This window comes from Hydrogenophaga sp. IBVHS2 (genome assembly GCF_002127215.1).
GTDB lineage: Bacteria > Pseudomonadota > Gammaproteobacteria > Burkholderiales > Burkholderiaceae_C > Hydrogenophaga.
Genome location: NZ_NFUT01000001.1, coordinates 773,861 through 887,782 on the forward strand (window position 1 = coordinate 773,861; position 113,922 = coordinate 887,782).

102 protein-coding genes and 3 tRNA genes (1 of these 105 running past the window's edge) are annotated in these 113,922 nt (G+C 68.3%); 84 read left to right on the forward strand and 21 right to left on the reverse strand.

The features are described from left to right. The 3 genes in view from cobT to CAP38_RS03830 are tightly spaced (each overlapping or abutting the next) and all read left to right on the forward strand, a layout consistent with a single transcriptional unit that may run on beyond the window. Positions 1-733: the 3' portion of a nicotinate-nucleotide--dimethylbenzimidazole phosphoribosyltransferase gene (gene cobT, locus CAP38_RS03820; protein ID WP_086119518.1), read on the forward strand. The gene continues 335 nt to the left of window position 1, outside the view; 733 of the gene's 1,068 nt are visible here — the last part of the coding sequence; the start codon falls outside the window, past its left edge; the stop codon is at positions 731-733. Further along, on the forward strand, positions 733-1,539 hold the full coding sequence (locus CAP38_RS03825; protein WP_086119761.1) for an adenosylcobinamide-GDP ribazoletransferase: 807 nt from the start codon (positions 733-735) through the stop codon (positions 1,537-1,539). The genes cobT and CAP38_RS03825 overlap by 1 nt, the downstream gene beginning before the upstream one ends. Beyond that, entirely contained in the window at positions 1,536-2,105 is a 570-nt protein-coding gene (locus CAP38_RS03830; protein WP_086119519.1) for a histidine phosphatase family protein, read from the forward strand. The genes CAP38_RS03825 and CAP38_RS03830 overlap by 4 nt, the downstream gene beginning before the upstream one ends. 15 nt (positions 2,106-2,120) lie before the next feature. On the opposite strand, the gene nth is transcribed toward CAP38_RS03830, so the two are convergent. Then, positions 2,121-2,756 carry an endonuclease III gene (gene nth, locus CAP38_RS03835; RefSeq protein WP_086119520.1) on the reverse strand — a complete coding sequence of 212 codons (636 nt, stop codon included), beginning with the start codon at positions 2,754-2,756 and terminating at the stop codon, positions 2,121-2,123. Positions 2,757-2,833: 77 nt separating this feature from the next. Here nth and CAP38_RS03840 point away from each other — a divergent pair, with 77 nt between their 5' ends. Beyond that, entirely contained in the window at positions 2,834-4,036 is a 1,203-nt protein-coding gene (locus CAP38_RS03840; RefSeq protein ID WP_086119521.1) for a PLP-dependent aminotransferase family protein, read from the forward strand. Here CAP38_RS03840 and CAP38_RS03845 read toward each other — a convergent pair whose 3' ends face one another. Continuing rightward, positions 4,037-5,194, reverse strand: coding sequence for a hypothetical protein (locus CAP38_RS03845; RefSeq protein WP_143435747.1), 1,158 nt, complete (start codon positions 5,192-5,194; stop codon positions 4,037-4,039). 209 nt (positions 5,195-5,403) lie between these two features. Here CAP38_RS03845 and uvrB point away from each other — a divergent pair, with 209 nt between their 5' ends. The 13 genes from uvrB (at position 5,404) to CAP38_RS03910 (ending at position 17,716) form a co-directional block, all read left to right on the forward strand. Further along, positions 5,404-7,500 carry an excinuclease ABC subunit UvrB gene (gene uvrB, locus CAP38_RS03850; RefSeq protein WP_086119523.1) on the forward strand — a complete coding sequence of 699 codons (2,097 nt, stop codon included), beginning with the start codon at positions 5,404-5,406 and terminating at the stop codon, positions 7,498-7,500. Between the two features lie 263 nt (positions 7,501-7,763). Next, a complete protein-coding gene (iscR, locus tag CAP38_RS03855) occupies positions 7,764-8,300 on the forward strand; it encodes a Fe-S cluster assembly transcriptional regulator IscR (protein WP_086119524.1) in 537 nt (178 codons plus the stop codon). A 109-nt stretch (positions 8,301-8,409) separates the two neighbouring features. Further along, positions 8,410-9,627: an IscS subfamily cysteine desulfurase gene (locus CAP38_RS03860; protein ID WP_086119525.1), complete on the forward strand. Its 1,218-nt coding sequence runs from the start codon at positions 8,410-8,412 to the stop codon at positions 9,625-9,627. Positions 9,628-9,651: 24 nt separating this feature from the next. Then, entirely contained in the window at positions 9,652-10,044 is a 393-nt protein-coding gene (gene iscU, locus CAP38_RS03865) for a Fe-S cluster assembly scaffold IscU (RefSeq protein WP_086119526.1), read from the forward strand. Between the two features lie 5 nt (positions 10,045-10,049). Further along, positions 10,050-10,373, forward strand: a complete 324-nt coding sequence (gene iscA, locus CAP38_RS03870) for an iron-sulfur cluster assembly protein IscA (protein ID WP_086119527.1) — start codon at positions 10,050-10,052, stop codon at positions 10,371-10,373. 64 nt (positions 10,374-10,437) lie between these two features. Next, positions 10,438-10,956, forward strand: coding sequence for a Fe-S protein assembly co-chaperone HscB (gene hscB, locus CAP38_RS03875; RefSeq protein ID WP_086119528.1), 519 nt, complete (start codon positions 10,438-10,440; stop codon positions 10,954-10,956). 28 nt (positions 10,957-10,984) lie between these two features. Then, on the forward strand, positions 10,985-12,856 hold the full coding sequence (hscA, locus tag CAP38_RS03880; RefSeq protein ID WP_086119529.1) for a Fe-S protein assembly chaperone HscA: 1,872 nt from the start codon (positions 10,985-10,987) through the stop codon (positions 12,854-12,856). Between the two features lie 8 nt (positions 12,857-12,864). Then, positions 12,865-13,203 (forward strand): ISC system 2Fe-2S type ferredoxin, encoded by a 339-nt coding sequence (fdx, locus tag CAP38_RS03885; RefSeq protein WP_086119530.1) that lies wholly within the window; start codon positions 12,865-12,867, stop codon positions 13,201-13,203. 13 nt (positions 13,204-13,216) lie between these two features. Next, positions 13,217-13,930 carry a DNA polymerase III subunit epsilon gene (gene dnaQ / locus CAP38_RS03890; RefSeq protein WP_086119531.1) on the forward strand — a complete coding sequence of 238 codons (714 nt, stop codon included), beginning with the start codon at positions 13,217-13,219 and terminating at the stop codon, positions 13,928-13,930. Between the two features lie 103 nt (positions 13,931-14,033). Continuing rightward, positions 14,034-14,108, forward strand: a tRNA-Val gene (locus tag CAP38_RS03895). Between the two features lie 153 nt (positions 14,109-14,261). Then, positions 14,262-14,792, forward strand: a complete 531-nt coding sequence (locus CAP38_RS03900; RefSeq protein WP_086119532.1) for a methanogen output domain 1-containing protein — start codon at positions 14,262-14,264, stop codon at positions 14,790-14,792. Then, the gene (locus CAP38_RS03905) at positions 14,785-16,875 is read left to right on the forward strand and encodes an ATP-binding protein (RefSeq protein WP_179188439.1); all 2,091 of its coding nucleotides are present in this window, start codon (positions 14,785-14,787) and stop codon (positions 16,873-16,875) included. Before CAP38_RS03900 ends, CAP38_RS03905 begins: the two co-directional genes overlap by 8 nt. A 205-nt stretch (positions 16,876-17,080) precedes the next feature. Then, entirely contained in the window at positions 17,081-17,716 is a 636-nt protein-coding gene (locus CAP38_RS03910; RefSeq protein ID WP_256924247.1) for a glutathione S-transferase family protein, read from the forward strand. Here the strand turns inward: CAP38_RS03910 and CAP38_RS03915 are convergent. After that, positions 17,697-18,956: a DEAD/DEAH box helicase gene (locus CAP38_RS03915; RefSeq protein ID WP_086119535.1), complete on the reverse strand. Its 1,260-nt coding sequence runs from the start codon at positions 18,954-18,956 to the stop codon at positions 17,697-17,699. The two genes, CAP38_RS03910 and CAP38_RS03915, sit on opposite strands and share 20 nt — an antisense overlap. Positions 18,957-19,007: 51 nt before the next feature. Between CAP38_RS03915 and CAP38_RS03920 the strand changes: the two genes are divergently transcribed. Continuing rightward, the gene (locus CAP38_RS03920; protein ID WP_086119536.1) at positions 19,008-19,367 is read left to right on the forward strand and encodes a translation initiation factor Sui1; all 360 of its coding nucleotides are present in this window, start codon (positions 19,008-19,010) and stop codon (positions 19,365-19,367) included. Between the two features lie 2 nt (positions 19,368-19,369). Here CAP38_RS03920 and serB read toward each other — a convergent pair whose 3' ends face one another. Beyond that, on the reverse strand, positions 19,370-20,095 hold the full coding sequence (gene serB, locus CAP38_RS03925) for a phosphoserine phosphatase SerB (RefSeq protein ID WP_086119537.1): 726 nt from the start codon (positions 20,093-20,095) through the stop codon (positions 19,370-19,372). 5 nt (positions 20,096-20,100) lie between these two features. Then, positions 20,101-23,583: a transcription-repair coupling factor gene (mfd, locus tag CAP38_RS03930; RefSeq protein ID WP_086119538.1), complete on the reverse strand. Its 3,483-nt coding sequence runs from the start codon at positions 23,581-23,583 to the stop codon at positions 20,101-20,103. Positions 23,584-23,681: 98 nt separating this feature from the next. Between mfd and ispD the strand changes: the two genes are divergently transcribed. Both ispD and ispF read left to right on the forward strand, forming a co-directional pair. Then, complete coding sequence (ispD, locus tag CAP38_RS03935) at positions 23,682-24,428, forward strand: 2-C-methyl-D-erythritol 4-phosphate cytidylyltransferase (protein WP_086119763.1); 747 nt, start codon at positions 23,682-23,684, stop codon at positions 24,426-24,428. A gap of 8 nt (positions 24,429-24,436) precedes the next feature. After that, positions 24,437-24,916, forward strand: a complete 480-nt coding sequence (ispF, locus tag CAP38_RS03940; RefSeq protein ID WP_086119762.1) for a 2-C-methyl-D-erythritol 2,4-cyclodiphosphate synthase — start codon at positions 24,437-24,439, stop codon at positions 24,914-24,916. Between the two features lie 15 nt (positions 24,917-24,931). Here the strand turns inward: ispF and CAP38_RS03945 are convergent, their stop codons facing one another. Beyond that, positions 24,932-26,338: a sensor histidine kinase gene (locus tag CAP38_RS03945; protein WP_086119539.1), complete on the reverse strand. Its 1,407-nt coding sequence runs from the start codon at positions 26,336-26,338 to the stop codon at positions 24,932-24,934. Next, the gene (ompR, locus tag CAP38_RS03950; RefSeq protein ID WP_086119540.1) at positions 26,338-27,069 is read right to left on the reverse strand and encodes a two-component system response regulator OmpR; all 732 of its coding nucleotides are present in this window, start codon (positions 27,067-27,069) and stop codon (positions 26,338-26,340) included. The genes CAP38_RS03945 and ompR overlap by 1 nt, the downstream gene beginning before the upstream one ends. A 167-nt stretch (positions 27,070-27,236) precedes the next feature. Between ompR and CAP38_RS03955 the strand changes: the two genes are divergently transcribed. Both CAP38_RS03955 and CAP38_RS03960 read left to right on the forward strand, forming a co-directional pair. Then, a complete protein-coding gene (locus tag CAP38_RS03955; protein WP_143435748.1) occupies positions 27,237-27,560 on the forward strand; it encodes a hypothetical protein in 324 nt (107 codons plus the stop codon). Between the two features lie 8 nt (positions 27,561-27,568). After that, positions 27,569-28,270, forward strand: a complete 702-nt coding sequence (locus tag CAP38_RS03960) for an SIMPL domain-containing protein (protein WP_086119542.1) — start codon at positions 27,569-27,571, stop codon at positions 28,268-28,270. Between the two features lie 11 nt (positions 28,271-28,281). On the opposite strand, the gene CAP38_RS03965 is transcribed toward CAP38_RS03960, so the two are convergent. Then, positions 28,282-29,052, reverse strand: a complete 771-nt coding sequence (locus CAP38_RS03965; RefSeq protein WP_086119543.1) for a 3-hydroxybutyrate dehydrogenase — start codon at positions 29,050-29,052, stop codon at positions 28,282-28,284. Positions 29,053-29,140: 88 nt separating this feature from the next. Between CAP38_RS03965 and CAP38_RS03970 the strand changes: the two genes are divergently transcribed. The 3 genes from CAP38_RS03970 (at position 29,141) to CAP38_RS03980 (ending at position 32,434) form a co-directional block, all read left to right on the forward strand. Continuing rightward, on the forward strand, positions 29,141-30,052 hold the full coding sequence (locus tag CAP38_RS03970; RefSeq protein WP_086119544.1) for an alpha/beta fold hydrolase: 912 nt from the start codon (positions 29,141-29,143) through the stop codon (positions 30,050-30,052). A gap of 10 nt (positions 30,053-30,062) precedes the next feature. Beyond that, entirely contained in the window at positions 30,063-32,315 is a 2,253-nt protein-coding gene (locus CAP38_RS03975; RefSeq protein WP_086119545.1) for a bifunctional (p)ppGpp synthetase/guanosine-3',5'-bis(diphosphate) 3'-pyrophosphohydrolase, read from the forward strand. Between the two features lie 42 nt (positions 32,316-32,357). Beyond that, positions 32,358-32,434 (forward strand) — tRNA-Val (locus CAP38_RS03980). 36 nt (positions 32,435-32,470) lie between these two features. On the opposite strand, the gene CAP38_RS03985 is transcribed toward CAP38_RS03980, so the two are convergent. Then, complete coding sequence (locus tag CAP38_RS03985) at positions 32,471-32,953, reverse strand: DUF2062 domain-containing protein (protein ID WP_086119546.1); 483 nt, start codon at positions 32,951-32,953, stop codon at positions 32,471-32,473. A gap of 177 nt (positions 32,954-33,130) precedes the next feature. On the opposite strand from CAP38_RS03985, the gene phaR reads away from it, so the two are divergent. Together phaR and rimO are read left to right on the forward strand one after the other, a co-directional pair. Further along, positions 33,131-33,670, forward strand: a complete 540-nt coding sequence (phaR, locus tag CAP38_RS03990) for a polyhydroxyalkanoate synthesis repressor PhaR (protein WP_086119547.1) — start codon at positions 33,131-33,133, stop codon at positions 33,668-33,670. A gap of 37 nt (positions 33,671-33,707) precedes the next feature. After that, positions 33,708-35,099 carry a 30S ribosomal protein S12 methylthiotransferase RimO gene (rimO, locus tag CAP38_RS03995; RefSeq protein WP_086119548.1) on the forward strand — a complete coding sequence of 464 codons (1,392 nt, stop codon included), beginning with the start codon at positions 33,708-33,710 and terminating at the stop codon, positions 35,097-35,099. 128 nt (positions 35,100-35,227) lie between these two features. On the opposite strand, the gene CAP38_RS04000 is transcribed toward rimO, so the two are convergent. Continuing rightward, positions 35,228-35,312, reverse strand: a tRNA-Leu gene (locus tag CAP38_RS04000). A 49-nt stretch (positions 35,313-35,361) separates the two neighbouring features. Between CAP38_RS04000 and rnr the strand changes: the two genes are divergently transcribed. Together rnr and CAP38_RS04010 are read left to right on the forward strand one after the other, a co-directional pair. Next, positions 35,362-37,593 carry a ribonuclease R gene (gene rnr / locus CAP38_RS04005; protein ID WP_179188441.1) on the forward strand — a complete coding sequence of 744 codons (2,232 nt, stop codon included), beginning with the start codon at positions 35,362-35,364 and terminating at the stop codon, positions 37,591-37,593. A gap of 26 nt (positions 37,594-37,619) precedes the next feature. Continuing rightward, on the forward strand, positions 37,620-38,165 hold the full coding sequence (locus CAP38_RS04010; protein ID WP_086119550.1) for a YggT family protein: 546 nt from the start codon (positions 37,620-37,622) through the stop codon (positions 38,163-38,165). A gap of 15 nt (positions 38,166-38,180) precedes the next feature. Here CAP38_RS04010 and CAP38_RS04015 read toward each other — a convergent pair whose 3' ends face one another. Together CAP38_RS04015 and CAP38_RS04020 are read right to left on the reverse strand one after the other, a co-directional pair. Further along, positions 38,181-39,743: an NAD(P)H-hydrate dehydratase gene (locus CAP38_RS04015; RefSeq protein WP_086119764.1), complete on the reverse strand. Its 1,563-nt coding sequence runs from the start codon at positions 39,741-39,743 to the stop codon at positions 38,181-38,183. A gap of 32 nt (positions 39,744-39,775) precedes the next feature. After that, positions 39,776-41,035 (reverse strand): FAD-dependent oxidoreductase, encoded by a 1,260-nt coding sequence (locus tag CAP38_RS04020; RefSeq protein WP_086119551.1) that lies wholly within the window; start codon positions 41,033-41,035, stop codon positions 39,776-39,778. A gap of 236 nt (positions 41,036-41,271) precedes the next feature. Between CAP38_RS04020 and rpsB the strand changes: the two genes are divergently transcribed. From rpsB to CAP38_RS04120, 20 genes are all read left to right on the forward strand, one after another. After that, positions 41,272-42,027 carry a 30S ribosomal protein S2 gene (gene rpsB / locus CAP38_RS04025; protein WP_086119552.1) on the forward strand — a complete coding sequence of 252 codons (756 nt, stop codon included), beginning with the start codon at positions 41,272-41,274 and terminating at the stop codon, positions 42,025-42,027. 119 nt (positions 42,028-42,146) lie between these two features. Beyond that, complete coding sequence (gene tsf, locus CAP38_RS04030; protein ID WP_086119765.1) at positions 42,147-43,040, forward strand: translation elongation factor Ts; 894 nt, start codon at positions 42,147-42,149, stop codon at positions 43,038-43,040. A 152-nt stretch (positions 43,041-43,192) separates the two neighbouring features. After that, positions 43,193-43,903 (forward strand): UMP kinase, encoded by a 711-nt coding sequence (gene pyrH, locus CAP38_RS04035; protein WP_086119553.1) that lies wholly within the window; start codon positions 43,193-43,195, stop codon positions 43,901-43,903. A gap of 36 nt (positions 43,904-43,939) precedes the next feature. Further along, the gene (frr, locus tag CAP38_RS04040; protein WP_086119554.1) at positions 43,940-44,500 is read left to right on the forward strand and encodes a ribosome recycling factor; all 561 of its coding nucleotides are present in this window, start codon (positions 43,940-43,942) and stop codon (positions 44,498-44,500) included. Between the two features lie 12 nt (positions 44,501-44,512). Beyond that, complete coding sequence (gene uppS, locus CAP38_RS04045; RefSeq protein WP_086119555.1) at positions 44,513-45,265, forward strand: polyprenyl diphosphate synthase; 753 nt, start codon at positions 44,513-44,515, stop codon at positions 45,263-45,265. Then, the gene (locus tag CAP38_RS04050) at positions 45,258-46,091 is read left to right on the forward strand and encodes a phosphatidate cytidylyltransferase (RefSeq protein WP_086119556.1); all 834 of its coding nucleotides are present in this window, start codon (positions 45,258-45,260) and stop codon (positions 46,089-46,091) included. Before uppS ends, CAP38_RS04050 begins: the two co-directional genes overlap by 8 nt. A gap of 14 nt (positions 46,092-46,105) precedes the next feature. Then, complete coding sequence (gene ispC / locus CAP38_RS04055) at positions 46,106-47,287, forward strand: 1-deoxy-D-xylulose-5-phosphate reductoisomerase (RefSeq protein WP_086119557.1); 1,182 nt, start codon at positions 46,106-46,108, stop codon at positions 47,285-47,287. A gap of 10 nt (positions 47,288-47,297) precedes the next feature. After that, the gene (gene rseP / locus CAP38_RS04060; protein WP_086119558.1) at positions 47,298-48,662 is read left to right on the forward strand and encodes an RIP metalloprotease RseP; all 1,365 of its coding nucleotides are present in this window, start codon (positions 47,298-47,300) and stop codon (positions 48,660-48,662) included. A 13-nt stretch (positions 48,663-48,675) separates the two neighbouring features. Next, positions 48,676-51,012: an outer membrane protein assembly factor BamA gene (gene bamA / locus CAP38_RS04065; RefSeq protein ID WP_086119766.1), complete on the forward strand. Its 2,337-nt coding sequence runs from the start codon at positions 48,676-48,678 to the stop codon at positions 51,010-51,012. Between the two features lie 5 nt (positions 51,013-51,017). Then, the gene (locus CAP38_RS04070) at positions 51,018-51,530 is read left to right on the forward strand and encodes an OmpH family outer membrane protein (protein WP_086119767.1); all 513 of its coding nucleotides are present in this window, start codon (positions 51,018-51,020) and stop codon (positions 51,528-51,530) included. A gap of 10 nt (positions 51,531-51,540) precedes the next feature. Further along, positions 51,541-52,590, forward strand: a complete 1,050-nt coding sequence (lpxD, locus tag CAP38_RS04075) for a UDP-3-O-(3-hydroxymyristoyl)glucosamine N-acyltransferase (RefSeq protein WP_086119559.1) — start codon at positions 51,541-51,543, stop codon at positions 52,588-52,590. Between the two features lie 5 nt (positions 52,591-52,595). After that, positions 52,596-53,033 (forward strand): 3-hydroxyacyl-ACP dehydratase FabZ, encoded by a 438-nt coding sequence (gene fabZ / locus CAP38_RS04080; RefSeq protein ID WP_086119560.1) that lies wholly within the window; start codon positions 52,596-52,598, stop codon positions 53,031-53,033. Positions 53,034-53,052: 19 nt separating this feature from the next. Further along, a complete protein-coding gene (gene lpxA / locus CAP38_RS04085; protein ID WP_086119561.1) occupies positions 53,053-53,847 on the forward strand; it encodes an acyl-ACP--UDP-N-acetylglucosamine O-acyltransferase in 795 nt (264 codons plus the stop codon). 8 nt (positions 53,848-53,855) lie between these two features. Continuing rightward, complete coding sequence (gene lpxB / locus CAP38_RS04090) at positions 53,856-55,001, forward strand: lipid-A-disaccharide synthase (protein ID WP_179188442.1); 1,146 nt, start codon at positions 53,856-53,858, stop codon at positions 54,999-55,001. Then, positions 54,973-55,608 carry a ribonuclease HII gene (rnhB, locus tag CAP38_RS04095; RefSeq protein ID WP_086119562.1) on the forward strand — a complete coding sequence of 212 codons (636 nt, stop codon included), beginning with the start codon at positions 54,973-54,975 and terminating at the stop codon, positions 55,606-55,608. Before lpxB ends, rnhB begins: the two co-directional genes overlap by 29 nt. Beyond that, a complete protein-coding gene (locus CAP38_RS04100) occupies positions 55,605-56,378 on the forward strand; it encodes an RNA methyltransferase (protein WP_086119563.1) in 774 nt (257 codons plus the stop codon). Before rnhB ends, CAP38_RS04100 begins: the two co-directional genes overlap by 4 nt. A 210-nt stretch (positions 56,379-56,588) precedes the next feature. Further along, positions 56,589-57,752 (forward strand): glutamine-hydrolyzing carbamoyl-phosphate synthase small subunit, encoded by a 1,164-nt coding sequence (gene carA / locus CAP38_RS04105; protein WP_086119564.1) that lies wholly within the window; start codon positions 56,589-56,591, stop codon positions 57,750-57,752. After that, positions 57,752-61,030, forward strand: coding sequence for a carbamoyl-phosphate synthase large subunit (gene carB / locus CAP38_RS04110; protein ID WP_086119565.1), 3,279 nt, complete (start codon positions 57,752-57,754; stop codon positions 61,028-61,030). Before carA ends, carB begins: the two co-directional genes overlap by 1 nt. 110 nt (positions 61,031-61,140) lie before the next feature. After that, positions 61,141-61,617, forward strand: coding sequence for a transcription elongation factor GreA (greA, locus tag CAP38_RS04115; protein ID WP_086119566.1), 477 nt, complete (start codon positions 61,141-61,143; stop codon positions 61,615-61,617). A gap of 5 nt (positions 61,618-61,622) precedes the next feature. After that, positions 61,623-62,048, forward strand: coding sequence for a DUF4149 domain-containing protein (locus CAP38_RS04120; protein ID WP_086119567.1), 426 nt, complete (start codon positions 61,623-61,625; stop codon positions 62,046-62,048). Between the two features lie 86 nt (positions 62,049-62,134). Here CAP38_RS04120 and folD read toward each other — a convergent pair whose 3' ends face one another. The 3 genes from folD to CAP38_RS04135 all read right to left on the reverse strand — a co-directional run bounded on the left by folD (position 62,135) and on the right by CAP38_RS04135 (position 66,214). Continuing rightward, positions 62,135-62,980: a bifunctional methylenetetrahydrofolate dehydrogenase/methenyltetrahydrofolate cyclohydrolase FolD gene (folD, locus tag CAP38_RS04125; RefSeq protein WP_086119568.1), complete on the reverse strand. Its 846-nt coding sequence runs from the start codon at positions 62,978-62,980 to the stop codon at positions 62,135-62,137. 73 nt (positions 62,981-63,053) lie between these two features. Continuing rightward, positions 63,054-63,680, reverse strand: a complete 627-nt coding sequence (locus tag CAP38_RS04130) for a response regulator transcription factor (RefSeq protein WP_086119569.1) — start codon at positions 63,678-63,680, stop codon at positions 63,054-63,056. Next, positions 63,677-66,214, reverse strand: coding sequence for a PAS domain-containing sensor histidine kinase (locus CAP38_RS04135; protein ID WP_086119570.1), 2,538 nt, complete (start codon positions 66,212-66,214; stop codon positions 63,677-63,679). Before CAP38_RS04135 ends, CAP38_RS04130 begins: the two co-directional genes overlap by 4 nt. A gap of 174 nt (positions 66,215-66,388) precedes the next feature. Between CAP38_RS04135 and aceE the strand changes: the two genes are divergently transcribed. The 3 genes from aceE to lpdA (CAP38_RS04150) are packed head-to-tail and all read left to right on the forward strand — an operon-like array spanning position 66,389 to position 72,631. Beyond that, entirely contained in the window at positions 66,389-69,103 is a 2,715-nt protein-coding gene (gene aceE / locus CAP38_RS04140; protein ID WP_086119571.1) for a pyruvate dehydrogenase (acetyl-transferring), homodimeric type, read from the forward strand. A 15-nt stretch (positions 69,104-69,118) separates the two neighbouring features. Continuing rightward, positions 69,119-70,798 (forward strand): dihydrolipoyllysine-residue acetyltransferase, encoded by a 1,680-nt coding sequence (gene aceF / locus CAP38_RS04145; RefSeq protein ID WP_086119572.1) that lies wholly within the window; start codon positions 69,119-69,121, stop codon positions 70,796-70,798. Positions 70,799-70,810: 12 nt separating this feature from the next. Further along, on the forward strand, positions 70,811-72,631 hold the full coding sequence (lpdA, locus tag CAP38_RS04150; protein ID WP_086119573.1) for a dihydrolipoyl dehydrogenase: 1,821 nt from the start codon (positions 70,811-70,813) through the stop codon (positions 72,629-72,631). 66 nt (positions 72,632-72,697) lie between these two features. On the opposite strand, the gene CAP38_RS04155 is transcribed toward lpdA (CAP38_RS04150), so the two are convergent. Both CAP38_RS04155 and CAP38_RS04160 read right to left on the reverse strand, forming a co-directional pair. Further along, on the reverse strand, positions 72,698-73,270 hold the full coding sequence (locus CAP38_RS04155) for a C40 family peptidase (protein WP_179188443.1): 573 nt from the start codon (positions 73,268-73,270) through the stop codon (positions 72,698-72,700). A gap of 64 nt (positions 73,271-73,334) precedes the next feature. Then, entirely contained in the window at positions 73,335-74,966 is a 1,632-nt protein-coding gene (locus CAP38_RS04160; protein ID WP_086119574.1) for a 4-hydroxyphenylacetate 3-hydroxylase family protein, read from the reverse strand. A gap of 134 nt (positions 74,967-75,100) precedes the next feature. Between CAP38_RS04160 and CAP38_RS04165 the strand changes: the two genes are divergently transcribed. From CAP38_RS04165 to zapE, 8 genes are all read left to right on the forward strand, one after another. Further along, positions 75,101-75,826: a TetR/AcrR family transcriptional regulator gene (locus CAP38_RS04165; protein WP_086119575.1), complete on the forward strand. Its 726-nt coding sequence runs from the start codon at positions 75,101-75,103 to the stop codon at positions 75,824-75,826. A gap of 53 nt (positions 75,827-75,879) precedes the next feature. Then, complete coding sequence (locus tag CAP38_RS04170) at positions 75,880-76,485, forward strand: isochorismatase family protein (protein ID WP_086119576.1); 606 nt, start codon at positions 75,880-75,882, stop codon at positions 76,483-76,485. Between the two features lie 118 nt (positions 76,486-76,603). Further along, complete coding sequence (locus tag CAP38_RS04175; RefSeq protein WP_086119577.1) at positions 76,604-78,514, forward strand: propionate--CoA ligase; 1,911 nt, start codon at positions 76,604-76,606, stop codon at positions 78,512-78,514. 72 nt (positions 78,515-78,586) lie between these two features. Next, entirely contained in the window at positions 78,587-78,961 is a 375-nt protein-coding gene (locus CAP38_RS04180) for a helix-turn-helix transcriptional regulator (protein WP_086119578.1), read from the forward strand. Positions 78,962-79,132: 171 nt separating this feature from the next. After that, complete coding sequence (locus tag CAP38_RS04185) at positions 79,133-82,024, forward strand: 2-oxoglutarate dehydrogenase E1 component (RefSeq protein WP_086119579.1); 2,892 nt, start codon at positions 79,133-79,135, stop codon at positions 82,022-82,024. A 90-nt stretch (positions 82,025-82,114) separates the two neighbouring features. Further along, complete coding sequence (gene odhB, locus CAP38_RS04190) at positions 82,115-83,386, forward strand: 2-oxoglutarate dehydrogenase complex dihydrolipoyllysine-residue succinyltransferase (RefSeq protein ID WP_086119580.1); 1,272 nt, start codon at positions 82,115-82,117, stop codon at positions 83,384-83,386. A gap of 10 nt (positions 83,387-83,396) precedes the next feature. Beyond that, entirely contained in the window at positions 83,397-84,824 is a 1,428-nt protein-coding gene (lpdA, locus tag CAP38_RS04195; protein ID WP_086119581.1) for a dihydrolipoyl dehydrogenase, read from the forward strand. Positions 84,825-84,837: 13 nt separating this feature from the next. Further along, the gene (gene zapE, locus CAP38_RS04200; protein WP_086119582.1) at positions 84,838-85,935 is read left to right on the forward strand and encodes a cell division protein ZapE; all 1,098 of its coding nucleotides are present in this window, start codon (positions 84,838-84,840) and stop codon (positions 85,933-85,935) included. 9 nt (positions 85,936-85,944) lie between these two features. Here the strand turns inward: zapE and CAP38_RS04205 are convergent, their stop codons facing one another. Next, positions 85,945-86,700 carry a PP2C family serine/threonine-protein phosphatase gene (locus CAP38_RS04205; protein WP_086119583.1) on the reverse strand — a complete coding sequence of 252 codons (756 nt, stop codon included), beginning with the start codon at positions 86,698-86,700 and terminating at the stop codon, positions 85,945-85,947. A gap of 198 nt (positions 86,701-86,898) precedes the next feature. On the opposite strand from CAP38_RS04205, the gene CAP38_RS04210 reads away from it, so the two are divergent. Continuing rightward, positions 86,899-88,860, forward strand: coding sequence for an ATP-dependent DNA helicase (locus CAP38_RS04210; RefSeq protein ID WP_086119584.1), 1,962 nt, complete (start codon positions 86,899-86,901; stop codon positions 88,858-88,860). Here CAP38_RS04210 and CAP38_RS04215 read toward each other — a convergent pair. Next, positions 88,823-89,635, reverse strand: a complete 813-nt coding sequence (locus tag CAP38_RS04215; RefSeq protein WP_086119585.1) for an outer membrane protein assembly factor BamD — start codon at positions 89,633-89,635, stop codon at positions 88,823-88,825. The two genes, CAP38_RS04210 and CAP38_RS04215, sit on opposite strands and share 38 nt — an antisense overlap. A 21-nt stretch (positions 89,636-89,656) precedes the next feature. Between CAP38_RS04215 and CAP38_RS04220 the strand changes: the two genes are divergently transcribed. From CAP38_RS04220 to CAP38_RS04320, 21 genes are all read left to right on the forward strand, one after another. Beyond that, the gene (locus CAP38_RS04220; RefSeq protein WP_373271402.1) at positions 89,657-90,682 is read left to right on the forward strand and encodes an RluA family pseudouridine synthase; all 1,026 of its coding nucleotides are present in this window, start codon (positions 89,657-89,659) and stop codon (positions 90,680-90,682) included. 102 nt (positions 90,683-90,784) lie between these two features. Next, positions 90,785-91,465, forward strand: a complete 681-nt coding sequence (scpB, locus tag CAP38_RS04225) for an SMC-Scp complex subunit ScpB (RefSeq protein ID WP_086119587.1) — start codon at positions 90,785-90,787, stop codon at positions 91,463-91,465. Further along, positions 91,356-92,645: a pseudouridine synthase gene (locus tag CAP38_RS04230; protein ID WP_086119588.1), complete on the forward strand. Its 1,290-nt coding sequence runs from the start codon at positions 91,356-91,358 to the stop codon at positions 92,643-92,645. Before scpB ends, CAP38_RS04230 begins: the two co-directional genes overlap by 110 nt. Positions 92,646-92,755: 110 nt before the next feature. Then, positions 92,756-93,181: a nucleoside-diphosphate kinase gene (ndk, locus tag CAP38_RS04235; protein ID WP_086119589.1), complete on the forward strand. Its 426-nt coding sequence runs from the start codon at positions 92,756-92,758 to the stop codon at positions 93,179-93,181. 22 nt (positions 93,182-93,203) lie between these two features. After that, a complete protein-coding gene (gene rlmN, locus CAP38_RS04240; protein WP_086119590.1) occupies positions 93,204-94,343 on the forward strand; it encodes a 23S rRNA (adenine(2503)-C(2))-methyltransferase RlmN in 1,140 nt (379 codons plus the stop codon). 15 nt (positions 94,344-94,358) lie between these two features. Continuing rightward, positions 94,359-95,192 carry a type IV pilus biogenesis/stability protein PilW gene (pilW, locus tag CAP38_RS04245; protein WP_086119591.1) on the forward strand — a complete coding sequence of 278 codons (834 nt, stop codon included), beginning with the start codon at positions 94,359-94,361 and terminating at the stop codon, positions 95,190-95,192. Continuing rightward, positions 95,185-96,099 (forward strand): helix-turn-helix domain-containing protein, encoded by a 915-nt coding sequence (locus CAP38_RS04250; RefSeq protein WP_086119592.1) that lies wholly within the window; start codon positions 95,185-95,187, stop codon positions 96,097-96,099. The genes pilW and CAP38_RS04250 overlap by 8 nt, the downstream gene beginning before the upstream one ends. Next, positions 96,096-97,367 carry a flavodoxin-dependent (E)-4-hydroxy-3-methylbut-2-enyl-diphosphate synthase gene (gene ispG / locus CAP38_RS04255; protein ID WP_086119593.1) on the forward strand — a complete coding sequence of 424 codons (1,272 nt, stop codon included), beginning with the start codon at positions 96,096-96,098 and terminating at the stop codon, positions 97,365-97,367. Before CAP38_RS04250 ends, ispG begins: the two co-directional genes overlap by 4 nt. A 27-nt stretch (positions 97,368-97,394) precedes the next feature. After that, the gene (gene hisS / locus CAP38_RS04260; protein ID WP_086119594.1) at positions 97,395-98,684 is read left to right on the forward strand and encodes a histidine--tRNA ligase; all 1,290 of its coding nucleotides are present in this window, start codon (positions 97,395-97,397) and stop codon (positions 98,682-98,684) included. Between the two features lie 96 nt (positions 98,685-98,780). Continuing rightward, positions 98,781-99,455 carry a tetratricopeptide repeat protein gene (locus tag CAP38_RS04265; protein ID WP_086119595.1) on the forward strand — a complete coding sequence of 225 codons (675 nt, stop codon included), beginning with the start codon at positions 98,781-98,783 and terminating at the stop codon, positions 99,453-99,455. Between the two features lie 5 nt (positions 99,456-99,460). Further along, the gene (bamB, locus tag CAP38_RS04270) at positions 99,461-100,591 is read left to right on the forward strand and encodes an outer membrane protein assembly factor BamB (RefSeq protein WP_256924257.1); all 1,131 of its coding nucleotides are present in this window, start codon (positions 99,461-99,463) and stop codon (positions 100,589-100,591) included. A gap of 18 nt (positions 100,592-100,609) precedes the next feature. Next, positions 100,610-101,956: a ribosome biogenesis GTPase Der gene (der, locus tag CAP38_RS04275; protein ID WP_086119597.1), complete on the forward strand. Its 1,347-nt coding sequence runs from the start codon at positions 100,610-100,612 to the stop codon at positions 101,954-101,956. Between the two features lie 55 nt (positions 101,957-102,011). After that, positions 102,012-102,281 carry an RNA chaperone Hfq gene (hfq, locus tag CAP38_RS04280; RefSeq protein WP_086119598.1) on the forward strand — a complete coding sequence of 90 codons (270 nt, stop codon included), beginning with the start codon at positions 102,012-102,014 and terminating at the stop codon, positions 102,279-102,281. A 76-nt stretch (positions 102,282-102,357) separates the two neighbouring features. Next, positions 102,358-103,542 carry a GTPase HflX gene (hflX, locus tag CAP38_RS04285; protein WP_086119599.1) on the forward strand — a complete coding sequence of 395 codons (1,185 nt, stop codon included), beginning with the start codon at positions 102,358-102,360 and terminating at the stop codon, positions 103,540-103,542. Between the two features lie 42 nt (positions 103,543-103,584). Then, positions 103,585-104,970, forward strand: coding sequence for an FtsH protease activity modulator HflK (gene hflK / locus CAP38_RS04290; protein ID WP_086119600.1), 1,386 nt, complete (start codon positions 103,585-103,587; stop codon positions 104,968-104,970). Between the two features lie 30 nt (positions 104,971-105,000). Then, positions 105,001-105,894, forward strand: a complete 894-nt coding sequence (gene hflC / locus CAP38_RS04295; protein WP_086119601.1) for a protease modulator HflC — start codon at positions 105,001-105,003, stop codon at positions 105,892-105,894. An 85-nt stretch (positions 105,895-105,979) separates the two neighbouring features. Beyond that, the gene (locus CAP38_RS04300) at positions 105,980-107,140 is read left to right on the forward strand and encodes an ATP phosphoribosyltransferase regulatory subunit (protein ID WP_086119602.1); all 1,161 of its coding nucleotides are present in this window, start codon (positions 105,980-105,982) and stop codon (positions 107,138-107,140) included. A 14-nt stretch (positions 107,141-107,154) separates the two neighbouring features. Then, on the forward strand, positions 107,155-108,543 hold the full coding sequence (locus tag CAP38_RS04305) for an adenylosuccinate synthase (protein ID WP_086119603.1): 1,389 nt from the start codon (positions 107,155-107,157) through the stop codon (positions 108,541-108,543). A 30-nt stretch (positions 108,544-108,573) separates the two neighbouring features. Then, positions 108,574-109,098, forward strand: coding sequence for a phosphoribosyltransferase (locus CAP38_RS04310; protein ID WP_086119604.1), 525 nt, complete (start codon positions 108,574-108,576; stop codon positions 109,096-109,098). A gap of 12 nt (positions 109,099-109,110) precedes the next feature. Beyond that, positions 109,111-110,298: a PLP-dependent transferase gene (locus CAP38_RS04315; protein ID WP_086119605.1), complete on the forward strand. Its 1,188-nt coding sequence runs from the start codon at positions 109,111-109,113 to the stop codon at positions 110,296-110,298. 29 nt (positions 110,299-110,327) lie between these two features. Continuing rightward, a complete protein-coding gene (locus CAP38_RS04320; RefSeq protein WP_086119606.1) occupies positions 110,328-110,507 on the forward strand; it encodes a hypothetical protein in 180 nt (59 codons plus the stop codon). A 5-nt stretch (positions 110,508-110,512) separates the two neighbouring features. Here the strand turns inward: CAP38_RS04320 and mnmH are convergent, their stop codons facing one another. Beyond that, positions 110,513-111,574, reverse strand: a complete 1,062-nt coding sequence (gene mnmH, locus CAP38_RS04325) for a tRNA 2-selenouridine(34) synthase MnmH (protein WP_086119607.1) — start codon at positions 111,572-111,574, stop codon at positions 110,513-110,515. Positions 111,575-111,581: 7 nt separating this feature from the next. Then, positions 111,582-112,253: an arylesterase gene (locus tag CAP38_RS04330; protein ID WP_086119608.1), complete on the reverse strand. Its 672-nt coding sequence runs from the start codon at positions 112,251-112,253 to the stop codon at positions 111,582-111,584. On the opposite strand from CAP38_RS04330, the gene CAP38_RS04335 reads away from it, so the two are divergent. Beyond that, the gene (locus tag CAP38_RS04335; protein ID WP_086119609.1) at positions 112,252-112,941 is read left to right on the forward strand and encodes an ABC transporter ATP-binding protein; all 690 of its coding nucleotides are present in this window, start codon (positions 112,252-112,254) and stop codon (positions 112,939-112,941) included. The two genes, CAP38_RS04330 and CAP38_RS04335, sit on opposite strands and share 2 nt — an antisense overlap. A gap of 23 nt (positions 112,942-112,964) precedes the next feature. After that, a complete protein-coding gene (rlmB, locus tag CAP38_RS04340; protein ID WP_086119610.1) occupies positions 112,965-113,729 on the forward strand; it encodes a 23S rRNA (guanosine(2251)-2'-O)-methyltransferase RlmB in 765 nt (254 codons plus the stop codon). Positions 113,730-113,922 lie beyond the last annotated feature (193 nt).

The window sequence follows — 113,922 nt, forward strand, 5'->3', positions numbered from 1 at the left end:
GGTCGATTGCGGCATGCGCCGCGAGCTGCCGGCCCGACCGGGTCTGGTGGTGGCCCGCGTGGGCCCGGGCACCCGCGATGCGCTGGACGGCCCGTCCATGAACCGCACCGAATGCGCCCAGGCCATCGCGCAGGGCAGGGCGGTGGTGCGCGGCCTGCCCGGCAACGCGCTGCTGCTCGGCGAGATGGGCATCGGCAACACCTCGGCCGCTTCCCTGCTGCTGGCGCGCCTGGCGGGGCTGGATGTGGCCGACGTCACCGGTGCCGGCACCGGCCTGGATGCCGACGGGGTGCAGCGCAAGATCGGCATCCTGCGCGCCGTGCTGGCCCGCCACCCCGGGGCCGTGGAGCCGCTGCAGGCCCTGGCGGCCTTCGGCGGCTTCGAGATCGCCACGCTGGTGGGCGCCGTCATCGAGGCGGCCCTGCAGCGCCGGGTCATCGTGGTCGACGGGTTCATCGCCTCATCGGCCGTGATGGTGGCTGCCGCCCTTCAGCCGTGCGTTCTGCAGCGCTGCGTGTTCGCGCACCGATCGGGCGAGCGGGGTCATGCACTGATGCTCTCGCACCTGAAGGCCGAGCCGCTGCTCGACCTGGGCCTGCGGCTGGGCGAAGGCTCCGGCGCGGCCCTGGCGTGGCCCCTGCTGGAAAGCGCCTGCGTGATCCTGCGCGAGATGGCCAGCTTCGAGGCGGCCGGCGTGTCGCGCAGCGAGGTGGCGGAGCCGGCCCGGCCATGATCCAGGCGGTGCGCCACTTCCTGCTGGCACTCCAGTTCTTCACCCGCATCCCGGTCACCGGGCGGCTGGCGCAATGGGTGGGCTACAGCCCCGAGATGCTGCGCGCCAGCACCGCGCATTTCCCGGGGGTGGGCTGGCTGGTGGGCTCCTTGAGCGCGGCGGTGCTGGCCGGCCTGCTGGCCCTGCTGCCCGATGTGCCCGCCGCACCCTGGGTGGCGGCGGTGGGCTGCACCGTGTTCAGCGTGCTGCTGACCGGGGCGTTCCACGAGGACGGGCTGGCCGATCTGGCCGACGGGCTGGGTGGCAGCCACGACCGGGAACGCGCGCTGGACATCATGAAGGACTCGCGCATCGGCAGTTTCGGCGCCATTGCGCTGGTGCTGGCCCTGCTGGGCAAGGTGGCCTTGCTGGCGCTGCTGGCCCAGGCCGATGCGGTGCTGGTGGTGACGGCCTGCTGGCTGGCCCATGTGGTCTCGCGCACCGCCCCGCTGTTCATCATCCGAACCTTGCCCCATGTGGGCGACACGCCGCGTTCCAAGAGCAAGCCGCTGGCCGACCGCATCGGCATGCCCAGCCTGCTCGCGGGTCTGGCGTGGTGTGTGGCTGCCCTGGCCCTGGCGGGCTGGTGGTGGGCCAGTGGCCTCTGGCTGGCGGGCGTGGCCGGCGCGCTGCTCGGCCTGGGCTGGATGTGGCGACTCCTGGCGCGGCGGCTGCAGGGCTTCACCGGCGACGGCCTGGGGGCCACCCAGCAGGTCTGCGAGGTCGGCTTCCTGCTGGGCATCGCGCTGGTGCTGGGGGCCGCATGAACCTCTGGCTGCTGCGCCATGCACAGGTCGATCTGCCGCCGGGCCTGTGCTACGGCAGCACCGACGCCCTGGCCCTGGCCGGCGCCACGGCGGGCGCGGCCTTCGATCTGGCACAGGTGCTGCCGGCCCGTCCCGGCCTGCTGTGGATGTCGGGCCTGCAGCGCACCCACCAGCTGGCGCAAGCCCTGCGGCGGCACCGGCCCGATCTGCCCGAGCCTCGGGCGGACCTGCGCCTGAACGAAATGCACTTCGGCCAGTGGGAGCAGCAGCCCTGGGATGCCATACCGCGCCCGGCCTTCGACGACTGGATGGCCGACTTCGCGCACCACCGCTTCGGCGGCCAGGAATCGACCCAGGCGGTGATCGACCGGGTGGCGGCCGCGCTGGCCGACACCCGCGCGGCGCTGGCGAAGGCCGGCAGCAGCCACGCGGTGTGGGTGACCCATGCCGGCGTGATCCGTGCCGCGCAGTTCATCCGGACCCATGGTCACCGCACGGTGGCCGATGCCGGCGAGTGGCCCCAGGAAGCGCCGGCACCCGGCGGCTGGATGCTGCTGCGCTGGTGAGCGCCCGACGCGACGTCAGGCCCGCGTCTTGTCCTTGAAGCCGCACAGGTGCGACACCCGGCAGTCCGGGCACTGCGGCTTGCGGGCCTGGCACACGTAACGGCCGTGCAGGATCAGCCAGTGGTGCGAATCCACGGCGTATTCGGCCGGCACGCGCTTCTCCAGCTGCAGTTCCACCGCCAGCGGCGTCTTGCCCCGGGCCAGGCCGGTGCGGTTGCTCACGCGGAAGATGTGGGTGTCCACCGCCATGGTGGGCTGGCCGAAGGCCACGTTGAGCACCACGTTGGCGGTCTTGCGGCCCACGCCGGGCAGGGCTTCGAGTGCTTCCCGAGTGGCCGGCACTTCGCCGCCGTGCTGCTCCACCAGGATGCGGCAGGTCTCCATCAGGTGTCGCGCCTTGCTGCGGTACAGGCCGATGGTGCGGATGTAGGACTCCAGCCCCTCCAGGCCCAGGTCCAGGATGGCCTGCGGCGTGTTCGCCACCGGGAACAGCCTGCGGGTGGCCTTGTTCACGCCCACATCGGTCGCCTGGGCCGACAGCAGCACGGCGGCCAGCAGCTCGAAAACGCTGGTGTATTCCAGCTCGGTCTGCGGTTGCGGATTGGCCTCGCGCAGGATGGCAAAGAACGACTCGATCTGTGTGCGGTTCATGGGCGCGCAGTCTAGCCCGCTGCGGAGGCCCGCGCAGATTGGCGACAATGGCGGTTTTCCATCTGCCGATCCCCGCCATGCCGTTCACCACGCCGTTTGCCGATCGACTCAACAACGTCGAGACCTCCGCCATCCGCGAACTCTTCAAGCTGCTGGGCAAGCCCGGCATCATCAGCTTTGCCGGCGGCTTTCCGGACAGCGCGCTGTTCGACGTGGACGGCATCCGTTCGGCGGTGGATGCGGCACTGACCCATGAGCCCGGTGCCGCCCTGCAGTACGGCGCGACCGAGGGCTACCAGCCGCTGCGCGAGCAGATCGCCGGCTTCATGGCGTCCAAGGGCGCAACGGGCGTGGCATCGAGCGACCTGATCGTGACCACCGGCAGCCAGCAGGCGCTGGACCTGCTGGGCAAGACCCTCATTTCCCCCGGCGACAAGGTCATCGTCGAAGGTCCCACCTTCCTGGCCACCATCCAGTGCTTCCGCCTGTATGGCGCCGAGCTGATCACCGTGCCGGTGGACGGGCAGGGTGCCCGCACCGACGTGCTGGAGTCCCTGATCGCCGAGCACAAGCCCAAGTTCGTCTACCTGATCCCCACCTTCGGCAACCCGAGCGGCGCCCTCATGAGCCTGGAGCGCCGCCAGGCGGTGCTGGAGATGGCCGTGCGGCACGACACGCTGATCGTGGAAGACGATCCCTACGGCGACCTGTTCTTCGGCGAGGCCCCGCCGCCCAGCCTGCTGGCGCTGGCCGACAGCGTGCCGGGATCACGTGACCGGCTGGTGCACTGCGGTTCGCTGAGCAAGGTGCTCAGCCCGGGTCTGCGGGTGGGCTGGATGGTGGCGCCGCAGGAACTGCTGGCCAAGGCCACCATGTGCAAGCAGTTCAGCGATGCCCACACCAGCACCTTCGCCCAGGCCACCGCCGCCCGTTATCTGGCTGCCGGCGGCATGCCGCGCACCCTGGCCCAGGTGCGCAGCGTCTATGCCGAGCGCGCCGGCACCATGGCCCAGGCCCTGCGGGAGCACCTGGGCGGGGCCATCGAGTTTGTCGAGCCGCAGGGCGGCCTGTTCATCTGGGCCCGCCTGACCGGTGAAGGCGGTCGGGTGGCCGACGGAGCCGCCCTGGCCAGGGCCGCCATCGAGCGGGGGGTGGCCTTTGTGCCGGGGGCGCCTTTTTACGCCCGCGATCCGGATGCCGCCACCCTGCGCCTGAGCTTTGCCACCGCGCCGGTCGATCAGATCCGGGAGGGTGTCCGCCGGCTGGCCATGGCGGTCTGATCAGTGCGCCGGCACCGTGGCGAGGGGGCTCTGCCAGGTCGGCAGGGGTTCCTCGGTTGCGGCCCGGCCCGGTTCACGACCGCCCCACTGCGGGCCGGGAGGCACACCGGGGCCCATCAGTTCGCCCAGCCGACCCCGCAGGCCCAGGTCGGTCCATCTGCCGGTGGCGATGTCCAGCCGCACCATCCCGTGGGCTGTGGCCAGGAAAAGGGCCCCGTCCATGGCCGGCATCATGGCCAGCACCCGGTCATGCACCGACCGGGATGGCATGAGCGGCATCGACTCCAGGGCCACCGCATGCTCCCCCGAGAGCAGGTCGCAGCTGTGCAGCCGGTTGTCGGCCGCCGTCCAGTGGATGCGGCCGTCCATGTGGGTGACCGCACCGCGTGACAGCGATGGCAGGCCCAGACGCACCAGCAGGGCGGAGGCCCCGGTGTCGGGCTGGATGCGGTAGAGGTCTCCCTGCACATCGACGCCGTACAGCAGTCCGTCCGGGGCTGCATCCAGCGCCACGATCCGGCGTCGCTGGGCCAGGATGCCGATCCAGATCGTGTTGCCATTGATCGGGTCGATACGGAGCAGGTGCTGTCCGCTGACACCGAAAAACTCCCGGGTGTGCGATCTGGCCACCGCCGACAGGGGCGTGTCGGGCCGGCACATCTCGAAGTGTTCTGCCGTTTCCATGCACAGCAGCGCCAGCCCGTTGGATGCGGTCAGGCAGTAGCGTTCGGTCACGGTGGACTCGATGCGGAAGCCTGCCCGCAACCGAAGCCCTTCCGGGGTGGCCTCGATGGCGATGCTCAGCACGCCTGAGCAGGAAGCACCGGCGGAGTCGCTCAGGTTGAGGATGAACGCCTCCTCCACCGGGCCACGGGCGGCCGCGTGCCAGGTCACCGGACCACGGCAGGCGTGGTAATGAAAACGCCCGTCCTTCTCCACCTGAAGTTCACCGTGAAGTCCGCACAGCGGATGGCCGGGAGAGCAGGCCGACGATCCGAACCAGATGCCGGTGACACACCGGGTGCCGCCGTCGATCGTCGCCTGCCGGGGCAGCAGGCTGCCCGAAAGGGCGCAGCCTGTCTGTGCGGCATCCACGGCAAAGGGCGAGCGGGGAAAGGTGCGGGACGTGGGAGAAGTGGTGGCGGCAGAACTACTCATGGGCAACTCCTGACGGGGGTCCACGGTGGGGCGGGTCGATGTTGGTCTGCCGGCCGAGGGCCGGAAGGGCGCTGTGTCTTCACGTCGATCACACCCTTGGTCACCAGTGTTCCCCCCTGGGCAGGGTAATCAAATACTTCAACGGAAGTATTTGTCCTGTACAGCCCGCGATTGCTCGGGGGAACAGGACCTTCCGGCACAATTTGCCCATGCCCGTCTCCCTGCTCCAAGAAGTGGTCCCCGAGTCGCCCCCGGAGGGCGAATTCGTGCGGTTTCCCGGCTCGCCGTTCGAGCTCTTCCTGCCATACCCGCCGGCCGGTGATCAGCCGCAGGCCATCGACAAGCTGGTCGAGGGGGTGAATGACGGCGAGGTGTTCCAGACCCTGCTGGGCGTGACCGGCTCGGGCAAGACGTTCACCATGGCCAACGTGATTGCGCGACTCGGGCGACCGGCCATCGTGTTTGCGCCCAACAAGACGCTGGCCGCGCAGCTCTACAGCGAATTCCGCGAGTTCTTCCCGCGCAACGCGGTGGAGTACTTCGTCAGCTACTACGACTACTACCAGCCCGAGGCGTATGTGCCGCAGCGCGATCTGTTCATCGAGAAGGACAGCGCGATCAACGAGCACATCGAACAGATGCGCCTGAGCTGCACTAAGAGCATCCTGGAGCGGCGCGACGTGGTGATCGTGGCGACGGTCTCGGCCATCTACGGCATCGGCAAGCCGGAGAGCTACCACCAGATGGTGATGACCCTGCGGGTGGGCGACAAGCTGGGGCAGCGCGACCTGATCGCCCAGCTGGTGCGCATGCAGTACGCCCGCAACGAACAGGATTTCTCGCGCGGCAAGTTCCGCGTGCGGGGCGACACCATCGATGTGTTCCCGGCCGAGCACTCCGAGATGGCCATCCGCATCGAGCTGTTCGATGACGAGATCGAGAGCCTGCAGCTGTTCGACCCGCTCACCGGCCGGGTGCGGCAGAAGATCCCGCGCTTCACCGTGTTCCCCAGCAGCCATTACGTGACACCGCGCGAGCAGGTGGTCAATGCGGTGGAGAGCATCAAGCTGGAGCTCGATCAGCGCCTGAAGGAGCTGGTGGGCATGGGCAAGCTGGTGGAGGCCCAGCGGCTGGAACAGCGCACCCGGTTCGATCTGGAGATGCTCAGCGAGGTCGGCCACTGCAAGGGCATCGAGAACTACTCGCGCCATCTGGCGGGCTCCCTGCCGGGCGAGCCGCCGTCCACCCTGACCGACTACCTGCCCAAGGACGCGCTGATGTTCCTGGACGAGAGCCATGTGCTCATCGGTCAGTTCGGCGGCATGTACAACGGCGACCAGGCCCGCAAGACCACGCTGGTGGAGTACGGTTTCCGCCTGCCCAGCGCGCTGGACAACCGGCCGCTGCGATTCGAGGAGTTCGAGGCGCGCATGCGCCAGGTCATCTTCGTGTCGGCCACGCCGGCCGATTACGAGAACAGCCACGCCGGTCAGGTGGTGGAGCAGCTGGTGCGCCCGACCGGCCTGGTGGACCCCGAGATCGAGGTGCGGCCTGCCACCCACCAGGTGGACGACGTGCTGCAGGAAATCCGCATCCGGGTGGAGAAGAACGAGCGGGTGCTGATCACCACGCTGACCAAGCGCATGGCCGAGCAGCTCACCGACTACCTCACCGAGAACGGCGTGAAGGTGCGTTACCTGCACAGCGATGTGGACACGGTGGAGCGGGTGGAGATCCTGCGCGACCTGCGCCTGGGCACCTTCGATGTGCTGGTGGGCATCAACCTGCTGCGCGAAGGTCTGGACATTCCCGAGGTGTCCCTGGTGGCCATCCTGGATGCGGACAAGGAAGGTTTCCTGCGGTCCGAGCGCAGCCTGATCCAGACCATCGGCCGGGCGGCCCGCAACCTCCATGGCCGGGCCATCCTGTACGCCGACAAGGTCACGGATTCCATGAAGCTGGCCATCGGCGAGACCGAGCGTCGCCGCGCCCGCCAGATCGCCCACAACGAGGCGATGGGCATCCAGCCCAAGGCGCTGAACAAGCGCATCAAGGACCTGATCGACGGCGTCTACAGCGAAAAAGCTGGCAAGGAGGCTGATCGTCTGGCCGCCGAGAGCGCGCAGCGCGCGGCGGTGGATGCCATGGACGAGCGCGACGTGGCGCGCGAGATCAAGCGGCTGGAGAAGCAGATGCTCGAACACGCCCGCAACCTCGAGTTCGAGAAGGCAGCGCAGGCGCGCGACCAGCTCGCCCGTCTGAAGGCCCAGGTGTTCGGTGCCACCGGCACCGATGCGGTCGCCTGATCCGGTCGGACTCCGGATACCCCTGGGTGTTTGTTTTTGTCTATCGGCCCGATAGACACGTTTGTTGAGTTTGTCTTGGACAAACTCGTTCTGATCGCTACAATGCCGATCAAAACACTAGGCTTTTGCTCTAAACTCGACGAAAACAGTCGGAAAAGCCTTCGATAAAGACCAAGAGGTCGGGCGGGTGGGAACGGGGTCACAGGTCGAAAGCCCTGCGGCCAAACCACGATGGTCAAGCCAACAAACGAAGGAGCTTGAAGATGCGCCTCACTACCAAAGGCCGCTTTGCGGTCACCGCCATGATCGATCTGGCCCTGCGCCAGAACAACGGTCCCGTCACGCTGGCGGCGATCAGCCAGCGCCAGCAGATTTCGCTCTCGTACCTGGAGCAGCTGTTCGGCAAGTTGCGCCGTCACGAGCTGGTGGAATCCACCCGGGGTCCCGGCGGTGGTTACACCCTGGGCCGCAAGGCCGCCGACATCACCGTGGCCGACATCATCGTGTCGGTCGACGAGCCCATCGATGCCACCCAGTGCGGCGGCAAGGAAAACTGCCTGGGCGAGGGCAACCGCTGCATGACGCACGAGCTCTGGGCCCAGCTCAACGCCAAGATGGTCGACTTCCTGGACTCGGTGTCCCTGCAGTCGCTGGTGGACGAACAGCTCGCCAAGGGCGTGGTGGTGGAAAACGCCCCCATGATCAAGCGCGCCATCTCGTCGGCCCCGGTGGTCAAGCCCATCCGCGTCAACGCGCCGAATTCGGTGTTTGCCCTGGGAGGCGCTGCCTTCTCGAAGTGACCGCCACCGACCGTCGCCGCCTGCGCGACAGGGCCATCACCTGGCTTCAGCGCCGCGTCAGCGGGCGGTCGGACTCTTTCCTTTTTCAGCCAGCCTACGTCTGCCAGCCATGAGCACTCCCCACTTCCCCATCTACATGGATTACAGCGCCACCAACCCGTGCGACCCGCGCGTGGTGGACGCCATGATTCCCTGGCTGCGTGAACACTTCGGCAACCCGGCCTCGCGCAGCCACGCCTGGGGCTGGGAAGCCGAGAAGGCGGTCGAGACCGCCCGGGAGCAGGTGGCCGCCCTGATCAATGCCGACCCGCGCGAGATCGTCTGGACCAGCGGCGCCACCGAGTCCAACAACCTGGCCATCAAGGGCGCTGCCCAGTTCTACAAGGGCAAGGGCAAGCACCTCATCACCGTCAAGACCGAGCACAAGGCCGTGCTCGACACCATGCGCGAGCTGGAACGTCAAGGCTTCGAGGTCACCTACATGGACGTGCAGGCCGACGGTCTGCTGGATCTCGACGCCTTCCGCGCGGCCATCCGCCCGGACACCATCCTGGCGTCGGTCATGTTCGTCAACAACGAGATCGGCGTGATCCAGGACATCGCCGCCATCGGCGCCATCTGCCGCGAGAAGGGCGTGATCTTCCATGTGGACGCTGCCCAGGCCACCGGCCGGGTGGACATCGACCTGCAGACCCTGCCGGTCGACCTCATGAGCCTGACCTCGCACAAGACCTACGGTCCCAAGGGCATCGGCGCCCTGTATGTGCGCCGCAAGCCGCGCATCCGCATCGAGGCCCAGATGCACGGCGGCGGTCATGAGCGCGGCATGCGTTCGGGCACGCTGCCCACCCACCAGTGCGTGGGCATGGGTGAGGCCTACCGCATCGCCAAAGCCGAGATGCACGAGGAAAACCGCCGCATCAAGGCGCTGCAGGATCGGCTGCTGGCTGGCCTGAAGGACATCGAGGAAGTGTTCATCAACGGCCACGAGACCCGCCGCGTGCCGCACAACCTCAACATGAGCTTCAACTACGTCGAGGGCGAGTCGCTGATCATGGGCATCAAGGGTCTGGCGGTGTCGTCGGGCTCGGCCTGCACCTCGGCCAGCCTGGAGCCGAGCTATGTGCTGCGCGCCCTGGGCCGCAGCGACGAACTCGCGCACAGCAGCCTGCGTATGACCATCGGCCGCTGGACCACCGAAGAAGAGATCGACTACGCCATCGCCACCATCCGCGAGAACGTGGCCAAGCTGCGCGAACTCTCGCCCCTGTGGGAGATGTTCAAGGACGGCGTCGATCTGTCCACCATCCAGTGGGCCGCCCACTGAACCCCACGCATCAGGAGAACAACCATGGCTTATTCCGAAAAGGTCGTTGACCACTACGAGAACCCCCGCAACGTCGGCTCCTTCGACAAGGGCGACGACTCCGTGGGTACCGGCATGGTGGGCGCCCCGGCCTGCGGTGACGTGATGAAGCTGCAGATCAAGGTGAACCCCTCCACCGGCGTGATCGAGGACGCGCGCTTCAAGACCTACGGCTGCGGCTCGGCCATCGCATCGAGCTCGCTGGTGACCGAATGGGTCAAGGGCAAGACGCTGGACGAGGCGGCTGCCCTGAAGAACAGCCAGATCGCCGAAGAACTGGCCCTGCCGCCGGTGAAGATCCACTGCTCCATCCTGGCCGAAGACGCCATCAAGGCGGCCGTGGACGACTACCGCAAGAAGCACGGCGCTGCCAGCTGATCGCCATGGCCGTCACGATTTCCGAAGCCGCTGCCCGCCACGTCACCCGCTACATTGCCAAGCGGGGCAAGGGCGTGGGCGTACGCCTGGGCGTCAAGACCACCGGCTGCTCCGGCCTGGCCTACAAGCTGGAGTACGCCGACGAGATTGCGCCCGAGGACGTGGTGTTCGAGGAGAACGGCGTCAAGGTGCTGGTGGACCCCAAGAGCCTGGCCTACATCGACGGCACGCAGCTCGATTTCGTGCGCGAAGGCCTGAACGAGGGCTTCCGTTTCCACAACCCCAACGAGCGCGACCGTTGCGGTTGCGGCGAGAGTTTCAGGGTCTGACACTGTCCGACCGCTCTGCCTGCCTGCCGCCTGTGCGCCTGCGCCCCGGCGGCATTTCTTTTCCATGAACCTGCAATCCAACGATTTCGAGCTGTTCGGGCTCAGCCCGGCTTTCGGCATCGACCGCGCTGCGGTCGATGCGCGCTGGAAGGACCTGCAGCGTGAAGCCCACCCCGACCGGTTCGCCTCGGCCGATGCCGCATCCCAGCGGCTGGCCATGCAGTGGTCGGTGCGCATCAACGAGGCCTACCAGCGCCTGAAGGACCCGCTCAGGCGTGCGGCCTACCTGTGTGAGCTCAACGGTGCGCCCATCGAGGCCGAGAGCAATACCGCCATGCCGCCGGACTTCCTGATGCAGCAGATGGAGTGGCGCGAGCAGCTGGACGAGGCCCGCGACGCCGCCGAACTGGAGCGCCTGGCCGACGAGGTGGCCGCCAGCCGCCGCAGCCGGGTGGAGGCGCTGCGCGTCACCGCCGACGAGCAGCGCGACTTTCCGGCGCTGGCCCGTCAAGTCAGAGCCCTCATGTTCATTGAGCGCTTTGCCCGCGATGTCGAGCTTCGGCTCGATCAGCAGGGACAATAGGCGATTTCCCCGGTAGGACATTTCCCCCATGGCGCTTCTGCAGATTTCCGAACCCGGCCAGTCGCTCGACCCGCACCAGCGGCGCGTGGCGGTGGGCATCGACCTGGGCACCACCCATTCGCTGGTGGCCTCGGTGCGGCACGGTGTGGCCGAGTGCCTGCCGGCCGAAGACGGCCGGGTCATCCTGCCCAGCGTGGTGCGTTACCTCGACCCCGCCCAGGGTGGCTCGGGCCGACAGATCGGCTTTGATGCACTGGCCGCGCAGGTGGACGATCCGGCCAACACCATCAGCTCGGTCAAGCGCCTGATGGGCCGACGCCGTGACCAGGTGGCCGATGTCGACAAGCTCTCGTATGCCGTGGTGGACGACAACGGCATGGCCGTGGTCGAGACCGTGGCCGGTCGCAAGACCCCCATGGAGGTCAGCGCCGAGATCCTGGCCACGCTGCGCTTCCGTGCCGAAGACAGCTTCAACGACGATCTGTATGGCGCGGTCATCACCGTGCCGGCCTATTTCGACGACGCGCAGCGCCAGGCCACCAAGGATGCGGCCCAGCTCGCCGGCATCCACGTGCTGCGCCTGATCAACGAGCCCACCGCCGCTGCCATCGCCTACGGTCTGGACAACGGCAGCGAGGGCGTCTATGCCATCTACGACCTCGGCGGCGGCACCTTCGACATCTCCATCCTGCGGCTGACCCGCGGCGTGTTCGAGGTCATGGCCACCGGTGGCGATTCCGCCCTGGGCGGTGACGACTACGACCAGTCTCTGGCCGCCTGGGTGCTGGCCCAGGCCGGTCTGGACATGCCCGGCAACGCCTCGGAGCGCGCCGGCCTGCACCGCGAGGCCCGCCGCGTGAAGGAGGCCCTGACCGACGCCGACACGGCTCGTTTTTCCGCCACCGTGGGTGGCCAGCGGGTCGAACGCGACGTGGCCCGTGCCGACTTCGAAGCCAGCACCCGCGCGCTCACCGACCGCACCATGGCTGCCGTGCGCAAGGTGCTGCGCGACGCCGGCATCACCCGTGACGAGGTGCAGGGCGTGGTCATGGTCGGCGGCTCCACCCGCATGCCGGTCATCCGCCGCACCGTGGGCGAGTTCTTTGGCCGCGACCCGCTGGTCAACCTCAATCCCGACGAGGTGGTGGCGCTGGGCGCCGCCATCCAGGCCAATGCCCTGGCGGGCAACAGCCGCGACGGCGATCTGCTGCTGCTCGATGTGATCCCGCTGTCGCTGGGCATCGAGACCATGGGCGGGCTGGTCGAGCGCATCGTGCCGCGCAACACCCCGATCCCCGCCGCACTCGCCCAGGACTTCACCACCTACCAGGACGGCCAGACCGCCTTGTCGCTGCACGTGGTGCAGGGCGAGCGCGATCTGGTGGCCGACTGCCGCAGCCTGGCCCGCTTCACGCTGCGCGGCATTCCGCCCATGGCGGCTGGCGCCGCCCGCATCCGCGTGACCTTCACCGTGGACGCCGACGGTCTGCTGTCGGTGACCGCCAAAGAGCAGGGCAGCGGGGTGGAGGCGCGCATCGATGTGAAGCCGGCTTACGGCCTGAGCGATGAACAGATCGCCGCCATGCTGCAGGACAGCTTTGCCACCGCCCAGCAGGACATGCAGGCCCGGGCCCTCGTCGAAGCCCGGGTGGACGCCGACCGCATGCTGGTCGCCACCCGCTCGGCCCTGGCCGCTGATGGCGACCTGCTCAACCCGGACGAACGCGCCGCCATCGACACCCTCATGACCGCGCTGCAGGCCGCCGTGTCCAGCGAGGACGCCGCCGTGGTCGAGGCCGCCACCGACGCCCTGGCCAAGGGCACCGAGGCCTTTGCGGCCCAGCGCATGAACCGCGGCATCCAGCAGGCCCTGGCCGGCAAGAAACTCGAAGAAGTCTGAACACCACCATGCCCACGATCAAGATCCTGCCCCACGCCGAATACGCCCCCGAGGGCAAGACCATCACCGCGCCGGCCGGCACCTCTATCTGCGAGGCCCTGCTCGACAACGGTGTCAACATCGAACACGCCTGCGACATGAGCTGCGCCTGCACCACCTGCCACGTGGTGGTGCGCGAAGGCTTTGCCAGCCTGAACGAAGCCGACGAGACCGAAGACGACCTGCTCGACCGCGCCTGGGGCCTGGAGCCGAACTCGCGCCTGAGCTGCCAGGCCATCCTGGCGCAGAAGGACGTGACGATCGAGATTCCCAAGTACACGATCAACCACGCCAAAGAGAATCACTGACCCCCACGCTCCCATGCGCCAGATCGTTCTCGATACCGAAACCACCGGCCTGTCGGCCGACAACGGCGACCGCATCATCGAGATCGGTTGCGTGGAGCTGCTCAACCGCAAGCTCACCGGCCACAACCTGCACCACTACGTCAACCCGGAGCGCGACAGCCACGAAGACGCGCTCAAGGTGCACGGCATCAGCAACGAGTTCCTGCGCGACAAGCCCAAGTTCGCTGCCATTGCCGACGAGCTGATCGAGTACCTGCGCGGGGCTGAACTCATCATCCACAACGCCCCGTTCGACATCGCCTTCCTGAACAAGGAGATGGAGCGCCTGGGCCGGCCGCCCATCACCAGCGTGGTGGCCGGCGTGACCGACAGCCTGGTCATGGCCAAGGAGATGTTCCCGGGCAAGCGCAATGGCCTGGATGCCTTGTGCGACCGGCTGGGCGTCGACAACTCGGGCCGCACGCTGCACGGCGCGCTGCTGGACGCCGAACTGCTGGCCGACGTGTACATCAACATGACACGCGGGCAGGATGCGCTGCTCATCGACAGCGGCGATGCGCCGGGCGAGGCCGGTGTGACCGAGGTGGTCGATCTGCGCCAGTTCGACCTGCCGGTGCTGCGGGCCAACGACCAGGAGGCCCAGGCCCACGAAGCCGTGCTGGGCGACCTCGACAAGGCCAGCAAGGGCAGGACCCTGTGGCGCACGCTCGACGCAGCGCCCGCCTGAAAAAATTGCGGCCCGCTTTCGATACCCCCGAAAAGCTGGCTATAATCTGAGGCTTCCGACAGATTGGGCGGCTTGCTGGCAACAGCAGGTCGCCACCCTGATCGGGCGGTTAGCTCAGTGGTAGAGCACTGCCTTCACACGGCAGGGGTCGCAGGTTCGAACCCTGCACCGCCCACCAGACAAAAGCCCTTGAACCCGCGGTTCAAGGGCTTTTTTGTTGGCGGCATGGCCCTGTTCGACCCTGTTTACCAATGCTTACCTTTGGGTTTTTGCCCGGTTCTTCGGTGACTGTGCATTAATTCAAGGCAACATGGACCCAAAGGAGCAATCCATGAACGCCACCTCGCCCACCCAGCCCAGCGAAACCTCCATGCCCCTGGAGCGGGACCTGTTCCTGCGAACCCTGGTGCGCGAACTGGCCGGCACGCTGGAAAACGTGGTGGGCCTGGACGAGGCCTCCGGCTTCATCAGTGTGGTGGGTCAGCGCATGGGCGACTGGATCGACGCCGAGTACCGACAGGCACTGGGCACGCCCCAGCTCAACCGGGACCAGGTGGTGGCGGTGCTGGTGGACCTCAAGCGCCGCATCCAGGGCGACTTTCATGTCATCGAGGTCACCGAGGACCGGGTGGTTCTGGGCAACCGGGCCTGCCCCTTCGGTGACAAGGTGCTGGGCCGGCCCTCGATGTGCATGATGACCTCCAACGTGTTCGGCACCATCACGGCCCAGAACCTGGGCCGGTCCAAGGTGGTTCTCGATCAGACCATCGCCCAGGGCGCACCCACCTGCCGCGTCACCGTCTTCTTCAAGGCCAGCGCCGATGCCGACGCTGCCGACGGCCGCGAGTATTTCCGTGTCTGACCCCCAGCGGCGCTCGCCGTTGCTGGCGATCAAGCCGCTGGAGCGACTGTTCGCGGGCCTGCCCGACCCCATCCTCCTGATCGATGAAGACGGTCTGCTCCGCCACGCCAACCGGGCTGCGTTGCGCTTGCTGGGGCGCAGCGAGACTCACTTCGGTGTGCAGACCCTGGCCAGCCTGGTGGCCGACGACACCACGCGCTGCACGGCGCTGATCAAGCAGGGTCTGCGCAGCGCAGTGCCCACGCCGGGCCGGCTGGACTGGCGCACCGCCGACGGCCGCGTGCTGCCGTGCCGGGTGGAAATCGCCTTGCTGGATGCCGCTGCAGCCGACACCAAGGCCCTGCTCTGGTGCCGGCTCACCGAACTGCGGCTGGGCAATTCGCAGTTCGAGGTGCTCAACCAGCAGATCGAGGCCCTCAAGCGCGAGGTGTCGCGCCGGCAGGTGGCCGAATCGGAGATGCGCCAGCAGAGCGAATGGCTGGAGACGGTGCTGCAAGGCGTGACCGAGGGGGTGGTGGCCACCGACACCAGCGGGCTTGTGCTGTTCATGAACCAGGTGGCAGCCGATCTCACCGGGGCGCCTCGCGCGCTCTCGCTGGGTCGCTCGATCAAGGACGTGGTGCAGTGGCATGCAGACGATGCACCGACCCCGTCCGCCGCCGTGGCGCGGACCCTGCAGCAGGGCACACGCCACCTTCGGCTGGAGAAGGTGAAGCTGCAGCACCGCGACGGTTCGGAGGAATGGGTGCAGGTATCGGTATCGGCGCTGCAGGACGAATCCGGAGGGCGCAGCGGCGCGGTGCTGGTGATGCGTTCGCTGGACGAGGAGATGAAGGCCGAGGCCCAGCGCCGTTCGCTGGAGCTGCAGCTGCGCGAGTCGCAGAAGATGGAGGCGCTGGGCACCATGGCCGGCGGCATCGCGCACGATTTCAACAACATCGTGGCGGCCATTCTGGGCAACGTCGAGCTGGCGTTGGGCGATGTACCCCCCGACAGCGCCGGTGCGGTGAGCCTGCAGGAGATCCGCAAGGCGGGCCGGCGGGCCCGCGATCTGGTGCAGCAGATCCTGGCCTTCGGCCGGCGCCAGAGCAACCAGCGTTCGGTGGTGCGGCTGCATGCACTGCTGACCGAGGCCGAGTCGATGCTGCGTGCGGCGGTGCCGCCGGGCGCCCAGCTGCTGCTCGATGCCCAGCCCGATCTGCCGCCGCTCATGGCCAACGCCACCCAGATCGAGCAGGTGCTGCTCAACCTCATCGGCAATGCGCTGCAGGCGCTGCACGGACGTCCCGAGGGGCGGGTGTCGGTGGCAGCCAGCGCCTGGCAGGGCGACATCGGACCGGCCGCGCCCGGCGAGCTGCAGGTGCTGCCGCCGTGCGGCTGGCCCGGCCATGGCGTGTGCCTGGTGGTGCAGGACAACGGCAGCGGCATGGACGCGGCCACCCTGTCGCGCATCTTCGAGCCCTTCTTCACCACCAAGCCGGTGGGGCAGGGCACCGGGCTCGGCCTGGCGGTGGTGCACGGCATCCTGGCCGAGCACGGCGCCGTGCTGCGCGTGGCCAGCACCCCGGGCGCCGGCACCACGTTCAGCCTGTGGCTGCCGGCCGCACTGTCGGTCCAGAGCCCTCAGCGCGACACGGCTGCCCACCTCGAATCCACCGCAGCGCCTGCGCCGCACCTGCCGCATCCGGTCTCCCGCATCCTGTATGTGGACGACGACGATGCCATGGCCTTCCTGGTGCGGCGCTTCCTGGAGCGCAACGGCTACCAGGTGCACACCTGCGAGACGCCGATGGATGCGCTTGAAGTGCTGGCCGCCGGTGCCGACCGCTTCGATCTCTGCATCACCGACCACAACATGCCGGGCATGTCCGGCCTGGACCTGGCCGCGGCCATGCAGGCGCAGGGCTACCGGCTGCCCGTGGTGATCGCATCCGGCTTCATCAGCGACGAGCTTCGCGCCCGCAGTGCCGAGATCGGCGTGGCCGAGCTGCTGCACAAGCCCGACACGGTGGAAGAGCTGTGCCGCAGCATCGAGCGGGTGCTGACGATCCGGGGCGAAATACCGGCCGACCAGCGCCGCTGAACCGCGACCTGTCGCTCCCGCATGATCCCGACCGGGCCGCCAGGCCCGGTGCTTCAGGCGTCCCGCGGGACCCGCGGCGGCAGTGACGGCTTCCCATTCCGGTCGATCCGCTTTGCCGTCCCCGCAAGCCTCTCTTGCCGGCTCGGCAATGGCTCCCGGCGGGCCGACGCCGGACACTGGGGGGTCACATTGCAAAGGCCCACCCATGTACCAGCTGCTCAGCGCCAAGCCCAGTCCGTACGCACGCAAGGTGCGCATCCAGCTGGCAGAGAAGGGCATTCCGTTCGACCTCATCACCGAGGTGCCATGGAACAGCGATACCCAGACGCCGCGCTGGAATCCGCTGGAAAAGCTCCCGGTGCTGATCTGCCCGGACGGCAGCAGCGTGTTCGAGTCGCGGCTGATCAATGAGTGGATCGAGGCACGACACCCTGAACCGGCGCTGATGCCCGCCGACATGGATGCGCGGTTTGCGGTCAAGCGCATCGAGGTGATCTGCGATGGCGCGTGCGACGCGCTCATCCTGCAGTTGTTCGAGAACGCCCGACCCGAAGACCATCGCAGCCAGCCCTGGATCGACCGCCAGCGTCGCAAGGTGGATGGTGCGTTGCGCGAACTGGCCCGCGTGGTGGGCGATCGCGGGTTCTGCGTGGGTGATCGATTCACGCTGGCCGACGTGGCCACCGGCACGCTGCTGGGTTACCTGAAGGTGCGCTGGCCGCACTTGGACTGGCCTCAGCAGTACCCGAACCTGGCCGCCTTCAGCGAGCGCATCGAGCAGCGCCCTTCGTTTGCCGGCAGCCGTCCCACCACGCAGGTGATCAGCGACCGGGTGGTTTGACGGGGGGCATGCCGCCGGCTGCGGCAGCGGCCCGCAGCTTGTCCTTCTTGCTCGGGCGCTTGCCCTTGATGCCACCGTTGCCGGGCGCGGCCGGCGGCGGGGTTTCGGTCGGCTCGAAGCCGGGCAGCACCTCCAGCGGCAGGCTCATGCCCTGGCGTTTCTGGATCAGGTTCCATTGCGCCTGCGCGGCGGCGGTGACGAAGCTGATGGCCTGGCCGCTGCGCCCGGCGCGGCCGGTGCGGCCGATGCGGTGCACATGGTCATCGGCGGAGCGGGGCAGGTCGTAGTTGACCACCAGCGGCATGTCCTCGATGTCCAGGCCGCGCGCGGCCAGGTCGGTGGTGACCACCACGTCCCAGCGTTTCTGCCGGAACTCGGCCAGCACCTCCTGGCGCGCACCCTGGCTCAGGCCGCCATGGAAGGGGGTCGCGTAACGGTCTTCGCGGTTGAGCTTGGCGGCCACATGGTCGGCCGCGTGCTGGCTGGCCACGAACACCAGGGCGCGGTCGGGCTGCTGCGTGTCGAGCAGGTGGCGCAGCAGGGCGGTGCGGCGGGCGGTGTCGACCGCGATGGCGCGTTGCAGCACCGGCGGAGCGTCGGCGCCCTGGGCCGGCAGATCGATGTGTCGCGGGGCCTGCAGCAGGCGCTCGGCCAGGGTGCGGATGCGGTCGTCGAAGGTGGCCGAGAACATCAGCGTCTGTCGCTGGGCTGGCAGCAGGGCCAGCACCTCGTCCAGCTCGGCGGCAAAGCCCAGGTCGAGCAGGCGGTCGGCCTCGTCGAGCACCAGGGTCTGCACGGCATCGAGCCGCAGGGCGTTGTGGCGCACCACGTCCAGCAGGCGGCCGGGCGTGGCCACCACCACATCGGCCCCGCCGCGCAGGCCCATGAGCTGCGGGTTGATGGACACGCCACCGAACAGCACGGCCACGCGCAGGCGGGCATTGAGGGGCTGGGCCAAGGCCCGCAGGACCTCGCCCACCTGGGCGGCCAGCTCGCGCGCGGGCACCAGCACCAGCGCCCGGGTGCGGCGCTGCGGCACCGGGGTGGAGAGCAGCCGCTGCAGCAGCGGCAGGGCGAAGGCGGCGGTTTTTCCCGAGCCGGTGGGGGCGGTGGCCAGCAGGTCCTGCCCGGCCAGGGCGGGTGGCAGTGCGGCCTGCTGGATGGGGGTGGGTGCGTCGAAGCCGAGGGCGCGGGCGCTGTCGGCCAGCGTGGGCATCAGCCCCAGGGAAGAGAAGTTCATGCGTTCGCGGCGGAGTGACCCGCCAGTATGCGGCCGGCTACCATCCCGGCCATGAAAAAAACGTCCTCATCCAGCGGTCTGGTGTATTCCACCGAGGCAGGCCGCATGTGCCCTGACTGCCGCCAGCCCCTGACCGCCTGCCGCTGCGGGCAACCCGCCTTGCCGCAGGGTGACGGCATCGTGCGGGTGTCGCGGTCGACGGCGGGACGCGGCGGCAAGACGGTGACGGTGGTGCGCGGCGTGCTGCTGCTGCCCGAGCCGCTGGCCGCGCTGGGCAAGCAGCTCAAGGCGGTGTGCGGCACCGGCGGCACGGTGAAGGACGGCGTGATCGAGATCCAGGGCGACCATGTGGAGCGGGTCATGGCCTGGCTGCAGAAGGCCGGCCACACGGTGCGCCGGGCCGGCGGCTGAGCTCAGCGCAGCACTTCCAGCAGGCGGTCCAGGCCGCCCTGTTCGATGGACACCATGGCCTGTTCGCGCACGGCCGGCTTGGCGTGGTAAGCCACCGACAGGCCGGCCACGCCCATCATGGGCAGATCGTTGGCACCATCGCCCATGGCAATGCACTGCGAGGGCTCGATGCCCAGCAGCGAAGCCACCTCCAGCAGGGTGCGGCGCTTCTCGGCGCCATCGCAGATGTCGCCCCAGGGCTGGTCGACCATGCGGCCGGTGAGCTGGCCGCAGTTCGGGCCGCTTTCGACCTCCAGCACGTTGGCCCGCACGAAGTCGATGCCCAGCTTGTCGCGCACCACGTGGGCGAAGAAGGTGAACCCGCCCGAGACCAGCAGCACCTTCAGGCCAGCGGCCTTGCAGGCCTGCACCAGGGCCTGGGCACCAGGGTTGAGCTGCAGGCGCTCGGTCAGCACGCGCTCCATGTCGGCCACGGTCACGCCGCGCAGCAGGGCCACGCGCCGGCGCAGGCTGTCCTTGTAGTCGGTGATCTCGCCGCGCATGGCGGCTTCGGTGATGGCCGACACCTCGGCCTTGCGGCCCACGGCGTCCGCAATCTCGTCCACGCACTCGATGTTGATGAGCGTGGAGTCCATGTCGAAGGCGATCAGCTTGAAGTCGGACAGCTTCAGGGGCGGCGTGAAGCCGCGCACGGTGAGGCCGGGGGCGATGGTCTGGGCAGGGGTCATGGTGGTCAGATGGTTTCAGCGGACTGGACGGGTTGGCCGAGCGATCGCAGCACGTCGCGCACCAGCTGCACCCGGTCCTTGACCTCGGGCAGCGCCTTCTCGATGCGCAGCTTCTCGTTGCCGGCCAGCTTGATGTGCTTGTTCTTCTGGATGAGCTCGATGATGCGCATGGGCTCCACCGGCGGGTTGGGGCGGAAGGTGATGTTCGTCACCCCGGGCGCTGCGTCCACCTTCACCACGCCGTAGGGTGTGCTGAGCACACGCAGACGGTGCACATCGATCAGGGTCTGGGCCTGCGGCGGCAGTTTGCCGAAGCGGTCGACGATCTCCTCCAGCAGCGCATCGACCTGGTCGGTGGACTTGGCGGTGGCCAGCTTCTTGTAGAACGACAGGCGCAGGTGCACGTCGCCGCAGTAGTCGTTGGGCAGCAGGGCGGGTGCGTGCAGGTTGATGTCGGTGGTGACCGACAGCGGGCTCAGCAGGTCGGGCTCCTTGCCGGCCTTGAGCGAGCGCACGGCTTCCGACAGCATCTCGTTGTAGAGCTGGAAGCCCACCTCCAGCATGTTGCCGCTCTGGTTCTCGCCCAGCACCTCGCCGGCGCCGCGGATCTCCAGGTCGTGCATGGCCAGGTAGAAGCCGCTGCCCAGCTCCTCCATCTGCTGGATGGCGTCCAGCCGCTGCTGGGCCTGCTTGGTCAGGCTCTCGATCTCCGGCACCAGCAGGTAGGCATAGGCCTGGTGGTGGCTGCGGCCGACCCGGCCGCGCAGCTGGTGCAGCTGGGCCAGGCCGAACTTGTCGGCGCGACTGATGACGATGGTGTTGGCCGAGGGCACGTCGATGCCGGTCTCGATGATGGTCGAGCACAGCAGCAGGTTGGTGCGCTGGGCCACGAAGTCGCGCATCACGGCTTCGAGCTGGCGCTCGGGCATCTGGCCGTGGGCCACGCCGATGCGGGCCTCGGGCAGCAGTCCCTCCAGCCGCGCCCGGCGGTTCTCGATGGTCTCGACCTCGTTGTGCAGGAAGTAGACCTGGCCGCCGCGCTTGAGTTCGCGCAGCACGGCCTCGCGGATCACGCCCTTGTCCTCGTTGCGCACAAAGGTCTTGATGGCCAGGCGGCGCTGCGGCGCGGTGGCGATGACGGAGAGATCACGCAGGCCTTCGAGCGCCATGCCCAGGGTGCGCGGAATCGGCGTGGCGGTCAGCGTGAGCACGTCGACCTCGGCGCGCAGGGCCTTGACGGCTTCCTTGTGGCGCACGCCGAAGCGGTGTTCCTCGTCGATGATGAGCAGGCCCAGGTTCTTGAACTGGGTCTTCTCGCTCAGCAGCTTGTGTGTGCCCACCACGATGTCCACCGAGCCGTCGGCAATGCCTTTCATGGCGGCGGTGATTTCCTTCTGGGTGCGGAAGCGGCTCATCTCGGCCACCTTGACGGGCCATTTCGAGAAACGGTCCACCAGCGTCTGGTAGTGCTGCTCGGCCAGCAGCGTGGTGGGCGCCAGGAAGGCCACCTGCTTGCCGCCGGTCACCGCCACGAAGGCGGCGCGCAGGGCCACCTCGGTCTTGCCGAAACCCACGTCGCCACACACCAGCCGGTCCATGGGGCGCGGGCTGATCATGTCCTGGATCACGGCGTGGATGGCGGCGCGCTGGTCGGCGGTCTCGTCGAAGCCGAAGTCGTTGGCAAAGGTCTCGTAGTCCTGCGGTGAATAGCGGAACGGGTGGCCCTGCCGCGCGGCGCGGCGGGCATAGATGTTGAGCAGCTCGGCCGCGGCATCGCGCACCTGCTCGGCCGCCTTGCGTCGGGCCTTTTCCCACTGGCCGCTGCCCAGCTTGTGCAGCGGGGCCTCGTCGGCGCTGACGCCGGTGTAGCGGCCGATCAGCTGCAGCTGGCTCACCGGCACGTACAGCACCGCCTTGTCGGCGTATTCCAGGTGCAGGAACTCCTGCAGCGCCGGTGTGCCGTCGGCGTTCTTCTCGCCCATGTCGAGGTTGACCAGGCCCCGGTAGCGGCCGATGCCGTGCTGGGTGTGCACCACCGGGTCGCCCACATTGAGCTCGGACAGGTCCTTGATGAGCGCCTCGACATCGCTCACCTGCTCCTGCTTGCGGCGACGGCGCGTGGTGGGACCGGCCGAGAACAGCTCGGTCTCGGTGACGAAGTCGATGCCGCCCTCGATCCAGGCAAAGCCCGCATTGAGGGCGGCGGTGGCCATGCCGACCTTCTCGTCGCTGGCCTGGAACTCGGCCAGCGAGTCGAACACCGGCGGGCTCAGGCCGCTGGCGCGGATGAAGTCCAGCAGGCTTTCGCGGCGGCCGTCGCTCTCGGCGAGCAGCAGCAGGCGGTGCGGGCTGGCGCGCAGGTGGGCCTGCAGGTGGGCCAGCGGGTCTTCTGCACCACGAACCACCGACAGGGTGGGCAGCGTCTGCACGAAGGCGCTGTGCGTCACATCGCCGACGCCGGGGCGCAGGGCCAGCTGGGCATGGCGGTTGGCCAGGGTGTAGAACTGCTCGGCCTGCAGGAACAGCGATTCGGGCGGCAGCACCGGGCGGTCCGGGTCGCCGTGCAGCAGGCGGTGGCGGTCGCGGGTGTCCTGCCAGAACCGCTGGAAGGCCGGCTCCAGGTCGCCGTGCAGCACCACCGTGGCCTGTTCGCCCAGGTAATCGAATACGGTGGCGGTTTCCTCGAAGAACAGCGGCAGGTAGTACTCGATGCCGGCGGTGGCCACACCGTTGCCGATGTCCTTGTAGATGCGGCTCTTGGTCGGATCGCCCTCCAGCAGCTCGCGCCAGCGGCTGCGGAACAGCGCTCGCGCCGCATCGTCCATCGGGAATTCGCGCCCGGGCAGCAGCCGCACCTCGGGCACCGGATAGAGGCTGCGCTGGCTGTCGGGGTCGAAGGTGCGGATGCTGTCGATCTCGTCGTCGAACAGGTCTACCCGGTAGGGCACCAGGCTGCCCATCGGAAAGAGGTCGATCAGGCCGCCGCGCACCGCGTACTCGCCCGGACTCACCACCTGGGTGACATGGTTGTAGCCGGCCAGCGTCAGCTGCGCCTTCAGCCGTGCCTCGTCGAGCTTCTGGCGCACCTTGAACTCGAAGGTGTAGCCTGCGAGGAAGGACGGCGGTGCCAGCCGGTACAGCGCGGTGGTGGCCGGCACCAGCACCACGTCGGCACCGGCCTCGTGGTCGCGCTGGGAGATGCGCCACAAGGTGGCCAGCCGCTCGCTGATCAGGTCCTGGTGGGGCGAGAAGGTGTCGTAGGGCAGGGTCTCCCAGTCGGGGAACAGGGTGACGCGCAGGTCGGGGGCGAAAAAGGCCAGTTCGTCGATCAGGCGCTGGGCATCGTTGGCATCGGCCGTGACGATGGCGGTCAGGCGCGAGGCCGCGCGCTCGCGCAGGGCCAGCTGCGCCAGCAGCAGGGCGTCGGCCGACCCGCCGGGGTGGGGCAGGGTGTGGCGTTTGCCGGGAGAGAGTTTGGGCAGGTCCATGAATGAGGGCCGGGTGGTCGGCAGCGGCCGTGCAAGACAAACACCCCCGGCGCGGTCCGCCGGGGGTGTGATGGGTGGATTTTAGAATGGGGCCGTTCATGACCCTGCACGCCCCCTCCATACCCGACCGCCCCGCGCCGGTCCCGCCCCCGGCCTGTCACGCGGTGCTGCCCTGTGCCGGGTCGGGCTCGCGCGCCGGTGCGCCGGTGCCCAAGCAGTACCAGCCGCTGGCCGGGCGCCCCCTGGTGCTGCACACCCTCGATGCGCTGGCCCATGTCGGCCGCATCGCCTCCACCGTGGTGGTGGTGCAGCCGGGCGACGGCTTCTGGCCGGCGTTGTCCCAGCCTGTGCCCGCCGGTGTGAGCGTGGTGGAGGGCGGCGCCGACACCCGGGCCGGCAGCGTGTTCAACGGCCTGCTGGCGCTGCGCGAGCGTGGCGTGCCCGACACCGACTGGGTGCTGGTGCACGACGCGGCGCGCTGCCTGGTGGAGCCCGCTGCCATCGATGCCCTGATCGACGCCTGCCTGCCCGATGCGGTGGGAGGCCTGCTGGCCCTGCCGCTGCCCGACACCCTCAAGTCCAGCCAGGCCGGCCGGGTGGGCGCCACCATCGACCGCAGCGACAAGTGGCTGGCCCAGACGCCGCAGATGTTCCGCCTGGGCGCCCTCATCGACGCATTGAAGGCGCGAGCAGCGGATGGCTTTGCCGGCATTACCGACGAGGCCAGTGCCATGGAGCAGGCCGGTCACCGGCCGCTGCTGGTGCCCGGCTCGGCGCGCAACATCAAGATCACCTACCCCGAGGATTTCGCACTGGCCGAGGCCGTGCTCAGGAGCCGCTCATGAATCCCTTGTTGTCCCTGCGGGTCGGTGAAGGCTGGGACACCCATGCCCTGGTGCCCGGCCGTCCGCTGGTGTTGGGCGGCATCACCGTACCGCACACCCATGGCCTGCTGGGCCACTCGGATGCCGATGCATTGCTGCACGCCATCACCGATGCGCTGCTGGGCGCGGCAGCCCTGGGCGACATCGGCCGGCATTTTCCCGACACCGATCCCGAGTTCAAGGGCGCCGATTCGGTGGTGCTGCTGGCCGAGGCCGCGCGCCGCGTGCGGGCCGCCGGCTACGTCATCGTGAACGTGGACAGCACCATCGTGGCCCAGGCCCCCAAGCTGGCGCCGCACATTCCGGCCATGGTCGAGCGCATTGCCGCCGCCCTCGGGCTGGAGGCGGGCCGGGTGAACGTCAAGGCCAAGACGGCCGAGCGCCTGGGCCCGGTGGGGCAGGGGCTGTCGATCGAGGCGAGGGCGGTGGCGCTGCTGGCGGCGGCCTGAAGCCCGGCCGCGGCGTCAGCTGGGCGCCTTGACCAGCTTCATGTGGGCGGCCAGACCGCCGGTGCTGCTGTTGGCCAGGGCGAAGCGCCCGCCCATTCGGGCCACCGCGCGCTCCACGATGGCCAGGCCCAGACCGGTGCCGGTGGCCGAGGTGCGCGAGGTGTCGCCCCGGTAGAACGGCTGGGTCAGCTGGGCCAGCTGGTCGGCCGGCACGCCCTTGCCGTGGTCGCGCAGCTTGACCAGCACCGCGTCGTCCATGGGTTTGGCGGCGATGTCGATCTGCAGCACCCCGGTGATCGGGTTGCGGCCGTAGCGCTGGGCGTTTTCCACCAGGTTGGTGAACACCCGTTGCAGCTCCACCGGATCGCCCATGACGCGGGTGTCGGGCGGAATGTTGATGTTGACCACCTGGCCCTCGTTCTGGCCCAGCGAGAACACGGCGGCCTCCACCACCTGGTTCAGGCTCACCTCCTGCAGCTGGATGTGGTCCGGGCGCGCGTAATCGAGGAACTTGTCGATGATGGCGTTGACCTGGTCGATGTCGGCCGCCATGTGCTCCCGGGCCGCAGGATCGGCCACGCTCATCTCGGTTTCCAGCCGTAGGCGGGCCAGTGGCGTGCGCAGGTCGTGGGAGATGCCGGCCAGCATGAGGGCCCGGTCCTGCTCGATCTTGGACAGCCGCTGGGCCATGCGGTTGAAGCCGATGTTGACCTCGCGGATCTCGCTGGTGGCCACGGCCTCGCTGAGCTGGCTGGCATTGAAGTCGCCTTCACGCACCCGGCTGGCGGCAAACGACAGCATCTTGAGCGGGCGGTTGATCAGGCGCGCGATCAGCGCCGCACCCGTGAGCGACAGCAGGGCCGCCGTGGCCAGCCATATCAGCCAGGTGGTGCCGGCCACCGGGCCCACCCGGGACGGATCGGTGAGCAGCCAGTAGGGATCGCCGTCGATGCTGAAGCCGATCCACAGGCCTGGCCGCCCATTGACCTCGCGCGCCACCACCGTGTCGGGTCCCAGGCGCGCCTTCAGGCGGTCGGCCACGCTGCGGCTCAGCGGGTCGGAGTCGTGCAGCTCGAAGGTGTCGTTGGGCTCGCGCGGGGCGATGTTCAGGCCTTCCTCGGTGGCCAGGGTCTTCACCAGCGACACCCGGGCAATGGAGTCGGAGTGCACCAGCGCCGCCCGGCTGAGGTTGACCAGCGAGGCCAGCTGTTGCGCGCTCTGCAGGGCACGCGGCTCGTATTCGAGCGCGCGGAAGGTCTGCAGCCACGCGACGATGCAGCCGATCAGCAGCAGCGTGAGGAAGAAGAAGGTGCGCCAGAACAGGCTCACCCCGCGCGTGGGCCGGACCTCCAGCGGCGCGGGCGCCGTCTCGAGATTGCCGGTTTCCGACGACTCGAACGAGATGCGCGACTCGAAGCTCATCAGGCGTTGCCGTCCGGCACGAACACATAGCCCACGCCCCAGACGGTCTGCAGGTAGCGCGGCGACGTGGCGTCTTCCTCGATCAGCTTGCGCAGGCGCGAGACTTGCACGTCGAGGCTGCGGTCGAAGGGTTCGAATTCACGGCCGCGGGCCAGCTGGGCCAGCTTCTCCCGCGACAGCGGCTGGCGCGGATGGCGCACCAGCGCCTTGAGCATGGCGAACTCGCCGGTGGTCAGGGGCAGGTCGGCGCCGTCCTTGCGCAGGGTGCGCAGGCTCAGGTCGAATTCGAACGGGCCGAACTTCACCACCTCCTGGTCCTGCGACGGGGCACCGGGCACTTCGGTGGGCGGACGGCGCCGCAGCACGGCATGGATGCGGGCCAGCAGCTCGCGGGGGTTGAACGGCTTGCCCAGGTAGTCGTCGGCACCGACCTCCAGGCCCACGATGCGGTCCACATCCTCGCTCTTGGCGGTGAGCATGATGATGGGGGTGCGGTCGCCGTTGGCGCGCAGGCGGCGGCAGATCGACAGCCCGTCTTCGCCGGGCATCATCAGATCCAGCACGATCAGGTCGACCGAGTCGCGCTGCAGCACCCGGTTGAGTGCCTTGCCGTCTTCGGCCAGCATCACTTCGAAGCCTTCCTGCATCAGATAACGGCGCAGCAGGTCGCGGATGCGAACGTCGTCGTCGACGACCAGAACCTTGTTGGGACGGGTGTTGTTGGTGGCCATTCAGGGACTCTCGAAAATGTAACAAACGCGAGTATGGCAGCGCCAAGTGCTTGTCAGCAATGGGATTTTGTTTTTCTGACAGGCTGTTACAGAAGTTGCCGGTACACCCTCCAGTGTCAACCGATCGCCTCGCACAATGCCCCGTCACACCCTGCAAGGCAACCACGATGAAAGCAACCGCATGGATGGGCGCCGGCCTTCTGGCCCTGCCCCTGCACCTGACCTGGGCCAACGGCGACCGCACCCCGGCGGACGCCACCGGCGCCCCGGGCATCACGCACGATGGCAGCGCCGTCGTGCCGCCGCCACCGGCCGAAACCGACATACCGGGCGAAGCGCGTCCGGTGCCCCGCCTGCGCGACTCGCTGCGCCAGTCGGCCGACAACGGCGGCGAACCGTTCCAGCCCTATCGGTTGTCGCTGGAAGAGCGCCAGCGCATGCGCGAGCAGCTCCGTCACCATGGCACCATCGAATTCCGCATCAAACCCTGAATCTGCCCATGAACCGTTCGCTCGTCTCCGCCCTTGTCGTCCTGCTCGCCGTGGCACAGCCACCGGTCTGGGCCCAGGCGACACCCGCACAGCAGCAGATCACCCTGAGTGCCAGCGGGCATGTGGAGGCGCCACAGGACTGGCTGACGGTGCGCATGGGCCTGACCCGCGAGGGGGCTGATGCGGCGGCCGTGCAGGCCCAGCTCAAGACGGCCATCGACGCGGCGCTGACCACGGCGCGCGCACAGGTGCGCAGCCGGCAGATGGAAGTGCGCAGCGGTGCCTTCGGCGTGTCGCCGCGGTACGGCCGCGACGGCAGGATCAACGGCTGGCAGGGTTCGGCCGAACTGGTGCTCGAGGGTCGCGATGTGCCCCTGATCACCGCCACGGCCGGCAAGCTCTCCACGCTGACCGTCAACAGCATGGGTTTCTCGCTCTCGCGCGAGGCGCGCCGTCAGCTCGAATCCGACGTGCAGGCCCAGGCCATCGAGCGCTTCCGCGCCCGTGCTGCCGAGGTCACCAAGGCCTTCGGTTTCAGCAGCTACACCCTGGGCGCGGTGAACATCTCGTCCACCGACGAAGGCGCCCGGCCCATGCCCCGCATGATGGCCATGGAGGCCAAGGCCGCCATGGCCGATGCGCCGCTGCCGGTGGAGGCCGGCACCGACACCGTCTCGGTCACGGTGTCGGGCTCCATCAACGTGCGTTGACACGCGTCGGCTTACTGCGCGGCCCAGCCGCCGTCCATGTTCCAGGCCACGCCGCGCACATTGCCCGAGGCCGGCCCGCACAGGAACACCGCCAGCTCGCCCAGTTCGTCCGGGGTGGTGAACTGCATGGAGGGTTCCTTCTCGCCCAGCAGCCGCCGCGTGGCCTCCTCGTTGCTCACGCCCAGGGCGGCAGCGCGCGCGTCCACCTGTTTCTGCACCAGCGGGGTCAGCACCCAGCCCGGGCAGATGGCGTTGCAGGTGACGCCTGTGGTGGCGGTCTCCAGGGCGGTGACCTTGGTCAGTCCGACGATGCCGTGCTTGGCCGCCACATAGGCCGACTTTTCGGCCGATGCCACCAGTCCGTGCACCGAAGCGATGTTGATGATGCGGCCCCAGTTGGCCTCCCGCATGGCCGGCAAGGCCAGGCGGGTGGTGTGGAAGGCGCTGCTGAGGTTGATGGCGATGATGGCATCCCAGCGATCCACCGGGAAGTTCTCCACCGGGGCCACGTGCTGGATGCCGGCATTGTTGACCAGCACGTCCACCCGGCCGAACTCGCGGGCGGCAAAGGCCATGAGGTCCTCGATCTCGGCCGGCTTGCTCATGTCGGCGCCGTGGTAGGCCACCCGCACGCCGAGCGCTGCGATCTCGGCCTGGGCGGCCTCGACCTCGCCGAAGCCGTTGAGCACGATGTTGGCACCCTGGCGGGCCAGGGCCTTGGCAATGCCGAGGCCGATGCCGCTGGTGGATCCGGTGACGAGGGCGGTCTTGCGCGCGAGCATGGGGTTCTCCAGTTCCTTTACGATGGGGTCAGCTTTGAGCGGTCGATTATCGAGGACCGCCGATACCGTCCCCGGTGACCCTCACGCCATGACCGAACCCGTTCTCCAGCACCTTGTCGTCGTTCCTGAAGGCGCGCCCGGCGGCCCGCGCCGCATGGCCTGGTGGGACTGGCCCTGCACCGGCACCGACACCGGCCACGTGGTGGTGTGCGTGCATGGCCTGTCGCGCCAGGGACGCGATTTCGATGTGCTGGCCCGTGCGCTGCAGGCGCGGGCGCGCGTGGTCTCGGTCGATGTGGCCGGGCGCGGGTACAGCGACCGGCTGGCCGATCCGTCGGGCTACCAGGTCCCCACCTACGCCACCGACATCGCGCAGCTGCTGATGGCGCTGCGCCAGCAGCGGCCGGACGTTGCCATCGACTGGGTGGGCACCAGCATGGGCGGGCTCATCGGCATGGCCCTGGCGGCCCAGCCGGGCATGGGCATCCGGCGTCTGGTGCTCAACGATGTGGGGCCGGCCATCCAGTGGGAGGCCCTGCAGCGCATCGGCAGTTATGTGGGCACCGATCCTTCCTTCGGGACCGAGCAGCAGGCCATCGACTACCTGGCAACCATCTCCACCGGTTTCGGCCCCCACACCCCGGAGCAATGGGCCGCGCTGTCGCGCCCCATGCTGCGGCAGCGGGACGGCCGCTGGTGGCTGCACTACGACCCCGCGATTGCCGCACCGTTCCGCCAGATGGCGGCCGATGTGCAGGCCGCCCAGGCATCGGCCCAGGCGGGCGAGGCCATGCTGTGGTCGCTGTTCGACGCCATCACCTGTCCCACGCTGCTGCTGCGCGGCGCCGACTCCGATCTGCTGTCGGCGGCCACGGCGCAAGCCATGGCCGGACGCGGGCCGCGGCCCCGTGTGGTCACCTGGCCGGGCGTGGGCCATGCGCCCACCCTGGTGAGCCCGGATCAGGTCGCCGTGGTGAGCGAATTCCTGCTCGGCTCCTGACGCGTCGGCCATGAAACGCGCAGCATCCCTCGGGCCCGGCGAGGCCCCCGTCGCCGCGTCGGCCATCGTGGCCGCCACCGCATCCAGCCTTCCGGCGGGTGATCAGGCCCTGCAACGGTCGCGGGCCTTTGCCGAACCGCTGCTGTCCGGCGAAACGCTGGACACCGGCGAGAACACGCTGGCGCATGCCGACGCCGTGGCCCGCATCCTGGCCGACATCGGCGGGTCCGAGGCCATGCAGGCGGCGGTGTATCTGGTCTATGCCTGCCAGCACCTCAATCGGCCGCAGGAGGTGATTGCCAAGGCGTTCGGCGAACATTTCGCCGCGCTGGCGGTGGAAACCACCAAGCTGGTCCAGCTGCAGCGGCAGGCGCGTGCGCGTGCCACCGACCAGCAGGCCGACGCCGCCGGCAGCAAGGCCCTGACCAGCGTGCTCACGGCCAGCCAGACCGAGAACGTGCGCAAGATGCTGCTGGCGTTCTCGCGCGATCTCCGCGTGGTCATGCTGCGCCTGGCTTCACGCCTGCAGACCCTGCGCCACCATGCCGCCACCAGGACCGATCCGGGCCAGGCACTGGCCAGTGAATCGCTGCATGTGTTTGCCCCGCTGGCCAACCGGCTCGGGATCTGGCAGATCAAGTGGGAGATGGAGGATCTCGCGTTCCGCTTCCTGGAGCCGCAGACCTACAAGGATGTGGCCCGCCTGCTCGACGAGAAGCGCGCCGAGCGCGAGGCCCATGTCGACCAGGCCCGCCAGCAGCTGCAGCTGGCCCTGCTGGACCAGGGCATTGCCGCCTCGGTGCAGGGCAGGCCCAAGCACATCTACAGCATCGTCAAGAAGATGCGTGGCAAGGGGCTGGGCTTCGACCAGGTGTTCGACATCCGGGCCCTGCGGGTGATCGTGCCGCAGCTGGCCGACTGCTACGCCGTGTTGGCCTGGGTGCATGCGAACTTCACGCCGGTGCCCGACGAATTCGACGACTACATCGCCAAGCCCAAGCCCAACGGTTACCAGTCGCTGCACACGGTGGTGCGCGATGCGCAGGGCAGGGCGTTCGAGATCCAGATCCGCACCCAGGCCATGCACGACCACGCCGAGCACGGCGTGGCGGCGCACTGGGCCTACAAGGAGGCCGGTGCCAAGGGCTATGCCGGCGTGTCGGCCAGTTCCGGGTACGACGCCAAGATTGCGGTGCTGCGCCAGCTGCTGGCCTGGGAGCGCGACCTCAGCGGTGCCGCGCCCGGCCTGTTCGATGACCGGATCTACGTGCTCACGCCCGATGCCGCCATCGTCGAGCTGCCGCAGGGCGCCACGGCGGTGGACTTCGCCTACACGGTCCACACCGACCTGGGACACCGCTGCCGCGGTGCCCGGGTCGACGGCGCCATGGTCACGCTCAACACGCCACTGCAGAACGGCCAGACGGTGGAGATCACGGCGGCCAAGGAAGGCGGACCGTCCCGCGACTGGCTCAATCCCGAACTCGGTTACCTGGTGAGCCACCGCGCCAAGGCCAAGGTGAGGGCCTGGTTCAATGCGCTGGCCTTGCAGGAGACCATCGCACGGGGACGCGATGCGGTGGAGAAGCTGCTCCAGCGCGAGGGCCGTACCGCACTCAAGCTCGACGATCTGGCGACCATGCTGGGGCTGACATCGGCGCAGGAACTGTTCGAGCAGGTGGGCAAGGACGAGCTTTCGCTGCGCGCCATCGAGACCCACCTGCGACCGGCCGAGCCCCAGGCAGCGCCCGAAGCCGCCACCAGCTGGGTGCGCAAGCCCCGGCGCCAGGCCGGCGGCGACGCGGGCCGGGTGCTGGTGGTGGGTGTCGAATCGCTCATGACCCAGCTGGCCAAGTGCTGCAAGCCGGCACCACCGGACGACATCGGCGGCTTCATCACCCGGGGCAAGGGGGTCAGCGTGCACCGCGCCGATTGCTCCGATTACCAGCACCTGTGCCGCAAGGCGCCGGACCGGGTGATCGCGGTGGAATGGAGCGGGCAGGGCCCGGCGGGCCGTGACGGCAAGCCCACGGTCTATCCGGTCGACGTGGGCATCGAGGCGCTGGACCGCCAGGGCCTGCTGCGCGACATCTCCGACGTGTTTGCCCGCGAGAAGATGAACGTGATCGGCGTGCAGACCCAGACGGTGCGTGACATCGCCTGGATGACCTTCACCATCGAGGTGACGGATGCCCGCCAGGTGGCACGGGCCATGGCCGTGGTCAGCGATGTGCCCGGGGTGCGCATGGTGCGCCGCAAATGACCTCGATTTGGCGTGCTATACTGCGAGGCTTGCAACGATTTCAGGCGCGTAGCTCAGCTGGTTAGAGCACCACCTTGACATGGTGGGGGTCGTTGGTTCGAGTCCAATCGCGCCTACCACACACGAATGTGGATCCCCAGGGCCTGGCGGCAACGTCAGGCCCTGTCCTTTTGGGTCGCCGCCCAGGTGGCTGTCCGTTGTTCGCGCTTGCGAACCACCCGCCAGCGCCAGACTTGCGACACCACTGCGTAGGTGATTGCGGCCAGGGTGACCGCCAGGGTGCCCAGGCCGGCTGCCAGCGACATGCCGACACCGGACGAAGCCTCCCCCAGCATGAATTCCCCCAGCTTCCACGCCACGTAGTACACCGGCCCGAAGGTCACCGGGTTGGTGACCAGGGTGCTGGCAATGGCGGCCGGTACATGGGCACGGAGCAGGACGGCCGCACCTGCGCTCAGCGGAATCTGGGCCACCGGAATCAGCAGCCCGAAGAAGATGCCCAGCGCCATACCCAGCGCAAACCCCCGCCGGCGCAGGCTCCAGAGGGCCGGATGGTGGAGCGCCGGGCCGAGCCAGCGAAGCCATCGGTTGTTGCGCACGGCGGCGGCATCGGGCAGCCAGCGTTTGAATCGTTTCATGCAGAGGGTGTCGCAATCACGGGGGATGTGCAGTGGGTGGCGAAGGCGCACAGGCGTTGTCGCACAGGGAAAACCCATGCACACTCGGTCGATGCGGATTTCTAGAATCCTGACGACGAAGGCGGCAAGCGTCCGATCACCTTCTGCGAAGTTCCGTTCCCGTCCTGAAAGCTCCGAGTGCACAAATCCAAGGCCGACACCGCCCGCCCGTCCGAATCGGTGAGGGTGATCAAGAAGTACCCCAACCGCCGGCTGTACGACACCGACACGTCGTCCTACATCACGCTGGCGGAGGTCAAGGCGCTGGTCATGGACAGCGAGCGGTTCGTGGTGCGCGACGCCAAGACCAACGAAGACCTCACCCGCAGCATCCTGCTCCAGATCATTCTTGAAGAGGAGACGGCCGGCGTCCCCATCTTCACCGAACAGGTGCTGGCCAACATCATCCGTTTCTATGGCCACGCCATGCAGGACTTCATGGGCTCCTATCTGGAGAAGAACGTGCAGATCTTCATGGACCTGCAGCACAAGATGGCCGAACAATCCTCCGGCATGAATCCTGAGGCCTGGAAGCAGTTCATGAACGCCCAGTCGCCCATGATGCAGGGCATGATGGGGACCTACATGGAACAGTCGCGCACCGCGTTCACGCAGATGCAGGAGCAGATGCAGAAGAACAGCGAGCAGATGCTGGCCGCCTTCGGGCTCAAGCGCTGAGCGCCGCCGGTCACATGGGTCTGAGACAATCGGGCCCATGAGTGATACCCCCCAGACATCGGGCGCGACCGCGTCCCCGCCCAAGGTCGGCTTCGTGAGCCTGGGCTGCCCCAAGGCCCTGACCGACTCCGAACTCATCCTCACGCAGCTCAGCGCCGAGGGTTACCAGACTTCCAAGACGTTTGCCGGGGCCGATCTGGTGATCGTCAACACCTGCGGCTTCATCGACGATGCCGTGCGCGAGAGCCTGGACACCATCGGCGAAGCCCTGGCCGAGAACGGCAAGGTCATCGTCACCGGTTGCCTGGGTGCGCGCGAGGGCGAGGGCGGTGGCAATCTGGTGCGCCAGATGCACCCCAGCGTTCTGGCGGTCACCGGCCCCCACGCCACCCACGAGGTGATGGAGGCGGTGCACACCCACCTGCCCAAGCCGCACGATCCCTTCGTGGACCTGGTGCCGCCGCAGGGCATCAAGCTGACGCCGCGCCACTATGCGTACCTGAAGATCAGCGAAGGCTGCAACCACCGCTGCACCTTCTGCATCATCCCGAGCATGCGCGGTGATCTGGTGAGCCGCCCCATCGGCGATGTGCTCACCGAGGCCCGCAAGCTGTTCGAGGCCGGTGTGAAGGAACTGCTGGTGGTGAGCCAGGACACCTCGGCCTACGGGGTGGACGTGCAGTACCGCACCGGCTTCTGGGACGGCAAGCCGGTCAAGGCCCGCCTGTTCGATCTGGTGCGCACGCTGGGCGAGATCGCCAAGGCCTATGGCGCCTGGGTCCGGCTGCACTATGTGTATCCGTACCCGCACGTGGACGACATCATTCCGCTGATGGCCGAAGGACTGGTGCTGCCGTACCTGGACGTGCCGTTGCAGCACAGCCACCCCGATGTGCTCAAGCGCATGAAGCGCCCCGCCAGCGGCGAGCGCAACCTGGAACGCATTGCCCGCTGGCGCGAGATCTGCCCGCAGATCGTGGTGCGCAGCACCTTCATCGCCGGCTTCCCGGGCGAGACCGAAGCCGAGTTCCAGCACCTGCTCGATTTCGTGCAGGAAGCGCAGATCGACCGTGCGGGCTGCTTCGCCTACTCGCCGGTGGAGGGCGCGGCGGCCAATGCGCTGGCCGACCCGGTCCCCGATGCGGTGCGAGAGGAGCGCCGCGCACGCTTCATGGCCGTGGCCGAAGCCGTGTCGGCCGAGCGCCTGCGGCGCCGCGTGGGCGCCACCCTGCAGGTGCTGGTGGATTCGGCACCCGGCCTGGGCAAGAAGGGTGGCGTGGGCCGCAGCTATGCCGACGCGCCCGAGATCGACGGCCTGGTGCGGCTGCTGCCGCCCGAGAAGATCAGCAAGACCCTCAAGGTGGGCGAGTTCACGCGGGCTCGCGTGGTCGCCGCCGAGGGTCACGACCTGCTGGCGGTCCCGATTTGACGGAACGCCTCTGCGCCCTGTGCGGACCTGTGGTCCGCGTGGGCGTTGCCGTGTCCGGCTGTGCCGTGTGCGCCGTCGTCACGGCAAAGAAAAAGGCCAGCAAACTTGCGTTTGCTGGCCTTTATGATTGGTGCCCAAGAGAGGACTCGAACCTCCACGCCTCTCGGCGCTAGTACCTGAAACTAGTGCGTCTACCAATTCCGCCACCTGGGCATCTCAGGAAGACCGCAAGTATAGCATCAAAAAATTGATCGACAAAACAGTGAACGAAAAAAACAGCCTGCTGGCCGAATTCGAAGGCGTCGTCTCGGGTCATCGCGATGGACACGGCTTCGTGATCCGGGACGATGGACAGGCTGACATCTATCTCCCCTCCAACGAAATGCGCGCGGTGCTCCACAAGGACCGCGTCAAGGCCCGCATCGTGCGGCTGGACCGCAAGGGCCGACCGGAGGGGCGCGTGACCGAGATCCTGGAGCGCTCCGACGCACCCATCATCGGCCGCCTGCTGCAGGAAAGCGGCGTGTGGCTGGTGGCGCCGGAAGACAAGCGCTATGGCCAGGACGTGCTCATCCCCAAGGGCGCCACCGGCTCGGCCAAACCGGGTCAGGTGGTGGTGGTCGAGCTGACCGAACCGCCGGCGCTCTACGGGCAGCCGGTGGGTCGCATCAAGGAAGTGCTGGGCGAGATCGACGACCCCGGCATGGAGATCGAGATCGCCGTGCGCAAGTACGGCGTGCCGCACGCGTTCTCCGAAGCCGCCCTGGCCCAGGCGCGGTCGCTGCCCGATCATGTGAGGGCGAGCGACCTCCAGCACCGCGTCGACCTGCGCGACGTGCCGCTGGTGACCATCGACGGCGAGGACGCGCGCGATTTCGATGACGCGGTCTACTGCGAGCCGGCCAAGGTGGGCCGGGGCAAGGGATGGCGCCTGCTGGTGGCGATTGCCGACGTGAGTCACTACGTGGAGACCGGCTCGGCCATCGACATCGATGCCTACGACCGCGCCACCTCGGTGTACTTCCCGCGACGCGTGATCCCCATGCTGCCGGAGAAGCTGTCCAACGGGCTGTGCTCGCTCAACCCCGGGGTGGAGCGGCTGTGCATGGTGTGCGACATGCTGATCAACGCCAAGGGCGAGGTCCATGCGTACCAGTTCTACCCGGCGGTCATGTTCAGCCATGCGCGCTTCACCTACACCGAGGTGGCCGCCATCCTTCAGAACACGCGCGGTCCCGAGGCGCAGGCCCGCAAGCCGCTGGTGCCCTACCTGCTGAACCTGCACGACGTCTACCGAGCGCTGCTGCAGGCCCGCCAGGCCCGGGGCGCGGTGGACTTCGAGACGGTGGAGACGCAGATCGTGTGCGACGAGTCCGGCCGCATCGAGCGGATCGTGCCGCGCACCCGCAACGACGCCCACAAGCTGATCGAGGAGGCCATGCTGGCGGCCAACGTCTGCTCGGCCGAGTTCATCGAACAGGGCAAGCACACCGGTCTGTTCCGGGTGCACGAGGGCCCGACGCCCGAAAAACAGGAGATCCTGCGCAACTACCTCAAGGCCATGGGGGTGCAGCAGACAATCGGCGACAACCCCAGGCCGATGGATTTCCAGCAGATCGCGGCGGCCACCAAGGACCGTCCCGAGGCGCAGCAGATCCACACCATGCTGCTGCGCTCGATGCAGCAGGCCATCTACACCCCGATCAACAGCGGGCACTTCGGTCTGGCCTTCGAGGCCTACACCCATTTCACCAGCCCGATCCGGCGGTACCCGGACCTGTTGGTGCACCGTGTGATCAAGGCCATCCTCACCCAGCGGCGTTATCAGTTGCCCGCCTTGCCCACCCCGGGCGAGGCCCATGCCAAGCTGAGCAAGCGGCTGGCCAGCCGCGCGCAGCCTTCCGACGCGCCGCCGCGCAAGCTGCCGGCCGACACGCTGGCCTGGCAGGCCGCCGGTCTGCACTGCAGCGCCAACGAGCGCCGGGCCGACGAGGCCAGCCGCGACGTGGAGGCCTGGCTCAAGTGCAAGTACATGCGCGAACACCTGGGCGAGGAGTTCAGCGGGGTGGTGTCCTCGGTCACGAGCTTCGGCCTGTTCGTCACGCTGGACGCGATGTATGTGGAAGGGCTGGTGCACATCACCGAGCTGGGCGGGGAGTACTTCCGCTTCGACGAGGCGCGGCAGGAACTGCGCGGTGAGCGCACCGGCATCCGTTACGCCCTGGGCACACGGGTCGATGTGCAGGTCAGCCGGGTGGACCTGGATGGCCGCCGCATCGACTTCCGGCTGGTCACGCCCGACGACGATCTGGTGGGGCGCGCCATGCGCGAGAAGGCGGGGGGCGGCGATCCGGCCGGCACGCGTGAGCGCAAGGGCCGTCGCACGGACAAGCCGCCCGTCACGGACGTGAAGACCGCAGTGCGCAAGGCCGCCAGCAAGAAGGCGGCGAAGGCCGGCGTCAACGGGAAATCACGCAAGGGCCGCCGGGGCTGACCGGCAGTCGGCCTACACTCCGCCCCATGCGCATCGTCCTGTTCCTGCTCGATACCCTGTTCTTCTTTCTGGTGGCGGCCGCCCTGTTGCGGGCCTGGATGAATCTGCAGCGGGTGCAGATGTCGGTCCAGCCGGGTCGCTTCGTCATGGCGATCACCGACTGGATCGTCAAGCCGGTGCGGCGGGTGCTGCCGCGGCCACTGGCGCAGTCCCGCATCGACTGGGGCAGCCTGCTGTCCGCCGAACTGCTGGCCCTGCTGCACGCGGTCATGACCGTCACCCTGGTGCAGGGCGGCGCTGCCTTCCAGCAGGCCGACTGGCTGGCCGCCGTCCCGCTGATGTCCGGCGTCTTTCTGTTGCGCACCGTGCTGCAGGGTCTGATGCTGCTGCTCATCGTGTATGCGGTGCTGAGCTGGGTTCAGCCGCACGCGCCGGTCATGGGCATGCTCGACAAACTGCTCGCGCCGCTGCTGCGACCCATCCGCAAGGTCGTGCCGCTGGTGGGTGGCGTGGACCTGTCGGTGCTGCTGCTGATCGTGCTGCTGCAGGTGGGGCTGATGGTGGTGGGCTGAGGCCGGCCCGGTCTGTCAGACCGGACGCGCAGCGCGCGCGAGAGCAGCGGCCGTGAGGCTGCCCTCGCCGGCATCCCAGGTCTGCGCCAGGAGGCCGTGCAGATGCACCGCACGGCAGACGGAATCCATGGCTTCTCCCGGGTGGCGGGCCATGGCGGCCGCCACCATGCCGGCCAGCACATCGCCGGTGCCGGCCGTGGCCAGGCGTGCATTGCCGCTGGCGTTGATCCAGGGCAGGCCTTGCGGTGCTGCCACCACGGTTCCTGCTCCCTTGAGCACGCAGATCACCTGGAGCAGCCCGGCCAGCGCCGAGGCCGCGCCCAGCCGGTCGGCCATCACGTCGGCCGTGCTGCGGCCCAGCAGCCGGGCCGCCTCCAGCGGATGGGGTGTGATCACGGTCGCCTGCCAGCCCCTGCGTCGCAGGGCATCCTGCAGCGCCCCGTCGTTCGCCACAGCGTTCAGGCCGTCTGCATCGAGCACCAGCCGCCCTGCATGGGCGAGCACGCCGGGCAGCCAGCTGCCAAGACCCGCCCCGCCGCCGCAGCCCGCGACCACCGTCAGGGCGGCGAGCGTCGGCGGGTCCAGCAGGGCGGGCAGATGCCGCAGCATCAGTTCCGGCTGTACCGGGTCCCATTCGACGGTGGTGGACGCATCCGGCACACCCAGATAGACCCGTCCCGCTCCGGCATGGAGTGCGGCCCGGGCGGCCAGCACGGCGGCGCCGGCCATGCCCTGACCGCTGTGCACCAGCGACTGCCCCGGCATGACCGCCACATCGCCGTAACTGCCCTTGTGCGCAGCATGCGGATGCCCGGCCTTGTCCCCGGGGTCGGACCCGAAACCACCCCAGTGGGTCGCCACGCCTGCGTCGTCGGGCACTGCGACACCCAGGGTGTCGAGCCAGACGTCCCCGGCCAGATCGCGCCCATGACCGGTGAGCAGGCCCGGCTTGAGGGTGAGCAGCGCCAGCGTGGCCCGCGGGTGGCGCGACGACGGCAACGGACCGGTCCAGCGCCCGGTGTCCGCATCCAGTCCGGAAGGGACATCCAGGCACAGCACTGGCCGGGGATCCTGCGCCAGTGCCCATGCGGTCTCTGCCAGCGGCCCTGGCCCGAGGGGCCGAGCCCCGATGCCCAGCAGTCCATCGATCAGGACCTCGGCGTCCTGACCCCACGGCGGCACGGCCGATCCAGCCTGCGGCAAACGTCGGAGATCGACCCCGGCGGACTCCGCCTGACGCAGCGCCCGGGCTGCATCCCCCGGCAAGGGGCGCGCAGGGTCGTGCAGCAACCAGGCCGTGACATGCCCTTGCCCCAGTGTCTGCAGGTGCCGATGCAGCGCTGTGGCGGCCACCAGACCATCGCCGCCGTTGTTGCCCGGCCCGCAGACGACGTCGATGCGCCGGGCCTGTGGCTGCCACGCCCGCAGCAGCCGGGCCGCTGCATCGCCGGCCCGGTTCATCAGGGTGCCGGGCGGCAGCCCGGCCTGCGCCAGCAACTCGATGGCGCGGGTGGTGGCCACGCTGTAGGCGCTTTCCCGGTGGGTCGGGTCGAGGCGGCGAGGCGTCAGCGGTGACATGGATCGTGCCTCCGGGTCCATGGTGCGTTGGGTCAGAGCCCGCGGCGGGTGGGCAGGAAGGGGCGTGCGTCCATCGTGGGCGCCTGCCCGGACAGGCCGTCGGCCAGCACACTGGCGGCGCCGCAGGCCAGGCTCCAGCCGGCCTCACCGTGGCCCACGTTGAGCCACACGCCGGGGATGCGGGTGGGGCCGATCAGGGGCGGGCCGTCCGGCAGGACCGACTGCGTGCCTTGCCATTCCTGCAGGCTGCTGCCGGGGCCACCCACCCGCGCTGCACCCGGAAACCAGTCGAGGAGGGCGTCGTAGAGTCGGCGCAGGGTGTCCGGGTCGGGTGCCGCGTCCGCCCGCGAGAGCAGTCGGCCTCCGCTGACCCGGACCCGCTGGCCCAGCCGGGTGATGCTGATGCCGGTCGAGGCGTCCAGCACGCCCGAGATGGGCGCATCCAGCGGCTCGCGCAGCGGCGCGCTCACCGAGCACGACTGGACGCCCATCAGGGGGAGTCGCAGGCCGTGTCCGTCCAGCAGGCCGGCGGCGTCGGTGCCGTTGCACAGAATGGCCACATCGAATGATTCGCCGGGCTGACCGGCCCGTTGCACCTCGACCCCGCCCTGCGCACGGGGCAACAGGGCCGAGACCGGGTGCCCCATCTCGAACCGGCAACCGGACTCCATGGCCGCCTGCCGGATCAGCAGCGCCCACTCCCGGGGGTTGGCCACACCGGCTGTAGGCAGCTCGATGGCCCCGGCCAGCGCGGTGTCGGGGCGCAGCGCCGGCTCGATCCGGCGGGCGGCGGCCGCATCGAGCTCCCGGCATGGGGTGCCCCACTGCCGCAGCCGGGCCACCACCGGCTGAGCCCATTCCTGCTCGCGGCGGGTCCTCAACAGCACCAGCAGTCCTTCGGAGCGGTCATGGTCGAGCTGCAGCCGGTCCTGCAGGTCGTTCATCACGTCCTGGCTGCGCACCGACAGCGCATGGAACGCCGCGAGGTCGTCATCGACCCGGGGTGCTGTCGAATGAAACCGCCACTTCCACAGCCATGCCCAGCGGGACGGTCCGGGCCAGCCTCGCAGGCCCAGTCGGGTGCCCGGACGGCCGCTGCCCTGGCCGAAACCCCTGGTCAGGCCGCGCCAGGGCTGGTGCCAGCCGGCACCGACCAGTCCGCCGGGCGCAAAGCTCGCCCCCTCGGCCGCCCTGGAGGCACGCTCGAACACGGTCACCGAATGCCCCTGCTCGGTCAGCCGGTGGGCCGCTGCGATGCCCACGACACCCGCGCCGATGATGGCCACCTTCATGCAGCCCTCCTGGCAAACGAGCGGTGCGGCAGCGGTCGGATCGGGTGGCGTCTGGGCATGGGTCGGGGTGGGGGGAGTGACTGCTATAATCGACAAGCTTTGCGCCAAGTGGTGCAGAGAAATCGCAAACCAGCCCGACCAGGTGTCGGATCCTTCCGACAAAGCAACCCGCCAGGGTACGCCGTCGAAGGCCGATCGGGGCTGGATTTTAGACACAACCTCTGGAAAGAAATCCCATGTCGATCTCCATGCGCGAAATGCTGGAAGCCGGTGTCCACTTTGGCCACCAGACCCGCTTCTGGAACCCCAAGATGGCCCCGTACATCTTCGGCCATCGCAACAAGATTCATATCGTCAACCTCGAGAAGACACTGCCGCTGTTCGAGGAAGCCCAGAAATTCGTGCGCCAGCTCTCCGCCAACCGCGGCACCATCCTGATGGTGGGCACCAAGCGCACCTCGCGCGAGATCGTGGCAGCCGAAGCCCGCCGCGCCGGCGTGCCCTTCGTCGACCAGCGCTGGCTCGGCGGCATGCTGACCAACTTCAAGACGGTCAAGACCTCCATCAAGCGCCTCAAGGACATGCAGGCCCAGCAGGAAGCCGGCCTGGAGAGCATGACCAAGAAGGAGCAGCTGCTGTTCGCCCGCGAAATGGAAAAGCTGGAGAAGGACATCGGCGGCATCCAGGACATGACCGCGCTGCCCGACGCCATCTTCGTGATCGACGTGGGCTTCCACAAGATCGCCGTGCTCGAGGCCCAGAAGCTGGGCATCCCGCTGGTGGGCGTGGTCGACACCAACCACTCGCCGGCCGGCATCGACTATGTGATCCCCGGCAACGACGACTCGGCCCGTGCCGTGGCCCTGTACGCCCGTGGCATCGCTGACGCCATCCTGGAAGGCCGCGCCAACGCCGTGACCGACGTGGCCAAGGCCGTGGCCGCCGAAGGCGCCGACGAGTTCGTGGAAGTCAAGGACGGCGCCGCCGCCTGATTCCCGACCGCTTGGGCAGGAGGGGCTCGCGTAGCCCCTTTTTCACACCCTGCCGCCGGAGATCCGACGTATTTCAACCGCCTGCCCGGGTGTCCTGGCAGGCCACAGGAGAAAGCAACATGGCAATTACCGCAAGCATGGTCGCCGAACTGCGCGCCAAGACCGACGCCCCGATGATGGAGTGCAAGAAGGCCCTGACCGAGGCCGACGGCGACATGGCCAAGGCCGAAGAGCTGCTGCGCGTCAAGCTGGGCACCAAGGCCGGCAAGGCCGCCAGCCGCGTGACCGCCGAAGGCGTGGTCGCATCGCACATCGACGGCAGCACCGGCGCCCTGATCGAAGTCAACTGCGAAACCGACTTCGTCACCAAGAACGACAGCTTCCTGGCCCTGGCCGCTGCCGCTGCCCGCCTGATCGCCGAACACAACCCGGCCGACATCGACGCCCTGGGCGCGCTGCCCTACAGCCAGGACGGCTTCGGCCCCACCCTGGAAGAAGTCCGCAAGGGCCTGATCGGCAAGATCGGCGAGAACATGTCCTTCCGCCGCTTCAAGCGCTGGGCCAACGGTGGCCAGCTGGCCGGTTACCTGCACGGCACCCGCATCGGCGTCGTGGTCGAGTTCGACGGCGATGCCGTGGCCGCCAAGGATGTGGCCATGCATGTGGCCGCCATGAAGCCGGTGTCCCTGACCTCGGCCGATGTGCCCGCCGACCTGATCGAGCGCGAGCGCTCGGTGGCTGCCGCCAAGGCCGCCGAATCGGGCAAGCCGGCCGACATCGTGGCCAAGATGGTCGAAGGCTCGGTGCAGAAGTACCTCAAGGAAGTCTCGCTGACCGACCAGGTCTTCGTGAAGGCCGCCGACGGCAAGCAGACCGTCGGTGCCTACCTCAAGTCCGCCGGCACCAACGTCAAGGGCTTCACCCTGTACGTGGTGGGCGAGGGCATCGAGAAGAAGGTCGACGACTTCGCCGCCGAGGTCGCTGCCCAGGTGGCCGCTGCCAAAGGCGCCTGACACCGGCCTGCCGGTTCACCGGCAAGCCAGTACAGCAACGGGCCGCAAGGCCCGTTGTCACATCCGGCGGCGACTCGACGTCCGCCTGCTGGCCGCTACACTTGGCGGCTGGTGTTTCCGTATTCCAAGAACCGCTCTGCTGAAGGTCATTCATGCCCGCCTACAAACGGATCTTGCTGAAGCTGTCGGGGGAGGCCCTCATGGGCGACGACGCTTTCGGCATCAACCGCGCCACCATCGTCCGCATGGTGGATGAGATCGCCGAAGTCACCCGCCTGGGCGTCCAGGTCGCCATCGTGATCGGCGGTGGCAACATCTTCCGCGGCGTGGCGGGTGGTTCGGTCGGCATGGACCGGGCCACCGCCGACTACATGGGCATGCTCGCCACCGTGATGAACTCGCTGGCGCTGGCCGACACGATGGAGAAGGCGGGTCTGGTGGCCCGCGTCATGTCGGCCATCGCCATCGAGCAGGTGGTCGAGCCGTATGTGCGTCCCAAGGCGCTGCAGTACCTTGAAGAAGGCAAGGTGGTGGTGTTTGCCGCCGGTACCGGCAACCCCTTCTTCACCACCGACACCGCCGCCGCGCTGCGTGGCGCCGAGATCGGCGCCGAGGTGGTGCTCAAGGCCACCAAGGTGGACGGGGTCTACACCGCCGATCCCAACAAGGACAAGACCGCCACCCGCTACACCTCCATCAGCTTCGACGAGGCCATGGCGCGCAACCTGCAGGTCATGGATGCCACGGCGTTCGCGCTGTGCCGCGATCAGAAGCTGCCCGTCAAGGTGTTCTCCATCTTCAAGCCGGGCGCGCTGCGTGCCGTGGTCATGGGGGCCGACGAAGGCACCCTGGTCCATGTCTGAGCCCGTACCGTTCACTGCCATTCCTCCGGAGATTCCATGACCATTGCCGACATCCGCAAGAACGCCGAGCACAAGATGCAGCAGTCCATCGAGGCGTTCAAGAACAGCCTGACGAAGGTCCGTACCGGGCGCGCCAACCCGCAGCTGCTCGATACGGTGCATGTGGACTACTACGGCTCCATGCTGCCGCTGTCCCAGGTGGCCAACCTGTCGCTGCTGGACGCCCGCACCATCGGTGTGGCCCCGTGGGAAAAGGGCATGGGTGCCAAGATCGAGAAGGCCATCCGCGAGTCCGACCTCGGCCTGAACCCGGCCACCCAGGGCGACCTGATCCGTGTTCCCATGCCGCCCATGACCGAAGAGCGCCGCCGCGAGCTCACCAAGGTGGTCAAAGGGGAGGGCGAGGCCGCCAAGATCGCCATCCGCAACCTGCGCCGCGATGCCAACGAGGCGGTGAAGAAGCTGGTGAAGGACAAGCTGGCCTCCGAGGACGATGACCGCCGTGCCCAGGAAGACATCCAGAAGCTGACCGACCGCATGATTGCCGAGGTGGACAAGCTGGTGGCTTCCAAGGAACAGGACATCATGGCCGTCTGACGGCCCCGCGTCATGCACACCTCCGCCTCAGACCGCGTACCGGCCCATGTGGCCATCGTCATGGATGGCAACGGTCGCTGGGCACGCCGGCGCTGGTTGCCCCGTGTGGCCGGTCACAAGCAAGGCGTCGAGGCCCTGCGGCAGGTGGTCCGGGCCTGCCTGGAGCGGCACATTCCGGTGCTCACCGTGTTCGCGTTCTCGTCCGAGAACTGGAGCCGCCCCGCCGATGAGGTGTCCGGCCTGATGGAGCTGCTGTCGCTGGCGCTGCAGCGCGAGGTGCCCAGCCTTCTGGACAACGGCGTGCGGCTGCATTTCCCGGGTGACCGCGCAGGCCTGTCGGCTCGCGTCGTGCAAGGGCTGGAAGCCGCCGAAGAGCGAACGGCCCACAACCAGCGTCTGGTGCTCAATGTCTGCTTCAACTACGGGGGCCGCTGGGACATCGTGCAGGCCGCCCGCCAGCTCGCCGAGCGTGGCGTCGAGATCACCGAAGACAGCCTGTCTTCGGCCATGGCCCTGTCGCACGTGCCTGACCCTGACCTGCTGATCCGCACCGGCGGCGAGACCCGCATCAGCAACTTCCTGCTCTGGCAATCGGCCTACACCGAGTTCGTCTTCACCGACACCTTGTGGCCCGACTTCGATGCCGCCGCACTGGACCGTGCGCTGGCCGAGTTCGCACAGCGCGAGCGCCGCTTCGGAAAGACCTCAGAGCAGCTGACGGACGCCCCCGCGTCCGCCGTGGCCGACACCCGCCTCCATGCTTAAACAGCGCGTCATCACGGCGGTGGTCCTGCTGGCCATCCTGCTTCCCGCGCTGTTCCATGCCTCCATCGTTCCCTTCGCGGCCTTCACGCTGCTGCTGATCGTTGCAGCCGGCTGGGAATGGGCGCGCCTGAACGGCTGCGGCCCGCTGGTCTCCCGCCTGCTGGGACTCGGACTGGGCGCAGGCCTGCTGGCGCTCTGGATGGCGGGAGGCCTGGCACTGGACTGGCGCCTGCTTTGGCTGCTGGTCGGTGGCCTGTGGCTGCTGCTGGCGGCTGTCATGCTCTGGCGCGGTGTGGCCGGGTGGGCACGCTGGCCGGCACCGTTGCGTCTCTGGCTGGGCCTGTTCCTGCTGGCATCGGCCTGGCTGGCACTGGTGCAGGCGCGCCAGCAGAGCCTGAGCTTCCTGCTGTCGGTGCTGCTGCTGGTCTGGGTGGCCGACATCGCCGCCTACGCCGGTGGTAAGACGCTGGGTCGGCGCAAGCTGGCGCCGAACATCAGCCCCGGCAAGAGCTGGGAGGGTGCCATCAGCGGCCTGCTGGGCGTGCTGCTGCTGGCCGGTGGCTGGATGGTCGCCGATGCCTCCGGCTGGGGCGACGGACACAGCCTGTACGCCAGGCTGGCCGCCCATGGCTGGCTGGTGGCCCTGCCGGCCCTGCTGGGCCTGACCGCCATGAGCGTGGCCGGCGATCTGGTGGAGTCGCTGGTCAAGCGGTCGGCCGGCGTCAAGGATTCCAGCCAGCTGCTGCCCGGTCATGGCGGGGTGCTGGACCGGGTCGATGCCCTGGTGCCGGTGCTGCCGCTGGCCATGATGCTCTCCACCTTCTGATCCTTCTTCATCGCATGCAGACCCTCACCGTCCTGGGCTCCACCGGCTCCATCGGCACCAGCACCCTGGATGTGGTGGCCCGTCACCCCGATCGCTACCGAGTGCATGCACTGACCGCCTCGACGCAGGTGGACCTCATGCTGGCCCAGTGCCGGCAGTTCCGTCCGGCCGTGGCCGTGATGGCGGGAGACGTGCAGGCCGCGGCGCTGCGCGAGCGCTGCCGCGCCGAAGGTCTGCCGGTCGAGGTGCGGTCGGGCCAGGATGCGCTGTGCGAGGTCAGCGCCGATCCGGCGGTCGACATGGTCATGGCCGCCATCGTCGGTGCGGCGGGGCTGGCGCCGGCGCTTGCCGCAGCCCGGGCGGGCAAGAAGCTGCTGCTGGCCAACAAGGAGGCGCTGGTGGTGGGCGCCGACCTGTTCATGCAGGCGGTGCGCGAGGGGGGTGCCACCCTGCTGCCGATCGACAGCGAGCACTCGGCCATCTTCCAGTCGCTTCCCGAAGATCCGACCACCTGGGACCGCCGCGTCGACCGCATCGTGCTCACCGCCTCGGGGGGGCCCTTCCGCACCCGCGACCCCGCCACGCTGGCCGACGTCACGCCCGATCAGGCCTGCGCCCATCCCAACTGGGTCATGGGGCGCAAGATCTCGGTGGATTCGGCCACGATGATGAACAAGGCCCTGGAGGTGATCGAGGCACGCTACCTCTTCGGTCTGCCGCCCGAGCGCATCGAGGTGGTGATCCACCCGCAGAGCGTGGTGCATTCCATGGTGCAGTACCGCGACCACTCCATCGTGGCCCAGTTGGGCACGCCGGACATGCGGGTTCCGATTGCGTATGGCCTGTCGTGGCCGGAGCGCATCGAATCGGGCGCGCTGCCGCTGGATTTCTCGAAGCTGGCCTCGCTGACCTTCGAAAAACCCGACGCAGCGCGGTTTCCGGGGCTGCCGCTGGCCTGGGAGGCCCTGGCGGGGCCCACCGGCACCACGGCCGTGCTGAATGCGGCCAACGAGGTGGCGGTGGCGGCGTTTCTCGAGGGCCGTCTGCGGTTCGACCGCATCCATGCGGTCAACCATGCAACTTTGAGCAGCCTGGTTCCCTCCAACCCCGGCAGCGTGGATGACCTGATGGCCATCGACGCCCAGGCCCGGTCGATGGCCCAGTCGCACGTCGGGCGTTTCGCTTCCATCACCTGAGCACCTCACCATGCTGACCGTCGTTGCCTTCATCGCTGCCCTGGGCCTGCTGATTGCGGTGCACGAATATGGTCATTACCGGGTGGCCGTGGCCTGTGGCGTGAAGGTCCTGCGCTTTTCGGTCGGGTTCGGCAGGCCGCTGTTCACCTGGCGCAGGGCCGGCAGCCCCACCGAGTACGTGATCGGCGCCTTGCCCCTGGGTGGGTATGTGCGCATGCTGGACGAGCGCGAAGGCCCGGTCGATCCGGCCGAGCGCCACCTGGCCTTCAACACCCAGTCCCTGAGGAAGCGGGCCGCGATCGTGGCCGCCGGACCGGCCGCCAACCTGCTGCTGGCCGTGCTCCTCTATGCGGTGGTGAACTGGGCGGGGGTGCAGGAGCCGCAGCCGGTGCTCTCGGGTCCGGTGGCCGGCTCGCTGGCCGAAAAGGCCGGACTCCGGGGCGGCGAGCGGGTGGTGCGCGCCGCCTTTGCGGAAGATGAAGCCACGGCCGTGCGGTCCTTCGAGGACCTGCGCTGGCGGCTGACCCAGGGCGCGCTCGACGGCCGCGACATCACCCTCTGGGTAGGGCAGGACGCCGAGGATGCGGGCCGTCCGGTGCTGCTGCCCCTCTCCGGTCTGGAGGTGCGCGAGGCCGACGCCTCGCTGTTCCAGCGCATCGGCATCACCGCGCCCTACAGCCCGCCCGAGGTGGGGGAGATCATGGATGGCGGTGCAGCCCAGGCGGCAGGCCTGAGGGCAGGTGACCGGGTGCAGGCGGTGGATGGCGTGTCGGTCCGGGATGGCCAGCACCTGCGCTCGCTCATCCGCAGTGCGGTGGGGCCGGCGGGGGAAGCCCGCGCCCAGCAGTGGCGTCTGGAGCGGCAGGGCCAGGTGCTGGACATCGAGGTCCGGCCCACGCCGGAGCAGCGCGACGGTGCCTGGGTGGGGCGCATCGGGGCCTATGTCGGCGGGCTGCCTGCCATGACCACGGTGGAGCACGGACCGATCGAGGGACTGTGGCTGGGGGCCGTCAAGACCGCCGAAGTCTCGTGGCTCACGCTCAAGATGATGGGCCGCATGCTGATCGGCGAGGCGTCACTCAGCAACCTCAGCGGCCCTCTGACGATTGCCGACTACGCCGGCAAGTCGGCGAGCCTGGGGCTCACGCCCTACATCCTGTTCCTCGCCCTCATCAGCGTGAGCCTGGGGGTGCTGAACCTGCTGCCGCTGCCGGTCCTCGATGGGGGGCACCTGATGTATTATCTTTGGGAGGGTGTGACGGGGCGTCGCATCTCCGACGTCTGGATGGATCGCCTGCAGCGGGGCGGTGTCATGGTTCTCATGGCGCTCATGTCCATCGCCTTGTTCAACGATGTGGCCCGCCTCGCAGGCTGAACGCTTCCTTCTCATGAAATTCAAGAAAACCGGTTTTCGCGGCCTCACGCTCACCGTGCTCGCGTCAACCCTGATGGCGGCCTTGCCCGCCTGGGCGGTCGATCCCTTCACCGTGCGCGACATCCGTGTGGAAGGTCTGCAGCGGGTCGAGCCCGGCACCATCTTCGCGTCGTTGCCGTTCCGCATCGGCGATCAGTACAACGACGACAAGGGCTCGAGCGCCATCCGCTCGCTGTTTGGCCTGGGCCTGTTCAGCGACGTGCGCATCCAGGTCGACGGCGACGTGCTCACCGTGATCGTGGAAGAGCGTCCCACGGTGGCCGACGTGAGCTTTTCGGGCATCAAGGAATTCGACGCCGAGACCCTGCGCAAGTCGCTGCGCGACATCGGCCTGGCCGAAGGCCGGCCGTTCGACAAGGCGCTGGCCGACCGCGCCGAGCAGGAGCTCAAGCGCCAGTACATCACCCGCAGCATGTATGCCGCGCAGGTGGTGACCACCGTCACGCCGACCGAGCGCAACCGCATCAACCTGAACTTCAGCGTGGTCGAGGGCGACATCGCCCGCATCACCGACATCCGCATCGTCGGCAACCGCGCGTTCTCCGAGTCCACGCTGCGTGACCTGTTCGACCTGAACACGGGCAACTGGCTGAGCTGGTACACCAAGTCCGACCGCTATTCGCGCGCCAAGCTCAACGCCGACATCGAGACCCTGCGCTCCTACTACCTCACCCGCGGCTTCCTGGAGTTCCGCATCGACTCCACCCAGGTGGCCATCACCCCGGGCAAGGACGAGATGTCCATCACCCTCAACATCACCGAGGGTGACCGTTACGTGGTCTCGTCGGTGGCGCTGGAGGGCGAGTACCTGGGCCGCGAAAACGAGTTCAAGAGCCTGGTCACCCTCAAACCCGGCGAGGCCTACAACGTGGAGGACCTGACCGCCACCACCAAGGCCTTCACCGAGTACTTCGGTGCCTTCGGCTATGCCTTTGCCCAGGTCGAAGCCACGCCGGACATCGACCGTGCGAACAAGCGCGTGGCCTTCGTGATCCGCGCCCAGCCCTCGCGCCGGGTGTACGTGCGCCGCATCAACGTGGAAGGCAACAACCGCACCCGCGACGAAGTGATCCGCCGCGAGTTCCGCCAGTTCGAATCGGCCTGGTACGACAGCGACCGCATCCGCCTCTCGCGCGACCGGGTGGACCGCCTGGGGTTCTTCACCAACGTCTCGATCGACACCCAGGCCGTGCCGGGCTCCCCCGACCAGGTGGATCTGACGGTGGCCGTGGCCGAAAAGCCCACCGGCAACCTGACGCTGGGCGCTGGTTATGGCCAGGCCGAGGGCCTGTCGCTGGTGGCCGGCATCCGGCAGGAAAACGTGTTCGGCTCCGGCAACTACCTGGGTATCGATGTCAACACCAGCAAGTTCAACCGCCAGGTGGTGCTGAGCACGACCGATCCGTACTTCACGCCCGACGGCGTGTCGCGCAGCTTCGATGCCTACTACCGCACCACGCGACCGTACGGCACGCAGACCCAGGACCTGGGCGACTACCGCCTGATCACCAAGGGCCTGAGCACGCGATTCGGCGTGCCGTTCACCGAACAGGACACGGTGTTCTTTGGCGTGGGGGTGGAGCAGACCACCATCGAGGACGGCACGTTCCTGCCCGACGCCTATGCCGACTACCGCAACCAGTTCGGCGCCACCAGCAACACGCTGCCCCTGACGGTGGGCTGGGCGCGGGATTCCCGCGACAGCGCGCTGGTGCCGACCACCGGTCGCTACCAGCGCTTCAACACCGAGGTGGCCGTGGCGGGTGATGCGCGGTACTTCAAGGCCAACTACCAGTTCCAGCAGTACATCCCGCTGACCAAGAAGTACACCCTGGCGTTCAACACCGAGCTGGGCTACGGCAAGGGCTTCGGCGGCAAGCCCTATCCGATCTTCAAGAACTTCTTCGGCGGCGGCCTGGGTTCGGTGCGGGGTTTCGAGCAGGGCACGCTGGGCCCGTTGTCGACTGTGCGAAATACCAATCCGGTGCAGCAGATCAATATCGGCGGCAACCAGAACTTTGCCTTCAATGCCGAGTTCATCACCCCGTTCCCGGGCGCCGGCAACGACCGCACCTTGCGCATGTTCGGATTCTTCGACGTGGGTAACGTGGCCAACTCCGAGGTGGCCGGCTCGCCTGGGCTGTTCTCGGACCTGCGCGCCTCGGTCGGCATCGGCCTGAGCTGGATCTCGCCGGTGGGGCCGCTGCGCTTTGCGATCGCCACCCCGATCCGCAAGCAGCCGCAGGATAAAATCCAGCGTTTCCAATTCCAGATCGGAACCTCGTTTTGATGAACATGTCTTCGTTTGCACGCCGCCTTGCCCTGACCCTGTTCATGGGCCTTGCCCTGTCGGCTGGTCCGGCCATGGCCCAGGCCACCAAGATCGGGGCCATCAATGTCGAGAAGATCCTGCGCGAGTCGAACACCGCCAAGGCGGTGTCGGCCAAGCTGGAGCAGGACTTCTCCAAGCGTGAGCGCGACATCCGCACGGCGGCCGACCAGTTCCGTGCCTCCGTGGAGAAGTTCGAGAAGGAAGGCCCGACCATGGCCGAGAGCCAGCGGGCGACCCGCCAGCGCCAGCTGGCCGAGCAGGAGCGGGACATCCAGCGCCGCCAGCGCGACTTCCAGGAAGAGCTCAACCTGCGCCGCAACGAAGCCCTGCAGCAGGTGGTCGAGAAGCTCAACCGGGTGGTGCGTCAGATCGCCGAGTCCGACAAGTACGACCTGATCGTCTCCGAGGCCTACTACATCAACCCGCGCGTGGACATCACCGACAAGGTCATGTCCGCCCTCGACAGCGCGAAGTGACGGGCGGCGCATGGCCGCGCTGCTGACCGACATCGTGCAGGCCCTGGGCGGGGCCCTGCACGGATCCCCCGACCGATCCATCCACCGGCTGGCCCCGCTCGACACGGCAGGGCCGGCCGATCTGTCTTTCGTGTCCCACCCGCGCTACGCGAAGCAGATCGACACCACCCAGGCCGGTGCGCTCATCGTGCCGCCCGCACTGCAGCTTCAGGCCTGTGCGCGGGGCGACTGCATCGTCACCGACGACCCGTATCTCTACTTCGCGCGCCTCACCCAGTGGTGGAAGCAGCGCCACTCAGTCGCACCTGCGGCCGGCATACATCGGTCTGCCGTGGTGGATCCGTCGGCGCACATCGGCGCGGGCGTGAGCATCGGCCCGTTCGCCGTGGTCGGCCCGGGCGTTACCTTGGGGAGCGGCGTTCACCTGGGCGCCCACTGTCTGCTGGAGGCCGGCGTGTCGGTGGGCGAGGGCAGTCGCCTCTACAGCCATGTGACGGTGCGCGAGGGCTGCTCGCTCGGGCAGAGGTGCATCGTCCATCCGGGGGTGGTCATCGGCGCCGACGGTTTCGGTTTCGCCCCTCACCAGGGCCAGTGGATCAAGATCGAGCAGCTCGGCGCGGTGCGCATCGGGGACGACGTGGAGATCGGCGCCAATTGCTGCATCGACCGGGGCGCGCTGGACGACACCGTCATCGGCAACGGCGTGAAGCTCGACAACCTGATCCAGATCGGCCACAACGTGAAGATCGGTGACCACACGGCCATGGCCGGCTGCGTGGGCGTGGCCGGCAGCGCCACCATCGGTGCGCGCTGCACCGTGGGGGGCGGGGCCATCGTGCTGGGCCACCTGACGCTGGCCGACGGCGTGCACATCTCGGCCGCATCGGTGGTCACCCGCTCCATCCTGCAGCCGGGTCAGTACACCGGCATGTTTCCCATCGACGACAATGCCGCCTGGGAAAAGAACGCCGCTTCGCTCAAGCAGCTCAATCGCCTGCGCGAACGCCTCAAGGCCGCCGAGCATGCCATCGCGCAGGCCCTCCACAAGAACACCGACTGACCACCATGGACATACACCAGATCCTCAAGCTGCTGCCCCACCGTTACCCGATCCTGCTGGTGGATCGCGTGCTGGAGGTCGAGGCCGGCCAGCGCATCAAGGCGCTCAAGAACGTCACCATCAACGAGCCCTTCTTCACGGGGCACTTCCCGCACCGGCCGGTGATGCCGGGGGTGCTCATGCTCGAAGCCATGGCCCAGGCCGCGGCGCTGCTGACCTTCCACACCCTGGGCGTGGCACCCGACGACAAGACGGTCTATTACTTTGCCGGCATCGACGGTGCCCGGTTCAAGCGGCCGGTGGAACCGGGTGACCAGCTGGTGATGGACGTTTCGCTGGAGCGGGCCAAGGCCGGCATCTACAAGTTCAAGGGAACCACCCGGGTGGGTGACGAGGTGGCCTGCGAGGCCGAGCTCATGTGCACCATGCGCACCATCGCCTGAAGTCCGACGGAGAGCCGACGTGAGCCTCATCCATCCGACCGCCCTGATCGACCCCGCTGCCCAGCTGGACAGCTCGGTGTCGGTCGGTCCTTACACGGTGATCGGTCCGCATGTGCGCATCGGCGCCGGCACCACGGTGGGCGCCCATTGCGTGATCGAGGGCCACACCACCATCGGCCGCGACAACCGCATCTTCCAGTTCAACTCGCTGGGCGCCATCCCCCAGGACAAGAAATACGCCGGCGAGCCCTGCGAGCTGGTCATCGGCGACCGCAACACCATCCGCGAGTTCTGCACCTTCAACATCGGCTCGCCCGGCGACAAGGGTGTGACCCGGGTCGGCGATGACAACTGGATCATGGCCTACGTGCACCTGGCGCACGACTGCACCGTGGGCAACAAGACCATCTTTGCCAACAACAGCCAGCTGGCCGGTCACGTGGAGGTGGGCGACTGGGTGATCCTGGGCGGCTTCACCGTGGTGCACCAGTTCGTGCGCATCGGGGCGCACGCCATGACGGCCATGTGCTCGCTGCTGTTTGCCGACCTGCCGCCCTTCGTGATGTGCCAGGGCCAACCGGCACAGGCGCGCTCCATGAACTTCGAGGGTCTGCGTCGCCGGGGCTTTTCGCCCGAGCGCATCTCCGCCGTGAAGGCCATGCACAAGCACCTCTACCGCGACGACCTGACGCTGGAGGCCGCCGCCGCGCGCATCGAGGCACTCACCGCCGACAGGCCCGAGGCCGCTCCCGACGTGGCCATGATGCTGGACTTCCTGCGCGGCACTTCGGCCCAGCGCGGCATCGTCCGCTGAGGTCCGGCGTGGGCGATGCACTGCGCCTGGCCCTGGTGGCGGGCGAGACCTCGGGGGATCTGCTCGCCGGTCTGCTGCTCGGCGGGGTGAAGCAGCGCTGGCCGGCCGTGCACAGCGCCGGCATCGGCGGGCCGCAGATGCAGGCCCAGGGCTTCGAGGCCTGGTGGCCGAGCGAGAAGCTCGCGGTGCGTGGCTATGTGGAAGTGCTGCGGCACTACCGCGAGATCGTCGGCATCCGCCGGCAGCTGCAGGCGCGGCTGCTGCACGACACACGGCCCGACCTGTTCATCGGGGTGGACGCGCCCGATTTCAACCTCGATCTGGAGGCCGGGCTCAAGGCCGCCGGGATCCCCACCGTGCATTTCGTGTGCCCTTCGATCTGGGCCTGGCGACCCGAACGCATCGAGAAGATCCGCCGCAGCGTCGAGCATGTCCTGTGCATCTTTCCCTTCGAGCCCGAGCTGCTGGCACGCCACGGCGTGGCCGCCACCTATGTGGGGCACCCGCTGGCCAGCGTGATTCCCATGGACCCCGACAAGGCTGCCGCCCGGCAGCGGCTGGGCCTGCCAGTCGATGCGCCGGTGGTGGCCCTGCTGCCGGGCAGCCGCCAGTCCGAGCTGCAGTACCTGGGCCGGCGTTTCCTGCAGGCGGCGGTCCGCATGGCCCGTCAGCGCCCGGCGCTGCATTTCGTTCTGCCGGCCGTGCCCGCGCTGCGGGGGCGCATCGATGCGCTGGTGCAGGACGCCGGGCTGGGGGATCGCATCACGGTGGTCGCCGGACAGTCGCACGCCGCCCTGGCCGCCTGCGACGTGACCCTGATCGCCAGCGGCACCGCCACGCTGGAGGCAGCGCTGTTCAAGCGTCCGATGGTGATTGCCTACAACATGAACTGGATCTCATGGCAGATCATGCGGCGCCAGCAGCTGCAGCCCTGGGTGGGCCTGCCCAACATCTTGTGCAGCGATTTCGTGGTGCCCGAGTTCCTGCAGGACCGCGCCACGCCCGAAGCCCTGGCCGACGCCACGCTGCGCTGGCTGGACGACGCGCCGGCCGTGGCCGCGCTGCAGGGCCGTTTCACCGAGCTTCACCTCCAACTGAACCGGGACACCGCCCGGCTGGCCAGCGATGCGATCGCGCAAGTCCTTGCGGCCTGAGCAGGCCTCTCTGGTGTGGGATGTCCCGGGCCTGGTGGCCGGCGTGGACGAGGCCGGCCGCGGGCCGCTGGCCGGCCCGGTCGTGGCCGCCGCCGTCATCCTCGACGAGCTGCACCCGATTGCTGGCCTGAACGATTCCAAGAAGCTCAGCGCCGCCCGGCGCGAGGCCCTGTTCGACGAGATCCGTGCCAAGGCCCTGTGCTGCAGCGTGGCCGAGGCCACGGTGGAGGAGATCGACCGCCTCAACATCCTGCAGGCCACGATGCTGGCCATGCGCCGCGCGGTACAGGGTCTGCGGCTGAAACCGGCCAAGGTGCTGGTGGATGGCAACCGCCTGCCGCCGCTGGATGTGCTGGCCGAGGCCATCGTCGGCGGCGACGCCAAGGTGGCGGCCATCTCGGCGGCCTCCATCCTGGCCAAGGTCACGCGCGACCGGCAGCTGGTCGAGCTGCATGCGCAGCACCCCGAATACGGCTTTGACCGCCACAAAGGTTACGGCACGGCGGACCATCTGGCCGCCTTGCGCCGGCATGGGCCGCTGCCGGTGCACCGCCGCTCGTTCGCGCCGGTGGCCGAGTCGCTGGCCGCCACACCACACCGTCCATGACCGAAGCGCAACGCATCACCTCGCGCGACAACCCGCTGCTGCGCCAGCTGCGGCAACTCGCCCAGGACAACACCGCCTACCGCAAGGATGGCGTGGTGTGGCTGGAGGGCGATCACCTGTGCCGGGCCTTGCTGGCGCGGGGACAGCGCCCCGAGATCGCCGTGTTCACCGAGCCCGCCTGGGACGCTGCATCCGACGCGCTGCGTCAGGCTGCACCACGGGTGGTGCTGATTCCTCCGGCCTTGATGGCCGGCATCAGCGGCCTGGGGTCGCCGGCCGGCATGGGATTCGTCTGGCGCCTGCCGGCGGCGGACGGCGTGACGCCGGGGGTGGGCACCGTGGTGCTGGACCGCCTGCAGGACGCCGGCAACGTGGGCTCGATCCTGCGCAGCGCGGCGGCCTTCGGCTTTGCCCAGGTGCTGGCCCTGCGCGGCACGGCGGCTCTGTGGTCGCCCAAGGTCGTGCGCGCCGGCATGGGCTCGCACTTTGCGCTGCGTCTGGTCGAGGGCCTGCAGGCCGACGACCTGGACGGGCTGAACCTGCCGGTGCTGGTCACCAGTTCCCACCAGGGCGATCTGCTGCACCAGGCCCGGTTGCCCTGGCCCTGTGCCTGGGTGATGGGCCATGAAGGGCAGGGCGTGAGCGAGGCGCTGATGGACCGGGCCGGCGGCTGGGTGCGCATCGCCCAGCCCGGCGGCGAGGAGTCGCTCAATGTGGCGGCTGCGGCGGCCATCTGCCTGCACGCGAGCGCGGCCAGCCGGATCGGCTGACAGGCCCGGCCCCGCCCGAAAAACCCCTCGCCGCGGGCTATAATTCCGGGGTTTACCCGCAATCAGCGCACGCCCAGCGCGCCCCGGCTTCTCACCCCAGGATTCTCCAGCCGCCCTCGCATCCGGTCATGCCGGGTCAGGTGGAGAGCGATCCTGCGCGGCACCTGCCGCCGGCGCTCCGGTCCTGCCGCCCCATAACTGGAGAACCCCGTGCTGCCCGTCCACCCGAAAGCCCTTCTCGCGCTCGCCGACGGCACGGTCTTTACAGGCATCTCCATCGGCGCTTCCGGTCAGACCACAGGTGAGGTGGTGTTCAACACCTCCATCACCGGCTACCAGGAAATCCTCACCGATCCGAGCTACTGCCGCCAGATCGTCACGCTGACCTACCCGCACATCGGCAACACCGGCATCAACCGCGAAGACGTGGAAGCCGGCCGGGTGCGCGCGGCCGGCCTGATCATCAAAGACCTGCCCCTGCTGGCCTCCAACTTCCGATCCGAGGAGACGCTCAGCGACTACCTGCGGCGCGAGAACACGGTGGCCATCGCCGACCTCGACACCCGCGCGCTGACCCGACGCCTGCGCACCCACGGCGCGCAGAACGGCTGCATCGTGGCGCTGGCCCCCGGCGAAGACATCACCGATGCCCACCGCGCCGCCGCCGTGGCGGCCGCCAAGGCTGCCCCCAGCATGGCCGGCCTGGATCTGGCCCAGGTGGTGTCGGCCACCGAGCCCTACGCCTGGACCCAGACCGAGTGGCAGCTGGGCTTCGGCTACGGCGAACAGATCGCCCCGCGCTTCCACGTGGTGGCCTACGACTTCGGCGTGAAGCACAACATCCTGCGCATGCTGGCCGCGCGCGGCTGCAAGGTGACGGTGGTGCCGGCCCGCACCCCGGCGGCCGATGTGTTCAAGCTCAAGCCCAGCGGCGTGTTCCTCTCCAACGGCCCCGGCGACCCGGAGCCCTGCGACTACGCCATTGCCGCTGCGCGCGAGATCATCGAGGCCGGCGTGCCCACCTTCGGCATCTGCCTGGGCCACCAGATCATGGCCCTGGCCAGCGGCGCCAAGACCTTCAAGATGAAGTTCGGCCACCACGGCGCCAACCACCCGGTCAAGGACCTGGATTCCGGCCGGGTGTCCATCACCAGCCAGAACCACGGCTTCGCGGTGGACGAGGCCTCGCTGCCGGTGAACCTGCGCGCCACCCATGTGAGCCTGTTCGACGGCACGCTGCAGGGCCTGGCACGCACCGACAAACCGGCCTTCTGCTTCCAGGGCCACCCGGAGGCATCGCCCGGCCCGCACGACATCGGCTACCTGTTTGATCGCTTCACCGCGCTGATGACCCAGGCCCAGGAGAAAAACTAATGCCCAAGCGCTCAGACATCCAGACCGTCCTCATCATCGGCGCCGGCCCGATCATCATCGGCCAGGCCTGCGAGTTCGATTACTCCGGCGTGCAGGCCTGCAAGGCCCTGCGCGAAGAGGGTTACCGCGTGGTGCTGATCAACAGCAACCCCGCCACCATCATGACCGACCCGGCCACGGCCGATGTCACCTACATCGAGCCCATCACCTGGCAGACGGTCGAGAAGATCATCGCCCGGGAGCGGCCCCTGGCCACCGGCGGCTTTGCCATCCTGCCCACCATGGGTGGTCAGACCGCGCTGAACTGTGCGCTCGACCTCTGGCGCAACGGCGTGCTGGCCAAGTACGACGTGGAGCTGATCGGCGCCACGCCCGAGGCCATCGACAAGGCCGAAGACCGCCTGAAGTTCAAGGACGCCATGACCAAGATCGGTCTGGGCTCCGCGCGCTCGGGCATCGCCCACAGCATGGAAGAGGCCTGGGCGGTGCAGAAGACGGTGGGCTTCCCGGTGGTCATCCGCCCCAGCTTCACCCTGGGCGGCACCGGCGGCGGCATCGCCTACAACCCGGAAGAGTTCGAGACCATCTGCAAGCGCGGCCTGGAAGCCTCGCCCACCAACGAGCTGCTGATCGAAGAGTCGCTGCTCGGGTGGAAGGAGTACGAGATGGAAGTGGTGCGCGACAAGGCGGACAACTGCATCATCGTCTGCTCGATCGAGAACCTCGACCCCATGGGTGTGCACACCGGTGACTCCATCACCGTGGCGCCCGCGCAGACGCTGACCGACAAGGAATACCAGATCCTGCGCAACGCCTCGCTGGCCGTGCTGCGCGAGATCGGTGTGGACACCGGCGGCTCCAACGTGCAGTTCTCCATCAACCCGGCCGACGGCCGCATGGTGGTGATCGAGATGAACCCGCGCGTTTCGCGCTCATCCGCACTCGCCTCCAAAGCGACTGGCTTCCCCATCGCCAAGGTGGCGGCCAAGCTGGCCATCGGCTACACGCTGGACGAACTGCGCAACGAAATCACGGGCGGCGCCACGCCGGCGTCGTTCGAGCCGTCGATCGACTACGTGGTCACCAAGATCCCGCGTTTTGCCTTCGAGAAATTCCCCACCGCCGACAGCCGCCTGACCACCCAGATGAAGTCGGTCGGCGAGGTCATGGCCATGGGCCGCACCTTCCAGGAAAGCTTCCAGAAGGCCCTGCGTGGCCTGGAAGTGGGCGTGGACGGCATGAACGAGAAGACCCAGGACCGCGAGACCCTGGAGCGCGAGCTCGGCGAGCCCGGCCCGGAGCGCATCTGGTACGTGGGCGATGCGTTCGCGGCCGGCTGGTCGGTCGACGAGGTGCACCAGTTCACCAAGATCGACAAGTGGTTCCTGGTCCAGATCGAGGAGATCGTCAAGCTCGAACTGGCCATGGACCAGCTGGTGGCCCGGAAGGGTGCCGGGGCGCTCGAGAGCCTGGACGCCACCACCCTGCGCGGCCTCAAGAAGAAGGGTTTCTCCGACCGCCGCCTGGCCAAGCTGCTGTCCACCACCGACACGGCGGTGCGCCAGCGCCGCCTGGCCCTGGGCGTGCGTCCGGTGTACAAGCGGGTCGACACCTGTGCGGCCGAGTTCGCCACCAACACCGCCTACCTGTATTCCACCTACGAGGGCCATGGCGACGCCGAGTGCGAGGCCGAGCCCACCGGCAACAAGAAGATCATGGTGCTGGGCGGCGGTCCGAACCGCATCGGCCAGGGCATCGAGTTCGATTACTGCTGCGTGCACGCGGCCCTGGCCATGCGCGAGGACGGGTACGAGACCATCATGGTCAACTGCAACCCCGAGACCGTGTCCACCGACTACGACACCTCCGACCGCCTGTACTTCGAGCCGCTGACGCTGGAAGACGTGCTGGAGATCGTGGACAAGGAAAAGCCGGCCGGCGTGATCGTGCAGTACGGCGGCCAGACCCCGCTGAAGCTGGCGCTGGGTCTGGAAGCCAACGGCGTGCCCATCATCGGCACCAGCCCCGACATGATCGACGCCGCCGAAGACCGCGAGCGCTTCCAGAAGCTGCTGCACGACCTGGGCCTGCGCCAGCCGCCCAACGCCACCGCCCGCACCGAGGCCGAGGCCCTGGAGAAGGCCGCCGCCCTGGGCTACCCGCTGGTGGTGCGCCCGAGCTATGTGCTGGGTGGCCGCGCCATGGAGATCGTGCACGAGCAACGCGACCTGGAGCGCTACATGCGCGAGGCGGTGAAGGTCAGCAACGATTCCCCGGTGCTGCTGGACCGCTTCCTCAACGATGCCATTGAATGCGACGTGGACGCGGTGCGTGATGCGTCCGGCCGTGTCTTCATCGGTGGCGTGATGGAGCACATCGAGCAGGCCGGCGTGCACTCGGGCGACTCCGCCTGCTCGCTGCCGCCGTACTACCTGAGCAAGGCCACGGTGGACGAGCTCAAGCGCCAGACCGCCGCCATGGCCGAGGGCCTGAGCGTGGTGGGCCTGATGAACGTTCAGTTCGCCATCCAGGAGGTGGAAGAGAACGGCCAGAAGAAGGACCTGATCTTCGTGCTCGAGGTCAACCCCCGCGCCTCGCGCACCGTGCCCTTCGTGTCCAAGGCCACCGGCATCCAGCTGGCCAAGGTGGCCGCGCGCTGCATGGCCGGCCAGACGCTGGACGCCCAGGGCATCGGCGCCGAGGTGACCCCCCCGTACTTCAGCGTGAAGGAGGCCGTGTTCCCGTTCGTGAAGTTCCCCGGTGTGGACACCATCCTCGGTCCCGAGATGAAGTCCACCGGCGAGGTCATGGGCGTGGGCAAGACCTTCGGCGAGGCCTTCGTGAAGAGCCAGCTGGGCGCCGGCACCAAGCTGCCGCGCTCGGGTCGCGTCTTCCTCACCGTCAAGAACGGCGACAAGCCGCGCGCGGTCGAGGTGGCTCGCGAACTGGTGGCCCAGGGCTTCGAGCTGGTGGCCACCCGGGGCACCGCAGCCGCCATCGCGGCCGCCGGCATTCCGGTGCAGACGGTGAACAAGGTGGCCGAGGGCCGCCCGCACATCGTGGACATGATCAAGAACGGCGACATCGCCCTGGTCATCAACACGGTGGAGGAGCGCCGCAACGCCATCACCGACTCGCGCGCCATCCGCACTTCGGCCCTGCTGGCCCGGGTGACCACCTTCACCACCATCGCCGGTGCCGAGGCCGCGGTGGAGGGCATGAAGTACCTGGACCAGCTGGGTGTGATCTCGGTGCAGGACATGCACGCGCAGCTCTGAGGCCGCCCGGGCCGACCCCGGCGTCGGCCGCTGCCTTTCGCGGCATAATGCCGCGTTAATGAACACCGCCGAGCGGCAACGCCCGGCGGTTTGCTTTTGGAGACACCCACATGGCCACCATTCCGATCACCAAGCGCGGCGCCGAAAAGCTCAAGGAAGAGCTGCACCGCCTGAAAACCGTGGACCGCCCGGCGGTCATCAACGCCATTGCCGAGGCCCGTGCCCAGGGCGACCTGAGCGAAAACGCCGAGTACGACGCCGCCAAGGACCGTCAGGGCTTCATCGAGGGGCGCATTGCCGAGGTGGAGGGCAAGCTGTCGGCGGCCCAGATCATCGACCCTTCCACGGTGGACGCCGGCGGACGGGTGGTGTTCGGTGCCACCGTCGACCTGGAAGACGAGGACAGCGGTGCCAAGGTCACTTACCAGATCGTGGGCGAGGACGAAGCCGATCTCAAGCTCGGTCTGGTCAACATCAGCAGCCCGATCGCCCGGGCACTGATCGGCAAGGAAGAGGGCGACACCGCCGAGGTGCAGGCCCCTGGCGGCGTGCGCCGGTTCGAGATCGTGGCGGTGCGCTACGTCTGAGGCCGATGCTGCAGCGCCTGCCCGTGATGCTGGCCGCCCTCTGGTGGGGTGGCATCAGCGCATTGAGTTTCCTGGCGGTGCCGCTGCTGTTCGCGAAGCTGGGCAGCCCGGCCGTGGCCGGCCCGGTGGCGGCCCAGATCTTTTCACTGCAGTGCTGGGCCGGCATCGTCATCGGCGGCCTGCTGCTGGTGCTGCTCAAGCGCGGCCAGCCCACCCCCGAGGCCTTCACCACGCTGGGCCTGGTCTGCCTGGCCATGCTGCTGGCGCTGGTGCAGGAATTCGGCGTGGCCCAGAAGATCGTCACCGCCCGCGCCAGCGGCGGTAATCTGAAGCTCTGGCACGGCGTGGGCAGCCTGATGGTGCTGGGGCAGTGGCTGTGTGCCGGCGCCATCCTCTGGCGGTCCTCCCGCCAGCCGTCCGATACGCTGTGAACTGACCCAGGGCACCGTGGAACCGGCTCAGCCGGGCCGCCGGTGCCGCCCCCTCGGGGGGTGACGCCGCAGGCGGCGCGGGGGGATCAGCTTTTTTCTGCGGATTCGAGTGTGTTGACCATCAGCATGGTGATGGTCATGGGGCCCACCCCGCCGGGCACAGGCGTGATCCAGCCCGCCACTTCCTTCACGCCGTCGAAGTCGACATCACCGCACAGCTTGCCGGCGTCGTTGCGGTTCATGCCCACGTCGATCACGACCGCGCCGGGCTTGACCATGTCGGCCGTCAGCACATTGCGCTTGCCCACGGCGGCCACGATCACGTCGGCCTGCAGGGTCTGTGCCTTCAGATCCTGCGTGGCGCTGTGGCAGATGGTCACGGTGGCGTTCTTCTGCAGCAGCATGAGCGCCATGGGCTTGCCCACGATGTTGCTGCGGCCGATCACCACTGCGTGCTTGCCCCGCAGGTCAAAGCCGATGTGCTCGAGCATCTTCATGCAGCCGTAGGGAGTGCACGGCCAGAAGCCGGGCATGCCGGTCATGAGCGCGCCGGCGCTGGCGATGTGGAAGCCGTCCACGTCCTTGGCCGGGTCGATGGCCTCGATCACCTTCTGGGCATCGATGTGGGCCGGCAGCGGCAGCTGCACCAGGATGCCGTGGATGGCCGGATCGTTGTTCATGGCGTCCACCCGGGCCAGCAGCTCGGCCTCGGTCAGGCTGGCCGGCCAGGTTTCCAGCACCGAATGCATGCCGGTGTCTTCGCAGGCCTTGACCTTGTTGCGCACATAGACCTGGGAGGCCGGGTTGTCACCCACCAGGATCACGGCCAGGCCGGGCGTGACGCCCCGGGCCTTGAGGGCCTGGACGCGGGCGGCCACGTCGGCGCGCAGCTGGCGGGAGAGGGCGTTGCCGTCGATGAGTTGTGCGGTCATGTCGGTGCGGGGGCGAAGGGTGGGAAATGCAAACGCCCGCCAGGGTGGCGGGCGTTGGAGGGTTCGAATCGGGTCAGGCCTTGGCCGGTGTCTGGCCCAGCGCAATCTTGAGCAGGTCGGCCACGGTGTTGGCGCCCAGCTTTTCCATGATGTTGGCGCGGTGCGCCTCCACCGTCTTGATGCTGATGCCCAGGTCGTCGGCGATCTGCTTGTTCAGGCGACCGGCCACGATGCGCTCGAGCACCTGGGCTTCGCGGCTGGTGAGCTTGGAGAGCAGCGCGTCCCGGCTGGCGGCCTGCTGGTGGGTGGCGAAGGCTTCGCGCGCGTGCTCCAGCATGCGTTCGACCAGACCCACCAGCTGGTCTTCCTTGAACGGCTTCTGGATGAAGTCCAGCGCGCCCTTCTTCATGGATTCGACCGCCATGGGCACATCGCCGTGGCCGGTGATGAACACGATGGGCAACGGGGACTGGCGTTCCAGCAGGCGTTCCTGCAGTTCCATGCCGCTCATGCCGCCCATGCGGATGTCGGCGATCAGGCAGGCCACCTCGCGGGCGTCGTAGCGGCTGAGGAAAGCCTCGGCGGATTCGAAGCAGCGGACCCGGAAGTCCTTGCCCTCCAGCAACCACTGCAGGGAGTCGCGAACGGCCTCGTCGTCATCGACGACATAGACGGTGCCTTTTTTGGGGATCAGACTCATCTCGCTCTTTCGGTGTCCGTCAGGGTCTGCGCGGCCGCTGCTTCGGCGGCCTGCGGTTGTAGTCGCGAGGCGATGGGAATCCAGAAGCTGAAACAGCATCCCACCACATCCTCGCCATTGTAGAGGTTCTCCACCCGCATCCTGCCATGGTGGGACTCGACGATGCTGCGGCACAGCTTCAGGCCGATGCCCATGCCTTCGCTCTTGGTGCTGTAGAAGGCCTCGTAGATGCGCTCGATCATGTCGGCCGGCACGCCCTTGCCGGAATCGCGCACCTCGAACTCGATGACGTCCTGGTCGTCGTGCCGGCGCGGTCCGACCCGCAGCTCGACATAGCGCTCGGCCGGCGGCCGGTTGGCATCGGCAATCGCCTCGCCGGCGTTCTTCATCAGGTTGATCAGCACCTGCTCGATCAGGATCGGGTCGACCATGAGGGCGGGCAGCCGCGCCGCCACATACGAGGTGAGGCGCACCTGCTGGCGACGCAGTTCGATGTCGGCCAGTTCGATGGCGTTGCTGACCATCTGGGCCACGTCCGACAGCATGGGGTTGGGTTCGCTGCGCTTCACGAAGGCCCGGATGCGCTGGATGATCTGGCCCGCCCGCTGGGCCTGCCGCGAGGTCTTCTCGAGTGCCGCCAGCAGGTCCTCGGTGCTGATGCGTTCGTCCTTCAGGCGCGAGATCATGCCGTTGCAGTAATTGCTGATGGCCGTGAGCGGCTGGTTGAGTTCGTGCGCCACGCTCGACGCCATCTCGCCCATGGTGATCAGGCGGCTGGCGGTCTGGGCGCGCTCGGCCTGCCGGGCCGCCAGTTCTTCGGCGTTGCGACGCGGCGTGATGTCGCTGGCGATCACCATCTGCGCCAGGCGGCCGTCCACCCAGGTCAGGTAACGGGTGCGGACCTCCAGCCAGCGGTCGAGTTCGGCGGCAAACACCTCCGCGTTCTCGGCACCGGCATCGGTCAGTGTCTCGGTGGGCATGCCGGCGAAGGCATCCACCGCATCGCCGTCGTCGGGCGCCGGCTGCGGCTGATGACCGGCCAGATCGACCAGGCGGCGGTGCCCGTGGCCCCGGGTGCCGAACCACAGCCGGTACATCTTGTTGGCAAAGAGCAGTTCATCGCTGCCCAGAGGCGCCACCGACACCGCCGAGTCGAGCGACTCCAGCACGGTGGTGAAGCGCTCGTAGGATGCCGACAGTTCCTCGCGCACCCGCTTGGGCTCGGTGATGTCGGTCATGGAAGTCATCCAGCCGGTCTGCACGCCCTTGGGGTCCACCAGCGGCGACACATACATGCGGGCATCGAAGATGGTGCCGTTGCGCCGCTGCACCCGCACCTCGAAGCCCCCCGGCGTGGAACGGCCATTGAGCTCGTCCTCCAGCCGGGACAGCAGCAGGTCGTGGTCGCTTTCGGGCCAGTAGGGGAAGGGGGCGGTGCGGCCCACCAGCTCGGCCTCGGTCCAGCCGGTCATCGAGCAGAACGCCGGGTTCACATAGGTGATGCGGCCCTGCATGTCCAGGGCCCGCATGCCGGTGAGCATGGAGTTCTCCATGGCGCGCCGGAAGTTGGTCTCGGTCATCAGCGCCTGCTGGGCCTGCACCCGGCGCCGGGTGTGCCGCCAGGTGCCCAGCAGCATCCACACGGTGAGCACCGACAGCGAGCCGATGACCCAGAAGAAACCGGTGCCGACGATGTCCTGCGAGGTCCGGTAGCCCTGCGCCTTGAGGATCAGGCCATTGCCCACCGGCGACACCGGCACCTCGTGCTCCATGGGCGGGTTGGCCCAGGGCAGCAGGCGCAGCACCGTGTTGGGTGTCTGCAGCGTGCCGGCCAGCACCTGTCCGCTGTCGTCCACCAGCGCCACGGCGTAGCGGGCCATGATCTCCGGCGGCATCCCGAAACGCATGAGGCCGTCCACCGAATACTCGCCCATGACGGTTCCGTTGAAGCGACCCTGTTCGGTCAGCGGCACCTGCAGCATGAGGGTGGCATTGCGCGGGCTGTTGCCCATCGGCCGTGAATAGATGGGCTGGCGCAGGTCGCGCGCCAGATCGAACGAGCCGTCGGTCTCGGCCGGGCTCAATGCCGTGCCGGTGGGGCGGACCAGCTCGGGCGGGGCGCTGGGTGAGGCGTAGCTGGCCTGCACGGTGCGGCGGGCGTCGACCCAGCTGATGGCCAGCAGTTCCGGGAACTGGCTGACCAGGGTTTCGACCTGGAAGGTGAATTCCTCGGTGTCGATCTCGCGGTTGTCGATTTCGCGGGCCAGCCGCATGAGCTGCTCCTGGCGCTCCAGCAGGCGCAGGCGCAGGCGCTGCTGCGCGTATTCCACGTCGCGGGTGACGGCTTCCTGTTCGCGTTCGAGCTCCTCGTAGCGCAGGTACGCGATCGCCACCACGATGGCGGTGAGGAACAGCAGCACCGACAGCAGCGGCGCGAGTGTGGCGAAGCGGTCCTGGCGTGAGGGCGGCAGGCGCCGCCACCAGCGCTTGATCCACGGCACCGATGCCGCATGAGAAGAGGAATTCGTGACCACCGGGCGAGTCTACGTGAGGGTTCGGGCGGACTTCGCATCGGCAGCGGCCCTTTCGAATAGTTCATGATGTGAAATCATCATCCGGATATTGAAACGACTTTCGATCTGTGAAAGAATGCCGCCGTCCGGCAGGGAGCGGCCCTGCCCATACCCATATCGCCACAGGAGACACGCATGTCAGCGAACGACGCCCGCCCCGGTACCACCGCGTCCGATCTGGACGCCCAGGAAACCCGCGAATGGATGGAGGCGCTGACCGCCGTCATCGAACGCGAAGGCCCTGAACGCGCCCACTACCTCCTGGAGCAGCTGCTGGAAGAGGCCCGTCAGCACAGCGTGGACATGCCGTTCTCGGCCACCACCGGGTACGTCAACACCATCGAGCCGGGTGAAGAGGCCCACAACCCCGGCAACCTCGAACTCGAAGGTCGCCTGCGCGCCTACATGCGCTGGAACGCCATGGCCATGGTGGTCAAGGCCAACCGCCTGAACCCGGCCGATGGCGGCGACCTGGGCGGCCACATCAGCTCGTTCCAATCGCTGGCCCACATGTTCGCGGTCGGCTTCAACCATTTCTGGCACGCCGACAACACCGATGCCGGTGGCAATCACGGCGGCGACCTGCTCTACATCCAGGGCCACAGCGCCCCCGGCATCTATGCCCGCGCCTTCATGGAAGGCCGCCTGAGCGAGGAGCAGCTGCTGAACTTCCGCCAGGAAGTCGACGGCAAGGGCATCTCCAGCTACCCGCACCCCAAGCTGATGCCGGAGTTCTGGCAGTTCCCCACCGTGTCCATGGGCCTGGGCCCGCTGATGGCCATCTACCAGGCGCGCTTCCTGAAGTACCTGCACGCGCGCGGCATTGCCGACACCTCGCAGCGCAAGGTCTGGGTGTTCTGCGGCGACGGCGAGATGGACGAGCCCGAGAGCCTGGGCGCCATCGGCCTGGCCGCGCGCGAGAAGCTCGACAACCTGGTGTTCGTCGTCAACTGCAACCTGCAGCGCCTGGACGGTCCGGTGCGCGGCAACGGCAAGATCATCCAGGAGCTCGAAGGCGAGTTCCGCGGCTCGGGCTGGAACGTCATCAAGCTGCTGTGGGGCCGCGAGTGGGACGCCCTGCTGGCGCGCGACAAGGACGGCGCGCTGCGCAAGATCATGATGGACACGCTGGACGGCGACTACCAGGCCATGAAGGCCAACGACGGTGCGTTCGTCCGCAAGAACTTCTTCGGCCGCGACCCGCGCACCCTGGAGCTGGTCTCCAAGATGAGCGACGAGGACATCTGGGCGCTGCGCCGAGGCGGGCATGATGCCCAGAAGGTGTATGCAGCCTTCCACCGCGCCTACCACCACGAGGGCCAGCCGACCGTGCTGCTGGTCAAGACGGTCAAGGGCTACGGCATGGGCAAGGCCGGCGAGGGCAAGAACACCGCCCACCAGACCAAGAAGCTGTCCGACGACGACATCCGCTACATGCGCGACCGCTTCAACCTGCCCATTCCGGACAGCGAGCTGCCCAAGATCCCGTTCTACAAGCCGGCCGACGACACGCCGGAGATGAAGTACCTGCACGAGCGCCGCAAGGCCCTGGGCGGCTACCTGCCCAAGCGCCGTCCGGTCAGCTCCGAGAGCTTCACCGTGCCCGCGCTGGACAACTTCAAGGCGGTGCTGGAGCCCACGGCCGAAGGCCGCGAGATCAGCACCACCCAGGCCTATGTGCGCTTCCTGACCCAGCTGCTGCGCGACCAGGCACTGGGCCCGCGCGTGGTGCCCATCCTGGTGGACGAGGCCCGCACCTTCGGCATGGAAGGGCTGTTCCGCCAGATCGGCATCTACAACCCCGAGGGCCAGAAGTACACCCCGGTCGACAAGGACCAGGTCATGTACTACAAGGAAGACAAGGCCGGCCAGATCCTGCAGGAAGGCATCAACGAGGCCGGCGGCATGGCCAGCTGGATCGCTGCCGCCACGTCCTACAGCACCAACAACCGCATCATGGTGCCGTTCTACGTGTACTACTCGATGTTCGGTTTCCAGCGCATCGGCGACCTGGCCTGGGCAGCGGGCGACATGCAGGCGCGCGGCTTCCTGCTCGGCGGCACCTCCGGACGCACCACGCTCAACGGCGAAGGCCTGCAGCACGAGGACGGCCACAGCCACATCCTGGCCGGCACCATCCCCAACTGCGTGTGCTACGACCCCAGCTTCGCGCACGAGGTGGGCGTCATCCTGCACCATGGCCTCAAGCGCATGGTCGAGAAGCAGGACAACGTCTTCTACTACCTGACCCTGCTCAACGAGAACTACGCCATGCCGGGCCTGAAGCCCGGTACCGAAGAGCAGATCATCAAGGGCATGTACCTGCTCAAGGAAGGCGCCAAGCTGACCCCGCGCGTGCAACTGCTGGGCTCGGGTTCCATCCTGCGCGAAAGCCTGTTCGCCCAGGAGCTGCTGGAGAAGGACTGGGGTGTGTCGGCCACCGTCTGGTCCTGCCCGAGCTTCAACGAGCTGGCCCGCGACGGCGTGGACGTGGAGCGCTGGAACCTGCTGCACCCGCTGGAAACGCAGCGCGTGCCCTTCGTGGCGCAACAGCTGGCCGGCCATGCCGGTCCGGTGGTGGCTTCCACCGACTACATCAAGAGCTTTGCCGAGCAGATCCGGCCCTACCTGCCCAAGGGCCGCACCTACAAGGTGCTGGGCACCGACGGCTTTGGTCGCAGCGATTTCCGCAGCAAGCTGCGCGAGCACTTCGAGATCAACCGCCACTACATCGTGGTGGCCGCCCTCAAGGGCCTGGCCGAGGAGGGCACCGTGCCGATGTCGCAGGTGGCCGAAGCCATCCGCAAGTACGGCATCGACGCCGACAAGATCAACCCGCTCTACGCCTGATCCCGGGAGACACACATGGCACTGGTGGAAGTACAAGTCCCGGACATCGGGGATTTCGATGAAGTGGCGGTGATCGAGCTGCTGGTCAAGCCCGGCGACACGGTCAAGGCCGAGCAGAGCCTGATCACGGTGGAATCCGACAAGGCGTCGATGGAGATTCCGTCGTCCACGGCCGGCGTCGTCAAGGAGCTGCGCGTGAAGCTGGGCGACAAGGTCAGGCAGGGTTCGGTGGTGCTGGTGCTGGAGGCCGAAGGCGCCGCCGCAGCGCCGGTCGCTGCCGCCGCACCTGCACCCGCACCCGCACCCGCACCCGCACCCGCACCCGCACCCGCACCCGCCCCGGCGCCCGCTGCCGCGGCTGCGCCCGTGGCCGCCGGCCCGGTGGAAGTGCGTGTGCCGGACATCGGCGATTTCAAGGACGTGGCGGTGATCGAACTGCTGGTCAAGCCCGGCGACACCATCCAGGCCGAGCAAAGCCTGATCACGGTGGAGTCCGACAAGGCCTCGATGGAGATCCCGTCGTCGGCGGCCGGTGTGGTGCAGTCGCTGGCGGTGAAGATCGGCGACAAGGTCAACATCGGCGATCTGGTGGCGCTGCTGCAGGGCTCGGCTGCGGCGTCGGCTCCGGTGGCCGCGCCGGCCCCGGCGCCTGCGTCCGCGCCTGCCGCGGTCCCCGCCACCGCCGCAGCCCCTGCCGTGGCGGCCGCACCTGCTGCGGTGGCGGCGCCGGCCCACCAGCCGAGCGCTGCCCCCCTGGGCCTGCCGCACGCCTCGCCCTCGGTGCGCAAGTTCGCCCGCGAACTCGGCGTGCCGCTGGCCGAAGTGAAGGGTTCCGGCCCCAAGGGCCGCATCACGCTGGACGACGTGCAGCAGTTCACCCGCTCGGTCATGAGCGGTGCGGTGCAGACGGTGGCGCAGGCCGCCAAGGCGCCGGCCGCTGCGGCCGGTGGTGGCGGCAGCGAGCTGGGCCTCATCCCCTGGCCCAGGGTCGACTTCGCCAAGTTCGGTCCGATCGAGCGCAAGGAGCTGGGCCGCATCAAGAAGATCAGCGGCGCCAACCTGCTGCGCAACGCGGTGATGATCCCGGCCGTCACCAACCACGACGATGCCGACATCACCGAGCTCGAAGCCTTCCGCGTGGCCACCAACAAGGAGAACGAGAAGAGCGGCGTGAAGGTCACCATGCTGGCCTTCCTGATCAAGGCCTGCGTGGCCGCGCTCAAGAAGTTTCCCGAGTTCAACAGCAGCTTGGACGGCGACGCCCTGGTCTACAAGCAGTACTGGCACATCGGCTTTGCCGCCGACACGCCCAACGGCCTGGTGGTGCCGGTCATCAAGGACGCCGACAAGAAGGGCATCCTGCAGATCAGCCAGGAAATGGGCGAACTGGCCAAGAAGGCCCGCGAGGGCAAGCTGGGCCCGGCCGACATGAGCGGTGCAACCTTCACCATCTCCAGCCTGGGCGGCATCGGCGGGCGGTACTTCACGCCCATCATCAATGCGCCCGAGGTGGCCATCCTGGGCGTGTGCAAGAGCCAGATGGAGCCGGTGTGGGACGGCCAGCAGTTCGTGCCGCGCCTGATGCTGCCGCTCTCGCTGACCTGGGACCACCGCGTCATCGACGGCGCAGCGGCTGCGCGCTTCAACGCGTACCTGGGCCAGATCCTCGCCGACTTCCGTCGCGTGCTGCTGTAAAGGAACCCGAACATGGCGATCATGAACATTCAGGTTCCCGACATCGGCGACTTCGACGAGGTGGCGGTCATCGAGCTGCTGGTCAAACCGGGCGACACCATCAAGGCCGAGCAGAGCCTGATCACGGTGGAGTCCGACAAGGCGTCGATGGAGATCCCGTCCTCGCACGCCGGCGTGGTCCAGGAGCTCAAGGTCAAGCTGGGCGACAAGGTGGCCAAGGGCTCGGTGGTGCTGACGCTGGAGGTGGCCGGTGCGGCGGATGCCCCCGCATCCGCTGCGTCGCCTGCGGCAGCGCCTGCTCCGGCGCCGGCAGCGGCGGTGGTGGCTCCGGCGCCAGCCGCAGCCTCGTTTGCCGGCAGCGCCGACCTGGACTGCGACCTGCTGGTCCTTGGTGGTGGTCCCGGCGGTTACTCCGCCGCGTTCCGGGCCGCCGATCTGGGTCTGAAGGTGGTCCTCGTCGAGCGTTACGCCACCCTGGGCGGCGTGTGCCTGAACGTGGGCTGCATCCCGTCCAAGGCCCTGCTGCACGTGGCCGCCGTCATGGACGAGGTGAGCCACATGGCCGACTTGGGCGTGGAGTTTGGCCGACCGGTGCTCAACATCGACAAGCTGCGGGGCCACAAGGAAAAGGTGATCGGCAAGCTCACCGGCGGTCTGGCGGCCATGGCCAAGATGCGCAAGGTGACCACGGTGCGCGGCTATGGCGCCTTCGTCGGCCCCCACCACCTCGAGGTTGAGGAAACCACCGGCAGCGGTCAGGCGAAGACCGGCTCGAAGAAGGTGGTGGCCTTCAGGAAATGCATCATCGCGGCCGGCTCGCAGGCGGTGCGCCTGCCCTTCATGCCGGACGATCCGCGCGTGGTCGATTCCACCGGTGCGCTCGAACTCAAGGACGTGCCCAGGAAGATGCTGATCGTTGGTGGCGGCATCATCGGCCTGGAGATGGGTACCGTCTACAGCACGCTGGGTGCCCGCCTGGACGTGGTGGAGATGATGGACGGCCTGATGCAGGGCGCCGACCGCGATCTGGTCAAGGTCTGGGAAAAGATGAACAAGCACCGTTTCGACAACGTGATGCTCAAGACCAGGACCGTGGGTGCCCAGGCCACGCCCGAGGGCATCAAGGTGCAGTTCGAGGGCCTGGACGGCTCCCGGAGCGAAGGCGTCTACGACCTGGTCCTGCAGGCCGTGGGCCGTACCCCCAACGGCCGGAAGATCGCCGCCGACAAGGCCGGCGTGGCGGTGACCGACCGGGGCTTCATCAGCGTCGATATCCAGATGCGCACCAACGTGCCGCACATCTTCGCCATCGGCGACATCGTCGGTCAGCCCATGCTGGCCCACAAGGCGGTGCACGAGGCGCACGTGGCGGCCGAGGTGGCAGCCGGTGAACTCCAGGGCAACAAGGAGCTGGCGGCCGCGGCCTTCAATGCCCGGGTGATTCCCAGCGTGGCCTACACCGATCCCGAGGTGGCCTGGGTCGGACTCACCGAGGACCAGGCCAAGGCCCAGGGCATCAAGGTGAAGAAGGGCCTGTTCCCGTGGGCGGCGTCCGGCCGGGCGATTGCCAATGGCCGCGACGAAGGCTTCACCAAGCTGCTGTTCGACGATTCCCCCGAGGCCCATGGCCACGGCAGGATCCTGGGCGGCGGCATGGTCGGCACCCACGCGGGCGACATGATCGGCGAGATCGCGCTGGCCATCGAGATGGGGGCCGACGCGGTGGACATCGGCAAGACCATCCACCCGCACCCCACGCTGGGCGAGTCCATCGGCATGGCGGCCGAGGTGGCGCACGGTTCGTGCACCGACGTGCCGCCGGCGCGCCGCTGACGCAGCGGGCCACGGCCATGAAAAAACCCGGCCTTGGCCGGGTTTTTCATGAAGGCGCCGATGGCTTCAGGGCTCCTGCTGCTGCGGCAGCACCCGCCGCGCGCCGTTGAAGCGGGTGTTCCAGTAGGCGATGCGCATGTCCTCGACCCGCACCTGGGCACCGGCGCGGGGGGAGTGGATGAACTTGCCGTCGCCCACATAGATGCCGACGTGGCTGAAGGCACGGCGCATGGTGTTGAAGAACACGAGATCGCCGGGCTTGAGTTCGCTGCGGTCGATCACCTGGGTGGCGGCCGCCTGCTCGTCGGAGCGGCGGGGCAGGATCTTGCCGACCGATTGTTCGAACACCGCCCGCACGAAGCCGCTGCAGTCGAAGCCGGTGTCGTGGCTGTCGCCGCCCCATTTGTAGGGAACGCCCAGGAAGGCCATGGCGTTGATGACCAGGCTGGAGGCCTGCTCGCTCATGGAAGCCCGGGCCTGCTGCACCTGCGCCCCCAGGCGGTCGATCAGTCCTTTTTCGGCCAGCAGGGCGTCCATGTCCTGGTAGCCGGCGTTCTGGCCGCTGGTCTGGGCCGACGCCGGCACGGCAGCGCACAGCGCCGAGACGGCAAGGACCAGGGTGGACAGGCGGATGGACATGGGTCGCGAGGGTAACGGCAGCCAGCGCGAGCGTCAAGCGAGAAGAACGCTGTAACCGCTTGATTCAGTTCTGTTTTTTGTGGAGCGGCTGGGGCATGTCCACCATCACCGGCTGGCCCGGCGTGGTGCAGCCGGTGTCGCAGCAGCGCCCGGGCTGGCGGTTGCGGGTGATCGGCCTTGCCGGGTCGTGGGGCGCAGCGGCCGGCGAGCCGTCGGCGCCGAGGCCACGCTCCAGCAGGCGCTCCACCAGTTCGACCTTGTTGCCCAGCGGGTAATGGCGCCAGATCTCCTGCTTCATGGCCGCGGGCGATCCGCCGCCGTGCAGGCTGATCACGCTGTACCAGCCGCCCTGGTAGCCGGCGGTCAGGTCCTCGATGAAGCGGGCGGTCTGGATGCGTTGCTCGTAGGGGATGTCCGGGCTGGCCCGCAGCACGTCCGAGAGGCGGGCGGCGGTTTCCGGGTTGTGGTCCTCGTCGGGGCCGGGCAGGGTGACGATGAGCCCGCCGCTGACGGTGTGGGCAATCCGGTGCATGTCGTAGATCCTGGTGGCCAGCAGCAGCTTGCCGATGTTGGCGAACACCGGGTCGGGCATGAACACCGGGCTGTGGGCGTCCTGCCGGCCGTAGACGCTGGCGGCCACGCCGCAGGCGTAGAAGCCTTCCGTGATGGTGATGAGCTCCACCATCTGCTCGCGCAGATGGCTCTCGGCGCCGGGATCGAAACCGTTGGCCTCGCACATCAGCGCACCCGCGCCGATCAGCAGGTCGCCGAAACCGGCCCGGGCCGCGATGCAGGTCTGGCGGTGGTGGGTGGCGTAGCTGTAGGTCAGGTGGCCACTGTGCTCCCATTCGCCGGCCAGGAACACCTGCTCCCAGGGCACGAACACCCGGTCAAAGATGCACACGCCGGTGCTTTGACCGTATTTCCGGGAGAAGAGGGCGTCGCCGTGTTCCAGCTTCTCGCCGGGCCGGCCGGCCGGCCGGGCCACGATGGTCAGTCCGGGTGCGTCCACCGGCACGGCGCAGCAGACCGCAAAGTCGGCGTCTTCGGCCCCCATGTTGCGGCAGGGCATGACCAGCAGCTCGTGCATGTAGGGCGCACCGGTGACGATGGCCTTGGTGCCGCTGATGACGATGCCCCGGGCGTTGCGCTCCACCACATGCACATAGGTGTCGGGGTTGGCCTGCTGGTGCGGGCGGCGGCTGCGGTCGCCCTTGGCGTCGGTCATGGCCACACCCAGGGTCAGGTCCTGGGTCTGCACCCGGTGCAGGTAGGCGAAGAACCGGTCACGGTGGGTCCGGCTGCCGCCGGCATCGTCCAGCCGCGCGGCCAGCTGGGCGATGGCATTGAGCGCGTCGTGGGTCAGGTAGCGCTGGGCACAGCCGGTTTCCTGGCAGATCAGCCGCACGGCCTCGAGCTTGTTGAGCAGGTCGCCGGAGCTGGTGCTCAGATGGGTCATGCGGTTGACGACGCGCCCGCTGCTCTGCTCCACCGGGGTCATGAGCGTGGCGAGCTCGGGTCGGTGGGCCAGGTCGTAGGTCAGCGCCACCGCGTTGATGCCTGGCTGCAGGGCCGGCTCGTCGGCCACGCTGTCGATTCGCCGACCGTCCACAAACACCGTGGGTTTCAGCCGGCGCAGCGACTCGCGGTAATCGGCCCCGGTCATCAGGGGTGAAGTGTCGGCAACGCTGTTCATGGATTCGGGCCTTGTGGATTGAAAAAGTCGGTGTTCATCACAAACGACATTGATCGATCATTTGAACATTGTTCAATTAATTGATCAATGATGATTTATTTCAACAGTAGGCGGGTCGTCGGTACACTGAAAGCATGAATGTGCAGCTCGACGAACTTCGCCCTGTCCTGACCGAGGCCGAGCGGGAGGCCGCCCAGCGCCAGCTGGAATTGCGGCAGCAGCGGCAGCTCGCCATGTCGGACACCCGGCGCGCCCTGGTGCTGGATGCCGCCCGCAGCGTGTTTGCCGAGAAGGGGCTGGAAGGGGCCGGCATCCGCGAAATCGCGCGGCGTGCCGGCTACACGCCCGGTGCCCTTTACAGCTACTTCGACAGCAAGGAGGCCATCTATGCGGCGCTGCTGTCGGAGTCGCTGGACCGGCTGCATGCCGAGGTGGCGGCCGCCCGGGCCCCCAAGGGGCAGCCGCACCGGCTGCTGGCCGAGCGGGCCAGCGCCTGGTTCGGCTTTTACGCCCGCAATCCGCGCGATCTGGACCTGGGCTTCTACCTGGTGCAGGGGCTGGCCCCGCGCGGTCTGAACGCCGAACTGGACCGGGCGCTCAACCAGCGCCTGATGGACGCCTTGCGGCCCTGCGAACAGGCGCTCGAAGACCTGGGGCTGCCGTCCGACCTGGCGCTGCAGGAAAACGCCGCCCTGTTCGCCCACGGCGTGGGTCTGCTGCTGTTGCAGCACACCGGCCGCATCCGCCTGTTCGGGCAGTCGGCGCCCTATCTGTTCCAGCAGTACGTGGACCGGCTGATCGAGCGGGTGATGCCCCAGGCCGCCGGGCCGGCAGCGCAGCCCGATCTGTTCGCCGGCTGAAGCCGGGCAGGGCGCTGCGAGAATCGCGTCTTTGTCCTCATTTCCGAGTGCCCATGCTGCTTGACGTCGAAGAATCCCAACTCGTCCTGGTCGATTACCAGGAGCGGCTGATGCCGGCCCTGTTCGAGAGTGCCCTGGTGCTGGACAACGCCCACCGGCTCGCCCGCATGGCCCGTCTGCTGGAGGTGCCGGTGTGGGGCACCGAGCAGAACCCCGCCAAGCTGGGGCCCAACCCGCCCGCCCTTCGCGAGGTCTGCCGCAAGACGCTGGCCAAGATGCATTTCAGCGCCGTGGCCGACGGCCTGGGCGACTGGCTCCGGCCGCCGGCACGCCCGGCAGGCGGCAATGCCCGCAGCCTGCCCAAGCACCTGCAGAAGCCCGCCGCCCCCAGCCAGCCGGAGCGCGGCAGCATCGTGGTCGCCGGCTGCGAGGCGCACGTGTGCCTGCTGCAGACCGCGCTGGAACTGATCGAGCAGGAGTTCGACGTGTGGGTGGTGACGGATGCCTGCACCTCGCGCACCGAGCGCAACCGCGACGCGGCCTTCGACCGGCTGGCCGGCGCCGGCGCCGAGCTGGTCACCACCGAGATGGTCGCCTTCGAATGGCTCCGCACCGCCGACGACCCGCGGTTCAAGGATGTGCACAGCCTGATCAAGTGAGCCGGGTCGGGTGGGGGCCCCTCAGGGTTCTCACCGTCAGGCGGGTGCAAGTAACCTGCTCATAATTAAGAATTCAGAACGTTCGCCGATCCAGCCCCGACCACCGAGGAGACAACACATGGGTTCGTCCGCCAAGTCCGCGAGTTACGCCGACTTCCACCGCCGCTCGCTCGAAGACCGCGATGCTTTCTGGACCGAGCAGGCCGCCCTGATCGACTGGCACCGACCTTTCGACCGCGTCTGCAACCACGACAACCCGCCGTTTGCCCGCTGGTTCGAGGGCGGTCTGACCAACCTGTGCCACAACGCGGTGGACCGGCATCTCAAGGACCGCGCCGACCAGAACGCGCTGATCTTCGTCTCCACCGAAACCGAACAGGAGCGCGTGTACTCCTTCCGTGAGCTGCACGTGGAAGTGCAGCGCATGGCCGCCGTGCTCAAGGCCCAGGGTGTCGGCAAGGGCGACCGGGTGCTGATCTACATGCCCATGATTCCCGAGGCGGCGTTTGCGATGCTGGCCTGCGCCCGCATCGGCGCCATCCATTCGGTGGTGTTCGGCGGCTTTGCCAGCCATTCGCTGGCCTCCCGCATCGAGGACGCCTCGCCGGTGGCCATCGTCAGTGCCGATGCCGGCTCGCGCGGCGGCAAGGTGGTGGAGTACAAGCCGCTGCTGGACGAAGCGATCCGGCTGTCCAGCCACAAGCCGTCGTCGGTGGTGCTGGTCAACCGGGGGCTGGCGCCCATGGCCATGGAGGCCGGCCGCGACCACGACTACGCCAGCCTGCGCGAGCAGCACCTGGACGCTCAGGTGCCGTGCGAGTGGCTGGAGTCCACCGAGATCAGCTACACCATCTACACCAGCGGCACCACCGGCCGGCCCAAGGGCGTGCAGCGCGACGTGGGCGGCTACGCGGTGGCGCTGGCGGCCAGCATGAAGCACATCTTCATGGGCCAGCCGGGCGAGACCTATTTCTCCACCAGCGACATCGGCTGGGTGGTGGGTCACAGCTACATCGTCTATGGCCCGCTGATCGCGGGCATGGCGACCATCATGTACGAGGGCCTGCCCATCCGGCCCGACGGCGGCATCTGGTGGAGCCTGATCGAGAAGTACAAGGTCAGCGTCATGTTCAGTGCGCCCACCGCGGTGCGCGTGCTCAAGAAGCAGGACCCGGCCTACCTCAAGAAGCACGACCTCTCCAGCCTCAAGGCGCTGTTCCTGGCCGGCGAGCCGCTGGACGAACCGACCGCCCGCTGGATTGCCGACGGCCTGGGCGTCCCCATCATCGACAACTACTGGCAGACCGAGAGCGGCTGGCCCATCCTCACCATTGCCAATGGTGTGGAGCGCAAGGACAGCAAGTTCGGCAGCCCGGGCATTCCCATGTACGGCTACAGCGTCAAGCTGCTGCACGAGAGCACCGGCGAGGAGCTCACCGGCGCCGACGAGAAGGGTGTGGTGGTGATCGAAGGCCCGACGCCGCCGGGCTTCATGCAGACCGTCTGGAAGGACGATGCCCGGTTCGTCAACACCTACTGGAAGAGCATTCCGGGCAAGCTGGTCTACAGCACCTTCGACTGGGGCATCCGCGACAAGGACGGCTACTTCTACATCCTGGGCCGCACCGACGACGTGATCAACGTGGCCGGCCACCGCCTGGGCACCCGCGAGATCGAGGAAAGCATCTCCAGCCACCCCAATGTGGCCGAGGTGGCGGTGGTGGGCGTGGCCGACAACCTCAAGGGACAGGTGGCCATGGCCTTCGTGGTGGCCAAGGACAGCACCACCCTGGGCGATGCCCAGGCCCAGCTGAAGCTGGAGGGCGAGATCATGAAGCTGGTCGACAGCCAGCTCGGTGCGGTCGCCCGACCTTCGCGGGTGCGTTTCGTGTCGGTGCTGCCCAAGACGCGCAGCGGCAAGCTGCTGCGCCGCGCCATCCAGGCGGTGTGCGAGGGCCGCGACCCTGGCGACCTGACCACCATGGACGACCCATCGGCGCTGCAGCAGATCCGCGATCTGTTTGCCTGACCGGCCTCGCTCGGGCCTGCATCTGGCTATGATGGTTTGCTTATATAGCCAGCTGCTGAAACGGGGCCTGCCATGGACGACATGATCGGAACAACTGCCCAGGTCGAGAAGATCCGGGTCTTCGAGCTGGCCGCCGAACTGTTCGGCGTCCTGGCCACCCCCATGCGCCTGCGCATCCTCAGCGCCCTGTGCGACCAGGAAAAGTCGGTCTCCCAGCTGCTGCAGGAGATCGACACCACCCAGCCCAACCTGTCGCAGCACCTCAATCTGCTGTACCGCTCGGGCATCCTGGCCCGCCGCAAGGAAGGCACGCAGGTCATCTACCGGGTGCAGAGCGAGCAGGCCGTCACCCTGTGCCGCACGGTGTGCACCCAGATCGCCATCGAGATGGACGAGCCCGGATCGGTGCCGGTCACCCAGCGCCTGACCCCCAGAGGCGGCGCCTGAGGGCCGTCGTTTTCAATTTCTTTCGCGGGCTGCCGATCAAACTGGCACAATTCGGCCTGCAGCCAGTCCTTCCACAGTCACTGTCGCATCCGCCAATCGGTCCAGCCGTGTCGCGGAAGGTTTTTTCAACCAGCTAATGTTCCCTGCAGGGGAACGGAGGTCAGCGGATTCATGAGCGATACGCCATCGAGCGCGGGCAACGTCTATGTTGCCTACAAGAGCAACTCCTACCTGTTCGGCGGCAACGCCCCGTATGTGGAGGAGATGTACGAGAACTACCTGCAGAACCCGGGCAGCGTGCCCGACAACTGGCGCAGTTACTTCGACGCCCTGCAGCACGTTCCCGCCGTCGACGGCACCGACGCCCGCGATGTTCCGCACCTCCCCGTCGTCAACGCCTTCGCCGAACGCGCCAAGCAGGGCGGCACCAAGGTGGTCATTGCCGCCGGTGCCGATTCCGACCTGGGCCGCAAGCGCGTCTTCACCCAGCAGCTGATCGCCGCCTACCGCAACGTGGGTCAGCGCTGGGCCGACCTCGATCCCCTCAAGCGCACCGAGCGCCCGGCCATCCCCGAGCTGGAGCCGTCGTTCTACGGTTTCAGCGATGCCGACCTCGAGACGGTGTTCAACACCAGCAACACCTTCTTCGGCAAGGAGACCATGCCGCTGCGCGAGCTGCTCAATGCGCTGCGCGAGACCTACTGCGGCTCCATCGGTGCCGAGTACATGTACATCACCGACCAGGCCCAGAAGCGCTGGTGGCAGGAAAAGCTCGAGAGCATCCGCAGCAAGCCGAACTTCACGGCCGACAAGAAGAAGCACATCCTGGAGCGCCTGACCGCCGCCGAAGGCCTGGAGCGTTACCTGCACACCAAGTACGTCGGCCAGAAGCGCTTCTCCCTCGAAGGTGGCGAGAGCTTCATCGCCGCCATGGACGAGCTGATCCAGCAGGCCGGTGCCAAGGGCATCCAGGAAATCGTGATCGGCATGGCCCACCGCGGCCGCCTGAACGTGCTGGTCAACACCCTGGGCAAGATGCCCAAGGACCTGTTCGCCGAGTTCGACCACACCGCGCCGGAAGACCTGCCGGCCGGTGACGTCAAGTACCACCAGGGCTTCAGCTCGGATGTGTCCACCCCGGGCGGCCCGGTCCACCTGAGCCTGGCATTCAACCCGTCCCACCTGGAGATCGTGAACCCGGTCGTCGAAGGCTCGGTGCGCGCCCGCATGGACCGCCGTGGCGATGCGCGTGGCTCGCAGGTGCTGCCGGTGCTGGTGCACGGCGACGCCGCCTTTGCCGGCCAGGGCGTCAACCAGGAAACCCTGGCACTCGCCCAGACCCGCGGTTACTCCACCGGCGGCACGGTGCACCTGATCATCAACAACCAGATCGGCTTCACCACCTCCGACCCGCGCGACCTGCGCTCCACCCTGTACTGCACCGACATCGTCAAGGGCGTGGAATCGCCGGTGCTGCACGTCAACGGCGACGACCCGGAAGCCGTGGTGCTGGCGGTCCAGCTGGCGCTGGAGTACCGCCTGGAGTTCCGCAAGGACGTGGTGGTCGACATCATCTGCTTCCGCAAGCTGGGCCACAACGAGCAGGACACCCCCAGCCTGACCCAGCCGCTGATGTACAAGAAGATCGCGTCCCACCCCGGCACGCGCAAGCTGTACGCCGACAAGCTGGCCGCCCAGGGTCTGGGCGAGTCGCTGGGAGACGACATGGTCAAGGCCTACCGTGCTGCCCTGGACGAGGGCCGTCACACGGTCGATCCGGTGCTGACCAACTTCAAGAGCAAGTACGCGGTCGACTGGGCGCCCTTCCTGGGCAAGAAGTGGACCGATGCGGCCGACACCGCCATCCCGCTGACCGAGTGGAAGCGCATCGCCGACCGCCTCACCACCATTCCCGAGAACGTCACGCCGCACCAGCTGGTCAAGAAGGTCTATGCCGACCGCGCCGCCATGGGCCGGGGCGAGATCAACGTGGACTGGGGCATGGGCGAGCACATGGCGTTTGCCACGCTGGTGGCCAGCGGCTACGCCGTGCGCCTCTCCGGCGAGGACTGCGGCCGGGGCACCTTCACCCACCGGCATGCGGTGATCCACGACCAGAACCGCGAGAAGTGGGACGAGGGCACCTACATCCCGCTGCAGAACGTGGCCGAGAACCAGGCCCCGTTCGTGGTCATCGACTCCATCCTGTCCGAAGAAGCGGTGCTGGGCTTCGAGTACGGCTATGCCGGCTCCGACCCCAACACCCTGGTGATCTGGGAGGCCCAGTTCGGCGACTTCGCCAACGGTGCCCAGGTGGTGATCGACCAGTTCATCGCCTCCGGCGAAGTGAAGTGGGGCCGCCTCAACGGCCTGACCCTCATGCTGCCGCACGGCTACGAAGGCCAGGGCCCCGAGCACAGCTCGGCCCGCCTGGAGCGCTTCATGCAGCTGGCCGCCGACACCAACATGCAGATCGTGCAGCCCACCACGGCCAGCCAGATCTTCCATGTGCTGCGCCGCCAGATGATCCGCCCGCTGCGCAAGCCGCTGGTGCTGTTCACCCCGAAATCCCTGCTGCGCAACAAGGACGCCACCTCCCCGCTGTCCGAGTTCACCAAGGGCGGTTTCCAGACCGTGCTGCCGGAGCAGAACGCCGACGTGGTGAAGAAGGCCGACAAGGTCAAGCGCGTGATCGTGTGCTCGGGCAAGGTCTATTACGACCTGGTCAAGAAGCGCGAGGAGAAGGGCGCCGACGATGTGGCCATCGTGCGCATCGAGCAGCTCTATCCGTTCCCGCACAAGGCCTTCGCCGCCGAGATCAAGCGTTTCCCCAACGCGACCGACATCGTGTGGTGCCAGGACGAGCCGCAGAACCAGGGCGCCTGGTTCTTCATCCAGCACCAGATCCACGAGAACATGCTCGAGGGTCAGAAGCTGGGCTATGCCGGCCGCGCGGCCTCGGCCTCGCCGGCCGTGGGTTACGCCCACCTGCACCAGGAACAGCAGAAGCACCTGATCGAGGCGGCCTTCGCCAAGCTCAAGGGCTTCATCCTCACCAAGTAAGTCGGTCCCGCATGACCCCGCGCGCAGCCAGCGGCTGCGGCGGGGCTTCACGTGCAGCACAACCCGAACACACGCATCCCAGGAAAGAACATGGCAATCGTTGAAGTCAAAGTTCCGCAGCTCTCCGAATCCGTGGCCGAAGCCACCCTGCTGCAATGGAAAAAGAAGGTCGGTGAGGCAGTGGCCGCCGACGAGATCCTGATCGAGATCGAGACCGACAAGGTCGTTCTCGAAACCCCGGCCCCGGCCGCCGGCGTGCTGGTGGAGATCCTGCAGGGCGACGGCGCCACCGTGGCAGCCGACCAGGCCATCGCCCGTATCGACACCGCCGCCGTCGTGGGTGCCGTGCCCGTGGCCGCCCCCGCCGCAGCTCCGGCCGCTGCGCCGGCTGCCGCCCCGGTGGCCGCAGCCGCCGCCGTGGGTGGCGCCAAGGCCGGTGTGGCCATGCCCGCTGCCGCCAAGCTGATGGCCGACAACGGCCTGGCCGCCGGCTCGGTGGCCGGCACCGGCAAGGACGGCCGTGTGACCAAGGGCGACGTGCTGGGCGCCATCGCCAACCCGCCCGCCGTCGCCCCCAAGGCCGCACCGGCGGCCGCCATCCCCACCGGCGCACCTTCGAAGGTCCTGCCGCAGGTGCCGGTGGCCACCCCCGACCTCGGCGACCGCCCCGAAGAGCGCGTGCCCATGACCCGCCTGCGCGCCCGCGTGGCCGAGCGTCTGCTGCAGTCGCAGGCCACCAACGCCATCCTCACCACCTTCAACGAGGTCAACATGGCCCCGGTGATGGAGATGCGCAAGAAGTTCCAGGAGAAGTTCGAGAAGGAGCACGGCGTCAAGCTGGGCTTCATGAGCTTCTTCGTCAAGGCCGCGGTGCACGCCCTCAAGAAGTTCCCGGTGCTCAACGCTTCGGTGGACGGCAACGACATCGTCTACCACGGCTACTTCGACATCGGCATCGCGGTGGGCTCGCCGCGCGGCCTGGTGGTGCCCATCATCCGCAACGCCGACCAGCTCAGCTTTGCCGACATCGAGAAGAAGATTGCCGAGTTCGGCCAGAAGGCCAAGGACGGCAAGGTCGGCCTGGACGACCTCACCGGCGGCACCTTCTCCATCAGCAACGGCGGCACCTTCGGCTCCATGCTGTCCACGCCCATCATCAACCCGCCGCAGTCGGCCATCCTGGGCGTGCACGCCACCAAGGACCGCGCGGTGGTGGAGAACGGCCAGATCGTGATCCGGCCCATGAACTACCTGGCCATGTCCTACGACCACCGCATCATCGACGGCCGCGAGGCCGTGCTGGGCCTGGTGGCCATGAAGGAAGCGCTGGAAGACCCGGCCCGCCTGCTGTTCGACATCTGAGGACCAGACGATGAGCCAACAATTCGACGTCATCGTCATCGGCGGCGGCCCCGGCGGCTACATTGCCGCCATCCGCGCGGCCCAGCTGGGCTTCAAGGTGGCCTGCATCGACGAGTGGAAGAACGCCGCCGGCGGCCCGGCCCCGGGTGGCACCTGCACCAACGTGGGCTGCATCCCGTCCAAGGCGCTGCTGCAGTCGTCCGAGCATTTCGAGCACGCCAACAAGCACTTCGCCGACCACGGCATCACCGCCACCAACGTGAAGATCGACATCGCCAAGATGATCGGCCGCAAGGACACGGTGGTGAAGCAGAACAACGACGGCATCCTCTACCTGTTCAAGAAGAACAAGGTGTCGTTCTTCCACGGTCGCGGCTCGTTCGTGAAGGCGGTGGACGGCGGCTACGAGATTGCGGTCGCCGGCGCCCAGAACGAGACGCTGGTGGGCAAGCAGGTGATCGTGGCCACCGGCTCGAACGCCCGTGCCCTGCCGGGCGTGCCGTTCGACGAGGAGCTGGTGCTGTCCAACGACGGCGCGCTGCGCATCGGTGCCGTGCCCAAGAAGCTGGCCCTGATCGGCTCGGGCGTCATCGGCCTGGAGATGGGCTCGGTCTGGCGCCGCCTGGGCTCCGACGTGACCATCCTCGAAGGTCTGCCGACCTTCCTGGGCGCGGTGGACGAGCAGATCGCCAAGGAAGCCAAGAAGGCCTTCGACAAGCAGGGCCTGAAGATCGAGCTGGGCGTGAAGGTCGGCGAGATCAAGACCGGCAAGAAGGGCGTGACGGTGAACTACACCAACGCCAAGGGCGAGGCCGTGGCGCTGGAAGCCGACAAGCTGGTGGTGTCCATCGGCCGCGTGCCCAACACCAACGGCCTGAACGTCGAGGCGGTGGGCCTGCAGCTGGATGAGCGCGGCGCCATCGTGGTGGACGCCGACTGCCGCACCAACCTGCCCGGCGTCTGGGCCGTGGGCGACGTGGTGCGCGGCCCCATGCTGGCCCACAAGGCCGAGGAAGAGGGTGTGGCCGTGGCCGAGCGCATCGCCGGTCAGCACGGGCATGTCAACTTCAACACCATCCCGTGGGTGATCTACACCAGCCCGGAAATCGCCTGGGTCGGTCGCACCGAGCAGCAGCTCAAGGCCGATGGCGTGGCCTACAAGGCCGGCACCTTCCCGTTCCTGGCCAACGGCCGGGCACGTGCGCTGGGCGACACCACCGGCATGGTCAAGTTCCTGGCCGATGCCGCCACCGACGAGATCCTGGGCGTGCACATCGTCGGCCCCATGGCCAGCGAGCTGATCGCCGAGGCCGTGGTCGCCATGGAGTTCAAGGCCAGCGCGGAAGACATCGCCCGCATCTGCCACGCCCACCCGTCGTTGTCGGAAGCCACCAAGGAAGCCGCTCTGGCGGTGGACAAGCGCACGCTCAACTTCTGACCGCCGTCGTCCTGTGAGCGTCCGCAGCGCCTACGAGGCCGCGCTGAAAGAGCGCGGCTACGCCACCGACCCCGCCCAGCAGCGTGCCATCGACGCGCTGGAGCGGTGCGCGTCCGAATGGGCGGTCTACAAACAGAAGCGGTCCAACTCGCTCAAGAAGCTGTTCAATCGGCCGGACGTGCCCAAGGGGGTCTACATGTTCGGCGGGGTGGGGAGGGGCAAGAGCTTCCTGATGGACTGCTTCTTCCAGGCGGTGCCGATCCGTCGCAAGACACGCCTGCACTTCCACGAGTTCATGCGCGAGGTGCACCGCGAGCTGCGCGACCTGCAGGGCACGGTCAATCCGCTGGATGTGCTGGGCCAGCGCATGGCACAGCGGTACAAGCTGATCTGCTTCGACGAGTTCCATGTGGCGGACGTGACCGACGCCATGATCCTGCACCGCCTGCTGGACGCCCTGTTCAAGGCCGGCGTGGGCTTCGTCACGACCTCCAACTTCCACCCGGATGCCCTGTACCCGGACGGTCTGCACCGCGACCGCATCCTGCCCGCCATCGAACTGCTCAAGGGCCGGCTGGAGGTGATCAATGTCGACAACGGCACCGATTACCGCCAGCGCACGCTCAACCACATCGAGCTCTACCACACCCCGCTGGGGCCGCAGGCCGACGAGGCCATGGAACGGACCTTCAACGAGCTGGCCGAGGCGGGTGACCAGGAGGCGGTGATGACCATCGAGTCGCGCCAGATCCGGGCGGTGCGCCGGGCCGGCGGCGTGATCTGGTTCGACTTCCGCACCCTGTGCGGCGGGCCGCGTTCACAGAACGACTACCTGGAAATCGCCAGCCAGTTCCACACCGTGCTGCTGTCCAACGTGCCGCAGATGGCGGTGCGGCAAGCCTCGGAGGCGCGGCGGTTCACCTGGCTGATCGATGTGCTGTACGACCGTCGGGTCAAGCTGGTGATGTCGGCCGCCGTGCCGCCGGAGCAGCTCTACACCGAAGGCCCGATGTCGCACGAGTTCCCGCGCACCGTCTCGCGGCTGACCGAGATGCAGTCGCAGGAGTTCCTGTCGCTGGAGCACCGGCTGGTCGACACCGGTCTGACCTGAGGCCGGGCCTCAGAGCGGATCGAGCTTGACGACCGCGATCGACAGGTTGTCTCCGCCGCCCTTGGCCCGGGTGCGGGCCTTCTGGATCAGGAACTCGCAGGCCTCGCGCGGCGTGAGCATCGACACGGTGCTGGCGATCTCCTCCGGGTTGAAGTAGTGCCAGATGCCGTCGCTGCAGGCCAGCAGCACGTCGCCGGCCTGCAGCCGGCGGATGGTGTGCAGGTCGACCGGCGGGTCGTTCTCGGTGCCCAGGCACCCCATGAGGATGTTGGAGTGCGGGTGGTCCATGGCTTCCTGCTCGGTCAGCTCGCCCTGGTTCACCAGCGACTGCACATAGGAATGGTCCAGGGTGCGGAAATGCAGCTTGCCCTGGCGGAAGTGGTAGACGCGGGAGTCGCCGGCATGCACGCAATGGGCGCCACCGTCGGGCGTGAGCACGAAAGCCGCCACGGTGCTGTGGGGCTCCTGCTCGGCGGCCACGGCCGTGAGCTTGATGACGATGTGCGCCTCCTCGACGATCTTGCGCAGCAGGGCGTCGGGGTCGTCGGTCTCGGGGTCGAAGCGGCCGAACAGCTGCTGGGCGGTGAGCATCACCTGATCGGACGCCTTGCGACCACCGCTGCGGCCACCCATGCCGTCGGCCACGACCGCCAGCAGGCAGCCAGGGATGCGCTTGTGGCTGAGCAGCGCCACCTGATCCTGCTGGTAGTCGCGGTCGCCCCGGTGAAGGCCGGTGGATGCCTGGATGCGGTAGCCTTGGGTCATGAAACTGCGTCGCCTTGAGGTCGGGATGGCTGTCGGAGTGACGGCGTGAATGGTACCCCCGAGTGTGGCCGCCCGGCGTCCGTCCCCCCGGAAGAACCGGCCGCAGGTCTCGTCGACGCCACACGTGCGGCACTGGCGGCCGATACCTTGCAGCAGCGCTGGGGACCCGGGTTCCGGCACCGACCCGGGCAGGTCGTGATGGCCGAGGCCGTGGCCCGGGTGCTCGGCACCGGCGGTGCCCTAGTGGTCCAGGCCGGCACCGGTGTCGGCAAGACCCTGGCCTATCTGGTTCCCCTGCTGCTCAGCGGCCGCCGTGCCATCCTGTCCACCGCCACCCAGGCGCTGCAGGACCAGCTCTTCCACCGCGACATCCCCACGGTCACCCGCGCCATGGGCCTGCCGGTCCGGGTGGCCTTGCTCAAGGGCCGGGCGGCCTATGTGTGCCTCCACCGGCTCAGGACCCAGACCTCCATCCACGTACCCGAACGTGACCCGGCCGACACGGTGCTGCTGGCACAGCTGCTGAGCTGGGCCGAGCGCAGCGCCACCGGCGACCTGGCCGAGGTGCCCGTGGTGGAAGGTCGGCCCGCCCTGCGGCCGCTGATCACCTCCAGCCGGGACAACTGCCTGACCAGCGAATGCCCCGAGATGGATCGCTGCGCCGTGTACCGCGCTCGGCGCGCGGCACTGGCAGCCGACTGGGTCGTGGTCAACCACCATGTCTTCATGGCCGACCTGGATGTGCGCGATTCGGGTGTGGCGGCCCTGCTGCCGCAGGCCGAAGCCATCGTGTTCGACGAAGCGCACCAGCTCAATGACACCGCCATCGGCTTCCTGGGTCGCCGTGTCACATCGGCCCGCTGGAGCGATCTGGCCCGTGACGTGATCGCCTCGACCCGGGTGCATGCGGCCGGCGTGCGCCCCTGGTCGGCGTGGGCGCTCGATCTGGAGCGTTGCAGCCGGACCGTGGGCGAACTGGCGGGCAGCACGGCGGCCACCGACACCCGCATTCCCTGGAACGGTGGTGTGCCGGCCGGCGTGGACGCGACCGCCTGGCATCAGGCCTGCGTGGCGCTGGACCGGGTGCTGGGCAGGCTGCACGAAGGGCTGCAGGCCACGGCCGAGTCCGCCCCCGATCTGGCCCGGCTGCAGGCCCGGGTGGCCGACGCCCGTGCCGACTGGCGTGGTCTGGTCGGCGAGCCCGCCCCGCCGGGCGAAGTCCGCTGGCTCAGCCGGCATGGCGGCCGCCGCTGGGAGGTGCACCAGACCCCGGCCGACAGCGCTGGGCTGTTCCCCGGTCTGCTGGCATCGCGCCCCGCCGTGGGCTGGGTCTTCACCTCGGCCACGCTGGGACACGACGACTCCTTGAGCTGGTTCACGCGCAGCCTGGGCCTGGCCGCCCCCGACGGATCGCCCGCTCCGGGTGTGCAGGTGCAGCGGGTGGCCACGGCGTTCGACCATGTGCGCCAGGCCGCCCTGCATGTGCCCCCCGACCTGCCGGAACCGGGCGAAGCGGGCCACCTCGAGTCGCTCGGGTGCCGGCTGGCGGAATGGGTCGGAAGGCTGGGCGGGCGCACCCTGGTGCTGACCACCACCAACCGCGCGGCCCGCCAGCTGGCCGAGCAGCTGCGGACGGCATGCACTCAGGGCGGCCTCGGGCTCGACGGGCTGACCGTGCTGGCGCCCACCGCATCGGCACGCCGCCACGCACTCGACGCCTTCCGGCATGCGGGTGACCGCCCCACGGTGCTCATCGCTTCAGGCGGTCTCTGGGACGGCGTGGATCTGCCCGGTGATGTGCTGCAGCTGGTGGTGATCGACAAGCTGCCGTTCCCGCCGCCCGACGACCCGCTGGTGCAGGCCCGGGTGCAGCGAGCGCGCGAACAGGGCGTGGACGGGTTCGTGGCGGTGCACCTGGCCGAAGCGGCCCTGGCGCTGGGGCAGGGCGCCGGTCGGCTGATCCGCAGCGAGACCGACCGTGGGGTGGTGGTGCTGGCCGATGTGCGCGTGCTGCGGCGCGCTTACGGCCCGATGCTGCTGTCGGCCATGCCGCCGATGCGTTGGCTCGCGACCGAGGAGGAATTGCGGGACGAACTGGACGCGCTGGTCAGGGACCGGGCCCTCACCAGACCTTCCACCATGGGTTTTCCCGGGTTCTGAAGCCCTGGCGCAGGAAATCGCTGTTGGGGTAGTTGGTCTGCATGATGCGGCGCGTGTCGTCTCGCAGCTGCGTCATGCCCAGGGCGTCGTACGACTGCATCAGGATGAACAGCGCCTCTTCCAGGGCCGGTGCGTCGCTGAATTCGGTCAGAGCCAGCTGCGCCCGGTTAATGGCGGCCACGTGGGCGCCCCGACTGAAGTAGTAGCGCGCCACATGCACCTCGTACTGGGCCAGCGAGTTGACGATGTAGGTCATGCGCTGGCGGGCATCCGGGGCGTATCGGGAGTCGGGAAAGCGTTCGGCCAGTTCGCGGAAGGCCTCGAACGACTCCTTGGCGGCTTTCTGGTCGCGCTCGGACAGGTCCTGGCGGGCCAGGGCACCGAACAGGCCAAGGTTGTCGTTGAAATTGACCAGGCCCCGCAGGTAGAGGGCGTAGTCCATGGCCGGGCTGGTGGGGTGCAGGCGCTGGAAGCGGTCCAGCGTCGCCAGGGCCTGGGCCGGTTCGGACGCCTTGTAGTGGGTGTAGGCCTTGTCCAGCTGGGCCTGCTGGGCCAGCGGTGTGCCGGCAGCGCGGCCTTCCAGCTTCTCCAGCAGGTTGGCGGCCTTCTCGTAATTGCCGGCCTGACGCTCGTCGGTGGCCTCGCGGTACAGCTTGTTCGGGCTCCAGTTGGCCGTCTCGTCGACCGGCGCGGTGGAGGCGCAGCCCTGCAGTGCCAGCACGGCGGCCACCGCCAGGGTCACGGCCGATAATCTCAAGCTCACATTCACAGGCATACCTCGACGACGGAACGACAGTTGGAAACGCAAAGTATATCGACGGGGTGTCCGGACGACCCGGTGCTGGAGGAGTCGGCCCTGGTCGGCGCCGAGGTGCGCCTGCTGTCGGTGCCGGCGGAGTGGCACGGCCAGCGCATCGACCGTGCACTGGCCGCGCTGGTGCCGGAGTTCTCCCGCAGCCATCTGCAGCAGTTGCTGCAGGACGGCGCCGTGCGCTGGCGCGGACAGACGCAGGCCAAGGCGTCGGCCCGTGTGCAGGCCGGCGACCCGATCGAGATCGAACTGCGTCCCACCGCCCAGGCCAGCGCCTTCCTGCCCGAGCCGATGGGCCTGGACGTGGTGCACGAGGACGAGCACCTGCTGGTCCTGCACAAGCCGGCCGGCCTGGTGGTGCATCCGGCGGCCGGCCACTGGAGCGGCACCTTGCTCAACGGACTGCTGGCCTACCACCGTGGCGCGGCCGAGCTGCCGCGGGCCGGCATCGTGCATCGCCTGGACAAGGACACCTCGGGCCTGATGCTGGTGGGCAAGACGCGGCTGGCGGTGGACGCCCTGGTGCGTGCCATTGCAGCCCGGGAGGTGAGCCGGCAGTACCTGGCCCTGGCCCATGGCGGCTGGCGCGGGGCGAGCCCGCTGGATGTGGACCGTCCCATCGGTCGCGATCCGCACCACCGGCTGCGCATGGCGGTGGTGCCGGGCGGCAAACCGGCCCGGACCACCGTGGTCCGGCTGGACTCCCGGGACGATGCCTGCCTGGTGGCCTGCCGGCTGCACACCGGGCGTACCCATCAGATCCGGGTGCACCTGGCGTCGCTGGGCCATGTGCTGATCGGCGATGCGGTGTACGGCGGCCGGCCGGCCTTCGGGCTGCAGCGGCAGGCGCTGCATGCGGCGTCGCTGGGTCTGGCGCATCCGGTGCATGGCGGCTGGCTGAGCTTCTGGTCACCGCCGCCGCCGGACATGGCGCGGGCCCTGTCGGAAAGCGGCCTCCGCTACAATCCGCCCAGCCCCGGACACCCCCTGCTGGCAGACCCGGTCGAGTGATCGACCGCACCGCCACCGCAGCGCGCCCCGTCCACCGTCCCGCTCCGGCCCTCCGGCAGCCTCCCTCTCCGGCCCGCAGCCGGACCTTGACCGAGCGACACCATGAACACCACGGATGCCCTGCGTGTCCTTGAAACGGCCCTGATTTGCGCCACGCAGCCGCTCACGGTGCGTGAGCTCGGCACGCTGTTCGACGGCGAGATCGCTCCCGACACGCTCAAGTCCCTGCTGGCCGACCTCCAGCTGCAATGGGCCGGTCGCGGTGTGGAGCTGGTCCAGGTGGCCAGCGGCTGGCGCTTCCAGAGCCGGCCCGAACTGCGGCCCTTCCTCGACCGGCTGCACCCGGAAAAACCGCCCAAGTACTCCCGCGCCGCGATGGAGACACTGGCCATCATCGCCTACCGCCAGCCGGTGACCCGCGGCGACATGGAAGACATCCGGGGCGTGACCATCAATTCCCTGATCCTCAAGCAGCTGGAGGACCGGGGCTGGATCGAGGTGATCGGCCACCGCGAGACCGTGGGCCGCCCCGCGCTCTTTGCCACCACCCGCCAGTTCCTCGACGACCTGGGTCTGGCATCGCTGGATCAGCTGCCGCCGCTGGAGGCCAACGAGGTGCAGGAGTCGGCGCTGGACCGGCTCGACTTCGATGCGCTGTCCCAGCGCCTGCCGGATGACGAGCCGACGGCCGATCTGCTCACCGAACCTGCCACCCCTGGCACTGACGATCCCACCAAGGAACTCCATGACGACGCCGGACACCCCCCGCCCACCGCTGGTTGAGGCCACGCCGGCCGACGATGCGGCACTGAAGTTCGACGACGTCATCAGCGGCGCCTTCGATGCCGAGCAGGAGGCCGAGCCGGCAGCGCCGGTCAAGCGCGTGCTGGCGCCCCAGGCCGAATCGCCCAAGCTGCACAAGGTGCTGGCGCAGGCCGGCATGGGTTCGCGGCTGGAGATGGAGCAGCTCATCCTGGAAGGCCGCATCTCGGTCAACGGCGAGCCTGCCCATGTGGGCCAGCGCATCCAGTTTGGCGATGTCATCAAGGTCAACGGCAAGCCGGTTCGGGTGCGCATGACGCCGCCGCCGCCGCGGGTGCTGGCCTACCACAAGCCCGCCGGCGAGGTGGTGTCGCACGATGATCCGCAGAACCGGCCCACCGTGTTCCGTCGCCTGCCGCGCCTGCAGAGCGGCAAATGGCAGTCGGTCGGCCGGCTCGACCTCAACACCGAGGGCCTGCTGCTGCTGACCAGCTCCGGCGAGCTGGCCAACCGCCTGATGCACCCCCGGTTCGGCCTGCAGCGTGAATACGCGGTGCGGGTGCTGGGCGCCCTGTCCAACGAAGAGAAGCAGCGCCTGCTGGACGGTGTCAACCTGGACGACGGGCCGGCCCAGTTCGCCTCCATCGAGGACGGGGGCGGGGAGGGGGCCAACTGCTGGTACCGGGTGACCATCGCCGAGGGCCGCAACCGCGAGGTGCGTCGCATGTTCGAGGCGGTGGGCCACGCGGTCAGTCGCCTCATCCGCATCCGCTACGGCGCCATGATGCTGCCGCGCGGTCTGAAGCGGGGCGCCTGGATCGAGCTCGACGAGCGCGACATCGCCCGCCTGACCGCGGCGGCCGGCATGCTGCCGGCGGCCGAGCCGGCGCGTGGTCCGCGTCCCGGTGCCGCCCGGGGCAGCCCGTCGCGCGGTGGACAGCGCACCGGTCGCGGTCCGTCTCGGCCCCAGCCGGGGGCCGCAGCGGCCGCTCCCGAGCCGGCCAGCCGCAAGCCCCGGGGTGCCGCCCCGGGCGCGGCCCGCAGCGGCAACAGCCAGCCCGATCCCATGAAGACGTCGCTGGGCTACATCGGCCACGACGCCGTGGCGCGCAAGCGCCAGCAGGACGCCGGCCGGGGCAAGGGCGCGCAGCCGGCCCGGGGCGGGCAGGGCGGCGGCAAGCGCCGCGGCCCGGGCCGCTGAAGCCGCTCACGCCCTGTGGGGCCGTTGCGCACGTTGTAGAATCAAAGGCTCTGCGCATTCCCGCGCAACCCGTTGAATTTCCATCAAAACTTCAGGTACCAGGATCACCCATGGCCATCGAACGCACCCTCTCGATCATCAAGCCCGACGCCGTCGCCAAGAACGTCATCGGCCAGATTTACGCCCGCTTCGAGGCCGCCGGCCTGAAGATCGTCGCGGCCAAGATGGTCCACCTCTCGCGCGGCGAAGCAGAACAGTTCTACGCCGTGCACAAGGCCCGCCCGTTCTTCAAGGACCTGGTGGACTTCATGGTGTCCGGCCCCGTCATGATCCAGGCGCTGGAAGGCGAAGGCGCCATCGCCAAGAACCGCGACCTCATGGGCGCCACCGACCCCAAGAAGGCCGCCCCCGGCACCATCCGCGCCGACTTCGCCGACAGCATCGACGCCAACGCCGTGCACGGCTCCGACGCTCCCGAAACCGCTGCCCAGGAAGTTGCCTTCTTCTTCCCCGGCATGAACGTCTACTCGCGCTGATCCGCGCGCAGACCATGGTGTCATGACGGTCAATCTGCTCGACTTCGATCTCGACGGGTTGACCGCCTTTTGCGAGCAGCTGGGCGAAAAGCGCTTCCGTGCCGTCCAGCTGTTCCGCTGGATCCACCAGAAGGGCGAGTCCGACCCCGCCCGCATGACCGACCTCGCGAAGAGCCTTCGCGAGAAGCTTCCTTCGGCGGCCACGGTCAAGACCCTGCCGGTGCTCTCGCGGCAGGACTCCGCCGACGGCACGATCAAGTGGCTGTTCGATGTGGGGGACGGCAACGCCGTCGAAACCGTCTTCATTCCCGAGGATGACCGGGGCACGCTCTGCGTGTCCTCGCAGGCCGGTTGTGCCGTGGGATGCCGCTTCTGCTCGACCGGCCACCAGGGCTTCTCGCGCAACCTCACCACCGGCGAGATCCTGGCCCAGCTGTGGCAGGCCGAATTCTTCCTGCGCCAGCACCTGAAATCCGCCGACCGCGTGATCACCAACGTGGTCATGATGGGCATGGGCGAGCCGCTGCAGAACTACCATGCGCTGGTGCCGGCGCTGCGGGTCATGCTCGACGACCATGCCTACGGGCTGTCGCGGCGCCGCGTGACGGTGTCCACCTCGGGCGTGGTGCCCATGATCGACCGGCTGGCCGCCGACGTGCCGGTGGCGCTGGCCGTGTCGCTGCACGCACCGAACGACGCGCTGCGCGATTCGCTGGTGCCGCTCAACCGCAAATACCCTCTGGCCGAGCTGCTCGACGCCTGTCTGCGCTACCTGCCGGCCGCCCCGCGCGACTTCATCACCTTCGAGTACTGCATGCTCGATGGCGTCAATGACACCCCCGAGCACGCCCGCGAGCTGCTGGAGCTGGTGCGTGGGCATGGTGAACGGGGTGTCCCCTGCAAGATCAATCTGATACCGTTCAACCCGTTTCCGGATTCGGGCCTGCGCTGCTCCCCGCGTGCCGTGGTCCAGCAGTTTGCCCGCATCCTGAGCGACGGTGGTCTGGTGACCACGGTCCGCAAGACCCGGGGCGACGACATCGATGCGGCGTGTGGACAGCTCGCCGGTGACGTGCTGGACCGCACCGATGCGGCCAGGCGTCTGGCCCGCATGCGCACCGAGACCACCGCCCCGATCCTCATCGTCCGTCCCGGCAGTTGACTTGAGAAGGCAGGCATGACCCACAGCACACGCGGCTTCACCCTTTCCCTCCGACCCGTCTTGCTGCTGGGCAGCATCGGCCTGGCCCTGCTGGCGGGCTGTGCCCAGAACCCGTCGGGCATTCCGGCGGTCAACACCAGCTCGGTCGAGCCGGTGACCGCCTCCGACGAACCGGCCGCCCGGCGCCGGGCCCGCATCCGGCTCGAACTGGCGGCCAGCTACTTCGGCCAGGGGCAGGACACCGTGGCGCTGGACGAGATCAAGCAGTCGCTCCTGGCCGATCCGACCTATGCCGACGCCCATGCCCTGCGGGGTCTGGTCTATTCCCGCATGAACGAGCTGGGGCTGGCCGAGGCCAGCTTCCAGCGGGCGTTGCAGCTCAACCCGCGCGACCCCAATGTGGCGCACAACTACGGCGTGTTCCTGTGCGACCAGCGCCGTTACCCGGCTGCCACCGAGATGTTCACCCGCGCCATGGCCAGCCCCACGTACGGCGGCCGTGCGCAGACCCTGCTCGCGCAGGGGGTGTGCCAGCTGCGCGCCGGGCAGCCGCAGGAAGCGGAGGTCAGCCTGGCCCGCTCCTACGAACTCGATCCCGGCAACCCGATCGCGGCCTACAACCTGGCGTCGCTGCTCTACCGCCGGGGCGAACTGCAGCGTTCGCAGTTCATCATCCGCCGCGTGAACAACTCCGAACTGGCGAACGCGGAGACGCTCTGGCTGGGCATCAAGGTGGAGCGCAAGCTGTCCAACCTGGACGCTGCCCGCCAGCTCGCCCAGCAGCTGTCCCGCCGGTACCCGGAATCGACCCAGTGGGCGGCCTACCAGAGGGGTGCTTTCGATGAGTGATCCGCAACAGCCGGGCGAGACGCCGGTCAGCCCGTTGCTGCTCAAACAGGCCCGTGAGGCCGCCGGCCTGCATGTGGCTGCCCTGGCTGCCGCCTTGAAGGTGCCGGTCCGCAAGCTCGAGGATCTGGAGGCCGGTCGGTACGACCAGCTGCCGGACATGACCTTTGCCCGGGCGCTGGCGTCGAGCGCCTGTCGCCACCTGCGCATCGATCCCGCACCCGTGCTGGCCCAGTTGCCGGCTGCGGCCCGGCCGGCCCTGGGTCTGCCTGGAACGGCGCTGAATGCGCCCTTCCAGGGCAGTGCCGATCCGGTGCCTTTCAATCCGGCCGGCTGGCTCTCCCGGCCCGCTGTGCTCTCGGCCATCGCGCTGCTGCTGGGCGCGCTGGTGATCGTCTTCCTGCCCCGGCCCGACGAGCCTGCGACGGCATGGGGTGAGCCGGCGGGCAATGCCAGCAGCACAACCCCGGCCAACGCAGTCCAGCCGGGCGTGGCGGAGCCGGTGGGCGTGACCACGGCCCCGGCCGAGCCGGTGGCGACCGCCCCGTCACCGACCGTTGCGCCTGCCGAGCCCGTGCCTTCGTCGCCGGCTCCTGTCCAGCCCGCCGCGATGTCCCCCGCTGCAACCCCGCCGGTGGCCGAGACGCCGGCGACGCCTTCGGTGCCTGCGGCAGCCAGTGTGCTGGCCGTGGCTGCACGGGGCGAAACCTGGATCGAGGTCACCACCCCCGCGGGCGAGACGGTGGTGCGCCGCTTGCTCACTGCCGGCGAATCCATGGAAGTCAACCGCGCACCGCCCTACAACGTGGTGATCGGCCGGGCCGATGTTGCCCGGGTCACGCTGCGTGGCCAGGCTTTCGATCTCCCGCCGCCGTCGCCCAACGGCGTGGCCCGTTTCGAGGTGAAATGAACATGTCCGACAAGCCCTGCGAGCCCATTGCGCTGTTCCAGCCGCCAGTGCGCCGCACCCGTCAGGGCGTGGTGCGCTGGGGTGACCATGTGGTCACGGTGGGCGGGAACGCACCCGTGCGCGTGCAGTCCATGACCAATACCGACACGGCCGACGCCATCGGCACGGCCATCCAGGTCAAGGAGCTGGCCCAGGCCGGTTCCGAGCTGGTGCGCATCACGGTCAACAACGACGAAGCGGCGAAGGCCGTTCCGCACATCCGGGAACAGCTCGACCGCATGGGCGTGCCCGTGCCCCTGATCGGCGACTTCCACTACAACGGCCACCGGCTGCTCACCGACCATCCGGCCTGCGCCGAGGCGCTGTCCAAGTACCGCATCAACCCGGGCAACGTGGGGCGGGGCGACAAGGGCGACCGCCAGTTCGCCCAGATGGTCGAGATCGCTGCCCGCCACGACAAGCCCATCCGCATCGGCGTGAACTGGGGCAGCCTGGACCAGGACCTGCTGGCCCGGCTGATGGACGAGAACGCCGGGCGTGCCCGGCCCTGGGATGCCCGGCAGGTGATGTACGAGGCGCTCATCACCTCGGCCATTTCGTCTGCCCGGCGCGCCGAGGAGATCGGCCTGCGCGGCGACCAGATCGTGCTGTCGTGCAAGGTGAGTGCGGTGCAGGACCTCATTTCGGTGTACCAGGCGCTGGCGCAGCGCTGCGACTACGCCCTGCATCTGGGCCTGACCGAGGCCGGCATGGGCACCAAGGGCGCCGTGGCGTCCACGGCGGCGCTGTCGGTGCTGCTGCAGCAGGGCATCGGCGACACCATCCGCATCTCGCTCACGCCCCAACCCGGCGAGTCGCGCACCCAGGAGGTGGTGGTCGGGCTGGAGATCCTGCAGGCACTGGGCCTGCGAACCTTCGTGCCCGCGGTCACCGCCTGCCCGGGCTGCGGCCGCACCACCAGCACCACCTTCCAGGAGCTGGCCAAGCAGATCGACGATTACCTGCGGGCTTCCATGCCGGTGTGGCGCGAGCGTTACCCCGGTGTCGAGAACCTCAAGGTGGCCGTGATGGGCTGCATCGTCAACGGACCCGGCGAGAGCAAGCACGCCGACATCGGCATCAGCCTGCCCGGCACCGGCGAGGCCCCTGCCGCCCCGGTCTTCATCGACGGTCAGAAGGCCCTAACCCTGCGTGGCGAAGGCATCGCGCGCGAATTCCAGACCATCGTCGACAACTACATCCAGAAACGCTTCGGTGCGGCCGTCTGAGCCGCGACCGGACACGCACCTTTCCCCATGGCCGAGAAACTGACCGCCGTCAAAGGCATGAACGACATCGCCCCTCCGCAGTCTGCGCACTGGGAGTGGCTCGAAGAGCAGCTGCGCGGCCTCATGGCCCGCTATGGCTACCGCAACCTGCGCACCCCCATCGTCGAGCCCACTGCGCTGTTCGTGCGCGGGCTGGGCGAGGTGACCGACATCGTCGAGAAGGAGATGTACTCCTTCGAGGACAAGCTCAACGGCGAACACCTGACGCTGCGGCCGGAGAACACCGCCGGCGTGGTCCGCGCCTCGCTGGAACACAACCTGCTGTACGACGGCCCCAAGCGCCTGTACTACATGGGCCCCATGTTTCGCCATGAGCGCCCGCAGCGCGGACGCTACCGGCAGTTCCACCAGTTCGGCGCCGAGGCCCTGGGTTTTGCCGGGCCGGACGTGGATGCCGAGCTGATCGTCATGGCCTGCGACCTCTGGGCTGCCCTCGGGCTGGAGGGCATTGCCCTGGAGATCAACAGCCTGGGCCAGCCGGCCGAGCGGCTGGCGCATCGGCAGGCCCTCATCCGTTACCTCGAGGCCCACGCCGACCAGCTGGACGAGGACGCGAAGCGCCGTCTGCACAGCAACCCGCTGCGCATCCTGGACACCAAGAACCCGGCGATGCAGGCCCTGGTCAATGCCGCACCCCGGCTGATGGACCACCTGGGCGCCGAGTCGCTGGCGCACTTCGAGGGCCTGAAAGCGCTGCTCGACGCCCACGGCGTGCGCTACACCATCAACCCGCGCCTGGTGCGCGGCATGGACTACTACAACCTGTCGGTGTTCGAGTTCGTGACCACGCAGCTCGGCTCGCAGGGCACGGTCTGCGCCGGTGGCCGTTACGACGGGCTGTTCGAGCAGATCGGCGGCAAGGCCGCCCCGGCCGTGGGCTGGGCGCTGGGCATGGAACGCATCCTCGAGCTGCTCAAGGAGCAGGGGCGCCTGCCCGACGCCCCGGTGCCCGATGTGTATGCCGTGGTGCCCGATGCCGCTGCCATGAACCGGGTCATGCCGGTGCTGCGCGGTCTTCGCCTGCGCGGCCTGAGGGTGCAGATGCACGCGGCCGGCCCTGAAGGCATGGGCAGCATGAAGTCGCAGTTCAAGAAGGCCGACGGCAGCGGTGCCCGAATGGCCCTGATCTTCGGCGAGCAGGAACTCGCGCTGGGGCAGGTGGCCGTCAAGCCGCTGCGGGGCGAGCGCACCGAGGGCGGGCAGCAGCTGATGCCGCTGGCCGATCTGGACGCCCTGGCGGGCGAGCTTCGGCGCTGAGCTTCGCGGGCCGATGGTCGGCCCACCTACAATGCCGCGTCCGGCTGCTCCTGCGAGCCTGCCGGCGTCTTTCCGATTTCCCCTTACCCCGCTTCCATGGCCAAACACCTCGACCTCGAAGAGCAGGAACAGCTCGACCAGATCAAACACTTCTGGTCCAAGTACGGCAACGCCATCACCTGGGTGCTCATCGTCGTGCTCGGCAGCTTCGCCGCCTGGAACGGCTGGAACTGGTGGCAGCGCAGCCAGTCGGCCAAGGCGTCCGCCCTGCATGCCGAGATCGAGCGCGCCGCCCAGGCCCGCGACACGGCCCGGCTGGATGCGGCGCTGGCCGACATGCAGTCGCGTTTCAAGGGCACCGCGTTCGCAGGCCAGGCCACCCTGCTGGCCGCCAAGGCCCGCTTCGAGGCGGGCCAGGCCGACCAGGCCCGCGCCGCGCTGGAATGGCTGGTGAGCAACAGCAAGGACGAGGCCTACCGCTCGATCGCACGCCTGCGTCTGGCGGGCATCGACCTCGATGCGGGTCAGTTCGACGCCGCCCTGCGCACCCTGGAAGCCCCGTTCCCGGCCGCCTTCGACGCCATGGCGGCCGACCGACGCGGCGATGCCCTGCTGGCCAAGGGCGACGCGGCTGGTGCGAAGGCCCAGTTCGAGAAGGCCTGGACCGGCTTCAGCGCCGAAACCGAATACCGCCGTCTGGTCGAGGTCAAGCTGGCCTCGCTGGGCGTGGACAAATCCCCGGCCACCCGCCAGGAAGGCCGTCCCTCATGATGCCGATGACCCGTCTGCAACGCCCCCTCCGTCTGTGCGCCGGCCTGATGGCAGCTGCCATCTTGGCCGCCTGTTCGTCCAGCCCCAAGGCGCCCGAGCCGGCCCCGCTGGGCCCGGTGGCCGCCCTCATGAGCACCCGTCTGGCCTGGAATGTCCAGGTGGGGCAGGGCAGCGAGACGCTCCAGCCCGTGGTGGCGGCAGGGCGGGTGTTCGCCGCGGCCACCAACGGGACGGTCATGGCGGTCGATGCCGCCACTGGCAACGTGGCCTGGCGCGTGTCGCTGGAACAGCCGCTGTCGGCCGGTGTCGGCACCGACGGCACCACCGTGGTGGTCATCAACCGCGACAACCAGCTGGTGGCCCTGCGCGACGGGCGCGAAGTCTGGCGTGTGCGCCTGCTGGCGCGCTCGTTCACGGCACCGCTGGTGGCCGGTCAGCGGGTGTTCGTGCTCGGCGCCGACCGCTCGGTGAGTGGCTTCGATGCCGCCAACGGGGCCCGGCTGTGGTCGCAGACCCGCACCGGTGACCCGCTGGTGCTGAGCCAGCCGGGCACGCTGACCGCCGTGGGCGACACGCTGGTCGCAGGCCTCTCCGGCCGCCTGGCCGGACTCAACCCCGACAACGGCGCGGTGCGCTGGGAGGTGCCGGTGGCCACCGGCCGGGGCACCAACGAGGTGGAGCGCCTGGTCGACATCCTGGGCCCGTCCAGCCGCATCGGCAGCAGTGTCTGCGTGCGCGCCTACAGCGCGTCGGTGGGCTGCGTCGACGCCGATCGCGGCACGGTGGTCTGGACCCGCCAGACCCCTGGCCTGACCGGCATCCACGGCGACGACCGCCAGATCTATGGCAGCGACACCGAGGGCCGCCTGCAGGCCTTCAACCGCGCGACCGGACAGCCCGCCTGGACGGTGGAGCGCCTGCGTTACCGCAAGCTGTCCGCGCCGCTGGCCCTGGGCCGGGTGGTGGCTTACGGCGACAACTCGGGCCTGGTGCACCTGGTGTCGCGCGAGGATGGCAGCGAGATGACCCGCCTGACCACGGATGGCTCGCCCATCGTGGTGGCCCCCGTTCTGGCCGGTGATGCACTGGTGGTCCAGACCCGCAACGGCGGGCTGTACGCCTGGCGTCCCCAGTAAGCCATCTTCCTCTTCTCCATGGCCGTCAAACCTGTCATCGCCCTGGTGGGCCGTCCCAACGTCGGCAAGTCCACCCTGTTCAACCGGTTGACGGCGTCGCGCGACGCCATCGTGGCCGACTTCGCCGGCCTCACGCGCGACCGTCACTACGGCAACGGCCGGGTGGGGCGGCGCGAATACATCGTCATCGACACCGGCGGCTTCGAGCCGGATGCCGGCGAGGGCAGCATCTACCGGGAGATGGCCAAGCAGACCCGGCAGGCCGTGGCCGAGTCGGACGTGGTCATCTTCGTGGTCGATGCCCGGGCCGGCCTGAGCGCCCAGGACCACGAGATCGCCCAGTACCTGCGTCGCCTGGGCAAGCCCTGCGTGCTGGTGGCGAACAAGGCCGAGGGCATGACCCAGGGTCTGCAGCTGGTGGAATTCTTCGAGCTCGGCCTGGGCGAGGTGCTGCCGGTATCCGGCGCGCATGGTCAGGGCGTGCGCTCCATGCTGGAGCAGGCGCTGGAAGCCATCCCCGGCCTGCCACCCGAAGACGACGAGGAGCCCGAGGTCGATGCGCAGGTGATCCGCCTGGCGGTGGCCGGGCGGCCCAACGTGGGCAAGTCCACGCTGATCAATGCCTGGCTGGGCGAAGAGCGGCTGGTGGCCTTCGACATGCCCGGCACCACCCGGGACGCCATCACCGTGCCGTTCGAGCGCCAGGGCCAGAAGTACGAACTGGTGGACACGGCCGGCATCCGCAAGAAGGGCAAGGTGTTCGAGGCCATCGAGAAGTTCTCGGTCGTCAAGACGCTGCAGGCGATCGAGAACGCCCACGTGGTCCTGCTGCTGCTCGATGCCACCCAGGGCGTGACCGACCAGGATGCGCACATCGCCGGCTACATCCTGGAGAGCGGCCGCGCCGTGGTGCTGGCCATCAACAAGTGGGACGCGGTGGATGCCTACCAGCGCCAGCAGATCGAACGCCAGGTCGAAACCCGGCTCGCGTTCCTCAAGTTCGCGTCGCTGCACCTGATTTCGGCCGCCAAGCGCCAGGGGCTGGGCCCGGTGTGGAAGTCGATCGCCCAGGCCCATGCATCGGCCATGCGCAAGATGCCCACCCCGCAGCTGACCCGTCTGCTGCAGGAAGCGGTGGCCTTCCAGGCACCTCAGCGCAGCGGCATGTTCCGGCCCAAGATGCGCTACGCCCACCAGGGCGGCATGAACCCGCCGGTGATCGTGATCCATGGCAATTCGCTGGAGCACGTGCCCGAGGTCTACAAGCGGTTCCTCGAAGGCCGGTTCCGCAAGGCGTTCGATCTGGTGGGCACGCCCCTGCGGATCGAGCTCAAGACCTCCGCCAATCCCTACAAGGACGACTGATTAACCCCTGGCTGCCCGGGACAGGGTGGTATGGTATGTTCCGCCATTCAACAACTTGAACACGGAGCATATCGTGAGCAACAACAAAGGCCAGCTCTTGCAAGATCCCTTCCTGAACCAGCTGCGTCGGGAACATGTGCCGGTGTCCATCTACCTGGTCAACGGCATCAAGCTGCAGGGGCAGATCGAGTCGTTCGACCAGTACGTCGTGCTCCTGCGCAACACCGTGACGCAGATGGTCTACAAGCACGCCATCTCCACCATCGTGCCGGGGCGCCCGGTGCAGTTCTCGGTCGGCAACACCGACGAGCCTGCGGCACCCTGACCGGCCTGGCCGCCTCCAGGGCCCATGCCATCCTGCGGCGGGCCGGTAGCGCCCGGCGCGTTACCTCCTTCCTGCATTGAGTTCCACACCCACCCGCCCCGCCAGCGCACCTTCGGTCGTGCTGGTCGGGGTCGACTTCAACACCCCCCATTTCGACAGCGGTCTGGTCGAGCTCGGCCTGCTGGCCCAGACAGCGGGCTACACCGTGGCCGATCGCATCACCTGCAAGCGCCGTGCGCCCGATCCCGCGCTGTTCGTGGGCTCCGGCAAGGCCGACGAGATCGCACTGGTGGCGCAGTCCACCGGTGCCGCCGAGGTGCTGTTCGACCAGGCCCTGAGCCCGGCCCAGCAGCGCAATCTGGAGCGGCACCTGGGTCGACCGGTCAATGACCGCACCCTGCTCATCCTCGAGATCTTTGCGCAGCGGGCCCGCAGCCACGAAGGCAAGCTGCAGGTCGAACTGGCACGGCTGCAGTACCTCTCCACCCGGCTGGTGCGGCGCTGGTCGCACCTGGAGCGCCAGAGCGGCGGCATCGGCATGCGCGGCGGCCCGGGCGAGACCCAGATCGAGCTGGACCGCCGCATGATCGGCGAGGCCATCAAACGCACCCGGGACCGGCTGGACAAGGTCAAGAAGCAGAGGGCCACCCAGCGGCGCCAGCGCGAGCGGCGCGATGCCTTCAACATCTCGCTGGTGGGTTACACCAACGCAGGCAAGAGCTCGTTGTTCAATGCCCTGGTCAAGGCGCGCAGCTATGCCGCCGACCAGCTGTTCGCCACCCTGGACACCACCACCCGCCAGCTCTACCTGGGCGACGCGGGCCGATCGGTGTCGTTGTCGGACACCGTGGGTTTCATCCGCGATCTGCCCCATGGCCTGGTGGATGCCTTCGCTGCCACGCTCAAGGAGGCGGTGGATGCCGACCTGCTGCTGCATGTGGTCGACGCATCCAACCCCGACCACCCGGAGCAGATCGCCTCCGTCCAGTCGGTCCTGCATGACATCGGCGCCGACGGGGTGCCGCAGCTGCTGGTGTTCAACAAGGTCGATGCCTTGCCCCCCGAGCGACGGCCGCTGCAGATGGTGGACACCACCGAGGTCGACGGCCAGACCGTGCCCCGGGTCTACCTGAGCGCCCATTCCGGCGAGGGTCTGCCGGCGTTGCGGGCCCTGCTGGCCGAGCGCGCGGTACAGGCGCTGGGTCCGCATGACCCCACAAGTCCTCACGCGATGCCCGATTCCGGGAACCTCTCCGGCTGATTGGGCACAATGTGGTTTTACGTTGAAAAGAGCAGCCACCCCATGGATGTGAATATGCAAGGCCAGGCCCACCCCGACGCTCCCCGCCGCAGGCCCCGCCGACTGCAGGACTGGCTCCGCCGGTTCGGCATGTTCAACCTCAACGATCCCCGATGGGGCCGTGGCGACGACCAGAACAATGCCTCGGGCAACGAGGGCGGCGACCGCCCCGACCAGCGCCAGCCCCGTGGTCAGGGGCCCAACCAGGGGCCGCCGGACCTGGACGAACTCTGGCGCGACTTCAACCGCAAGCTCGGCGGGCTGCTGGGCGGCAACAAGGGCCGCGGAGGCGGTTTCGGCAATGGCGGCAACGGGGGCCAGGGCGGATCGGGTCAGGGTTTCAACCCCAATCCCAAGGCGGCCGGCATCGGTGTGGGTCTGATCGGGGGCGTGGCCCTGCTGATCTGGCTGGGCACCGGTTTCTTCATCGTGCAGGAAGGCCAGCAGGCCGTCATCACCCAGTTCGGCCGATACCACAGCACCGTGGGCGCCGGCTTCAACTGGCGCCTGCCGTTCCCGGTGCAGCGCCACGAGACGGTCTTCGTGACGCAGATCCGCTCGGTCGACGTGGGCCGCGACAACGTGGTGCCGGCCACCGGTCTGCGCGAGTCCGCCATGCTGACCGCCGACGAGAACATCGTCGAGATCAAGTTCGCGGTGCAGTACCGCCTCAACGACGCACGCGCCTTCCTGTTTGAAAGCCGCGACCCCGACCTGGCGGTCGTGAAGGCGGCCGAGACCGCCGTGCGCGAGGTGGTGGGCAACATGCGCATGGATGCCGCCCTGGCCGAGGAGCGGGACCAGATTGCGCCCCGTGTCCGCACCCTGATGCAGAGCATCCTGGACCGCTACAAGGTCGGCATCGAGGTGGTGGGCATCAACCTGCAGCAGGGCGGTGTGCGGCCGCCGGAGCAGGTGCAGGCGTCGTTCGATGACGTGCTGAAGGCCGGCCAGGAGCGCGAGCGTGCCAAGAACGAGGCCGAAGCCTATGCCAACGACGTGGTGCCCCGCGCCCGTGGTACGGCCTCCCGCCTGATCGAGGAAGCCGAGGGTTACCGCGCCCGCATCGTCGCGCAGGCCGAAGGTGATTCGCAGCGCTTCCGCTCGGTGCTGGCCGAGTACCAGAAGGCCCCTCAGGTCACCCGCGAGCGCATGTACACCGATGCCATGCGCGACATCTATGCCAACGTGACCAAGATTCTGGTCGACTCCCGTCAGGGTTCGAACCTGCTGTACCTGCCGCTGGACAAGCTGATGCAGGCGGCCGCTCAGCAGGGCACCGGCAGCAGCCCCACGGCCATGCCGCCGTCGCCGGTGACCGCACCGGTCGCGCCTTCGCCGCGATCCAACGACAACGCCGCCCGCTCCCGCGAGCGTGACACCCGCTGACCCACGAACCCGCAAGGCAAGAGCAACAACATGAACAAACTGGGTTTCATCGTCACCTCCTTCATCGTGGCGCTGGCCATTGCCAGCTCCATGCTGTTCGTGGTGGACCAGCGTCAGTTCGGCGTGGTCTTCCAGCTGGGTCAGATCAAGCAGGTGGTCACCGAGCCGGGCCTGAATTTCAAGCTGCCCCCTCCGTTCCAGAACGTGTCCTACATCGACAAGCGCCTGCTCACGCTGGAAAGCGCCGACACCGATCCCATGCTGACCGCCGAGAAGCAGCGGGTGGTGATCGACTGGTACGTGCGCTGGCGCATCAGCGATCCGCAGGCCTACATCCGCAACGTGGGCGTGAACGAGCGCGCCGGCGCCCAGCAGCTCAACCGCGTGGTGCGCAACTCGTTCCAGCAGGAAATCAACCGCCGCACCCTGCGCGAGCTGCTGTCCAGCCGCCGCGACGAGCTGATGGAGTCGGTCAAGCGGGAGGTCCTGGCTGCCGTCAACAGCGCCAATCAGCCCTGGGGCATGGACGTGGTGGACGTGCGGATCACCCGCGTCGATTACGCCGAGAGCATCACCGCATCCGTGTACCAGCGGATGGAGGCCGAACGCAAGCGCGTGGCCAACGAGCTGCGCTCCACCGGTTTCGCCGAGGGCGAGAAGATCCGCGCCGACGCCGACCGCCAGCGCGAGGTGATCGTGTCCGAGGCCTACCGCGATGCCCAGCGCATCAAGGGTGAGGGTGACGCCAAGGCGGCGGCGGCCTTCTCGGCTGCGTTCGGTCAGGACCCGGCCTTTGCCCAGTTCTACCGCAGCCTGGAGGCCTACCGGGCGAGCTTCAACGGCAAGGGTGACCTGATGGTGGTCGATCCGTCGTCCGACTTCTTCAAGGGCATGCGCAGCAGCAACGTCGCGCCCGCCCGCTGATCTTCCTCCCCACCAGCCCGCTGGTCCGGCGGGCTGGCCCGGCCGGGCCGGTAGAATCGCGTTTTTAACAGCGCCCGATACTTCCATGTCCGCCTGGGTCCTACCGGATCACATCGCCGATGTCCTGCCTTCCGAGGCGCGCCACATCGAAGAACTCCGCCGCAGCCTGCTCGACACCGCCCGTGGCTACGGATACGAGCTGGTGATGCCCCCGCTGATCGAGCACCTGGAATCGCTGCTCACCGGCACCGGCGAAGCGCTGGACCTGCACACGTTCAAGCTGGTCGACCAGCTCTCCGGCCGCACCCTGGGCCTGCGTGCGGACAGCACGCCGCAGGTGGCCCGCATCGACGCGCACCTGCTCAACCGCCAGGGCGTTGCGCGGCTGAGCTACTGCGGGCCGGTGGTGCACACCCGCATCGACCGTCCGCTGGCCAGCCGGGAGCCCCTGCAGTTCGGTGCCGAAATCTATGGCCATGGTGGGCTGGAAGCCGATCTGGAAGTCATCGAGCTGGCCCATGCCTGTCTGCGGGCCGCCGGCGTCGGCCCTCTGTTGCTCGATCTGGCCGATGTGCGGGTGATCGATGCGGTGCTCGCACCGGTGTCGCTGGCGCCAGCGCGGATCGCCGACATCCATGCCGCACTGACCGCCAAGGACGTGCCGGCCCTGCAGCAGCTGGCCGCTGGACTGCCTGCGTCGGTGGGCCGCGACCTGGTGCTGCTGCCCGGCCTGTTCGGCGACGCCTCCACCCTCGATCGGGCCCGGGCCCAGCTCACCCCGTCGCCGGCCCTGCATGCCGCCCTCGACAGCCTGGACTGGCTGTGCCGCCATGTGAGCGGCATGGATGTGTCGGTCGATCTGGCCGATCTGCGCGGCTATGCCTACTACACCGGCATGCGTTTCGCCCTGTTCGCACGCAGCGGTGCCACCACCGATCTGGTGCGGGGCGGCCGCTACGACGAGGTGGGCGCCGTGTTCGGCCGCAAGCGGCCGGCCGTGGGTTTCAGCCTGGACCTCAAGGAACTGGTGGCTGCCGTGCAGCCCCGCCCGCTGGTGGCCGCGATCCGCGCACCCTGGGGCATGGACGCCGGACTGCGCGAGGCCATTTCCAGCCTGCGCGCCGAAGGGCACACGGTGGTCTGCGCCCTGCCGGGGCACGACCACCAGGTCGATGAATTCCATTGCGATCGGGAGCTGGTGTCGGATGCGGCCCGCCCTGGCGCCTGGACCGTACGCCAACTCTGAACGGAAATCTGGACATGACGAACAAAGGCAGCGCCGCCACGCCCGGTCGCAACGTGGTGGTGGTCGGCACCCAGTGGGGTGACGAAGGCAAGGGCAAGCTGGTGGACTGGCTGACCGAGACCGCGCAGGGCGTGGTCCGGTTCCAGGGCGGCCACAACGCCGGCCACACGCTGGTCATCAACGGCGTCAAGACGGCGCTGCACCTGATCCCCAGCGGCATCATGCGCGCCGGCGTGAAGTGCTACATCGGCAACGGTGTGGTGCTGTCGGTGACCAAGCTGTTCGAGGAGATCGCAGGCCTGGAGAAGGCCGGTGTCGAGGTGCGTTCCCGGCTGCGCGTGAGCGAGGGCTGTCCGCTGATCCTGCCGTTCCATGCCGCCATCGACATCGCCCGCGAGGCCGCCAAGGTCAAGGCCGGCACCGAGAAGATCGGCACCACCGGCCGCGGCATCGGCCCGGCCTACGAGGACAAGATCGCCCGGCGCGCCCTGCGGGTGCAGGACCTGAAGTACCCGGAGCGTTTTGCCACCAAGCTGCGCGAGCTGCTGGACCTGCACAACCATGTGCTGACCAGCTACCTGCATTCGGCCGAGTTCCCCTGGGACGACAAGATCGCGCCCTACATGCGGGACGGCGCGATCCAGTTCGAACCGGTGTTTGCCGAAGCCATGCAGCAGGCCGAAGCGCTCAAGCCCATGATCGCCGACGTCTCGCGCGAGCTCAACGAGGCCCACAAGGCCGGCGTGAACCTGCTGTTCGAGGGCGCGCAGGGCACGCTGCTCGACATCGACCACGGCACCTACCCGTTCGTGACGTCGAGCAACTGCGTGGCCGGCAACGCAGCCGCCGGTGCCGGCGTGGGCCCGCAGCTGCTGCACTACGTGCTGGGCATCACCAAGGCCTACTGCACCCGGGTGGGCGGCGGGCCGTTCCCCACCGAGCTGGAATGGGAGAAGGAAGGTACGCCGGGCTGGCACATGTCCACCGTGGGCGCCGAAAAGGGCGTGACGACCGGGCGTTCGCGCCGCTGCGGCTGGTTCGACGCCGCCCTGCTCAAGCGCTCGGCCCAGGTGAACGGCCTGTCCGGTCTGTGCATCACCAAGCTCGATGTGCTCGACGGCCTGCCCGAGCTGAAGCTCTGCACCGGCTACAGGCTCGACGGCGAGGTGATCGACATCCTGCCCATGGGCGCCGACGACATCGCCCGCTGCGAACCCATCTACGAAACCCTGCCGGGCTGGACCGAGTCGTCGGTGGGCGTGACCCGTTACGACGACCTGCCGGCCAACGCCCGTCGCTACCTGGAACGCATCCAGGCGACCACCGGGGTGCCGATCCACGTGGTGTCGACCAGTCCGGACCGGGACCACACCATCCTGCTGCACCATCCGTACCACGGCTGAGCCGCGCCGATCCGCCCCACAGGAGCCCGCATGCTGACCGAAGACGGCAAACACCTCTACGTCTCCTACGACGAATACCACAACCTGATCGAGAAGCTCGCGATCAAGGTGCACCAGTCGGGCTGGGAATTCGACACCATCCTGTGCCTGGCCCGTGGCGGCATGCGTCCGGGTGACATCCTCTCGCGCATCTTCGAGAAGCCGCTGGCCATCATGTCCACCAGCTCGTACCGGGCAGCGGCCGGCACCCAGCAGGGCAACCTGGACATCGCGCGCTACATCACCACGCCCAAGGGCGAGATTGCCGGGCGCGTGCTGCTGGTGGACGATCTGGCCGATTCCGGCCACACGCTCAATGCGGTGATCGGCCTGCTCAAGAACAACTACCCGCCCATCACCGAGCTGCGCAGTGCGGTGATCTGGACCAAGCAGGTTTCCACCTTCACGCCCGACTATTCGGTCGAATACCTGCCGACCAACCCCTGGATCCACCAGCCTTTCGAGAGCTACGACACCATCCGGCCGGCCCAGTTGCTGGCCAAGTGGAAAGTCTGAAGCCGCTCCCGCATGAGCGACCAGCTGCCCACCCGCCTGATCCACCATCCTTACGTGCCGCCCGAGGGCTTCGAGGCGGTGCAGCCCGGCGTGCACAAGGCCTCATCGGTGTTCTTCGCCGACGTGCACGCGCTGCGCACCAACGACTGGAAAGACAAGTCCGCCTACACCTACGGGCTGCACGGCACCCCGACCAGCTTCACGCTGGAGGAGCGTCTGGCGACCCTGGAAGGTGGACAGCACTGTGTGCTGGCGCCCAGCGGCCTGTCGGCCCTGACGCTGGTGGACATGGCCTTCCTGCGCCAGGGCGACGAACTGCTCATCCCCGACAACGCCTACGGGCCCGGCAAGGCCTTTGCGGCCGGTGAGCTGGCCGCCTGGGGCATCGCCCACCGGTTCTACGACCCGATGGACCCGGCCGATCTGGCCCGCCACATCACGTCGGCCACCCGGCTGGTGTGGTTCGAGGCGCCGGGCTCGGTGTCTCTGGAGTTCCCGGACCTTCCTGCCCTGGCGGCGGTGGTGGCCCAGGCCAATGAGGGCCGCGAACGACCGATCGTGCGCGCGCTGGACAACACCTGGGGCGCCGGCATTGCCTTCAACGCCTTCGACCTGGGCATGGACGTGTCCATGCAGGCCCTCACCAAGTACCCCAGCGGCGGCGCCGACGTGCTGATGGGCTCGGTCATCACCCGCGACGAAAACCTGCATCGGCAGGTGCTGCTGACCCACATGCGGCTGGGCCTGGGCGTGGGCGCCAACGACATCGAGCTGGTGCTGCGCGGCCTGCCCAGCATCGAACTGCGCTACCGTGCCCAGGACGCCGCCACCCGCCAGCTGGCGCAGTGGATGCAGTCACAGCCGGGCGTCAGCCGGGTGCTGCACCCGGCGCTGCCGGCGTCGCCGGGTCATGAGGTCTGGCGACGGGACGCCCGGGGCGCTGCCTGCCTGTTCAGCGCCGTGATCGACCCCGCGATTGCCCAGGACCGCATCGACGCCTTCTGCAACGGCCTGCGCCTGTTCCGGCTGGGCTGGAGCTGGGCCGGTCCCGTCAGCCTGTGCGCACCGTACCGGATGGACGCCCTGCGTTCCCACGGTTGGCCGCACGGCGGGGGTCTGGTACGCTTTGCCGTCGGCCTCGAAGCGGTGGATGACCTGCAGGCCGATCTGGCCCAGGCATTGCCCCTGCTGCTGACCTGATTCCTTCCCACCTAGCCTGAAAGACCGCATTGGCCACACCGAACTACGGATACGAGAAGCGCCAGCGCGAGCTGGCCAAGAAGCAGAAGAAGGAAGAAAAGCTCAAGGCCAAGGCCGCCCGCAAGCACGAGCCCGGCCATGAGGGTGAGCCCGACGAGCCTGAACAGGCCGCGTCGGACGCACCCTCCGGTGAGCCTCCCCGGAACTGACGACTTCAGTCCGTCCCGGCCAGCAGCTGCCCGGCCGCTGCCGTCATGCTGGCGTCCGAGCGGTCGGTCAGCGCCTGCACCCGGGCCTGGGCGAACTGCACGAAGTTGCGCCGGATCGAGGCGGCGTACATCGGGTCGTAGTGGTGCAGCAGCAGCTCCAGCACCACCTCGGGGGTCCGGCCCGCCTGCACCCGGTCGATCCAGCCCAGGACGGTTTCCCGGCCGCGCAGTTCGGTGAGCGCCTGCAGCCGCTGGCAGAAGTGCTCCGGATCCCGGACAAAGAAGTCGTAGTCTTCCAGCAGCAAGGCCACCCGTTCGACGTCCGACAACTGCAGGTCGATGCAGGGGCTGGCCCGCATGGCGTCCATCAGGGCATCGGGCACCCGCAGGTTGCCCACCTTCTTGCTTTCACTCTCCACGAACACCGGTCGGTCCGGATCGAAGCCCTTGAGGGTTGACCAGACCAGCGAATCGAACCGCTTCTGGCTGGGTTGTGGCTGACCCGGCAGGTGGCCCAGCACCGAGCTGCGGTGGCAGGCCAGACCTTCCAGGTCGAGCACCTGGGCCCCCTCGGCGGCCAGCGCATGCAGCAGCCGGGTCTTGCCGCTGCCGGTGGGCCCGCAGATGACGCGGTACCGCAGCGTGGGGGCGATGCGCTCGAGGTCATCGACCAGGGCCGCCCGCCAGGCCTTGTAACCCCCTTCGATCAAGGTGACCTGGAAACCGATGGCGCCCAGGATGGTGGCCAGCGCACCGCTGCGGTTGCCGCCGCGCCAGCAGTACACCAGTGGACGCCAGCCCCTGGGTTTGTCGATCACCTCGCGCTCGATGTGGGCCGCGATGTTGCGCGCCGACAGGGCAGCGCCCCGCTTTTTGGCCTCGAACGGATTGACCTGCTTGTACAGCGTGCCGATCTCGATGCGTTGTACGTTGTCCAGCGTGGGCCAGTTGACGGCGCCGGGGACGTGGTCGAGGGCGTGCTCGTCCTCGGTACGGGCGTCGATGATGGTGTCGAAGTCGGCCAGGCGGGGCAGGGCTTCGGTGGCGGGCAGGGTCTGGACGGGCATCCGTCGATTATCGGCGGGGTATGAGCGGCCTCAGGGCCGGCCAGACATTGGTCAGCATCACCGGCTGCGCTGCCTCGTTGGGATGGATGCGGTCGGCCTGGAACAGCCGTGTGGCATCGGGCAGGTCGGCCACGCCGGCCAGGAAGAAGGGCACCAGGGCGGCCTTCTCCGAGTCGGCCACGGCCTTGTAGAGCTGCCGGAATTCGGCGGCATACCGGGCGCCGTAGTTGGGCGGCATCTCCATGCCCAGCAGCAGTACCCGGGCACCGGCTTCGCGTGCGGCGCGGGCCATGGCCGAGAGGTTGTCACGCGTCATGTCCAGGGGCAGTCCCCGAAGGGCGTCGTTGCCGCCCAGTTCGATCACCACCACCGCCGGGCTGTGCTGCCGCAGCAGGGCGGGCAGCCGGGACCGGCCGCCCGATGTGGTGTCGCCGCTGATGCTGGCATTGACCACCCGGGCCTGAACTTTTTCGGCCTGCAGACGCTCCTGCAGCAGAGCGACCCAGCCCTTGCCGCGCTGCAGTCCGTACTCGGCGCTCAGCGAGTCGCCCACCACCAGCACCACCGGTGCCGGGCTGGCTGCGGTCTGCGCATGGGACCCGCCGGGGAGACCGCTGGCGCACAGGGCCAGAAGCAGGGCGCTACAGTGGCGGCGATTCAAACGGGAAAGATCTTTCATGTCCGAAGTGATGATTGCGGTCCAGCACGTGTTCAAGACGGTCACCGATTCGACCGGCACGCTGACCATTCTGCGGGATATCGATTTCACCCTGTCCCGGGGCGAGACGGCGGCCATCGTCGGCGCGTCCGGTTCGGGCAAGAGCACTTTGCTCTCCATCATTGCCGGATTGGATACCCCGAGCAGCGGAACGGTTCACATGGCCGGCACCGACCTGTTCGCCCTGAGCGAAGACCAGCGTGCCGCGTTCCGTGCGGCGCATCTGGGTTTCGTGTTCCAGAGCTTTCAGCTGCTGGCCAACCTGACCGCCCTGGAGAACGTCATGCTGCCCCTGGAGCTGGCGGGTCGGCGCGATGCCCGCGCGGCCGCTGGCCGCATGCTGGAGCGGGTCGGCCTGGGGCAGCGGCTGGCCAGCTACCCCAAGGTGCTGTCGGGCGGAGAGCAGCAGCGGGTCGCGCTGGCACGGGCCTTCGTCATGAACCCTGCGGTGCTGCTGGCCGACGAGCCCACCGGCAGCCTCGACTTCGCGACCGGCCAGACCATCATGGAGCTCATGTTCGACCTCAACCGGGAACAGGGCACCACGCTGGTCATGGTCACGCACGACCGCAGCATCGCCGAGCGCTGCGAGCGTCGCATCACGATCGCGGCGGGCGAGGTGGCGGGGATCGTTTCGGCAGCAGCCTGAGTCCGGGGCGGGATAATCCCGCCATGACCTCTCCCAAAACTTCCCCGACCGCTCCCAAGGTCCTGTTCGGCTTTCACGCGGTGGGCGTTCGCCTCAAAACCGCTCCGGCTTCGGTCATCGAGGTCTATTACGAGTCCACCCGGCGCGACGCCCGCATGCGGCAGTTCCTGGACCGCGCCCGCGAGGCCGGCGTGCGGCTGATCGAGGCCGACGCCCTGCGCATTGCCAAGCTGGCCGGCAGCCACGGGCACCAGGGCGTGGCGGCCCGGGTGCAGGCCATCGAGCAGGCCCGCTCGCTGGACGACCTGCTGGAGCAGCTGGAACCCACCGGTGTGCCGCCCCTGCTGCTGGTGCTCGACGGCATCACCGATCCGCACAACCTGGGGGCCTGCCTGCGGGTCGCCGACGGCGCCGGTGCCCACGCGGTCATTGCGCCCAAGGACCATGCCGCCGGCATCAATGCCACCGTGGCCAAGGTGGCCAGCGGCGCGGCCGAGACCATGCCGTACTTCATGGTCACCAACCTGGCCCGCACGCTGGGCGAGCTCAAGGAGCGCAACATCTGGATCATCGGCACCAGCGACGATGCGCCCCGCACGCTCTACCAGGCCGACCTCAAGGCCCCGGTGGCGCTGGTGCTGGGTGCCGAGGGGCAGGGGATGCGCCAGCTCACCCGCAAGACCTGCGACGAGCTGGTCAGCATTCCCATGCGCGGTGCGGTGGAGAGCCTGAACGTCTCGGTGGCCAGCGGGGTCTGCCTGTACGAGGCGCTGCGCCAGCGCGGCTGATCCTTCCCGGCGGCGCGGCATGGGACTTTGGTCCAATGGCGCAGACCGGCTGCCTTGCGCACACTGCACGGTCCAAGGTCACGGGCGCCTCCCGTGGCAGGGTCGGCAGGGAGGGATGCATGAGGGAGAAGGAGTTCCACACCGGTCCCGGGCGGTGGGGCGCTGCCGGTCCGCCATTCGACGGCGAGGGTCT

Excerpts from the sequence above, each read along its gene's own strand:
- aceE (WP_086119571.1), top strand. The coding sequence starts at position 66,389 with ATGTCAGCGAACGACGCCCGCCCCGGTACCACCGCGTCCGATCTGGAC.
- carB (WP_086119565.1), top strand. The coding sequence starts at position 57,752 with ATGCCCAAGCGCTCAGACATCCAGACCGTCCTCATCATCGGCGCCGGC.
- fdx (WP_086119530.1), top strand. The coding sequence starts at position 12,865 with ATGCCCACGATCAAGATCCTGCCCCACGCCGAATACGCCCCCGAGGGC.
- rseP (WP_086119558.1), top strand. The coding sequence starts at position 47,298 with ATGCTGACCGTCGTTGCCTTCATCGCTGCCCTGGGCCTGCTGATTGCG.
- CAP38_RS04050 (WP_086119556.1), top strand. The coding sequence starts at position 45,258 with ATGCTTAAACAGCGCGTCATCACGGCGGTGGTCCTGCTGGCCATCCTG.
- lpdA (WP_086119573.1), top strand. The coding sequence starts at position 70,811 with ATGGCGATCATGAACATTCAGGTTCCCGACATCGGCGACTTCGACGAG.
- CAP38_RS03910 (WP_256924247.1), top strand. The coding sequence starts at position 17,081 with ATGTACCAGCTGCTCAGCGCCAAGCCCAGTCCGTACGCACGCAAGGTG.
- CAP38_RS04165 (WP_086119575.1), top strand. The coding sequence starts at position 75,101 with ATGAATGTGCAGCTCGACGAACTTCGCCCTGTCCTGACCGAGGCCGAG.
- hflK (WP_086119600.1), top strand. The coding sequence starts at position 103,585 with ATGGATGTGAATATGCAAGGCCAGGCCCACCCCGACGCTCCCCGCCGC.
- CAP38_RS04180 (WP_086119578.1), top strand. The coding sequence starts at position 78,587 with ATGGACGACATGATCGGAACAACTGCCCAGGTCGAGAAGATCCGGGTC.
- iscR (WP_086119524.1), top strand. The coding sequence starts at position 7,764 with ATGCGCCTCACTACCAAAGGCCGCTTTGCGGTCACCGCCATGATCGAT.
- CAP38_RS04185 (WP_086119579.1), top strand. The coding sequence starts at position 79,133 with ATGAGCGATACGCCATCGAGCGCGGGCAACGTCTATGTTGCCTACAAG.
- CAP38_RS03830 (WP_086119519.1), top strand. The coding sequence starts at position 1,536 with ATGAACCTCTGGCTGCTGCGCCATGCACAGGTCGATCTGCCGCCGGGC.
- CAP38_RS04175 (WP_086119577.1), top strand. The coding sequence starts at position 76,604 with ATGGGTTCGTCCGCCAAGTCCGCGAGTTACGCCGACTTCCACCGCCGC.
- CAP38_RS04300 (WP_086119602.1), top strand. The coding sequence starts at position 105,980 with ATGTCCGCCTGGGTCCTACCGGATCACATCGCCGATGTCCTGCCTTCC.
- CAP38_RS04120 (WP_086119567.1), top strand. The coding sequence starts at position 61,623 with ATGCTGCAGCGCCTGCCCGTGATGCTGGCCGCCCTCTGGTGGGGTGGC.
- CAP38_RS04210 (WP_086119584.1), top strand. The coding sequence starts at position 86,899 with ATGGCCGAGGCCGTGGCCCGGGTGCTCGGCACCGGCGGTGCCCTAGTG.
- CAP38_RS03915 (WP_086119535.1), bottom strand. The coding sequence starts at position 18,956 with ATGAACTTCTCTTCCCTGGGGCTGATGCCCACGCTGGCCGACAGCGCC.
- CAP38_RS04130 (WP_086119569.1), bottom strand. The coding sequence starts at position 63,680 with ATGAGTCTGATCCCCAAAAAAGGCACCGTCTATGTCGTCGATGACGAC.
- nth (WP_086119520.1), bottom strand. The coding sequence starts at position 2,756 with ATGAACCGCACACAGATCGAGTCGTTCTTTGCCATCCTGCGCGAGGCC.
- iscU (WP_086119526.1), top strand. The coding sequence starts at position 9,652 with ATGGCTTATTCCGAAAAGGTCGTTGACCACTACGAGAACCCCCGCAAC.
- iscA (WP_086119527.1), top strand. The coding sequence starts at position 10,050 with ATGGCCGTCACGATTTCCGAAGCCGCTGCCCGCCACGTCACCCGCTAC.
- rpsB (WP_086119552.1), top strand. The coding sequence starts at position 41,272 with ATGTCGATCTCCATGCGCGAAATGCTGGAAGCCGGTGTCCACTTTGGC.
- mnmH (WP_086119607.1), bottom strand. The coding sequence starts at position 111,574 with ATGCCCGTCCAGACCCTGCCCGCCACCGAAGCCCTGCCCCGCCTGGCC.
- rnhB (WP_086119562.1), top strand. The coding sequence starts at position 54,973 with ATGCGATCGCGCAAGTCCTTGCGGCCTGAGCAGGCCTCTCTGGTGTGG.
- hscB (WP_086119528.1), top strand. The coding sequence starts at position 10,438 with ATGAACCTGCAATCCAACGATTTCGAGCTGTTCGGGCTCAGCCCGGCT.
- CAP38_RS03920 (WP_086119536.1), top strand. The coding sequence starts at position 19,008 with ATGAAAAAAACGTCCTCATCCAGCGGTCTGGTGTATTCCACCGAGGCA.
- CAP38_RS04160 (WP_086119574.1), bottom strand. The coding sequence starts at position 74,966 with ATGAACAGCGTTGCCGACACTTCACCCCTGATGACCGGGGCCGATTAC.
- aceF (WP_086119572.1), top strand. The coding sequence starts at position 69,119 with ATGGCACTGGTGGAAGTACAAGTCCCGGACATCGGGGATTTCGATGAA.
- rlmN (WP_086119590.1), top strand. The coding sequence starts at position 93,204 with ATGACGGTCAATCTGCTCGACTTCGATCTCGACGGGTTGACCGCCTTT.
- CAP38_RS04010 (WP_086119550.1), top strand. The coding sequence starts at position 37,620 with ATGCGCATCGTCCTGTTCCTGCTCGATACCCTGTTCTTCTTTCTGGTG.
- CAP38_RS03845 (WP_143435747.1), bottom strand. The coding sequence starts at position 5,194 with ATGAGTAGTTCTGCCGCCACCACTTCTCCCACGTCCCGCACCTTTCCC.
- CAP38_RS04015 (WP_086119764.1), bottom strand. The coding sequence starts at position 39,743 with ATGTCACCGCTGACGCCTCGCCGCCTCGACCCGACCCACCGGGAAAGC.
- CAP38_RS04230 (WP_086119588.1), top strand. The coding sequence starts at position 91,356 with ATGACGAGCCGACGGCCGATCTGCTCACCGAACCTGCCACCCCTGGCA.
- CAP38_RS03900 (WP_086119532.1), top strand. The coding sequence starts at position 14,262 with ATGAACGCCACCTCGCCCACCCAGCCCAGCGAAACCTCCATGCCCCTG.
- rlmB (WP_086119610.1), top strand. The coding sequence starts at position 112,965 with ATGACCTCTCCCAAAACTTCCCCGACCGCTCCCAAGGTCCTGTTCGGC.
- serB (WP_086119537.1), bottom strand. The coding sequence starts at position 20,095 with ATGACCCCTGCCCAGACCATCGCCCCCGGCCTCACCGTGCGCGGCTTC.
- frr (WP_086119554.1), top strand. The coding sequence starts at position 43,940 with ATGACCATTGCCGACATCCGCAAGAACGCCGAGCACAAGATGCAGCAG.
- odhB (WP_086119580.1), top strand. The coding sequence starts at position 82,115 with ATGGCAATCGTTGAAGTCAAAGTTCCGCAGCTCTCCGAATCCGTGGCC.
- CAP38_RS04215 (WP_086119585.1), bottom strand. The coding sequence starts at position 89,635 with ATGCCTGTGAATGTGAGCTTGAGATTATCGGCCGTGACCCTGGCGGTG.
- CAP38_RS04330 (WP_086119608.1), bottom strand. The coding sequence starts at position 112,253 with ATGAAAGATCTTTCCCGTTTGAATCGCCGCCACTGTAGCGCCCTGCTT.
- scpB (WP_086119587.1), top strand. The coding sequence starts at position 90,785 with ATGAACACCACGGATGCCCTGCGTGTCCTTGAAACGGCCCTGATTTGC.
- CAP38_RS04315 (WP_086119605.1), top strand. The coding sequence starts at position 109,111 with ATGAGCGACCAGCTGCCCACCCGCCTGATCCACCATCCTTACGTGCCG.
- hisS (WP_086119594.1), top strand. The coding sequence starts at position 97,395 with ATGGCCGAGAAACTGACCGCCGTCAAAGGCATGAACGACATCGCCCCT.
- ispG (WP_086119593.1), top strand. The coding sequence starts at position 96,096 with ATGAACATGTCCGACAAGCCCTGCGAGCCCATTGCGCTGTTCCAGCCG.
- tsf (WP_086119765.1), top strand. The coding sequence starts at position 42,147 with ATGGCAATTACCGCAAGCATGGTCGCCGAACTGCGCGCCAAGACCGAC.
- hscA (WP_086119529.1), top strand. The coding sequence starts at position 10,985 with ATGGCGCTTCTGCAGATTTCCGAACCCGGCCAGTCGCTCGACCCGCAC.
- mfd (WP_086119538.1), bottom strand. The coding sequence starts at position 23,583 with ATGGACCTGCCCAAACTCTCTCCCGGCAAACGCCACACCCTGCCCCAC.
- ompR (WP_086119540.1), bottom strand. The coding sequence starts at position 27,069 with ATGGCCACCAACAACACCCGTCCCAACAAGGTTCTGGTCGTCGACGAC.
- ndk (WP_086119589.1), top strand. The coding sequence starts at position 92,756 with ATGGCCATCGAACGCACCCTCTCGATCATCAAGCCCGACGCCGTCGCC.
- ispD (WP_086119763.1), top strand. The coding sequence starts at position 23,682 with ATGACCCTGCACGCCCCCTCCATACCCGACCGCCCCGCGCCGGTCCCG.
- CAP38_RS03965 (WP_086119543.1), bottom strand. The coding sequence starts at position 29,052 with ATGCTCGCGCGCAAGACCGCCCTCGTCACCGGATCCACCAGCGGCATC.
- ispC (WP_086119557.1), top strand. The coding sequence starts at position 46,106 with ATGCAGACCCTCACCGTCCTGGGCTCCACCGGCTCCATCGGCACCAGC.
- CAP38_RS03970 (WP_086119544.1), top strand. The coding sequence starts at position 29,141 with ATGACCGAACCCGTTCTCCAGCACCTTGTCGTCGTTCCTGAAGGCGCG.
- CAP38_RS03840 (WP_086119521.1), top strand. The coding sequence starts at position 2,834 with ATGCCGTTCACCACGCCGTTTGCCGATCGACTCAACAACGTCGAGACC.
- greA (WP_086119566.1), top strand. The coding sequence starts at position 61,141 with ATGGCCACCATTCCGATCACCAAGCGCGGCGCCGAAAAGCTCAAGGAA.
- CAP38_RS04205 (WP_086119583.1), bottom strand. The coding sequence starts at position 86,700 with ATGACCCAAGGCTACCGCATCCAGGCATCCACCGGCCTTCACCGGGGC.
- hflC (WP_086119601.1), top strand. The coding sequence starts at position 105,001 with ATGAACAAACTGGGTTTCATCGTCACCTCCTTCATCGTGGCGCTGGCC.
- bamA (WP_086119766.1), top strand. The coding sequence starts at position 48,676 with ATGAAATTCAAGAAAACCGGTTTTCGCGGCCTCACGCTCACCGTGCTC.
- CAP38_RS04335 (WP_086119609.1), top strand. The coding sequence starts at position 112,252 with ATGTCCGAAGTGATGATTGCGGTCCAGCACGTGTTCAAGACGGTCACC.
- CAP38_RS04155 (WP_179188443.1), bottom strand. The coding sequence starts at position 73,270 with ATGTCCATCCGCCTGTCCACCCTGGTCCTTGCCGTCTCGGCGCTGTGC.
- lpxD (WP_086119559.1), top strand. The coding sequence starts at position 51,541 with ATGGCCGCGCTGCTGACCGACATCGTGCAGGCCCTGGGCGGGGCCCTG.
- CAP38_RS03860 (WP_086119525.1), top strand. The coding sequence starts at position 8,410 with ATGAGCACTCCCCACTTCCCCATCTACATGGATTACAGCGCCACCAAC.
- CAP38_RS03975 (WP_086119545.1), top strand. The coding sequence starts at position 30,063 with ATGAAACGCGCAGCATCCCTCGGGCCCGGCGAGGCCCCCGTCGCCGCG.
- dnaQ (WP_086119531.1), top strand. The coding sequence starts at position 13,217 with ATGCGCCAGATCGTTCTCGATACCGAAACCACCGGCCTGTCGGCCGAC.
- rimO (WP_086119548.1), top strand. The coding sequence starts at position 33,708 with ATGAGTGATACCCCCCAGACATCGGGCGCGACCGCGTCCCCGCCCAAG.
- folD (WP_086119568.1), bottom strand. The coding sequence starts at position 62,980 with ATGACCGCACAACTCATCGACGGCAACGCCCTCTCCCGCCAGCTGCGC.
- CAP38_RS03960 (WP_086119542.1), top strand. The coding sequence starts at position 27,569 with ATGAACCGTTCGCTCGTCTCCGCCCTTGTCGTCCTGCTCGCCGTGGCA.
- CAP38_RS04170 (WP_086119576.1), top strand. The coding sequence starts at position 75,880 with ATGCTGCTTGACGTCGAAGAATCCCAACTCGTCCTGGTCGATTACCAG.
- CAP38_RS03945 (WP_086119539.1), bottom strand. The coding sequence starts at position 26,338 with ATGAGCTTCGAGTCGCGCATCTCGTTCGAGTCGTCGGAAACCGGCAAT.
- uppS (WP_086119555.1), top strand. The coding sequence starts at position 44,513 with ATGCACACCTCCGCCTCAGACCGCGTACCGGCCCATGTGGCCATCGTC.
- fabZ (WP_086119560.1), top strand. The coding sequence starts at position 52,596 with ATGGACATACACCAGATCCTCAAGCTGCTGCCCCACCGTTACCCGATC.
- CAP38_RS03985 (WP_086119546.1), bottom strand. The coding sequence starts at position 32,953 with ATGAAACGATTCAAACGCTGGCTGCCCGATGCCGCCGCCGTGCGCAAC.
- CAP38_RS04020 (WP_086119551.1), bottom strand. The coding sequence starts at position 41,035 with ATGAAGGTGGCCATCATCGGCGCGGGTGTCGTGGGCATCGCAGCGGCC.
- CAP38_RS04310 (WP_086119604.1), top strand. The coding sequence starts at position 108,574 with ATGCTGACCGAAGACGGCAAACACCTCTACGTCTCCTACGACGAATAC.
- pyrH (WP_086119553.1), top strand. The coding sequence starts at position 43,193 with ATGCCCGCCTACAAACGGATCTTGCTGAAGCTGTCGGGGGAGGCCCTC.
- CAP38_RS04265 (WP_086119595.1), top strand. The coding sequence starts at position 98,781 with ATGGCCAAACACCTCGACCTCGAAGAGCAGGAACAGCTCGACCAGATC.
- CAP38_RS03955 (WP_143435748.1), top strand. The coding sequence starts at position 27,237 with ATGAAAGCAACCGCATGGATGGGCGCCGGCCTTCTGGCCCTGCCCCTG.
- lpdA (WP_086119581.1), top strand. The coding sequence starts at position 83,397 with ATGAGCCAACAATTCGACGTCATCGTCATCGGCGGCGGCCCCGGCGGC.
- CAP38_RS04100 (WP_086119563.1), top strand. The coding sequence starts at position 55,605 with ATGACCGAAGCGCAACGCATCACCTCGCGCGACAACCCGCTGCTGCGC.
- bamB (WP_256924257.1), top strand. The coding sequence starts at position 99,461 with ATGACCCGTCTGCAACGCCCCCTCCGTCTGTGCGCCGGCCTGATGGCA.
- CAP38_RS04305 (WP_086119603.1), top strand. The coding sequence starts at position 107,155 with ATGACGAACAAAGGCAGCGCCGCCACGCCCGGTCGCAACGTGGTGGTG.
- pilW (WP_086119591.1), top strand. The coding sequence starts at position 94,359 with ATGACCCACAGCACACGCGGCTTCACCCTTTCCCTCCGACCCGTCTTG.
- CAP38_RS04070 (WP_086119767.1), top strand. The coding sequence starts at position 51,018 with ATGTCTTCGTTTGCACGCCGCCTTGCCCTGACCCTGTTCATGGGCCTT.
- uvrB (WP_086119523.1), top strand. The coding sequence starts at position 5,404 with ATGCCCGTCTCCCTGCTCCAAGAAGTGGTCCCCGAGTCGCCCCCGGAG.
- der (WP_086119597.1), top strand. The coding sequence starts at position 100,610 with ATGGCCGTCAAACCTGTCATCGCCCTGGTGGGCCGTCCCAACGTCGGC.
- CAP38_RS04250 (WP_086119592.1), top strand. The coding sequence starts at position 95,185 with ATGAGTGATCCGCAACAGCCGGGCGAGACGCCGGTCAGCCCGTTGCTG.